Below are 115,343 nucleotides of genomic sequence, written 5' to 3' on the forward strand. Positions count from 1 at the left end.
TCCATAATTTCTACAATAGGAGTTACAATTGGCGTTGCGGCATTAATAATTGTGCTTTCCGTATTCAATGGATTTGGTTCACTCGTTACAAAAATGCTAGTAAACTTTGATCCGCATTTACGAATAACTTCACTTTCTGAAAATCAAAATAATTTAGTTGAAGTTCAAACTTTTCTGTCAAAATCAGAAATTGTTAAATCATTTTCACCTTTTGCGGAAGGCAAGATTTTGTTGATGAAAAATAATTCAATGGAAATTTTAAATTTAAAAGGAATTGATATTTCGGATTCTTCCAATTTAAGCAGATTAAATTCCCAAGTAAAAATTGGCGAATTAAATCTCTCGAAAGAAAATAACATTGATAAAATTATTTTAAGTTTGCCGATTGCGCTCCGTCTATCTGTAAGAATTGGTGATACAATTTTTGCAACTTCGGCAAATCAAATAAAAAAAACAATTACCAGAATGACAATTCCCCAAACGAAAAGATTAATTGTAAATGGAATTTATGAAATAAATAATAAACAATATGCTTTAGAATATGCGTTTACTGCGTTAGAATCAGCACAACAAATCCTTGGAATGAAAAAAAATATATCCGGAGTTGAAGTAATACTTGAGGATTTGGATAAATCCGAAAATCTAAAAGAAGAAATTCTTACAAATTTTAGAAACAATAATTTGGATATTTTCACTTGGTACGATATGCATAAAGATTTATACCGAGTAATGTTATTGGAAAGATGGGCGGCTTATTTATTACTTTCTCTTATTATTGCTGTTGCGGTTTTTAATATTTTAAGCTCGTTAACAATGTCTGTTTATGAAAAGAAAAAAGACATTGGAATTTTACGTTCGATGGGGGTTACAAGTAATTCTATAAAAAAAATATTTATGTTCGAAGGAATTTTAATTGGTGTTTTGGGCACAATGTTTGGATTGTTTTTTGGATTATTAGTTTGTTATCTTCAAATAAATTTTAATTTGTACACACTTGATGCGAGCAAATTTGTTATTGATACACTGCCGGTTGAAGTAAGACTCAGCGATATTTTTGCAGTTTCAATTATGTCATTATTGTTAACTTTTTTTGCTTCAAAATATCCGGCAAACAAAGCTTTAAAAACAAAGATTATTGATGCTTTAAAATGGGAATAAATTTTAATGGAAATTTTAATAGCTGAAAACTTAATTAAATATTATAGAAAGGGACAAGAAACAATTAAAGTTTTAGATAATGTTTCCTTATCCATAAATCAAAATGAAATAACAATGATTGTTGGAGCAAGTGGAGCCGGTAAAAGTACACTCCTCCATATTTTAAGCGGATTGGATAAACCGGATAGTGGCGAAGTAATTATTGATTCAAAAAATATTTTTAATTTTTCTGAAAATGAAGTTGCCAATTTTAGAAATAAATCGATAGGATTTATTTATCAATTTCATCATCTTCTGCCGGAATTTACTGCTCTTGAAAATGTTGCAATTGCATTAATGATTAACGGAACATCAAAAAAAGAAGCTTTATCAAAAAGTTTAGATTTTCTGAAATTAGTCGGTTTAGAAAACAGAAAAAATCATCAACCTGCTGAATTAAGTGGCGGCGAACAACAAAGAGTTGCGATTGCAAGAGCTTTGGTAAATAATCCAAAAATAATTTTTGCAGATGAACCAACCGGAAATCTTGATTCAAAAAATAGTGAAATGATTCACCAACTTTTTCTTGAATTAAAAAATAAACTAAATATTACTTTGCTAATTGTAACTCATAATCCGGAATTGGTTAAGCTTGCAGATAGAGTTTTGGAAATGAAAGACGGGAATGTTATTGGATAATTTACGTTTTGTCATCCCAAACCTGACTGCCGTCAGGCAAGTTTTATTTCGGGATCATATCGAAAATTATGCAAATACTTTTTTGGAATATATTCTGTAAAAAAATGCCGGAATTTATCCGGCATTCATTTAAATAAAAATTAAATTTTATTTAAGTAAAGTCATTTTCTTTATTTCAGAAAATTCACCAACTTGTATTTTGTAGAAATAAATTCCGCTTGGAAGATTTACTGCATTAAAATTAACTTCATAATTTCCGGCTGGTTTTTGTTCATTTACTAATGTTGAAATTTCTTTCCCTAAAATATCATAAACTTTAATCTGCACAATTTGGCTCGAGCTAAAGCTCGAGGCTACATTTGGAATTGAATAACTTATTTTTGTATTTGGATTAAACGGATTTGGATAATTCTGCTCCAAATTATAATTGCTTGAAATAATATTCTTAGGATTTTCAACACTAACTGCAACATCACTTTCAATCATCCACAGATATTTATCATTTGCCCAAACTGAAAAATCTGCACTGTAATTTGTAAATACATATTCTGATTTTCCATCTTTATCCATATCACCAGCTGGCATTCCATAAAACATTCTTGGGGTAAGCACAACTGAATCAGTTGGAGAAAGTCCACTTTCTTCCCAAATATCAAATAATATATTTAATGTCCAACTTGATGAATCAGCTGGATCACCAGTTCCGTTGTATTCCAAATCAAAAACTTGTCCATTTCTTTCTCCACCAATCATTAAATCAATATTACTATCATTATCCGGATCAGCAATATACATTGACTTTAACCCGCCATCCGCAGTTACCGGAATATGGAAAAATGGTTTAATATCTTCCGGAGTTATTTGACTAACATCATTTATCCCGGTTACAATAAACATAGTATTCTCTGATTCAGAGCCAGCCCAATATAATTCATTAATACCATCTTTATTTGCATCAGCAACACGTAAGGCATCAACAGCACCATAATCAGTTGTTGACATACTATCAAGTGAAGTAACCAATTCGTATTGACTATCACCATTACATTCAAAAATTCTTAAAGTCATATTTGCCCAAACAGCGGCATAAATTTCTCTTTTTCCATCATTATCTAGATCACCGGTTGTAACACTGTAAAGTGAACCATCAAAAAATTCTTGATGATTAAATTCAATTTTGAAACTTCCAAATCCGGTTAAAGCTCCCGTTGCAGAAACAACAAAAATTTCTCTTCCGCGATCTCCCATTCTTACACCGCAAATTAATTCATTCTTTCCATCTTTATCGATATCTTCAATCGTTAATCCAAACGGACGAAAATCCAATCCATTATCCAAATTGAAGTTCCAAGATTTGTGTGCTGTAACTGAGCCTAAATCTCCTTTACCATATTTATTTTCGCCGGTAACTCCGTTCCATTCAAAAAACCAAAGTCTTGGCGGACTATCATCTGCAGCAACTGTTGGAAGTGTGATAACAATATCAACTTTGCCAGAATTGTCTAAATCCCCAACAGCAATTCCAGGAAATGTATTTACTGAAACTGGAAATTCCCAGTACCAAACTAAATCATAAGTATTATCTGCGGTTGCTTCATACATAAGTACAAAATTTCTTTCAAGATCAGTCCAGCCGCACATAAATTCACCCCAACCGTCTTGATCAGTATCAAACCCAGCTTTAACAATTGAAATTTCCGAAGCTGCACCAGAACCTAAAAATGGTTTTTCAGCAAGTGACCAAACAACATCCCAATTGCTTTGGGAATAAATACTAATTGACAAAACAAATAAAATTAGAACAGTATACTTTTTCATAATTCCTCGCTTTTAGTTTTAGATTTTTATCTGCCAATCAATATAAAATTCAATAACTAATATTGAAGTTAAGAAAAGAATTTTTCTAAATCAAAAATTAAGATTTACGAGTTAAACGAAAACTAATAGATTTGAATAAAAATTACTTTTTGCAAATATCTTTTAGATATTCATTCATAAATCTAACACCAAATCCGGTGCAGTAATCTTTTGTATAATTGGTTAAATCATGATTCAATGCCGGTCCGGCAATATCAATATGTGCGTAGGGAATTTTTTCATCGACAAATTTCTCTAAAAACTTTCCAGCGGTAATTGCTCCGCCCCAACGTGGACCTAAATTACTTACGTCAGCAATTTTACTATCCATTAAGGAATTAAATTCATCCCAGAATGGTAATCTCCAAGTGTGTTCGTAAGTTTCTCTTGATGCAATTTCAATTCTTTTTGCAATTTCATCATTTTTGGTAAAAACCCCAGCAGTAAATAATCCTAATGCTACAGCAACTGCACCGGTTAATGTTGCAAAATCAATTATCACATCTGGGTTATGTTTTGATGCAAATTCCAAAGCATCTGCAAGAATTATTCTTCCTTCTGCATCTGTATCTTTCACTTCAATAGTTTTTCCGGATGAAGTTGAAATTACATCTCCCGGTTTGTATGAATTTCCGGAAATTGAATTTTCTACTGCAGGAACAATTCCAATTATTTCGATTGGCAAATTATTTCTTTCTGCAGCTTTAATAATTCCAAAAACTGTTGCTCCGCCAGCCATATCCGCCTTCATTTGAAGCATTCCGGCAGTTGGTTTTATCGATAATCCGCCGGTATCATATGTTACACCTTTTCCTACAAGACAAATTTTATTTTTTGTTTTAACTTTTGGTTTATAGTTTGCAATAATCATCACCGGTTTATTTGAACTGCCTTTCCCAACTGATAGAATTGCATTCATCTTTTTCTTTTTCAATTCAACTTCGGAAAAAATTTTTACATCAACTAATGTTTTGTTGAATTCCTTTTTTACTCTAGCTGCAAACTCAATTGGCGTAAGAATATTTGCCGGTTCATTTACCAAATCTCGAGTAAAATAAATTGCTTCAGCTATTTGTTTTGTTGAATTAAAAATTTGATTTGAAATTTTTGTGTTTGGATTTTCAAAAGTGATGTTAAGGCTAAGAGGTTTTTTTGTTTTACCGATATACTTTTTAAAATTATAATTTCCTAAATAAATTCCTTCCAAAATAGTTTGATAAAAATATTCTTCAGATTTATAATGATTTACAAAATTTTTGAAATCAATAAATGGTATATAAATATTCTGCAAATTTTGATTTTCTAAAAATTGAATCAATCCACTAAAATAATTTCTAAAAAAATCATTATTGAATTTTTTATCAATTTTAATTCGTTTAATTACTGATAATTCCGGTGAATCTGAATTCCATATTTTTAATTCAGAAATTTTTTCATCAAGTAATTGCAGTTTTTGTGATTCACTAATTTTAATTTTTAATTTTGTGAAAAAATCATCAACATCATGAGAGTCTTTAATAAAATAAATAATCGCAGATTTTTTTTTATAAGAACTTAGTTTGTTGGCTGAAGTAATTTCTAAATTAAATATCATAGATTATTTGCCAAATTTATTTCAAAATTTTGAATTAATTTTTCTGCTTCTTCAATTACTTGCGGAATAATATTATCCAACTTTTCATTATACAGTCGCGAACCGGCAGCGTTTAAGTGTCCGCCGCCTTTAAATTTTTCTGCTAAGATATTTACCGGAATTTTTTCCTTTGATCGATAACTAATCTTTATTCCATTTTCCAATTCAAAAAATAAAATTCCAATTTTTACACCTTTTGTGTTTAGTGCAAAATTTACAAAACCGTCAACATCAGCTTCAATTCCATTAGCATCTTTTAAAACTGCTTGCGTAATTATCATGTATGAAACTTTTCCAGATTCGGAAATTGAAATTGTTGCAAGCGTGTTGCCCAACATTTTATTTCTGCTAAATTCATATTGCGAGTAAATTTTATCATAAACTTCTTCTGTATTTATTCCAAATTCCAAAAGTTCTGCAACTTTTCTATGAAGTTCGGAATTGGTTTTTGAAAATCTAAATGAACCGGTATCCGTCATTATTGCAGAATAAAGCGAAAGGGCAATTTGAAAATTCATTTTTAGATTTTTATTGAAATTAATAAAATCATAAATAATTTCACCAGTTGAAGATTTTATTTCATCAATAAATTTCAAATCCGTAAAATTTTCCGGATTTGTATGATGATCAATACAAATAATTTTTCCTTTAAAATTTCTAAATGAATTTTCCATTATTGAAGTTCTGTTAAGATGATTTAAATCTAAAACAATTGCAGCTTCATAATCTTCAAATACTGATTTATGATTTACTTCATTAAAAACTTCAATAAAATTTTCTGAATCTAAAAATTTAATATTATAAGGAGTTTCCGATCGATTGATGATTTTAAATTTTTTATTTAATTGTTTCAGAATTTCTGCAATTGCAATTTCAGAACCAATTGCATCTGGATCTGGATTGACGTGAGTTGTTATAATGAAAGAAGAAAATTTGTTAAGAGATTCAAATAAGTGTGAATGATTTAACATATTTAATTTGCCAAAGAAAAGAATTTTTGCAATGAAAAATAGGCGGGAAAAATTCCCGCCGTAAAAATATTAGTTTTCAGAAACTTCCCAAGTATTTGTAGCGAAAAGTAATTTTTCCAAATCACCTTTTCCTTTTTTCTTTTTTACTTGTTCAATCTGTTCAACCATTGCTTCATCATAAGTTGGTTTAAACACTTGTCTGAAAACACCAATAGGTGTTGGTAAATTTGGGTCATCAGTTAAATGAGAAAGAATAAAAGCTCTAACCATTCCATGATCTTTTTCATCATGTACAATTATATCATTAATTGTATGTCTCCCATCGTTTAAATCTACAACAACCGGAGTAAATCCATCAAGCTTTATACCTTTATCTTTATTCTTACCGAACAGCATTGGTTTTCCATGTTCTAAAATTACAACATGATCATCTTTAGTTTCTTTTTCGGTAAGAAGTTCAAATGCTCCATCATTAAAAATATTGCAATTTTGATAAACTTCAACAAAAGCTAATCCCTTATGTGCTGCAGCTCTATCAATCATTTCCGCAAGATGTTTTGGTTCACGATCAAGAGATCTTGCCACAAAAGTTGCATTTGAACCTAGTGCAAGAGAAATAGCATTGAAAGGATAATCAACACTTCCGTAAGGAGAAGTTTTAGTTACTTTTCCTTTTTCTGATGTAGGAGAATATTGACCTTTTGTTAAACCGTAAATTCTATTATTGAATAAAATTATTTTAAGATCAATATTTTTTCTGCACGCATGAATAAAATGATTCCCACCGATGCTTAATAAATCACCATCTCCGGTTGCAACCCAAACAGTTAAATCGGGTCGTGCAATTTTTAATCCGGTTGCAATTGCCGGAGCTCTTCCGTGAATTCCATGAAAACCATATGTTCCCATATAATATGGAAATCTGCTTGAACATCCTATTCCGGATACCCAAACAACTTTTTCCTTTACAATGTTTTCTATATTTGGCAAAGTTCTCTGAACTTGCGCAAGTATTGAATAATCTCCGCAGCCCGGACACCATCTTACATCTTGCCCACTTGAGAAATCCTTTGATGTATATTTTTCTGTTTTTATTTCCGTGCTACTCATTTTTTCCTCCTAAAACTTCTACAATCTTTGCTTCAATATCTCCAACTCTAAAAGGCAATCCTCTAACAACGTTAAATTGAATTATAGGAATTAGAAATTCACTTTTTAATACTTTTGCTAATTGTCCCATATTAATTTCCGGGAGAAGAATATGTTTAAAACTTTTTAAAACTTCTTCCGTATTTTTTGGCATTGGATTAATATACTTAAAATGAGCTTGAGCTACTTTGTAACCTTTTTTGCGTGAATGCATTACAGCTTCTTTTATTGCTCCATAGGTTCCACCCCAGCCAATTACTAAAATATCAGCATCGTTATCACCCTCAATTTCCAAATCAGGTATTGAATTTGCCATTTTTTTAATTTTTTCTTCTCTTACTTTTATCATTTCAAAATGATTATCAGGATCGTAGCTTACATTTCCGGTAATATTTGCTTTTTCAAGTCCACCAATTCTATGTTCTAAACCAGGAGTTCCAGGAATTGCCCATGGTCTAACAAGATTTTCATCTCGGGAATAAGGTTGATATGAATCAACATCTGTATGGAATTTAACTGGAATTTCTGGAATTGAATCTATACTTGGAATTTTCCAAGGTTCAGAACCATTTGCTAAATATCCATCTGTTAATAAAATTACTGGACTCATATAAGTCAGCGCTAATCTTGAAGCTTCGATTGACATATCAAAACAATCACTTGGGGTTGCAGCTGCAACAACAGCAACTGGAGCTTCTCCATTTCTTCCATATAGTGCTTGAAGTAAATCAGCTTGTTCTGTTTTCGTTGGTAAACCAGTACTTGGTCCGCCACGTTGAACATTTACAATAACTAACGGTAATTCTGTCATTACTGCTAAACCGGTTGCTTCAGTTTTAAGTGCTAAACCAGGACCACTTGTAGTTGTAATAGCTAAACTTCCGCCAAAAGCAGCTCCAATTGCCGATGCAATTCCGGAGATTTCATCTTCAGCTTGAAAAGTTTTAACTCCAAATTCTTTGTATTTACTTAAATATTGTAAAATATCAGAAGCTGGCGTAATTGGATATGAACCTAAAAATAATTGTAGCCCAGCTTTTTCTGCGGCTACAACAAATCCTAAAGCAGTAGCTTCATTCCCGGAAATATTTCTATAAACACCAGATTTAAGTTTTGCAGGTTCGATTGTATATCTTGTTGTAAATCTTTCTGTAATATCTCCAAAATTATAACCGGCTTTCAATGCTTTTTCATTTGCATCAATAATATCGGGTTTATTTTTAAATTTTGACTCAATCCAGTTTACAGTTTGATCAATTGGTCTATTATATAACCAATACATTAATCCAAGTGCAAAAAAGTTTTTACATCTTGATTTTTCTTTTTGACTTAGCGGACTATCTTCCAAAGCAGAAAAAGTAAGTGAAGTAATTGGAATATCCATAATTTCATAACCATCCAAAGAACCATCTTCAAGTGGATTGCTATCATATTCAGCTAATTTCAAATTTTTCTTATCAAAAGCATCTGAGTTAACAATTATTAATCCGTTTCTCCTTAATTCCGGTAAATTTTTCTTTAATGCAGCTGGATTCATTGCAACTAAAACATCAGGAACATCACCGGGAGTATGAATATCTTCACTGCTAAAATGGAGTTGAAATCCGCTAACGCCGTATAAAGTTCCGGCAGGAGCTCTAATTTCTGCGGGATAATCTGGAAGAGTACTTAAATCATTACCAAGTACTGCAGTCGTATCACTAAATTGAGTTCCGGTAAGCTGCATTCCATCGCCGGAATCTCCCGCAAAACGAACCGTAACTTCATCAATGTGTTTTTCTACTTTTTCTTTTACATCTGCCATTTGTTTACCAATCAATTTATTATAAATTTTTTATAAAATAAAAAATATGAAAGCTAAAAAGATTAACCAAGGAAATTATTTTTATTTTACAGTCTCAATTATTTTATGAAATTCTTTCGCATTAATAAAGCCAGTAATTCTTTCCACTTCTTTGCCATTTGAATCAATAATTAAAACTGTGGGCATTCCTCTTATTTCGAATTTCTTTCTGATAATTTCGGTTTCTTCGGAAAGTGTTTTGGTCATATCAACTTTAAAACTTTTGAAGTTTTGTGAGGCTTTAATCACTTCATCATTAGAAAAAGTTAGTGCATCTAATTCCTTACATGGAATACACCAATCGGCATAAAAATCAATAATCATTTTTTCATTATTTGATAAGGCTGATTCATAATTTTGTTCAGAATAATATTCCCAATCTAAAGATTTTTTTTCGTTTGGATAAAGCAAATATGCAGCACCGATAATTAACAATGTGCTAAAAACTATTTTAAATATTTTGAATCCGAAAATTTTGTTTGCCTCGTTATCCATTATGAATAAAAGAATTCCGGAAATTATCATAAAAATTGGAAGAATATATTTTGAGATGGATTTTGGTAAAAGAGGTTCTGCAAAATAAATTGCCATTCCAAGTAAAATAAATCCGAAAATATGTTTTACAGCATCCATCCAAAAACCGGCACGAGGAAGATTTTTAATTTTTCCGGAAAATAAAGCTAACACCAAATACGGCAAACCTAATCCAATTGCCATAACAAAGAAAAGTAAAAATCCATAAAAGGGATCTCCCTTTGCTGCAACATAAGTTACCAATCCAATTACAAAAGGACCAATACAAGGAGCTGCAACAATTCCCATTGTTAATCCCATAAAAAATGCGCCGAACATTCCCGATTTTGAACCACCGGCTTTTGCAACAAGCGAATCCGGCAATTTAAATTCATAAACTCCGAACATGCTCAATGAGAGTGCAATAAAAATTAGAGCAATGAAAATAATTACAATTGGATTTTGTAGAAGTGTACCGAAAACTGATCCGCTTAGTGCTGTAACAACTCCAACAACAGAATAAGTTAGTGCCATTCCTAAAACATAAAAAAATCCCATTAAAAATAATTTTGAACTTTTCCCTTCACTTTGTCCGCCGAAATAACCAATCGTAATTGGAATTAATGGATAAACACAAGGTGTAAGATTTAAAGCTAAACCGCCTAAAAATACAATTAGTAGAGTTAGAAATAATCCACTTTTTTCAAGCTGATTAGTTAATGAATCATCTTCACTTTTTTTTGATGAAGAATATTGCAAATTTAGATTGCTAAAAATTTCTGAATTAATTTCTTGAATCTGTTCTGATTTATCAACAACTATTAAATTTATTGTATCAATTATTGAACTTGGCGCCATACAAGTTGCGTTGTTACATCCTTGATATGAAAGCTCAACAACAATTTGTTTTTCACCCAATTGAATGTTTTGAGGAACTTTTAAAATTGTTCCTATAAAAACTTCACCTTCAAAAACCGAAACTGGATTATCAGAAAAATCAAATTTAATTTCTTTGGATTTCGGATAAACAATTTTTCCAATTTCAAAATTATCGGAAGTTGTAATTTTCAATTCGGTAGGAATTAAAAAATCTTCTTTAGGTTTATCAGAATTTATATGCCATGCATGATCAATATTAATTTTTACGGCAAGTTTTACTTCACCGCCTTGCTGAATTTTATTGAACGATGTAAAAACTTCCGTTTTAAGAATTTTAACTTTCTCAAATCCAAATTGTGAAAAAACATTAATTGTAAAAGTCAGAAAAAGTAGAATTGTAAATATTTTTATTTGTTTCATAATTTTCCTTTTAAACTAAATTCGCCAACCTTGAACAATAGGGAATCTTCTTCCGTAACCAAAAGATTTTTTTGTAACGCGCAAAGCCGGAGCCGATTGATTTCGCTTAAATTCATTTCTATCAACTAAGTTTAAAATTTTCTTTACCAATTTTTCATCGCCGATAATTTCTGAAATTTCTTTGTACTCTTTGTATTCTTCTAAATATAATTCAAGAATTTTATCCAATAAATCATATGGCGGAAGCGAATCAACGTCTTTTTGGTTAGGACTCAATTCTGCCGATGGAGCTTTTTGAATTATTTCTTGCGGAATTATTTCATCATTTCTGTTTATAAAATTTGCAATTTCATAAACTTCAGTTTTGTAAATATCAGCAATTACACCAATTGCTCCGTTCATATCTCCGTAAAGAGTTGCATAACCAACTGCCATTTCGGATTTATTTCCAGTTGTGCATAATAAATATCCAAACTTATTTGATAAAGCCATTAATAAAATTCCGCGAATTCTGGATTGAAGATTTTCTTCAGTCACATCCAGCTTTTTATTTAGAAACGATGGTTGAAGAACTTTTTTAAACTCATTAAATAAAGAACTAATAGAAATTTTTTCTGATGAGATGCCGAGATTTTGAATAAGTTTCTCTGAATCTTTAACACTTCCTTCGCTGGAAAATTCTGATGGCATCATAACAACATGAACATTTTCTTTCCCAAATGCTTGAACAGCTAAATATGTAACAACGGCAGAATCAATTCCACCGCTTAATCCAACTAAAGCTTTTTTAAATCCGGATTTTGATGCATAATCTTTTAATCCCAAAACCAAAGAATTTATAACTTCTTCTCCGTAAGTTCCTTCAATATTTTTTATTTCGGAATAATTTTCATTTGTATCAAAAACAATAAAATCTTCTTCAAATGTTTTACCTATTTTTACCAATCTTCCATCTTTATCCAAACATAAACTTGCACCATCAAATATTAAATCAGTTTGGGCTCCAACACATGAAACGTAAGCCAACGGGAGCTTATTTGTTTTTGTTAATACGGAAAGCATTTCGCGGCGTTCTTCCCTTCTTCCGTAATGATAAGGACTTGCGGAAATATTAACCAAAATTGTTGAACCTTTATCAACTAGTCTTTGAACGGGATCTTTTTCATAAAGTCTGTGTTTCCAATAATCTGCATCATTCCAAATATCTTCGCAGATTGAGATTCCTAATTTTTCATCTTTAAATTTAAAAACGTGAACATCTTTTGCAGATTCAAAATATCTTACTTCGTCAAAAACATCATAATTTGGTAGAAGTGTTTTATTCTGCACAAATTGAATTTTTCCATCAAAACATAAAACCGCCGAGTTATACAAACCGGTTCCAACAAAATCAAATTCTTCCGTAATTGTACCAAATATTAATCCAACACCATTTGTTTGCTCAGCAATTTCATTTGCGGCTTTTATGACTTCACTTCTAAATTCTGCTTTTTCTATCAAATCTTGTGGAGGATATCCGCACAAAGCTAATTCTGGACAAATTACCAAATCAACCCGAGCTTCAATTCCTTTTTTATATCCTTCTAAAATTTTTAATTTATTATAATCAATTTTTCCAATAATAGAATTTATTTGGCACAAACCAATTTTCATAAAATCGCATTTCCTAATTTGTGAAGTTGAAAAATATGCAACTATGTTTTTTTATACAATTGGTTTTATAATAAGTTTTGTTTTCATAAGATATTTTTACATTGCAAAGTTTCGACGATTTTTGATTTTAGAATCATTTATTGATTTTTGCTTTGTTAAAAATGAAATTTTCGGTGAATCAGCATTTTTAATCGGTGAATGGCTTTGGATTTCAAGAATTTTATCAAACTTTTGATTAAATATTTCCGTCTAAAATTTTAGAAATTCAGAGAGACTAAAATGGAAAAGAAATTATATCGATCAAGATCTAAAAAAGTAATTGCCGGAGTTGGCGGTGGTTTAGGAGATTATATCGGCGTTGATCCGGTAATAATTAGAATTCTTCTTATTCTATTTACAATTTTTAGCGGGTTTGGAATATTAGTTTATATCATTTTGTGGGTTGTAATTCAAGAAGAACCATATGAAAAAATTGTTAATGAAAATAAAAATGTTCAGAATAATGCAGAAAATATTTCATCTGATATTCCGCCAGTTTCAAATTTCACACAAGAAAATAAAGTAACTCCTGAAAATTCATCAAACAAAGGCAGAGTTATTTTTGGTGCAATTTTAATTGGTGTTGGATTAATGTTTTTATCAGAAAGATTTATTCCATCTTTTGATTTTGAAGTATTGTTCATGTCGGCAATAATTTTATTAGGACTTTTTTTAATATTTAACTCTACAAATAAAACAGAGAAAAAAATATGAAATCATCAAATTTATTTTGGGGATTCGCATTTATAACATTCGGCTCACTTTATTTACTAAACAGATATACATACATCGATATTGATTGGTATTATATTTGGGATTTGTGGCCAGTCGCAATTATTCTAATGGGAATTTCAATAATATTTAAAGGAACATTTATTAAGCCAGTAATTAGCGTAGTAATGGGAATAATTCTTGGGGTTTTTATATTTGGTTTAATAAATGACGCATTCGATTTTGATAATTACAGAGATTTCCAAAGAAAACACGTAAGAGAATATTCGGAAAATTTTTATAGAATTGATAACAACGATTCTATCAAACAAGTTAATTTAACAATTGCAGCCGGTGCCGGAAAATTTAATATTGAGAAAATTTCTGATGAATTGGTAAAAGGATTTTCATCGGGAAATATAGGAAAATATGAATTCACAAAAAGTCAAAATGATTCAACAATGCAAATTGATGTTCGGATGGAAGAAGTCGGTGCAAAAATTTTCGGGAAATATTCAAATGATTTTCAGCTAAGTTTAAACGAAAATCCCATTTATAATTTTGATTTACAAATAGGTGCAGCAAAATCATATTTTAATTTAATTCCATTCAAAGTAAAAAATATTTCGTTAAAAACCGGAGCAACAGAAACAAAAATTAAATTAGGAAATAGATTTCCCGAAACTGATTTAAATGTAGAAATGGGAGCCGCATCCTTAAAAATTTATATTCCGCAAACTTCCGGATGTAAAATAACTGGAGAAATGGCTTTAGTTTCTAAAAATTTAGATGGATTTATTATTAATGGTTCAGATTATGTAACTGATAATTTTCAAACTGCTTCGGAAAAAATTTACATAAACGTGAACGGAGGTTTAGCATCTTTGGAAGTAAGTAAATATTAGATTTTTTCTTAACCATTTTTTGATTTTGGTATTTTGACTTTTAACTTTTCATTTTTGATTTTTTTTGGTTTCCATAAATGCTTTTCCATATTAACATTTCCGGATTTGGTAAATTCAATTCCCTCAAATTGTAACAACTCTTCCATTAAATTCGGATCACCAAAATGTAATTTTCCGGTTAATTCACCATTTCTATTTACAACTCTATGACAAGGCAAACCGGAATCTTTAGCTCCATTTATTGCCCAGCCAACAGTTCTTGCAGATGATTTAATTCCACAAAATTCTGCAATTGCTCCGTAAGTTGTAACTTTTCCATAGGGAATTTTTGCAACAACTTTATAAACTTTATCAAAAAAATCTATTTTTCTTTTGCTACTTTTTTGTTTATCAAAATTTGTTTTTTTAGACATTTTCTTTGATTCAATTTTTACATCATTCTTTATCTTATTCTTATTCTTAATCTATCTTTTAATCAGTTTCATAACAATATAGATAATTTATAAGCAGAGTAAGTTTAAGAGTATTATTAAGATTAAGAAATTTTTATTAAATATTCTGGGAAAATTCTAATAAAAATGCTTTCATAAACATATTTATATCGCCATCCATAACAGCTTGTGTGTTTGAAGTTTCAACATTTGTGCGATGATCTTTAACCATATTATATGGATGAAAAACATAAGACCTTATTTGACTTCCCCACTCAATTTTCATTTTGGTTTTTTCAGTTTCTTCATTTACAGCTTCTTGCTTTGCCAACTCCAACTGATAAAGTTTTGATTTTAAAAGTTTAAGAGCATTAATTTTATTGCTTGATTGCGATCTTTCCGACTGACATGCAGCAACGGTATTTGTGGGAATGTGTGTAATTCTAACTGCAGTTTCAACTTTGTTTACGTTCTGTCCGCCTTTTCCGCCGGAACGATATGTATCAATTCTTAAATCAGCTGGATTTATTTCAATTTCGATTGAATCATCAACTTCCGGAATTACGAAAACAGAGGCAAAAGATGTATGTCTTCTTTTATTCGAATCGAACGGAGAAATTCTTACTAAACGATGAACACCATTTTCAGCCTTTGCATAGCCGTAAGCAAATTCCCCGGTAATTTCTAAAGTTGCACTTTTAATTCCGGCGCCTTCGCCCTCTAACATATCAATTAGTTTTGTTTGAAAATTATTCTGTTCTGCCCATCGTAAATACATTCTGAAAAGCATTTCTGCCCAATCTTGAGATTCGGTTCCGCCAGCTCCTGAGTGAATTGTCATAATGCAATTTTTATCATCATCTTTTCCGCTTAACATACTTTTAAATTCTAAGCTGGAAATTTTTTCATCTAATTCCGAAATTTCTTTCTGTATTTCATCAAATAAAGATTCATCACTTTCTAGCTCAGCAAGTTCAATAAATTCGAAAAGATTTTTTTGTTTCTCCTTTAGCTTATCAAATTGTTCAACCCATATTTCTATTTTCTTAATTTCTTGCAATACATTTTGCGCACTTTTCTGATCGTTCCAAAATCCATCTTTTTCAGTTTCTTTTTTTAATTCACTTATTTTATTTACTTTATTTGAAATGTCAAAGATAACCTCGTAATTTCTCTAATTTTTCATTCTGATCTTTTGCAAATTTCAATTGTTCTTCAAACATAATTTCCTCTTACGTTATTTTTATATTTTTAAAAATTTATTTCACAAATTTTACTTTTCGATTAAATGAATTAACACAATTCTTGATATTTAGTAATTTCGATTAGTAATCTAAATATTAAACTAAGCGATTGAACATAAAATTTTATCACAAATTTTTTCAAGACTTTTTTCCGAAGATACATCAAACCATGTTATTCTATCATCTTTTCTAAACCAAGTAAGCTGACGTTTAGCATATCTTCGTGTATTTCTTTTTATTAATTCTATTGCTCTTTCGAGTGAAATTTTATCTTCTAAATAATCAATAATTTCTTTATATCCAACTGTATTTAAGGAATTTAGACTTTTTCCATATCCCAAATTCAAAATTGATTTTACTTCATTTATCAGTCCGTTTTCTATCATTAAATCAACTCTTGCTTCAATATTTTTATATAAAATTTCTCTTTGCCAATTCAAACCTATTTGAATGAAATCCAAATTTAAATTTCTACTTTGAGAAATATGAAACTCCCAAATTGGTTTTCCAGTTAGATGAAAAACCTCGAGAGCGCGAATTATTCTTTTCCAATTTTGCGGAAGTAAATTTGAAGCAGTTTTTTCATCAATTTTATTCAACATTTCATAAAGATATTCATTCCCGAATTGTTTCCGTTTTTCTAATAATTCTGTTCTGTAATTTTCATCTATATCAACTTCATCAAAAATTCCATCAACAATTGCTTTAATGTATAATCCGCTTCCTCCAACAACAATTGGAATTTTATTTTGTTTGTGCAAATTATTAATTATTTCTAAACTGTCTTTTTCAAATTTGCTAACATTATATATTTCATCCGGATTTAACTTATTGATAAAATGATGTTTAACCAAATTTAATTCAGTCTCGGTTGGTTTTGCTGTTCCTATATTTAATAGTTTAAAAATTTGCCGACTGTCGGCAGAAATAATTTCGCTATTTAGTTTTTGTGCAAGTTTAATTCCCAAAGTGGTTTTTCCACTGCAAGTTGGACCAACAATAATTAAAACTTTTAGTTCCAACCTTCTCTTCCAATTAAAGGAACAAAAGCAAAATTAGGAATTTCATCTGTAATAAAATTTTCGTCAGAAATTTTTTTCAGAATTTTTAATGATTGAGATGATTTATCTCCAACCGGAATTACCAATCTTCCGCCAATTGCCAATTGTTTTTTAAGATTTTCTGGAATTGACGGACTTCCGGCAGTTACAATAATTCCGTTAAATGGAGAATGTTCATTCCATCCAATTGTTCCGTCGCCGCATTTGCAATAAACACGAATTGATTTTTCGTCAAACAAACTTTGTACTTTTTTATAGATTTGTTCATTTCTTTCAATACTAAAAACTTGCATTCCCATTTGTTTTAAAATTGCAGCTTGATAACCTGAACCGGTCCCAATTTCCAAAACTTTATCATTCGGTTTTAATTTCAAAGCTTCGGTCATTACCGCAACAGTATAAGGCTGCGAAATAGTTTGTCCGTATCCAATTGGTAAAGCAACATCTTTGTATGCATGCGAAATCATTATTTGCTGAACAAAATCATGTCTAGGAACTGATAAAATTGCGGAAAGCACATTTATATCTCTAATACCTTTTTGTTTTAAGTTTTCAACTAATTCCGTTCGTTCAATTTCAAACATAATTACCCAAATTTTGAGCACAAAATTACAAAAAAATAAGTTGTCATCATGTTTTTTCAAATTAAATCTTTACATTTCGTTACACAAAAAACTTACTTATAAAATTGGATTAAATTATGTTGGAAAATATTCTTGGTGCTCTTTTTATTATGGTTTTGCGAATGATGGATGTTTCATTTGGAACTTTTAGAACAATTACAGTTGTTCAAGGTAAAAAATATTTAGCTGGAGTAATAGGATTTTGCGAAGTTCTGATTTGGATTTTTGGAATGAGATATATTTTTCAGCATTTGGATAACACTTATAATATGCTTGGTTATGCATTAGGTTTTGCTTTAGGAAATGTAATAGGTATAACACTTGAAGAAAAAGTTGCAATGGGCTATGTTCAAGTAAATATTATTTCAATGCATTTTGCAGAAAATATTGCAAATGAATTAAGAAAAGCTAAATTTGGAGTTACAATTCTTCCAGCTGAAGGTGGTTCCGGTGGAATGTCTCTATTAATAATTTTAATCAGAAGACGTGATTTAACAAAAGCTAGAAAAATTGTTGAAGAAATTGATAAAAATTGTTTCATTTCTGTTCAGCCATCAAGACCATATAGAGGTTTTATACATGGTTCAAGAAAATGATTTTTTCTATTGATAAAGAAAATAAACAATATTATATTTTGCACTCAGTTTTTTGATATTTTTGCGGGAGTAGCTCAGTTGGTAGAGCGCAACCTTGCCAAGGTTGATGTCGCGAGTTCGAGTCTCGTCTCCCGCTCTAATCCACTTAGGTGGATTTTCTTTTTTGTACTGTTCTTTTTTCAAAAATATTTGAATGGCGGCGTGGCCAAGTGGCTAAGGCGAAGGTCTGCAAAACCTTTATTCATCGGTTCGAATCCGATCGCCGCCTCCAAATTCATCTAACTTATTGTTTTATAAAGACTTACAGCTATTACAAATCCTACGCGTGACAAAATCGTGCCATTTTATTATTTTACTATAAGGAATTATAGGGTAATTTATGTCGACTCCAAGAGTTGGTTTAAGAAAAATCTCAAGAAAAAATAGCAAAGTTTATCAGATTGATTACACTATCAACGGAGTAAGAAAAAGAGAAATCGTTGGTACAAATAAGAACCAAGCTATTTTATATCAAGCAAAAATTCAAAATGATATAATGAATGGTATTCTTAATATTAGGCAAAAAGAGAGAATTGGTTTTAACAAATTAGGAAGCGCATCCCCGTCAATGTATAATGTCATAGCATAAAAGTTAACAAAAATATTTTATTTGAAACAGAGTATTTAATTAAGTTTTGAAAGTTTGAAAACTTCACAACAAGTTGGTTCTTTTTCAGTAATCAGAATTGAAACTCGCAAAAATCTTTTCTGCTAATTATCTAAAAATTTAGAATGTAAAGGCAAAGACAATAGATGAAACTATTAACTCCCGCATTTGAACTTCAGTAACTGCTCATCGCATCGGCATTGATGTAGAGGAAGTTAATGGAAACCATGAAAGTATTATTGCCGTTATACTATCCGGGTTGCGAGTAATTAAAAAGAAGTCAGAATAAATAATATTGGAAGTAACATTAAGGAACTTTTCCAGGAATTATTCGGATTAGTAATAATTGAAGCAATTGCAACTAGAATTGAATTCCATATTAAAATTCCTATTAGTGCAAATGGGAAAAATATTAAAACCGATGAAATATGTAAATATTGTTTAATACTCGATACTGGAACTCCAGTAAACTGAAAAAGTATTCCGTCAATATTACCTAACAATGAATATGTAACCATTGATGATATTACGATTAGAGTAATTCTAAATATTTTTCAGTCTTTCCAAACTTGCGGACTTATTATCGATTCAATTTTATTTTAATTAGAAGTTGCAAACCTATTTAGAAAAACTGCTATGGCAATTAATACTAAACATCCAATTACGTTATACCAGAGATATGGAATTGAGGTGAAAAGGTAAATTAAGATTACGATTGTTTCAGCAATGATTGCAGAATAAAAAGTTGCAGTTCCGTTTACTTTTTTGAAATAAAATGCAATCAAAAATATGCCCAAAATCGTTCCATAAAATAATGATCCAAGAATATTCACAGCTTCAATTAACGAACCTAATTTGTTTGCGAACATTGCAAAACCGATTGCATAAAATCCCCAAAAAACTGTTGCTATTTTTGATACAAAAACATAATGTCTATCTGATCCATCCGATTTAATTAATCTTTTGTAAATATCAATTACGGATGTTGAGGCCAAAGCATTTAACTCTGCAGAAGTTGATGACATTGAAGCTGAAAATATAGAAGCCAAAATTAATCCAATTAATCCCGCTGGTAAATAATTTATAACAAAACTAAGGAAAATATAGTTTATATCATTTGTATCCGCACTTGAATCAACTTTTTTGATTAAGCTTGTAACTTCTGATTTAAGTTTTTTTTCTTGAGCTGCAGAATTATTTATTTTTTCAGAAATTTCATTAACATTTTCATTTTCTGAATTTTCTGCATCTAACATTTCCCTTAATTGATTTCTTTTTTCTTTATGAATTTCATCAAACTGATTTTTAATATTTGAATATTCAGCTGAGTAATTACTGTTTTTTACTTTTTCCAATTCAATAGAATTAAAGAAAAGAGGTGGAGTAATAAATTGATAAAATACAAATACCATCGTTCCTAGAAAAAGTATACTGAACTGCATTGGAATTTTAATAATTCCGTTTGCTAAAAGTCCAATTCTACTTTGTGCAACAGATTTGCCGGAAAGATATCTTTGAACTTGAGATTGATCAGTTCCAAAATATGATAATGCTAAAAATGTTCCGCCGATTAATCCCGTCCAAATATTGTATCTGTCATTCAAATCAAAATCGAAAGTAATTGCATTTAGTTTGCCCATTTTCCCGGCAATTTGTGTAGCATCTAAAAATGAAATATCGTTTGGTAAATAATGCAAAATCATAAAGAATGCAGAGAACATTCCGAATGTAATTATTATCATTTGTAATAAGTGAGTTTTGTTAACAGCATCAGTACCGCCGGAAGTGGTGTATAAAATTACAATTCCGCCAATTGCAAAAATTGTAAGCTGAATATCCCAACCAAGTAAAATAGAAATAATTAATGCTGGAGCTAAAATTGTAAATCCGGCTGCCAAGCCTCTTTGAATTAAAAAAAGCACACTTCCTAAAATTCTATTTTTTAAATCAAATCTTTGCTCTAAATATTCATAAGCTGTATAAACATTTAATCTGTGAAAAATTGGAACAACAGTTATTGAAAGAATAATCATAGCAATTGGTAGACCAAGATAGAATTGTACAAAACGCATCCCGTCAACATATGCTTGTCCAGGAGTTGAAAGAAATGTAATTGCACTTGCTTGAGTTGCCATTATTGAAAGCGTTACGGTGTACCAAGGAGTTGATCTATTTGCAAGCAGATATTCTTGAATATTTTTTTTGCCTCTGGTTTTCCAAATTCCGTAAACCAAAACAAACAACAAAAAACCTATAAGAACAATCCAATCAAGAATACTCATTCATCGGCCAATTATTTAGAAAAAATTTCAGTTAAAATATTTTGTAAATAAAAAAAATAGAATGATAAGTGAAATTAAATTTATTAAAACAATTATATAAAGTTTTTTCCATGAAGAAAATATTGGAGGTTTTTCTTCATCTAAATTTTCAATAGAATTTATATTTTGTTCTTCATTCATTTGACTTTCCAGCAGAAATTAAGTTAACAAAAAGTCGGAATGCGCCGGGAACTCCAGCTGGTAATTGTCTGAAAAATGAAATTCCCGTATAAATAAAATTACCTTTTCCATATTTTGTGTAAAGAAGACTTCCCTTTAAATCACTTTCACCATTATCGTGTGAGGTAAAAATAGGGGTGTAATTTTTATCCCAATTATCTGCAAAATATAAACCTCTTTCCTGCACCCAATTATCAAAATCTTCATTTGTTATTTTGTTGGGGAAATTTAAAAGTTTATTTTCCGGATCTAAAAATTTCATTTCTGTATTTTCATCTGTAACTCTTTCACGAGTTATTGAAAAAGGATACGGACCAATATTTTCAGTCTGTAAGCCAGAAGAAACATTATACTGGACTAATAAAGTTCCGCCATTTTTTACATACTCCAATAATTTCGGCTGATCAAATTTTAATCTATCTCTAGTGTTATAAGCTCTTACTCCGGTAATAATTGCATCAAAATTATTTAGGTTTTCGTTGTCAAGATTTTCATCACTCAGCATTACAACTTTATAACCCAAATTTTCAAGTGCCTCGGGAACATCATCTCCAGCTCCCATAATATATCCAATTGTTCCGTCAAATTTTTTAATATCCAGTTTTACTAATTTAATTTTACTATCCGGAAAGTAAGTGTTGTAACCGATATGATCATAATAAATTTCAACCATATCTTTGTTGTAATTTTTTCCATCAATTAAAATATTGGCAGAAAGATTTGCTACATTTTTAAATTTTGGCGGAGTAATTGAAAAAGTATAAGTTTGTTCGGAATTTTTTTTATCAAACGAAAATGGAATTTCATTCGGTGAAATTTGCCAATCGGAATTTCCGTTAAGTTTTAACATTCCCGAAACTTTATTTGTATTACTTTTTAATCGCACCTTAATTTCCTTCGGCTCATCTTCAGAAAAAATTTCTAATTTATTTTGAATTGATGTTACAACGGGTGGACGAATTTCGAATGGTCTATATTCTTCACCTTTTACTCTATCGGTCCATTTGTACTCCAAAGGTGTTTGAAATTTTAAAATATCATTTCCAACTTTTAAAGTTGCCCACACTTTTATTGCCGCTGGATTTTCCGGTAATCCAATTAATTTCTGATTATCAACATTAAATATTTTTCCGTTGTTATTTTCTTTTAACCAATAAGGCTGAGAGATTGGAAAATCTTTTGGAAGAATAAAGTTAGTTTTTATTTCAAAGGGATTATTATTTTCTAATTTAAGATTTATTGTTGAATCTGCAAGTTTATCTGAAAGTGATATATTTTCTATAGTAAAATTTATGTTCGATCTGTTTATTAATGTTGTAGTAAAATTTATTTTATCTCCAGGAGAGGCTGAATAATCATCGGAGATTGCTTCAAGCCAAAATCCTGCACAAGATTGAATTATTGATAGTAATACTTTCTTTTTCTGCTCAACCCAATAATTATTTTTTATAGAGTTTAATTCATTATTTAATTCAATTAAATCTTTTACTGATTGTGACGGTTTTTCTGGATTAAAGGAAGAAATAATTTTATTAATTTGCTGCTGAATTTTCTGACTATTTTCAATTCTATTCCAGGTTAAATCAATATTATCAAACAAATCAGAATTTGGTTTTTCCCCAGCTTTAAATTCAAAATATTCAAAAATATTTCCTCGTCTTTCTGAAGCTCCAAAACCCTGACTCTTATGCATTGATCTGCTTTCACCTGCAATTTCAGTATATGATTTTCCTAAGATTGAATTATAATCTCCAACATTAATTTTTGTCAATCCTTTTTGTGCTTCTTCTGATGGTCGCCACTTATTCCAAAATAATCTTTTAGCTTGCCAAGTTTCAACATATTTTAACTGATTTTCAAATTTTGTAGGATCAGCAGCAGCTTTAAATGCTTCTTCGGTTAAAATTGCTGAAGCTGTGTGGTGACCATGTCCTCCACTACCATCAGTTGGGAAGCGAGTAATAATAATATCCGGCTTAAAATTTCGAATTACCCAAACAACATCAGATAAAATATTTTCTTTCCCCCAAAACTTAAAAGTTTCTTCCGGAGATTTAGAATAACCAAAATCTATAGCTCTGGTAAAAAATTGTTCAGCTCCATCAATGCTTCTTGCAGCAAGCAATTCCTTTGTTCGTATAATTCCAATTTCATCACCTTTTTCAGAACCAATTAAATTTTGACCGCCATCTCCGCGAGTTAAAGCTAAGTAACCAGTTCTTAATTTTTTCCCCTTTGAAAAGTATGCCAACACTGAAGTATTTTCATCATCTGGGTGAGCTGCAATATACAACACGCTTCCAGCCACATTTAGTTTTTCAATTGATTCAATAATTTCCGCACTGTTCATTGGTCGCTGAATTTGTGCATTTAGATTTAATTTAATAATTGATGAAAATATTGCAAATGAGATTAAGATTTTTCGAAGATTCATATCCATCCAAAAATTGTGTTTATCAGATCAATATCGGCAACTGAATATTTTCCAATTCAGCTGCCTAATACTAAGTTAAAGAAATAATATAAATTTTATTCTACTATTGAAACCTGAAATGGAATAATAAGTTTTTCCCAATGCAAAAATACAGTTGCAGTAGTTCCATTCAAATTATCAAAACCATAAGTTAACCATTCTTCAAAGGGAGCTTCTTTTGGAGCTACAGTTATTCTTAATGCATCTTCGGCTTCATTATATTTATAACTTCCCCAAAGTGAATTATTTTTGCTAAAAATTACAATCCATTCTTTTTCTCCCGGAATCATGTGAATCCCATATTTCCCGACAAGAAGTTTTTTCCCATTAACTAAAATATCTTTGCTGGTTTCAAAAGTTGTATTTTCATTAGCTCCTGCTCTCCATGGGAAAGGCTTATCATCTGAATATTTGTTTCCTGGTGTTAAACCATATGGAACTAAATCTCCCCAAATTTTTCTTCCTTTTACACCTGGTCTACTATAATTGATATCAATTTTTGTATCTAACCCAATTGCCTGCGAAACACTTGCATTTAAGCTTTGTCTAATTTTATCATTCTGAGCATTTGAATTTGAAGCAAAGAATATTAGAATTGAAGCAATTATTAAAAACTTACTGAATTTATCGTTCATAAAGTCCTCCTTATTTTATTTGATAATTTATTATTTTGATATTGTGTCTTATTTAATTTAATATTTACAGACTTAAAAACAAATGGAAATCGAAATTTATATTAGAGACTTCTGAAATATTAAAATTGTTATTTTCATGAAAACGAGAATCTATTGAAATTATTATAGATTCCTGTTTTCATTACAATGACATATGATTATAAATCAATTTTTCGGAAGTTTATATTAATGGTATTTTATAACTTAAAATTTAATGATTATAAACATATAATAAATGAAAAACTCTCTAAAATATTTTTTAGCAATTATATTACCAAACTTCAGTTCAATTTACTGCCAATATGATTCACTTTTTTTGATGGAATGTGGAGATATTATTTAGTTCACTTACTGCAAAATTTTAATGAACCAGAAAACATAAAATATCCTTTAATTTTAGTTTTGCATGTGGATTTGTAAATACATACAATATTGAGGAGCAATCAAAGTTTAATGATAATTGTGATAGAACAAAAGTTCCTTTTATTATTGTTTAGGGGTATGGAACCTAAATCCTTGATAATTATTTTGAACTATTATTTTATTTATTTGAATTATAATTTTTTTGATTCAATTATAAGAGCCGTTATATAATTAGTACTTTTGTCCGTTATCTTTTTATGACTTATAAAGTTTAGGAATATACAATGAAAATCAACTTGAAGACTCATCTGGTATTAATTTTCTTATTTTCAACTTATTCTCTTTATTGCATGGAATTATCTCCACTTGATAGCAGCAAACAAATGCTTAATTTCAACAATGATTGGAAATTTAGTTTAGGAGATTTTCCAGCAGCAGTATATCTTGAGTTTGATGATTCAGGATGGCGGAACCTTGATCTCCCACACGATTGGAGTATCGAAGGTAAAATAGATCGCAATAATTCTACGGGTTCTGGCGGAGGTTATTTCCCAGCTGGAATAGGATGGTATAGGAAAAAGATTAACATACCATCAACATGGCAAGGTAAACGCTTATCAATTTACTTTGAAGGTGTTTACATGAATTCCGAAGTGTTTATTAACGGTAAATCTCTCGGTATTCATCCATATGGTTATACTTCTTTCTATTATGATTTGACACCACACCTAATTTACAATAAAGAGAATATTGTTTCGGTCCGTGTTAATAATTCAAAACAAATGAACAGCAGATGGTATAGTGGTTCCGGTATTTACAGACATGTTTGGCTTAAAGTAACTGAGCAAGTTCATATTGAAAATTGGGGTGTTGTAATAACTACTCCCAAAATTGATTCCGAAAAAGCAATTGTTCACGTTAAAACATTAGTAAAAAACGAAACTTCTATGCCGCAACGCATTACACTTTCCACAAAAATTTTGGATGAAAAATCTAATACTACAGGAACTGAAGATGTTGAAATAGAAATTCCGGCAAATGTGGAAAAAGAAATTGCTCAAGATTTAATTGTGTATAATCCAATGTTATGGTCGCCGGAAAACCCTAATTTATATCAAGCACAGATTAAAATGATGCAAGACAATGAAACGATTGATATAAGTTTTAACACTTTTGGAATACGTTCCATAAAATTTAGTTCTGAAAATGGATTTCAATTGAACGGAAAAACAATAAAGATAAACGGTGGTTGTGTGCATCACGATAATGGTTGTTTGGGGGCAGCAGCATTCGATAGGGCGGAATACAGAAAAGTTGAACTTCTGAAATCAGTAGGTTTTAATGCTGTTCGTACTTCTCACAATCCTCCTTCTACTGCATTTCTAGACGCATGCGACAGATTAGGGTTAATGGTGATTGATGAAGCTTTTGATGGTTGGAGAGAAAAGAAAACAACTTATGATTATTCAATCTATTTCGATGAATGGTGTACGCGTGATATTGAATCAATGGTAATGCGAGACCGGAACCACCCTTCAATAATTATGTGGAGTATTGGAAATGAAGTTATAGAAAGGACGAAACCAGAAGCTGTTGAGACTGCAATAAAGCTTTCCAATGCAATTCGTAGAATTGATCCGACACATCCGATAACTTCAGGGATGACTACATGGGACCAAGGCTGGGAAATATTCGATCCGTTAATGTCAGTTCACGATGTGTGTGGATATAATTATCAATTGAAACGGGCTCCATCTGATCATGAACGAATCCCTTCAAGGATTATTATGCAAACAGAATCTTTTCCAAGAGATGCTTTTTATTGCTGGAATATGGTTCAAAACAATAACTATATAATTGGCGATTTTGTTTGGACTGCAATCGATTACTTGGGAGAGTCAGGAATAGGACGATATTACTATCCTGGAGAAACAACTGGTGAACATTGGGAAAATGATTTTTTCCCCTGGCATGGTTCTTATTGTGGTGATATTGACTTAACCGGATGGAGAAAACCAATTTCACATTATAGAAACTTATTGTGGAATAATACTGAAAAACTTTACATGGCTGTAAAAGAACCAAACCCAGATAATGGCGAAATCAAAGAAACACAATGGTCTATTTGGCCCACATGGGAAAGTTGGAATTGGCCTGGATATGAAGGGAAAGAAATTGATGTCGTAGTTTATTCAAAATACCCTAAGGTTAGGCTCTTCCTGAATAATAAATTGATTGGTGAAAAACTTACAACTAGAGAACAAGAGTTTAAAACAATTTTTACTGTACCATATTCTCCGGGATTGTTAAAGGCAGTTGGTATTTTAGATAACAAAGAAATAGAATCAACTGTTTTGAAAACTGCCGGTAAGTCAAGTAAAATAAAAATAAAAGCTGATCGCACAACCTTAACCGCAAATGGACAAGACTTATCATTTATTACTATTGAAATAACCGACGAAGAAGGAAATATTATACCAAACGCAGAAAATCTCTTGCAATTTACTCTTAGCGGTTCCGGAATGATTTTAGGGGTTGACAATGGTAATTTAAAAGATATTGATTCTTATGTTAGTTCTCAGCGTAAAGCTTGGCATGGACGTGCGTTAGTTGTAATTAAAAGTTCTCGTATCCCAGGGGATATTTTATTAAAAGTTAATACTCCAGGATTAGCTTATGCTGAAATAAAAATTTATGCAATGGCTGAGTAAAGTTAAATAAATAGTCACAGGTTAGCATTCGATAGAAAAGTGAATTAGCAAAGTAATTTGTAAACTTACTTTGCAATTTTAATTAAAATTAAAATTATTAAATGAACATCCAAAATACTATTAACTTTTAAGGAAAAATTTGTCAACTTTTAATGATACAAATTTTTCATAATTTTATCTTACTTTCAGCATAGACCTAATTTTTTTGAACATGAATACTTCCACCGGAGCTTCTTAGATATAAATCCGGACCACCATTATTTATTTTACCATTTAATTTAGAACGATCCATTGTTCCTTTAATTGTAATTGGGAAATCCGTACTAACTGATCCTCCACTTGTTTTTGCATCAAGGTTAACACCAATGTTTTCCGCTAATTTTACAGTAATTCCACCACCGGAAGTTGAAAGTGAACAATTCTTTTTTGGCTGTTCAAGAATTGAAGCAAAAACCGAACCTCCTGAAGTTGAAGCATTGATTGTACCGTAAACCTCATTTACTGTTATTCCCCCGCCGGATGTTTCAGCTTCAACCGATCCTTTACATTTTTCAATTTTAATGCCGCCTCCTGATGTATGAACATTTAAATTTCCATCACATTCACCAACAGTAATTCCTCCGCCTGAAGTATTTCCATCAATATCTCCAGTAATATTTCCAAAAGTTAAACCGCCTCCGGATGTTTCAGCTTTTACATATCCATTCAAATCTCCAACAGTAATTCCACCGCCACTTGTTGTTAAATCTGTATTATAATTTGTCGGTACGGTTATTTCAAATTTTACATCAAGTTTGTTCCACTTATTTCCGCTAAAAATATTATTCAGCCAATTTTTACTGCCTTTGTATTTAGCAATAATTTTAAGATCAGAACCGTTTTGATCATATTGAATTTCAAAATTGTTAAATAATTTTTTGGCAAATTCATCATCATCTGTTTTTGCTTTGAAAAATACAACTACATCAATAGTTTCACTTTCATGGGATTTTACAGTTATTGATCCTTTGTCGGTTTCAACATAAAGTTTCCCACCGGATTTTACATTAAAATTTTTTTTCTCAGTTTTAGCGATTGATGCAAATAATGTTAAGTTTGTTATCAAAAGTATAGCTAAAAAAAAGTAACTTTTTCTAGTATTCATTTCAACTCCCTCTTAAATTTATCATAGAATAAATATATTTGATTACTTATTTAGACTTAAAAAAATTGAAAAGGTTGCAGACCGAATTACTTAATTCTTGTTAATATTTTTATCTCAACCCGGAGCTAAGCTTTTTAATATTAACTTTATCTTTTGGTCAAAATCATATTTTTTATGAAATTTTCAATTGTTCTTATAATTATCGATCCAAAAATAAAATAATAATTGGACATGTTTTATTTTGGAAAAATTACTGATTGATTCGATGAGCCTATTATGAGGCCCAAGCTGGGCAAATATGGGACCCAAAGTTGTCGCCTATTTTGAATTAGATTTGCTAGGTTTGAGCCAATCCGCGGATTGATTAAAATTGTTCCATATGTAAGAGGGGTGTTAATAAAATCTGGAAACGGCTGAAATATTATTCGAATTTGTTAATTCGGGGAGAGCCAGATTTATAAGTTTTCAAGATGAAACTTTATAATGACAAAAAGCTAACAAATTACTTAAATAATTATTTGTACTTTTCTATTCAAGATAAAATAAATTATCTTTTAAAAACAGCAATTCTTGAAAGTTACTATTACATTAAGTTGCCTGTTTAATTATTATTTTATAATTTTAATTATTAAAATTTAAGGCGTGGCAGAATCGTGCCAGTTTTGTCGAAAAAGGTAGGGATTTATAGGGATAATTAGACTTTTAAAAATAACTGTAACTTACTATAATACATATAGTTATGGCATTTTTGATAAAAATTTAAAAGAGAGCGAGTCGAATCCGATCGCCGCCTCAAGAAAGTGTGATTATTGTTTATAATTACGCTTTTTTTGTTTTAAAGGATTATAGTAAAAAATGACGATAGTACTATTTACTTATCTTAGTGAAGAATTTTATTCTACTTAAAAATATATGGTTAGCTTTTATACTAACCACATATTTTTCAATTTATTGTTGATTTATTCAATATTAATTGTAACTACAGATTTTGCAGGTAAATTTACAATTAATTTATTATCGGCTAACTTAAAATTAGAAAATGATTTTATATTAACTTTTTCTGCTTGGCCAAAATCATTATAGTCATTCATATTTTCTGAATTTATAATTTCACCTTTTGCTTTTTTAGAATTTAAAATTCCTCGCAAATCTATTTCAACATCTAAATCTTTATGCGGATTAACATTTGCTAAAGAAATATTTATAACACCTTTTGCTGATTTTGACGCAGAAGCTGTAACAGCTGGAACTTTATCTCCATTAAATTCATAATCTTCACATGAAATATTTATTGGCAATAAAGTCGCATCTTGATGAACTTTATACATTTTGAATAAATAAAAAGTTGGTGTTTTAACTAATTGATTTTCTTTAGTTAATAACATCGCTTGCAAAACATTTACAGTTTGTGCAATGTTTGCCATTTTAACTCGTTCTGCATTATTATTAAAAATATTAAGATAAACTGCACCCATAACTGCATCACGCAAAGTATTTTGTTGATATAAGAAACCGGGATTTGTTCCGGGTTCAACTTCATACCAACTTCCCCATTCATCTGCAATCAATCCAATTTTATTTTGCGGATCATATTCATTCATTAAACTGATATGTTTTTTTAGTCTTTCATCAACCACAAAAGTATTTTTCATCATTCCGAACCAACCATCTTCCTTAAATTGTGTAGCAGAACTTTTAGGATTCCATCCCGGATATACTGTGTAATAGTGAAATGAATATCCTTGTATTAAATGTCCAAACTTTTGTGTTTTTTTCATTACGGTTTCTGTCCAATCATAATCGGCATCAGTACCACCGCTAGCAACTTTATATAAATTTCTTCCGTGCATAAATGTTGAAAATCTTTTAAATTCATCCGAGTAATACGACGGTTCCATATTTCCGCCGCATCCCCAACTTTCATTTCCAACTGCCCAATATTTTACATTCCAGGGTTTTTCTCTTCCGTTTTGTTTTCTTAATCTTGTCATAGGACTTTCATTACTTGAGTTTACATACTCAACCCATTCCGATGCTTCTTCAACTGTTCCGCTTCCAACATTGACACACAAATATGGTTCTGCACCCAGCACTTCACAGAGATCTAGAAATTCATGAGTCCCAAAGCTATTATCTTCAGTAACTCCGCCCCAATTTGTATTCACAATTGAGGGACGATTTTCACGCGGACCAATTCCATCCATCCAATGATAAGTATCTGCAAAACATCCTCCGGGCCAGCGAATTACCGGCGGATTAATTTCTTTTAATGCATCAATAACATCTTTGCGAAGCCCGCGAATATTGGGGATTGATGATTTTTCTCCAACCCAAAATCCTTCATAAATACAATTACCTAAATGTTCAGCAAAATGTCCGTAAATATTTTTATCAATTTTTACTTTTCCTAAATCACCGTTTACAATTATTTTATTACCATCTCCGGCAAATATTGAAAAGATTGTACCAAAGTAAATCACAAATAAGTATTTAAGTCTTAGCATAATTTTACTCCTCAAATTAACTTTTGAATTTTATAAATTTTTATATTGATTTTGGAAACCAGACTTTCATTTTGTTTACACCTCGATTTGACCAAAGATAATAGGGAATTAACGTAAACTTTCCTTCTGTATTTTCCCCATTTATTGAAACAATATTTTGATCTAAAACTTTTTTTACATTTGAATTCAAAATTGTTTTTTCATCAATTATTATTTTAGAAATAATTTTGTTATCCACTTCTTCCGCACAATAAACAATTGGTCCATATTCAATTGCAACTTTATTGCTGTCATCTTTTACATTTTCATTTGCAATAACTTTTTTAATTTCCATTGGCAGAAGAACTTCAACAATTTCATTTTTCCCAAATATTTTTGTAACTGTTAAATATCCATTTTTAATTTTTACATTTTCTTCATTTCCGTTAACAAATAATTTTATTTCATTACCTGATGAATTACCATAAGAATACAAATCGCCCGGAACCGGTTTATTTATTGCCCATCCCGGAATTCTAACTTTTAATGATAATTCTTTTTGATTTTCAGATTCGATGTTTAAACTAATTTTTCCATCCCAAGGATAATTTGTTGTTTGCTGAATTTTTACTTTCTCATCATTTATCAAAATTTCTGCAGAATTTTCTATGAATAAATTTATATACAAACTGTCTTTGTTTAATGCATAAATTAAACCTGGAATTGAAGGAATAAATCTGATAATATTTGTAGGGCAACATGAGCAATCAAACCAAGCTGATCTTGTACAAGAGCCCATATTAAATTTGTATTCGCCGTCAGATTCAGTAGGATTTGGATAAAAGAAATTTTTACCGTCTAACGAAATTCCAGCAATCATTCCGTTATATAAAGTTCGTTCAAGAATATCATAATATATAGAATTTCCGGTGAGCAAAAATAATCTGTGATTCCAATAAATATTTCCAATCGCCGCGCAAGTTTCATTGTAAGCTGTTAAGTTAGGAAGTTCATAATTTTCTCCAAATGCTTCTGCACCATGTTTTGAGCCCATTCCACCCGTGATATACATTTTTTTATTTGTTGCATTTTTCCAAATTTTATTAACAGCATTCAAATAATTTTGATCTTTATAAATTGCAGCAATATCAGTCATTCCGGCATACATGTAAAGTGCTCTTACAGAATGCCCAACTGCTTCTTCTTGCTGTAAAACCGGAATATGATCTTGACTATATTCTCCATATAATTTGTGAGTTGTAGAATCTCCTCTTGATTCAAGATAAAGTTTAGCCAACTCAAGATATTTTTTGTTTTGCGTGATGTGATATAATTTTATAAGTCCGGTCTCAACAATTTGGTGTCCGGGCGGAGTTCTTAATTTATTTGGTCCAAAATTTTCTACTAATAAATTCGCATTTTTAATTGCAATATCTAAAAAGTTCGATTTCCCAGTTGCCCAATAATGTGCTGCAGCAGCTTCAAACATATGTCCGCTATTGTATAGCTCATGACTGGCATCTTCAGAACCCCAACGTTCTTTAGATGGTTTTACCCAAGTAGCGGGTGGATTATCTCTATCAATTGTAAACCATGTTGTTAAATATCCGTCTGGTTCTTGTCCAATACCAATAATTTTTATCAAAGAATCAATATATTTTTCAAGAATCTCATTTGGTTGAGTAACTAAAGAATAGGATGCGCCTTCAATAATTTTATAAATATCCGTATCATCAAATGGCATTTTACCTTTTGTTTTACCTTCTTTCTTTCCGCCAGCAATAAGGAAATTATCAACTCTGCCTTCCTCTTCACATTTTTGAAATGCATAATCAATTGTTGTATTTTGCACAATTTTTATTTTTGGAAGCCAGAAATTATCATTTAGTTTAACATTTCTAATATCCACATTGCTGATCGGATAATCCGAAAAATCCATTTTTTTCTCTTGCGCAAAATTAATTGTAAAAACGGTAAAAACTATTAGAAAAATTTTTTTCATAGATTCATCATTATAATTATTTAATAATTATGAAATAATATTGGAAATAATTTTACTTAAGTACAATTAATTTTTTTATTGAAGAAAAATTTCCAGCAGTTAATTGATAAAAATAAACTCCGCTAGAAATATTTTGCGCATTAAATGAAATATTATATCTTCCTGGTGATTTTACTTCATTTACAAGTGTTTGTATTTCACGACCGAGAATATCAAATATTTTCAGTGATACTTTAGTTGTATAAGCTATATTATAATTTATTGATGTAATTGGGTTAAACGGATTTGGATAATTTTGTTCTAATTCAAATCTATCCGGAATTATTGATAAATCTTCTTCAACACCAACTGGATTGTCTTTTATATATTGCACTAACCAATCTAATGCCGGTCTCGCTTCACCATCTGTATGAACAAGATAGCATGTTGTTTGCCACATTTGTCCTTCGAGATAACCCCAAAGTGTAATTCCTTTTACCCCCGGATGCTGCCAAAGAACCGGAAAATATTTTTTATATAATTCTAATTGTTTTGCATCATTCGGAGTTCCGGTATCGCCGATATTTCCTAAATCTAATTCGGAAATATAAATCGGTAATCCAGTTGCCGTAAGTCTATCAAGATTATATTTTAATGTTGAAGTACTTGTGTTTTCTAATTCAAAACGATGTCCTTGTACACCAATTCCATCAATTAATCCACGATCATTTAATATTTTAATAATTTGTAAATATGAAGTTGTTGCACTATTGTCATTTATAATTCCATAATCATTTAAAATAAGTTCTGAATTTGGTAAATATTTTCTTGCTAATTCAAAAGACTTAATTACCCAATCCCAACCAGTAACTCCGTTTCCGCCTAAAGCTTTTTTATAATTTGCTCTTCCATTAATTCCATCAGGAGGGTTATGATTTACTAAAGGTTCATTAACAACATCAATCATATCAATATCCGGATATCTTTCACCTACTTTTCTAATCCATGTTTCAATATATTTTATTTGTTGCGCAGAATCTAAAGTAGATATCCATGAAGGTTGTTGCTGCCCCCAAATTAATGTGTGATTTTTAAAAATTAAATTATTGTCTTTCGCACAATTATATGCTCTATCTAAGCCATTCCAATTCCATCTTAAAGTGTCAATAGAATTTGCAACAGAGCCCCATTTACCCGCATTTCCGGGTGTTAATTGATTCCAATAATTTTGAAAAATATTATCTTGAATATCGCCGTAAGCATTACCTAAAAACTTTGGCATTCCTTCTGCGTATGGTGGACCTTGATAAAATTTACTTGAATCCGGTCCTTCCATTGTTTCAGAGCCGGGCAGTGTATTTTCCAAATCATTGACAGTATAAAATAAATTTGCTTTTCCGAAAGCAAATTTGTCAAAATCTAAACCGTCTTCACGACTTCCAATTTGAAAAGTATTTGTTAAAGAATCTAAACTGACGTAAAAATATTCTTGTGTTGAATCAACTGGGAAAAAGTTTTTTGTAACATTAATCCATTTCCAAACTTCTGATCCGGCAATACCAAAATCATTAACATAATCTTCTACCGCAGAAAATCCGGCGCTTCCTAATCCATTCACAAAAACCCAATCATTTGCAGAGGTATCATTTTTATCACCAAAACCTTTGCCAGCAAAAAAACTATCGTCATTAAAAGTTCCGGAGCCAACTCTAACTTTTGCAAATAAATTATATTTTCCGGAATCTTCTACTGTAACTTGATATGAAATTACACTATTGGAATCTTCAGGGAAACTTAATCCAATATAATTTTTTGAAGTTTTTACAAACGTAATATCACCATCTTGCTCTGTTAAAAAATTACTTCCAACAATACCGGATTCGGCTTCAACGATTATTGGAGTTTTTCCAAAATCTTCCGCAATAATTTTAAGATTATCTATATAAATTACGTTACCAACATTGCCGGCATAATTAAGATGAATTGGCGCTCTGATTATTGTTTGATTATCACTAACGGAAAAAGTCAATTTAAATTCTTTCCATTCTGTTGTAAGATTTGCCGGTCTTAATGCTGCATATTCAGAATATGAATAATTTCCAACAGTAAAATTCACTTGAGCGCCAGGTTTTTCTGCTTTGGCCCATATTGAATAATAATAAGTTTTTTCATTTTCTGAGGGAATACTATCAGCAACAATTTGTATATCCCATTGATTTGTGGCAATTGCTCCGATTGAAATTTTTAGTGCTTTGTTACCGTTTTGATAAGTATCGTCAATAATTTCAAAAACCGGTGCTGGTGAAATACTTTCTGCAACTTGAATTAGCCAGCCTTTAACTTCATTTCCGGTAACAACTCCAGTATCAGAAACTTCAAAATTTCCATTAGTTACTAATTGAGAATAAATGTTTTCGTTAAATACTACAATTGTTAAAAATAAAACAATCTTAAATATTTTGATTTTTAGATTATTCAATTTATACTCCAATTTATTACACATGTTTATTTACTTTTCTGAAATTTTATTTTATTATTTCAATAACCGAAAAATAATTAAACAAAATCACTTAAACTAAAACATTATTAAACCGTTTCAAATTTTCAATAAATTTTAAGTTAGATTATAATCCGAATAATTTTATCTGCAAAATCAAATTTGAAGAATATTACCTTTACTTCAAATTAAAGAAATGTAATTTTCTTTAATAATGAAATTAGAATCTCAAATTCTTTCTACTTTATAATTATTATAAAAACTACTTTACAGAAAATTTATATATAGTTATTTGATTATATACTTCTCCGGGATTTAACGTTACTGACGGGAAATTTGCTTTATTTGGTGAATCCGGAAATTTTTGAGTTTCAAGACATAAGCCTGTCCTAAAATTATATTTTTCTCCATTCTTTCCGATTGAAGTTCCGTTTAAAAAATTGCCGGAATAAAATTGCAATCCTGGTTGATCTGTCAATATTTCCATTAACCGTCCAGACGTTGAATCATACAAACTTGCAACATTTTTAAGACTTCCATCATAATTATTTAACACCCAATTATGATCATAACCTTTTCCGAAAATTAATTGCTCGTATTCAGCATTAATATTTTTACCAATTTTTGTAGGTACTTTAAAATCCATTGGTGTATTTTCTACTTTAACTAATTCACCAGTTGTAATTAATCCTTTATCAACTGGTGTAAAAAAATCCGCATCCATCATTAACTCATGATCCAAAATCGTATTTTGAAAATTTCCACTTAAATTAAAATAAGAATGATGTGTTGGATTCATAATTGTCGTTTTATCAGTCGTTGCAGAATATTCAATCTTTAATTCGTTAGATTCTGTAAGTGTATACATAATTGAAATGTTTGCAGTACCGGGATAACCTTCTTCACCATCCGGACTAACATAAGTTAATTTTACTGATTCTCCTTCACTGCTCTGTAAAGTCTCACCTATCCAAAGAACTTTATTAAAACCAATCTTTCCGCCATGCAGATGATTTTCACCATCATTTATACTTAGCTGAAAATCATCTTCATTTAAATTAAATTTTCCTTTACCAATCCTATTTCCATAACGACCAACAATTGCACCGAAATAAGAAGTACCATTTATATAATCTTCAAGTTTATCGTAACCTAAAACTACGTCTTCAATTTTACCATTTTTATCCGGAACTTTTAATGAAGTTACGGTTGCTCCAAATTCAATTATTTTTACTTCTGCACCATTTTTATTTTTTAATGTAAACATATTAACTTCTCTTCCGTCAGATAATTTTCCAAAAAGTGAATTACTTTTTTCAGTAACTTGTTTTTCTTTTTCGTTACATGAAACTAAGATTGTAAGTAAAAGTAAAACCGATAAAAATTTTATCATATAAACCTCACTAATATTAAATTATTATTTTTAAAAGATAAGTTCTCTCAACTCTTTGTAAAAGCCTAATTTAGTAATTCTATAACCAATTTACGCAAAATACAAATTTTTGATTTACATTTATTTTAATTGTGACAAAATAATTCTCTATTTGCAATTCATAATTTGAATTACTCAAAACTTGTTTAAGATTTAGATTACAATTTTTGAAAAGTTCTAAAGTTTTTTCAGTTATATTTTTAGAAAAGTAATTGATAAAACTAATTGGGCTTTAAAAAATTATTTTTAATCAATAATACTTGCAAGAATTTTGTTTGTCCTTGCCGCTGAAATTCCGGTACTTACGCAAACACCTTTTCCTAAAATATCTTCAACTACTTTATTAATTAGATTTTGCTGGACATGATGAGGGTACTTAATTTCGAAGAATTCAATTTTTCCATTTTTATATTGTTCAATCGGTTTAGGATTAAAAAAAGAAAAAACTATTTTCCCCTCGGTACCAATAATTTCTGTTTGATCAATTCGTTCAGTTTGGGGCATTGTAAAACACCAAGTTCCACTCCCGATAATATTTGATTCAAATAAATAAGATGCCGAAACAATATCTTCAACATCATATAAATTTTGTTGATTTGTAAATACACCTTTTGCAGTTTTTATCGGACCGAAAAAATAATCTAATAAATCAAATTGATGTGAAGCTAGATCATAAAAATATCCTCCTCCGGCGATTTCCTTTTTTACACGCCAGCTCAATTTATTTCTATCAAAGTCCGAATCATTTGTCGGCAACAATAATTTTATATCAACAAATTTTATTTTTCCAATTTTATTTTCATCAATTAGATTTTTTATTTTATTAAAATATTCCAATTCTCTTCTGTAATAGGCAACAAATAGTTTTACATTGTTTTGTTTAGCAGCTTCAATCATTTTAATACATTCTTCGTATGTTGTTGCCATTGGTTTTTCTACATAAATATTTTTTTTGGCATTTGCTGCTCTTATTGCATATTCTGCATGTGAGGAAGGCGGTGTAGCAATATAAACTGCGTTAATTTCCTGATTATTAAAAATATCCTCAGAGTCATTTGTATAATTTGGTATTAAATGTCGCTCGGCATAGTCTTTTGCTTTTTCTAAATTTCTTCGCATAACAATTACTATTTCCGAGTTATCAACTTTATTAAATGCAGGACCACTTTTAATTTCAGTTACATCTCCAACACCAATAATTCCCCATTTAATTTTTTTCATATTGTTCCTTTATTTCAATAATTTTTGCCCAAATAGTATCATCAACTTCAACGCCAAATTTTAAATTTATTTCTTTTGATGCAATTATTCTTTCGCCCGGATATGAAATTTTATCTTCGTCGGATTTTTCCGCAGTTAAATAATAATCTAAGATTTCATTAACTTTCATTTCTATTATTTCTTTTGACGCCAATTTATTTGGATCGATCGCAATAAAAATTTGTGACATTCCAGAATCGACATCTGTTTTGCTCAAATTAAATGTTGAATTTCCTCCCGATAAAATTGTTGCAATCATATCTAAAAGAAGTGATAAACCAGATCCTTTCCACAAACCAATGGGCAAGGTTCTTTGAGTTTTGTAAATCTGTGCGGCATCTTTACTTAAATTTCCATTTTCATCATAACCGCCAAAATATGGAAGTTCTTTATTTTCCCTTTTGTAATTTGCTAATTTCCCGTAAGAAAATTGCGAAAGAGCAATATCTAAAACAATATTTCCTTCTTTTCTTGGAACACCGAAAACTATTGGATTATTACCGGTTCTTGCTTCTTTTGCACCCCAAGGCGGCATAATGGGAATTGTGTTTGTCCAGCAAATAAAAATAAATCCCTTTTCAGCAGCTTCCCAAGCATAATAACCCGGGCGCATCCAATGATTTGAGTTTTTCAAAGCAACACAACCAATTCCGAATTCATTAGCTAATTCAATTGCTCTATTCGACATTTTTAAAGCATTTAAAGGACCAGCTCCAAATTTTGCATCCCATTGCTCTAATGAGTTAAATGAATTTTTTTTTTGAGGAATTGCTTTTGGATTTATATGTTTGGATTTTACTAATTCAATGAATTCCGCAAATCTATTTACTCCATGAGATAAAACACCGACTAATGTATTTTCGGTAAATATTTGTGAAAGGATTTCAGCATCAGATTTTTCAAATCCGATTTTTTGCAATATTGAATTGAAGGTTGAAAATAAGTAGTCTTTTACAATTTTCGGCATAAAAAAAATTATTAAATCTTATTCTTATAAATTTCCAAAACAATCTCTGTTGCATTTCTTGCTGCTTCACCTGTAATTAAAGGGTCTCTATCATCATCAATTGCCTCAATAAAATCTTTTATTAATAATTCATGATGTGTTGTATCTTTAACTTGAGCAACAGATACATTCTTTGATAAACTTAAATTCTGTTTAGAGGGATTTTCTAAACCTTCTATTTGCCATTGTGTTATTATATCATTTTCAGTTATTAAATAACCTTTATCTGTATAGATTTCGATTTTCACTGGAAACCCGGGTTTCGTTGCCGTAGAAGCTGTAATTGTAGAAATTAGTCCATTTTCATGTGTAAAAATTACTGCTCCATGATCTTCAACTTCAATATCATGAATAAAAGTATTTAAAGAACTAACTATTTTATTTGGCTTGCCAAAAAACCAATAATATAAATCGATATAATGAACTGCTTGTTGAATAAAAGGTCCGCCGCCATCAATTGAATAAGTCCCACGATAATCTCCGGAATTATAATATGCATCATCTCTATAATTTTTTACTGATAAGTCGACCGAGAAAATTCTTCCCAATTTATTTTGGTCAATTAATTTTTTTAAAATAAGATTGTCCGGACTAAATCTTCTTTGATATGAAACTCCAAGTTTAACATAATTTTCTCTACATGCTAATATCATTTGATCAATTGCATCCAAAGTAATATCAATAGGTTTTTCACATAACACATGTTTACCTAATTTTGCAGCTTCAATTACATTTATGTGATGATAATGATTTGGAGTACAAACTATTACTGCATCAAAATGTTCGTTAATATCTTTAATAGATTTATAAGATGGTAAATGATGAAAATCAGAAGGTGAATTTTGGTTTCTTGAAATTACTCCAATTATTTCTGCATTCTGAATTTTATTTATTGCGGCGGCGTATGTGTTAGAAATATTTCCGCTTCCGTAAATTATAAATTTAATTTTATTTTCCATCAATTTTTATCTTCCCATCCAGCCGCCATCAACTGTTACCACACTTCCATTTAAATAATTTGATGCATCTGAACTTAGGAAAACTACTGTTCCCATTAAATCTTCCGGTGTTCCCCATCTACCTTGCGGAATTCTATCCAAAATTGCTTTATTTCTTACTGCATCTTCTCTTAATGCTTTAGTATTTTCAGTAGCAATATAACCCGGAGCAATTGCATTTCCATATTTTACAATAGCTCGAAGAACATTTTCATAAGTGGGATAAATAATCAATCCTTCCTTCAAATCGAATTCAATGTTAGAATAACGATTTATTAAATTTGAAAAAGTATCTTCTAATTTTTCCCAATTTAAATCATTTGATTTTTTCTCAAGCTCATCAATTGAAATAGAATCTGCTGCATTTATAACAAATTCACCGGGATCAAATGTAAACATTGTAAATCCGGCATTGATCATCAAATCAATATCTTCATTAGTTTTTAAATGATCTGCATCAGCACCAAATCCACTTTTATATCCTTCTTGAAAAACTGCCCAGATTGCGGCATCCATAACTTCATCTGGAATTCTTTGAGTTCTTGTTAATTCACGAATTGATTGCTGAGCAATAATTGGTTTAAAATCACTTCCTTCTAAAGCTCGAATGTGAGCCGGATTTGCTAAGCCAATTCTATCGCCAAATCCAAATGAATTTGATAATCCCAGCAAAATTGGTTTTGTAAAAGAAAATATTTTTTGAAGCTGAATTGCATTATTATGATTTAACGGACATTGTTTTAGTAAAATATTTATATCAGACAATTCATAATTATGACCTTCAAAATTCTCCATCAATTCTGAATTATTTTTGAAACCTAAAAAAAGATATTTCTCGTTACTTTTCTTCGCAATAAAAAACGTTACTTCTCCTAAATGATTTACAGATTTGGGATAGATAAATATTTCTTCGCCAATTAAATTTTCTAACTTCAATAAATCATTATTACCATTTTTTGCAGCTTCTTTTAACTCAATAATTTTATCCAATATCATTTTCATACCTTTATAATTTATATGCTTTTTTAACCAAATTATAAGTTAATTCTTTAATTAATATTTGTGCATCACCAATGCTGATAATATGTTTGGCAACCAATCCGGCTAAGAAATTTGAATCAACTCTACGAGCAACATCATGTCGTGCTGGAATAGAAACAAACGCACGAGTATCATCATTAAATCCTACCGTATTATAAAAACCGGCTGTTTCCGTAATATTTTGGCGGTAACGAGTCATGCCTTCAATACTATCATGAAACCACCATGCTGGGCCTAATTTCATTGCGGGATAATGTCCGGCAAGCGGCGCTAATTCTCTTGCATAATTTGTTTCATCAAGCGTAAAAACAATTACCGTAAAATTTTGATTATTACCGTAAGTGTTCAACAATTCTTGTAAATTATTTGTGTACTCTGTCTGCTTCGGAATATCGCAGCCTTTATCAGCGCCATATTTATCAAAAATTAATTTATTATGATTTCGATTTGAACCCGCATGAATCTGCATTGTTAAACCATCTTCACAACTCATACGTGCCATTTCCATCAACATATTTGCAGTAAATAAATTAGCGTCTTTTTCGTTCACATTATTTTGTAATGCACGCGAAAATATTTCATCGGCTTCATTTTGGCTTAACTTATGTGTATTTGGTGAAACAACTCCATGATCAGTAGATGTAGCATCATTTTTCTTGAAATATTCTCTTCTCATTTCAAGAGCAGAAATGAAATTTTTATAATTATTTATTTCGAGTGATGTTAATTTTTCAAGTTCAGCAATTTCATTTTTCCAATTTGGATTTAAAAGATTTGTAAGTCCATCCGGTCTAAAACACGGAACAATTTTTCCTTCCCAACCGGATTCTTTAATTTTCTTATGATTTTCCAATTGATCAGTTGCAGCATCAGTAGTAGATAAAACTTCTATTTTAAACTGCTTAAATAAATTTCTTGGTAAAAATTCCGGAGTTTGTAATTTTTCATTAATATCATCATAAATTTTCTGAGCATTTCTTCCGTTTAATTTTTCTTTGATTCCAAACACTTTGTTAAATTCATAATCTAACCAAACGCCGGAGGGCGTTCCCGCAAATAAAAAATAATTTTCAGCAAAAATCTGCCATACTTTTCTTGGATCCTTTCCTAATCTGCTTCCATCTTTTTGAGGAATATCCAATTCTTCTAAAGAAATTCCTTGCGAATATAACATTCTAAAACATAATGATCTGGAGTTATAAATAATTCGGTTGGATTTGGAAAAGGTTTATTTTCAACAAATATTTTTGGTTCAACATGTCCGTGCGGACTTACAATTGGTAAATCTTTTACTTCAAAATATAATTCACGAGCAATATTTCTAATTGCCGGATTCGCATCAAAAATCTGTCTTCATTCAAAATAAATTCACTCATTTAAATTCTCTATTTTATTTCAACTTTTAATGGATTATTCAATTTTGTTAATTCATCATTTATATATTTTTCGAATTCTATTTTATTTTTAATTCCGTTCTTCTCAAGCTCCCATGCGGCTGCAATGGCATATTCAACTTCATTTCTAGGTTGATAAATTATAAATAATTCTTTTATAAAATTACTTTTTTCCGTTTTCATCTTATCTCAATTTATTGAAACCAATTTATCATTTCGTTTAATATTGTGAGATTTGTAACTATGATTTTTATTTCTTCATTGAGATAATGGTCAGTATTTTGTGCTTAAACTTTTATTCATAAAAAATAATACAAAATCATTATATTATTCTATTAATCAATTGTGAACCGTTTTTAATCGTATGTTTAGCTTTTTATACGAAAACTTTATAAAATAAATTTCTTGATGTATTTTTTATAATTTAATCATTACTTAAAGGGAAATAATTTCCAAAATTTGAACCAATAATGCTTAAAACTTTTTATTATAATTTCTTCTATTCTTCAAATGGGACCATTTTAAATGAATATTCATATCCTTTTTTACTTGGGAAAATTAGATATTCATTATGCGGCATAGCTCCCCAACTATCATCACTTCCCAAACCCATCATTTTATGATCAATATGTAATTGAATCAAATCATTTTTAACAATATCTTTTGTATGTCTTAAGTCTTTGTCTTTATCAAGGCCTGCATCAAAATCACTTATATAATTATGTAGTGCATTAAATTCAAATAATTTTTCTGATTCAAACTTTAAACCAATTCCAACTGAATTAACTAATTTAAGACATGAAACATCTGTCCGATGTCCATTTTCTTGAGGTCGGATATATGGAACATACATATCACTTATTTTCGATTTAAATAAGCCAAAATGTGCTGAATATTTTCTATCTGTATAATTTTCAATTGGACCTCTTCCAAAATATTCTATGTTTTCAAATTCTGAAGGAAGTGTTGCTTTCATTCCAATTCTCGGAATTACATCTTTCGATGTATCGCTGCTAAAAAATTTATTATAAATATTAACTTCACCATCTGCATAAAAAGTATAATCAACATTCCATTTAGAATTTACAATTTCAAAATTATAAACCATTGATACTATAATTGTACCATCACCATTTTCTGTAAGTTTATGAGATTTTATTTTCAAATCATTCTCAGAAGCAACTTTCCAAGGTTGGCATTTTACTGCCATTTTCCAACCGTAGTCATTATCTGTTGGTGCACGCCAAAATGTTGGTCTAAAACCCTCACCATTTTTAATAAATTCTTTTCCCTTAAAATTATATGAAGTAATTACACCTTTCTTAAGATCAATTGTTGATTTATAATTTTCACCGGAAATTAATATTTTATCATCATTTACAGTTACAGAAATTTCACTATTATTTTTTGATGTATTAAGAATAGATTTGGTTTTTATTGGAATTTGAAATTGTTCTCTTGCAACTTCATAATCATTTGAAAGAATTGAACTTTCACCTTTAATAATTTTTACAGAAAGATTTAAGAAATAATTTTTACCAATTCTTTTTTCTAAATCTTCAACATTAATTTTAAATCTTTTTTTGGTTTGAGGTGCTATGCTAATATTTTCTTCAGTTCCTTCTTTAATAATTTTTCCGTCAACTTCAATTGACCAATCAAGATAATAATTTTTAAGTGTTTTAAAGAAATAATCATTTGAAATTTCAAATTCTCCGTTTAACAAATCAATTAGCTGAAATGAAATATCTTGGTAAACTTTTTTCACTTCATAACTGTGAGGCTTTAGAGATCTATCCGGATAAACAACCCCGTTAATTAAAAAATTTCCATCCGAAGGAACATCTTTTGGACCGTAATCTCCGCCAAATGTCCAATATCTTTTATCGCCAACTTTTTTCAAAATTCCTTGATCAACCCAATCCCAAATAAATCCTCCTTGTAGATTTGGATATTTTTTAATCAGATCCCAATAATCTTTTAAATTTCCCAAACTGTTTCCCATTGCATGAGCATACTCACATTGAATCAGCGGACGATCGTGATAATTTTTTGCATAATTTTCCATATCCCAAATTCTATCATACATTGGAACATAAATATCGGTGTTCCACTCCATATTTGCTCTTTCATATTGAACAAGTCTAGTTTCATCGCGCTGCTTAATCCAATTATATGTGTTATAAAAATTATATCCGTTTCCGGCTTCATTTCCTAAAGACCAAATAATCACGCTTGGATGATTTTTATCGCGCTCAACAGCATTTTTGGTTCTGTACAAATGTGCTTCTAACCAATCTGGATTATTGCCAAGTGTTTGACCTTTTTGAAGATTATATCCCATTCCGTGAGATTCGATATTAGCTTCAGCAACTAAGTACAGCCCATATTTATCGCATAGATCATACCATAAATCCGGCTGTGGATAATGACTTGTTCTTACTGCGTTGACGTTTAACTCTTTCATTCTCTTAATATCCAACATCATAGTTCCTTCATCAACAACTTGACCGGATAACTGATTAAACTCATGAAGATTTACACCTTTTATTAGAATGGGTTTTCCATTTACAAGTAATTGTCCGCTCTTGATTTCAACATTTCTGAATCCAATTTTGGAAGGAATAATTTCTTCAACTTTTCCGCTTGATGATTTTAAATAAATAAGCAGTGTATAAAGAATTGGAATTTCGGCAGACCATGATTTTACATTTGTGATTTCATTTTGAAAATTAATAATCTGAATACTATTTTTATCAATATTTAATGATTTATTTTCCGAAAATATTTTTATTCCGGATTCATCAATCAATTCATAACTGATTTGCTTTTGCACATTTTTATTTAGATGATTTTTTATTTCAATATCAATATTAATTTTTACATCTTGGAAATTATTTATCAACGATGATTTCACAAAAAAATCTCTAACTCTAACTTTTGGCTGCGAATAAATAAAAACATCTCTTGTAATTCCACTTAATCTCCAAAAATCTTGGCATTCCAAATAACTTCCATCAGTCCACTTAATTACTTCAACAGCTAAATTATTATTTCCAGTTTTAACAAAGTTTGTGATGTTAAATTCAGCTGGAGTTTTACCATCTTTTGTAAAACCAACTTTCTTTCCGTTTATCCAAATGTAACCGGCAGATTTAATTGATCCAAAGTGAATGAAAATTTCGCGGTCATTCCATTCATTCGGCACTTCAAATTCTCTTTTATAATATCCGAAATAATTATTTTCCATATCAACAAACGGCGGAACTTGAGAATTATCAAAAGCCCATTCGTATCTTAAATTTGTATAAATCGGAATTCCATACCCTTGAATTTCCATGTTGGATGGTACTGGAATTTTTTCCCATTTTAAATTGTCAAAAGTTTTTTCACCAAAATTTTCAATTCTATTATTTATTCCTTGGCGAAAGATAAAATCCCATATTCCATTTAGTGAAATCTGCCATTCTGAATTTTCTCTTCGATTTGTTTTCGATCGATCAGTATTGGTGAAAGTCATAAATGTGGAATGTGGTTCTTCTTTATTTATACTTTGAATATTTGGATTTTCTAGTTCCAGATGTGGTAATCGATTATATTTTTTTTGTGTTTGCGAAAAGTTAATATTTAAAAATATTATAGCAGCTAATAGAACACAAAGTAACTTCATTTAACTCTCCAGAGATTATTTTATCCAAAGAATGTTGCATAAAAAAATAAAAAATTCCATCTAATGGATTAAATTTTTAACATAAAAATTAGGCAGAACATTTTCTTAAAAATGTTTAATATTTAAGTAGCAGCTTGTATTCTAAACAAATATCTATTTTATAAACTCAATTATTTTATTTCACTTATTTCAAATATTAGTATAAAAATGATTGTTATTTCAACTCTTCATCAAATACTACAGCAACTTTGCCGCATTTTCCCGAAGCCATTACTGCATATGCTTCTTCAACTTTATCAAGAGGAAATCTATGAGTGATCAAATCTTCCGGGTGAATTCCCCATCTTACAATTCTTTCAACAAGTTCTTCCATTCTCCAAATATTTGTAACCCAAGAACCATAAATTGTTTTTTGATCATGTATAATATCCGGTGATGGATTGAATGTGCATGACCCGCCTTCTCCAACAAATACAATTTTTCCCCATTTTCGTGCAGCTTGAATACTTAATAATCTTGCTTTATCATTTGCAGAACATTCTATTGATTTTTCAACTCCATATCCGCCGGTTATTTTTTTTATTTCTTCAACATTATTATTTCCAGCTTTTAAAACATGATTAAACAAACCGGTATTTTTTGCAATTTCTAGTCTTTCATCAATAACTTCAACACCAATAATATTTTTTGAACCAAGTGCCTTGCATAACATTGCTGCAGCTAATCCAACCGGACCTAAACCAGTAACTAAAACTGCATCATTTCCGGAAATTCCAATTTTTTCAATTGCTTCATATACTGTTCCAAATCCGCATGCAACTTGAGCTCCATCTGAATATGATAATTCATCCGGCAGTAATACCAAATCTTTTTCTTCTGCTAGTAAATATTCTGCCATTCCGCCATCGCGCTGCCAGCCGTATGCCCTTCGATATTCGCTTGTGCAAGAAATCATATAACCCCTTCTGCAATCATTGCACACGCCACACCCCGAAATATGATAAACAATAACTCTATCATTTTCTTTAAATCTTCTGCAGCCGGGACCTACTTCAATAATTTGACCGCAAGGTTCGTGTCCGGCAATCATTCCGTTTTGATATCCTTCCGGACCTTTTCCCAAATGTTCATGATAAATACATCGAATATCAGAACCACAAATTGTTGATGATTTAACTTTTATTAAAACTTCTCCATGACTGGGTTTAGGAATATCAAATTCAATTAACATTGTTGAGCTATTGCCCGGTAAAACTGCTCCTTTCATTTTCATTTACAGATTTCCTTAAATATTTTTAGTTAAGTGGGAATGTTTCCATTTATGTCCCAAAGATCTTCCCAAGATTGATTATCTTTCCAAAGAAATACTTGACCTTTTATTAATCTGCAATTCTTATCAATCTTAGAAATTTCTTCGATATCTTCATTAGTCAGCTGTGTATTTATAATTGCATTTAGATTTGCCATATAATGATTGACAGAAAATGGTATTGGAATTTGTCCGCGTTTTACTGCCCACATTAAACTTACGTCGGAAGGACTTACATTTAATCTTTTAGAAATTTTTTGAATCACTGGATCCTCTAAATCAACTGTATCATCATTTGTTCTATCACGTTCGGGTCTTCCAGGGGAACCAAGCGGGCTATATCCAATAGGTTGTATATCATTTTCAATGCAAAAATTAAAAAGTTCCGGTTGTTGAAAATGAGGATGCAATTCCATTTCATTACATGATGGTTTAATTTTGCAATCTTTTAGTACTAACTTCAATTTGGGGATAGTCATGTTCGAAGTACCAATATTTTTTACTAATCCCATCTCAACTAAACTTTCCATTTGCTTCCATGTATTCATATAATTCTCATGAATATATGGTTTTGCATTAGCGCTTCTTGCTGTTACATCACATTTAGGTGGATGGTAATTTGGAAATGGCCAATGAACTAAATATAAATCAAGATATTGTAATTGAAGATCACTCAATGATTGTTTGCATGATTCAATCACACAATCATGTTTATCATTCCAAACTTTTGATGTTACCCATATTTCTTCACGCTTTACAATTCCTTCGTTAAAACATTCAGTTAATTTTTCACCAATTTCTTTTTCGTTTCCATAAACTGATGCACAATCAATATGCCTATATCCGCCAATGATAGCATTTTTAACTGTGTCAGAAATAGTTTTAGCACTTACGGAATCTGAGCCGAATGTCCCTAATCCTATTGAAGGAATTAAACTTCCGGTATATAATTTTTTTTGGGGAATTAAATTTGGATTAATCATTTTGTTTAAATACAATTTAGTTGATAGTTAATTTAAATAACTTAGAACCGTGTAAATTTATTTCACAATTTATTGAATCTGATATTATACCTATTTCTTTATTAATCATAAATCACTTAATGAATATTTCATACATGGTAAATTTAATTCACTAAAATTAACTGAAATATTTTTATTTTCATCTGTAATATTGAAAATTCACAAATAAATATCTTCAACTTTTTTTGAATTGGCATGCCAGTAGTTATTCCAACGCGGTTGTAAACTTCATCTTCATTTTTACTTCCAAAGTTTTTAAAACTTATAGTTTATAAAATTCTTCCCAACCTTTTCTTGGAGGTTCGCCAGTTAAAAGTTCATTCGCATATTTGTTATTTGTGATTTGTTTTGTCTCTCTGTTAAATTCTAATTTAGAACTTAATCTTTGAGCAATTACGCCTAAGCAGAATACTTGTGAGAGTGGTCCAGCTATTTCGAACGATGAACGAGTTTTTTCTTCACCTTTAACTGCAAGAATAAAATTTTCAAAATGATTTGAAGGGCTTTCTGGAATAACTGGTAATTTCGCTTCTATATCTTTAGAATTTTCATTTGGTACTAAAGATAAAGTTGTACTATGTGATCTTCCTTGAAAAATTAAATCTTTACTATAAATTATTTTTCCCGGTGGAATTTTTGTTTTAACAACTTCATTATTACTTGGCGGAGGAATATTTAGATCTTGTTCCGGCATTATATATCCTTTAGGTAATGGTGGGATATTATCTAGTCCATCATACCAAGTAATATCAACTTCTGGCATATTTTTTCGTTCGGGAAATTTAAATTCCAGTGTTGATGAGAATGGAAAGAAAAATGAATTATGTCCTTCCAGTAAAGTTGGATTAATTTCTTTTGGCAATCCGAGATCTAAAAATTCATGAACAGTATCTAAAATATGAGCACCCCAATCACCTAACGCACCCATCCCAAAATCAAACCAGCAGCGCCATTGCCCGTGATGATAATCTTTATTGTATTCATGAAATTGTGCAGTATTAAGCCAAACATCCCAATCCATATTTTCCGGTAATTGTTCTTTTGGCGGCATACTTGTAATTCTTGGATCAAAACTATGCCATCGCCTAGAATTATTCATATGTGCAGAAATAGCTGTAACATCTTTAATTATCCCGGCATCTTTCCAAGCTTTGAATTGAAAATAATTTGTTCCCGAATGACCTTGATTTCCCATTTGAGTTACGACATTATATTTTTTTGCAGCAGCCATCATCAGTTCAACTTCATTAAAAGTTCGTGCCATTGGTTTTTCAACATAAACTGGAATACCTAATGATAACGCAAGCATTGTAATTGGGAAATGTGAAAAATCCGGAGTGCCGATACTAACTGCATCAATTTTATCTGTCATTTGATCAAACATTTTTCTAAAATCTTTGAAGCGAGCAGCATTTGGAAATTTATTCATATTTTCTAATGTATGCTCAGCACCCAAATCTACATCGCACAAAGCAACAATATCAACCAATCCGGTATTATAAAAATCATTAAGGATTTCACCACCTCTGTGTCCAATCCCGATACAAGCTAATCTGACTTTTTCATTTGATGAAATTGAAATACTTTTGTATCCACGAGAATTCTCATCCCAAATTATTTTATTTCCAAATATTTTATCATACGGAAGTAATGTTGCCCCGCCGATTGCAAATAAACTTTTCTTAATAAAATCTCTTCTTGGATAATTATTCAAATTTTTATTTTTTGAAATGTTTTCCATTTTGTTCCTCAAATTTGCTATTCAAGAATCTTTAAAAAATAAAATTTTACTAATTTTTATTTCGTAAAATCTTTTATCCAACTAATGCATAAATCTTTCCACTGTTCTAATCTGCCTTTCCCTATTGCTAATCCGAAGCCATGTCCGCCTTTTTCAAAAATGTGCATTTCACTTTTAATATTATTTTTCTTCAAATTATTAAAAAACATTATGCTGTTTTCTACTGGAACTCCGCTATCATCAGCTGCGTGGATTAAAAATGTTGGAGGTGTTTTTTCAGAAATATGCAATTCATTTGAATAATAAATTATCAAATTACTATCCGCATTTTCACCAATAAGATTGGTTCTTGAACCGGAGTGTAAATTTGGCGCTTTAAAGGTAATTACCGGATACATTAAAATCATAAAATCCGGTCTGCAATTTATTGAGTCAATTTTATCCGATGTAAAAAAATTATCTTCAAAATGAGTTCCCAACGTTGAAGCCAAATGCCCGCCAGCAGAAAATCCCATTATGCCAATTTTGTTTTGATCAATTCCCCATTTTTCCGAATTAAATCTTGTTAGCCGAACTGCTCTTTGCGCATCCAAAAAAGGAGAAAGTCTTTTTTCAATATTATTAGGAGATTGTGGCAATCTATATTTTACAACAATTCCGGCAATACCAAATGAATTAAGCCATTTTGCAACATCTGTTCCTTCATAATCATAGGCTAAAATTCTATATCCTCCACCGGGAAAAATTACAACAGCTTCACCAGTTGCATATTTTTTCTCTGGTAAATAAACTTCAATTATTGGTTTATCGACATTTGTAATTCTTAAAATGTCAGTAATTTCTTTTTCTTCTTCAACTTTAATTTCATTTTGATTGGGAACATTTTTTCCCCAAAGAGGTAATTTGTAATTTTGCGCAAGGTTTATAACTGAACTTAAAATAAAAATTAGAAAAAATAAATTTTTAACTTTCATTTATTACCTCAAGATTATTTTTACTTTTCTATGTGAAATACTTCTTCTAAATTTTTAGATACTGGACTTTCATCATTGTTTACTTCCATAAATGGAGCCATAAAATGCCACCAATTTTTACAAACTTCAGTATCAGCAACGGCTTGCCATTTTTTTAAATCTTTAATTTCAGCATAACCAAAAAGGAAGTTCGTTTCATTATCAAAAAATATTGAATAGGTTTGAACTCCTTGTGTGAATAAAAGTTCTTCTAATTCTTTCCAAATAGGATTATGCCTTTTTTTATATTCTTCAAGATTTCCCTAATGTAATTTCATTTTGAAAGCAATTCGCATTTTTACTTTCCTAAAAAATTCTTTAATAATTTAGTTAAGAGAAAATTTTTCATTTAAATCATGAATTTGTTTATCATTAATTTTTATACATGTACCTAAATCATGTGATGTAATAAGTGAGTTAGCACTAAACTCGGCAACTTCCAATCTATCAAATGCTTCAAGAATATTTTTGCCTGTTGTTAAAAGTCCATCATTTTGTAATAGAAGCGTATGCGATCGCATTGATAAAGTTTTTGCAATTTTTTCGGGATCAATAAACTGCGTACCAAATTCAATTTTGGGAATATCTCTCAGCACAACATAACTTTCTGGAATTGTTCTTGTTTCAAAATATTCTTTTGAAATTGCATAAGCTGTTACACTTGGCGATTGTGCTGTAATTATTGAATTAATATTCGGATTGTGTTTGTAAATTTCATGATGGAGCAAAACAGATCTACTTGGATTTTTTCCCTTTTCCCGCATTCCATTTTTTATCATAACAATATCTTCAATATCAATACTTCTTCTGCCCAATCCTGTTGGCGTTATAAGAAAATCATTATTTTCATATCTTATTGATGCAACTCCTTCTGTACTAATCATTAAGTTTCTATCACAAGCTCTATGAACAATTTCGATAATTTGACTTCTTATTTCTCTTTCAAAACTTGTATGTTCAACAATTTCAAATTCCGGAAGTTCATATTTTCTGTGATCAAAAAAAGCTATTTGATTTTCGGTTAATGTTGTAAACTCCCCAATTCTTTTGGCCTGAATTATTGTTCTTGCGCAAAATTCTAAAGTCTCTAATTTATGAAAAGCATTTAAAATATCTTTTCCACCGGTTGCAACTCCGTGATTTTCCAGCAAAACAACATCAAATCCTTTTTTAAAAGTTGCCGCAATATTTTCGCCTAATTCTTCACTTCCCGGTAAAGCATATGGTGCATATCCAACATTTCCGCAAACACGTTTTGCTTGAGGGATTATATTTGTATCCGGTAAAAATCTAACAATGCTGAATGAAACTAACGCCGGTGGATGTGCATGAACAATTGCTTTAATATCTGGTCGTGCTTTGTAAATAGCAATATGAAAAGGTAATTCCGAAGAAGGTTTGTGAGGTCCAATAAATTCTCCATTTTCTTTAACGCACATTATGTCATTAGTTGATAATTTACCTTTATCTATTCCGGCAGGTGTAATCCAAATATCACCATTCAAATCCTTAACGGATAAATTCCCACCTGAAAGTGTAGTCATTTTGTTGTTGTAAATTCGATTTATAATTCTGACTAATTGTTCTTTGGGATGTAAAAGATAAAATTTCAAATTTAATTTTCCTTTCATTATTATTTTTTTATTGATTTAAAACTTTGTATGAATTTTTATTCATAAATAATAATTGTAACTTAACAAAAATTTTTTTTCTTTTAGAAAATAATAAGCTGTGTTAGCTTCTAAAAAAATTACTTTTCTTAAAAGTATTTAGGATATTTTTTTCTTAGAAAATGAAAAATATTTTGCAAAATTAATTTAAGCGAATATTTAAATAAATATTCAAACCATTATTTTTTTTGTAAAAGTTTTCTGAATTGTATTAAACTTAAACCGTTTTCTTTTCTAAAATACCTTGCAATATGTTCTATGCCGGTAAAATCAAACATTGATGTAATTTCAGAAATTGATAAATTTGTTTCAAGAAGCATACGTTTCATCATTTCTGTTCTTACTCTTCTAATTTCTTGACTAATTGTTCTGTGTAATGTTTTCTTAAAGCGGTTTTCTAAACTTCTTCTGCCAAGACATGTTTGATGCACTACATCTTTAATTTGAATTTTATTTTTTGCATTATTTCTAATAAAGCGAACAGCTTCAACAACATCTTTATCTTCAACGGCAAGCAATTCCGTTGATTGCCTTTGCACAACATGAGTTCCCAGAACAATAATATCATCATAATTTTTTTGTTTCCCATTCATCATTTGATCTAATTGCTCAGCTGCAGCATAACCAGCTTGTTCAGTGTTTAAACATACACTTGACAATGGCGGATCTGACAAATCACAAATTAAAGCATCATTATCAACACCAACAACTGCTATATCTTCTGGTACTTTAATATTAAGTGATTTACAAATTTCTAAGACTTGCTGCCCCCTATCATCATTGCATGCCATTATCCCAATTGGTTTGGGAAGACTGAGAATCCATTTTCTCATTTGACTTTGTTCGCTCTGCCAAGAACTTTGTTTAGTACTTATTGATTTGTTATATAAATAAATATTAAAACCTGATTCTTCAATAATTTTCTTAAAGTAATTTTTTCTATCGTTTGACCATTCTATATCATCAAATCCGCAATAAGCAAAATTCTTCAATCCGGTATTCATTAAATGTTCTGCTGCTAAACTTGAAATAGACGCGGAATTTGTGCAAATAGCTGGCATATTAACCGGTCTTTTTGAATCATGCAAGGCAAGAATTGTAGGAAGATTCATATCCATTAATTCTTTTTTTATAAGTGAATTTCTCATTATTAAACCATCAGCTTTCCACTTTGATAAATGCGGTACGGATGATTTTAATCCTCGCGGTTCCCAATAAAATGACCAAGGACCGTTTATTCTTGAATATCTTCCAATTCCAAAAAGTAAATCTCTACCAAATGCTCTTGATGATTCTAATAACAAAATAACTTTTTTAAGTTCTGGCAATTTTACCTCAATATGAAATTAAATTTAAAATACTAAATTTCTACTAACTTATTAATTTATTGAAATACAATAATCTTAATCAAATAATATTTTCACAACGATTTTTTATTAATAAGAATACTGAATAAAAAGTTATAATTTTTTTAAAAAATTAATAATCTTATAATAAAAAAATAATAACAATTCATGACACACTTTTTAATACATCTAATTTTATTTTTCCTACGAATAATTAATTTATCAATCTTGAATAAGAATTTATTGATTACATTATATTAGTTTTGTAAGAATATTGTGAGAGATTTCAATAACTCATTGATTTATATAGAATTTGGTGGAGGTGGCGGGAACTGATCTGTTTATAAATTTTTCTATACATAAATAAAATATCTTCGTTTTTTAACTATTTTTCAGCTTTTTTAAAATTTCTTTCTATCAATTTCTATAATAATTTATATATATTTGTGCAGTATTTGTAATTATTAATTATCCAAATATTTTCATATTACTTAATCAAATAGGTAAATTTTATGCAAATTAAATTTTATTTAGATACAAATAAGTCAAAAGTAAAGGAAAGAAATATTAGATGTTTTATTCGTGACAAGGGTAAACCCTTACTTGATGAAACTGGAAAACATCAAACAAGTAAACTTGGAAATCGATTATACAAGGTTGAAGGAATTTATCTAAATACTGAAGAAAAATGTCTTCCGGAATATTGGGACAAAAAAAAACAAAGAGTAAATTTAAAAAAAATTAAAAATTTAGACTTGAAACGAGAGTTAGAGGATCTTAACGATTATTTAAATTCGTTCGAATCAAAAATTAAATTACTTGTAAGAGAAATTAAACGAGAAAATCCATTAGCAAGTTTTGATGTAATTATAAATGAAATAAATAAACACTTTCATAAAGTAGATCAATCATTTTTCTCAGCATATAATGAATTCTTGAAATTGAAAAGTCAGAAAGTATCAAAAGATTCAATTATTAAATTCAAACGTGTATCAACTTTACTTAGAGAATATGAGAAAATGTATAATGTAAATTTATCATTTGACAAAATCACACCTCTGTTTTTCGAAAAATTTTTTGTTTTCCTAACTCAGGATAAAGAAGAACCAAAAATGCTAAATAATTCTGCTTATAAAATTATTCAATTTTTTAAAACCTTTATGATCTGGGCAAATGAAAAAGCAAATATAATTGATAACAATTCGTACAAAACTTTCAAAAGTAAAAATGAAGAAAATGAAGTAGTCTATTTGACTTATGATGAATTGATGAGTTTGTATAATTTGAAAATTGATGATGAGAAATTAAGTCGCGTCCGGGATTTATTTTTATTTCAATGTTTTACCGGAGTGAGATATTCTGATATTGAGAATCTTCAAAGAGTTGATATACAAGGTCCAACATGGAAATTGAGGACTCAAAAAACTAGAGATATAATTGAAATACCACTTAATAATTATGCACTTGGAATTTTGGCAAAATATAAAGAATGGGAAAAACCTCTACCAATAATTTCAAATCAGAAAGTTAACTTATATCTTAAAGAAGTTTGCGAACTTGCAAAGATCAATGCTCCGGTAAAAATAGTTAAATTCCGCGGTATTGAGAGGATAGAGGAAACTTTTCCAAAATTTGAAGTCATTAGTAGCCATACGGCCAGAAGAACGTTTATTAGCCTTTCTCTTGAACGTGGAATGAAACCGGATGTAATAATGAGTATTACCGGGCATAAAACTTATAGAATGATGCAGCGATATTTAAAAATTGCAGATAAGCACAAACGCGATGAAATGGAAAAAGCTTGGGGTTCTAGTTTAAGAATTATTCATCAGTAATTATTTTTGAAACACTAAGTTACATTTAATTGTATAATTTCTGCCTATAGAGAATTATAGAATTCTATTGATTAAGTAAAATAATTTTGTTTATTTACGATTAATAAAAATAAACTATTCTGGATTGGGGTGTCCCCGGTCGGTTTAAAGCCAAGATGTTGTTCTTGGCTTTTTGCTTTTAAGGATAGATTTTAAGACCAAATCTTCTGGTTCCTTTTGAGTAAAACTTCGAATTAATGACATCAAATGAAGGATTTGCTCTTGATTGATCTAATACATAACGGGCAATTGGATATGCAATTAAATCAGAAATTTGTAATCCAATTATATCATCTTTCTTACTATAAAATTTAATTTCATTACAATAGTTTTTTATACGACTTGGAGAAACAAATCCTGAGCCTCTATTTTTTAATTTTTGAAAATGTTCCTTTAATTGATTATCCTCTTTTTTTCCTCTCTTTTCAATGTAAATGGATAATGAATTTGAAGCAGCGAATTGAGAATCTAAATAAAATACTGCTCTCTCAATTATAAATGAAAGCGAAATCTGATAAACATCATCATGCAGTTTACCATATAAATTGACATAATTTTTCTTCTTTATAGCAGATGAAATTATCTTATAATCAGATTGACTAAGAATGGTGTTTAGTATTTCATAAAATTCTTTTTTAATATCTTGATCAAATAAAATCGAAAATTCGTTTTCATGTTTTCTTATATCAGATGAGTGAAGAATAACTTTTTTATCCCCCCAGAATTTTTTCTTCAATTCCTTAATTTGATTGCCAATGTTTAAATAACTATTTTCAGTTAAAATAATTCCGGTAAGAACAAATACTGGGAAATTAGGATCGATTTTTATTAAACCATGATCACCACTTTCATCAAGAAATAAAAAATATTTTGACAATTACAATCTGAATATTTGTTATTGATTATTATTTTAAATTAAAACAAATTATTTATAAGATCAATCTTAAATTTGTGTTGTTCATATTTAGAACTGAAATGTAATTGTATAAAATAATCTTATCAAAATATCTTACAAATATTGTACAAAAGAACATGTTAATTAATTTCCTCTCCATTTCCATGCACGTCTAAAACCTAATTTTTCAGCTTCTAAAACTGTATGAACGTAACATTCACCTCTATTTTTTTCAATTACTGTTTTATCATATTGTTGATCAAATGGAAGATGATAAATTTTAGATTCGTCCTTTCTTGAAATATTACATTTTATCGATGGATATTCTTGATACATAAAATTTTCATAAAGTTTTATACCAAGTAAGTTCGCAAATTTTTTTGAAGTATCAGAAAATGAACAAGTTGCATAGAAACTTCCACTAATATTTTTACTTTTCATTAAGTCGGGAAATAAACCAATTTGAATATCCAAATTTCTATTTTCCGCAGATTTTATAAAATATTCAACTGTTGTCCCAAAAAGTTGATTTATATGCTTTTCATGAATTACTCTTTCATTTCTCCAATATTTACATTGAACAACTTCAGTTTTCTCATCTCTTGTGCAAATTAAATCCCGTCCTAAATCTTCTACACCTTTTTCAATTCCTTGATAAATCACATTCCATCCTTCAGATTCGTATAAATATCCAATATATCTTTCATAATCACGCCCGATTTGCCAAGGATTTTTTTTCTTTTTCCAATATCTATCTAGTGCAAGTTGATTTCTTTCTGTTTCATTAAGTTTCTCATACTCACCTTTTGTGACAAAATATTTTACTGGATCCGCTTCATCATTAATGTCCTCAATTGTAAAAACATCAAGTAAAGAATCATCTATTTGTTGATCAACAAAATCATTTAACCATGGAAATAAATTTTCATAATATTTTAATAAATTTCTTGTAACTAAAAAATTTTTCCTAATTTCACTTTTTTGTTTCGAAATTTGGCTAATTGCTTCAGAAGCTTTTTTTGCTGACCATTTTTTTTGTAAGTAAAAATTTGAAATTTCTAAATCTTGTAATTCAAAATATTGACTAATAGCATCAGAAAGCCACGGAAAACCTTTTGTTTTTTCCAAAATAATTTTTTCAATTTCACTTAAAACTTCATTTTTAAAGTCCAAGATTTTTTTTTCTGTTTTTATTAATTCAAACTTTTTTTCTTCAAAATCCTTCTCGAGTTTACTTTCAAATTTAACTAAGTTTTCAATTCTAATATTTACATTATGAAGTAGTGTTTCCAATTCTATTTTTAGATTATTGGACACTCTAAGTTTTTCTATTAACTCCTTATCATTTGAAGAGAACTTCATTTATTTTCTCTTTTTTGAATTTGAACTTATTATAAAGGGGCGAAAGAAAAATTGTTTTACTTATAGAAGAATTAAATTGTTGATTCGGAAGAGTCATTTTTTCAGAATTTATTTCTGATGTAATAGTATATTTATAAAATTGAATTTCTTTAATAATTTTATTCGTATTAATTTCATCAAGTTTTTTAGAATTTTTCCTAAGTATTCTACTATATTTATGATTTTCAATGAATTCTAACAATATTCCCAAAATTGTAATTAACAAATAAAAACTTGAAATAATTGATATAAAAACTATTACATTCATTTTATTAAATCCAACAAAAAAATTATATTAATTTGAAAAGATCACATTTAAAAATTAATTGTAAATTATATTATTATTTATATCAAAAATAAGAATTCCAATTATCTTTATAGAATAGGATGCATTAACAAGATGAATAAATAATTAATACTTTGTAAGTTGCTATTAAAAATAATATGATACTGATTAAATCAAACGCAATTTCTATAAAAAGTTGATCAGATAACCAATCTGAGAATTTATATCGTCTTTTATTCTTAAACTGAGGTTGTAAAGCCCCTTTCATTATATACCACATACTAATTTTATATAATAAGGTTGCAAATATTTGAACAGAAACACCAACTAAGTATAGAATTAGTATTGGATTAAAATCAGTTTTATTTAGTACCAAATTTGAAAACGCAGCTTGACTGCTAAATAGTACTGGGGCGCCAATACCAAAACCAATAAGCCAAGTTCTCAAAGAAGAAGAAAATTTTTGATATGATTCTTGGTAAACCTTTACATCATCTAAACCTGGATCATTTATAGACATGTGTATTTATTAATTTCTGGAAATAAAATAATTAAATTATTTCAAACCTAATTAAAACTAATTTAAAACTCTAATTAATTTTATAATTCTAAGTATTCTTTATCTTATTATCAAACCATTTGACTGCCAGTCACATGCTATTAAAGGTTTTCAAGTCGCAACTACTCCAGAAAGTCACTTAATTTTCAATCAGTTAAATTAACTCCGCACTAATGCTGCACAAAACGAAAAGATTTTATTATTTTTCAAAAAATAGTTTAGGTACTTTACTTTAAGTTAATATTATACTATTTTAAGTATTATGAAATATTAAGGGGGGCTATGAACCGATCTTTGGGGGAAAGGTCGGTTTTTTATTGCCGGATAATATCTTTTTATTCAGTTCAATAAATGAAATGTTGATGTGCTAAAGAAAGTAGTTTTGGATCTTCAATTTTATTTTTGTTCTTAAAAATTATTGCCCAAATAATGTAACACTCTTTTTCTGAAATCATAAAATTTCCAGAATTGTATCTATGAATTAGCTTTTCAGTGACACTTTCCTGTAATTCAGTTAAATTCATTTTATTGTTTTTTATACACTCTATTGCTGTTTTAACTATATCTTCCATTGGTTTAAGTTCATTCGACATTTTATCCATGTCAATTTCAAACGGAACAATTTTATAATTCTCATCGTTAGAATAAATATTTTCTAATAATCTAACTGCACTTTCCATAGAAATCGGCGCGGTAACAAAATTGCCAGTTTTGATATTTTTCACCCTAAATTTCATCGTTCCCCCCTTTGAAATGATGATATTTTAAGAAATGGTCAAATGATATGTCTCAACAAAAAGCAATCCTTCTTTGCTTTTTGAATTCAGTTTTTCTATTCCTCAAATTAGCAATTTCAAAATCCTTTTGTCAAGATAATCTGATGCAATTGAAATGTTTTTTCATCGTTCTGTATAAATCCCTATTATTTTCTTGATTTTAAATTGGCATATTTTTAATTTTAATTACCAAATCACCAAAGCGGTTTAGACTTTTTCCGATAAGAAAAGCATTTTTATTTTAAATGATTTGTTTTTCTAACAACAAATATATTTGCTCTGAGATTCCGGTATCCGTGAGGACCGGGGGTACACTTTGGTGTCCTGGTAAATCTCAGGGCTTTTTTTTCAAATACCAAAAACCAAAGGAGCACTATCATGAACACACCAATTTGTTTGAGTCCATTACTCATTCTAAAACCTAACCTCACAAAAGAAGCAATAGACTACTTAAGAGCAAATAAGGAAAATGTAATTTGTGAAGCTTACAGCTTTCCGGAAAGAGGAAAAAGATCCGGCAATCCTGCAGTATTAAAACATTATTTTCTTTATAGCAAAAAAGAGTATGATGAATTTCATAGAAGATTGAAAATTAAATTTTTTGATAATAATAAAACTATTAAAATCTAAAAAGTTACAATTAATAGAAATTAGATAAGTGAATGAATTAATTGTAAATTAATTATATGTACTAACGAAAAGTTAAATTTTTTAACAATTATTGGAAAAGACATGAATTTTAAATCACTTAATACATTGAAAACCAAGTCCCAAATTGGTAATGAAATTCTTTTAAATATTATAAAAAATCAGCCATTGAAATTTGGTGCAAATATAGAAATTTATCTCAGAAGATTTGATAAATTAGAAAAGCCTATAGATGATAGTGAAATAAATTTTCACAATTTTTGGAGTATGAATTCAGAAGTAAATCAAATACTGAATATTATTCAATTTGATGGATTTGAGAAATTTAGAAAAGTTTTACGAACGAGGTCAGATGAAGTTAATACAAGAATATTATCAGCTGAACTCGAATTGTGCCTTTGGGAAATTAAAAATGATCATCCTTTTTTTAATAATGAAAATGAAATAATTAATAATTTGTGGACAAGAATAGGAGGAAACTTAGCTATTATTATGGAGTACACATACTACAGAATTGCAAAATTAAAGAAAATCAATTTTGTCTTAGATTCGGATCAGGTAAGTTTTCACTTAACTAGAATATTAGATTATTTTAAAACATTTGAATTATATTCGGAAATAAGACTTCAAACTCAAAAATCTGAAAAATATACTCTTGAAATGTTTGAAAAAACAGCTGAATTTATTCGCGAAGGTTTTAGCTATACAAAATCATACGAAAAGACTCTAAGATATTTCAATTTACAAGATGAGAAATTTGATTCCTATAAAAAATCATTCCATAGAAGATATTGGAATAATAAAATTTTAGGAAGTATTCTTAATAAAAATTCTAAAAAACAATAAATTTGTTTTATTATAACTACAAAAAAGGGAAGTATATACTTCCCTTTTTTGTGAATAGCAAATTCCCTTTTTCGGGAAGTACACTTCCTTTAATATCCTCAACAAAAAAAATATTTTTCTCATGAAAATATGAATGTTATTGCACGGCTGCTTTAACAATCATTCAAATAAAATTTTAGAGCTCTCATTAAAACCTTTGTTTGATTCTTCGCAGCCGTGAGGATCATTCGAAGGTTTTTTTATTTATTAATCTGAATTCAAAATAAACAAGGAAAAGAAAATGAAATTTCCAGAATTATTAAAAGAAGAAGTTGAAAAACAAAACTCTCCACTTGAAAATCGTTTTCGTGAACTTTTAGAAATTGAAAATCCAACCGGTCCAGAACTAAAAGAATTGATAATGAGCGATTTGGCTTTAAGAATAAAAACGAATCGAAAACAAATTAAAAATCTAACTTCAGAGCCTTACGCAACTTCAGCTCTAATCGAAACAAAAAAATTCAATGACGTAAGGATAAATGATCTTCAAATTGAAATTAAATTGGAACTGGAGAATTTAATTCCGGAAGAAAGAAAGCTTTTTTATCCATCGTTAGCAAACAAAGATTTTTCAGCTTATGAATTGCAGCTTCAATCTGTAAATGAAATTTATAAAAGTGTTGAACAAAATAAATTTAACGGAATAAATAAGGTTTATGATGATTTAGAAAGAGCTATTGAGATAGGTCGAATTGATTTTGCAACATTATTGATCGAAAAATTAGAAAAGTTTTTAAAAGAAAACAGCCGTTTGGATTCACAACCATATCAAAGATTTCTACAAATACAAAATGATTTTCTAAATCTCAACAAACGAGGTGAGATTAGAAAGAAGATTGAAGATTTGAAAGCTGGTAAAAAAATTATTGAAGAACATCTATTAAAATTTTCTTAAGCAATGAGGATAAAATGACTGGTGATTCAAACCAAGTATTATTATTTCCAATGTCGAGAAGTGAACTTCAGACTTTAATAAAACAGTCGATGAGTGAAGTCTTGGAAATATCAAAATCAGTTAATCAAAAAGATCTACTTTCCACAAAGGAACTATGTGAATTCTTAGGTATTTCAAGCGCAACGTTATCAAAATGGAAAAGAGAAAATCGAATCCCATTTAAAAAAATGGCAAGGCGCATATTTTATTCCCGGTCTGATGTTTTAAAATCGCTAAGAGAAAGTAATTATACAAAATTGAGATCATTAAATATATGAGAAATGTAATTGGGCTTTCCAAGATCTTAAGATTATCGAATTACAGAGGGATTTTATTTTATGGCTGACATTCAGATTGATGATGGAAATTTTACAAGAATTCATAATCAACTTTTAGAGAAGTTAATCTCAATAAAATTAAGTGGCCAAGAACTGCAGTTAATTTTATACGTATTTCGAAAAACTTTTGGATATGCAGGAAAGCATAAAGGTGATTTCATCTCTCTTACTCAAATTGCAAATTCACTGAACATTTCATCAATAAGAGCTCATCAAATTTTATCAGCTGTAGTTAAATTAAAAATAATTAAAAGTTCTAATGATGGTTTAGGAAGTAAAAACTTTTTATCCTTTAACAAAGATTTTGATACTTGGACTACTAAGGAAAATCTTAGTAGTAATGATGAAAAACTACTAAGTAAAAACTTAGTAGATATTAAGGAAAACCTTAGTAGTACTACTAAGAAAAACCTTAGTGGAAGTACTAAGGAAAACCTTAGACACAAAAGAAATAAAGAAAATATTAAAGAAACTTTTAAAGAAAAGGATTACATCGATAAAATTATCGATGTTTTTGCAGAAAAATATTTTGAAAGTCGTGGAATAAATTATTTTAAAATTGCCAAAGATCGTAAAGCAGTTGGAGGATTACTAAAAAAAGTTGATACCAATAAAAATTTAAATTCTGAGGAAACACTTAAACAATTAAAAAATTTCTTCTTTCAGTGTTGTTTAATTCCGGACCAATGGTATAGAGAAAATATGAGTTTGACTTTAATAAATTCTAAATTCAATGAAATTAGATCAATAATTAGGAGAGGTAATGGAACATATTCAAAACACCTTACGCAAGATAAACTTCGAGGAATTGCAGAAGACATCGCGAACGATAGAGACTTACTCCAAAAATGAATATGAAGAAAATTTAATTTCAGTTTATAACCATTCAAATGGTTTATCTCAATCTGTTGTTATAGAACAAACTGAAAAAATCCTTATTGCTTTTCCAAAATTAGAACGTCCATTTATTAATCTGTTAAGGGAAAGATTTAAAGCAAACAATTTCTCAGATGAAAGAATGATTGACTCAGTAAACTATGTTATTGATAATTATACTGGTTTTGACAAATTACCACAGGTTGCGGATTTTATTAAATATGATAGAAAAGTTCGGGTTTATTCTCATGCTGAAGTTACACAATATAATCTTTGGCGAAATGTTGAAGCAATTGATATTGGTTTATCAAATCCAAGATGGATTAAGAAAGAAGATTTTGAAAAGTACAAATTCAAAAAGTGGATTAAAAAATGACAGAAAAAATTCAAAGAAAAAGATCAAAACCATTGCAAAAAAATTTCCAATTGATTAAAAGTAAAAATGTTACAAAAACTCCGGGGTTAACTGATCTTTTTACTCGTGAAATAAAATATTTAAAAGCACGAGATATTCGAAGAGCAATGAGCAAATTAATTTCTGAATTCTGTAAAGGAAATATTCAAAATGAAGATGCTAAAACAGCAGTTTATTTATTCAGTACATACATTCAGATTTTAACAACAACCGATTTTGAAGAGAGATTAAAAAGAATAGAATTGGAGAGTAAATCCGGGTATGATTAAAGCAAGAAATTTGAATTCTCGTTTGTCAAAATTAGAATCAAAAATATTTGGTGATAATGGATTGACTGAGGAACAAACAAATAAAATTATTTGTGTTGCAAGTGAAGAAGATCTCGGAAAATTAATCAGATTTAAAAATGATGTTAAAGGATTGAATGATCAACTTAGGTATTTTTTTTTAAGTACAAATTAGAAATTCAGAAATATGAATTTACAGATCGAGATAAAATCATATTTAAGGAATTGAAGAATTATTCAAAATTAAAATTGAAAGAAATGTTAGAACAAAATGAAATGGCGGAAATACATTGGAATGAATTTTTTGAAGTTGTAAAACAAAAGCTTGAAATGAAGAAAGTAGTAAAAAATGAAATTCAGTTCTGAGTATCTCCAAAAATGAATATATGAGAAAACACTTTATAAAAATTCTGCTCAAATAATATACAAATGGAGTTCAAAATGGATAACGCAAAAAAATATTGTGAGTTATGTAGTGATGAAATTACAGAAGTTTTGAAAAACGATAACAGCACTGTTCAAGTTGACATGGATTATTTAACAAAAACGGAAATGAGAAATATTAACAAAGGTCAGCAGATAATTTTTGATGAAAAGCTGCATGTATCACATGAAAATGTTTGTAGAGTCGCTTCTTACCGTAAAAATGTTTTTACGATGTTAGGAATTGGTCCGAATGATTGGCGGGGTAATTGAAATGGCAAAACGTAAAAGTAAAAATTCATCGCTAATATCCGGAATAATTAAAGGCAAGTTTACAGCTGGAGCAACGAGACAGCAAATTAATGCACGTCCAAAATTAAATCTAATTGCAAGAAAAAGTTCAAGAGAAAAATAAAATGACAATTGATGAGCTCAATAAAAAATTAGTTGAAAGTAATTTTATGCTTACAACGTTAATTGATAAAATGAATTCTGAAAGTATGCAATCAAAATATAAAATAAAATGTCCGGCTGAAATTATGCAGGTTTTTAAAAGTCTAAAAGCAAGTAATGATTTTAGATTATCTGTAGAAAATCAAATTCGTGAAAGATTAACAGAAAATAATATTAAAGCAATTTTAAATTAAAGGTATAGAAAATGGCTAATGAATTAGTTGCAGGCGCTCTTGCAGTTGAGGTTTATGCTAAACGTGATAGATTGAATGATGACCTGAAAAAAGCTGAAGAAGATGTTAAAAAAGGGAAAGAACGGATTGAAAGGAATTATGCAAATATTAAAGCAACAATGGATGATAGGCTTCTAAAATTAAAACTGACTGATGTTGAAAAACTTCATACCAAATTAAAACAAAGATTAGAAGAAAAAATTCAATTAAAATTTGATGATGCAAGTATTGAAAGAACAAAAACTCAATTAAAATCAGTTGAAGATGCTCTAAAAAAAATTAATACACCAGACCAAACCACTGCAAATAAACTTTCTCAACTTGACGATTTCCTAAAAGGTTCAATAGGAATATCTTTAAAAGGAATAGGAATTGGGGCAATTGTTACCGGGCTTGGAGCTGTGACGATCGATGCTGTAAAAGCATATACAGAAGTTGAAGGTGTTTACAATGCATTTGAAAAATTAAATAATCCGGATTTGCTGAATAAATTAAGATCTGCAACACGAAACACAATTGCCGATGCTGAATTAATGAAACTAACAATGCAAGCAGTCGATTCAAATATTTCCTTTGATAACTTAGAGCAAATATTGGAGCTTGCAAAAAACAAAGCAAGTGATACTGGAATGTCTTTTGAGTATCTCGCGAAAAACATTATTGATGATATTGGTAATGAGTCAACATCTGCTCTTGAAAAATTCGGTGTTTCAGTAAATGAAATGGAAGATGAAATAAGTAGAGTAGGCACTTATGGAGAAGCGGCTTTTAATCTTGTAAGTAAAAGTATTACTAATATGGGATTTGTTGCAGAAACTAATAAAGATAAAATTGCTCAAATTTCTGCTGCTATCCAAAATGTAAAAGAACAATTTGGTGGTTTCGTTTTTGACTCAATCAATTTCCTTATCAAATATTCTTCAACTTCAAATGTAGCAAATGCTGAACTTCAAGAAGCATATCAAAAGGTGATGAATGAATTTGCAGAAAAACAAAAACAACTTGATAAAGCTGTAAAATCAGCACAGAAACAATCTATTGAAAATACTAAGGGGAAAGATGAAAGCGAGTTAGTGAATTATATAAAAACTGTTCAAGAAAAAATTAACGAAATTGGAGAGGCTAAAAGTGATGAAGAAAAATTAAAATTAGAACAATTAAATGCAAAGCTTAATGTTTATAAACGTGCACATGAAGATTTGGCTCCCTTGTTTGATCCATATTCAAAGAAATTAAGTGAAGTCCAAGATAAAATTAAAACTCTTAATGAATTAAAAAAAGAATTTTCAGTTTCAGATAATCAGTACAAAAAATTGATAGTGAAATTGAGAGATTAGAAAATATAATTAAACCGAAAAAAGTCTCAGCTAATAATCAAAATGTTAATGAAAATATAAAATTAGATTTCGATGAATTTAAATTAACTCAAGAAGATTTTGACTGGATTGATGATGTTATTGAAAAAGAAAATGAATTAGCTCAAAACCGTCTGGACAATTTACAGTTATATATTGATGCTCGAAATGACCTATCCGAAGATGAGAAAAAGATCTTGAAGAAAAACTAAAAAGAGAAGAAGAAATTCACAATTTACGAATGAGTTCAATTAGTGAATTTGGAAATGCACTTGAAAGCTTAGGCTCTCATGGAAAAACATTTGTATCTTATTTCAATGCTGCGCTTCAATCTGCAATAAAAATAAATGAAGCAATAAATACAATGAAGACCGATCAGCTTTCTGGAACTCTCGGAATATTTTCCGGCTTTGCAAGTTTCTTCTCACATATATTCGGATTTTCAAAAGGCGGAACGGTAACAAATCAAAACGGAAATATTTCAATTGAGCCACATAAAAAATTTGCCTCCGGAGTTTCAAATTTTACTGTCCCAGCTGGTTTTAATAAAGATAATTACTTAATCGGTGTTCAATCCGGTGAGAAAGTTTCGGTTACTCCGGCAGGGCAATCAAATAATTTATCAACTCATTAACTTGAAGAAATATTATCAGGTATTTATGGAAGAATTGGCGCTATGAATGCGAATTTAATTTCTGGTCTTGATGACATAGTACGATATTCTTCAATCAAAGTAACTCAAAATGTTGATAATGAAGGACTTCGTTTAGCAGTTGAAAGAGCAAAAAGAATTCGCAATATGTATTAAAAGCGATTTGAGCCTTTATCTATTATTTTTCTTTTTATCTATTCAAAATTATTTACAGAAGATTTCAAAAGTGAGAAAAAATTGAGTCAGAATTTTCTCATTTTTTTTATTTCGAGTCAAAATTTTACATGTAAATGACATTTTTCGTTAAAATTTTCTACTTTTTTAAAATCAGTGTATTAAAATTTAAATTTGATCTATTTTGTGGGAAAACAAGCTAAAAACGAAGAATATCTCCCCTTTTTGTATAACACTTTTTTGACAAAAAATGACATAAAATTACTAAAACAAGAATAAACTAGAAATTATTTGATACTTTGTCTCTTATAAATAATTTTCTCAATACTCTTTTGCGATAAGAAATAATCTGCAGCAACTTTCGATTTGACATCTTTTGGTGACTTTCCTTTAAGTACCATTTCGTGATAATCTAACTCTATTTTGAGATTTCTGAAAGCAATATCCGGATAACCATCATCAATAAGTGCATTTATTAATGATCTTACAAGGTCGATAAGTCTTAGAGTGAATTTCTTAGTTAACAATTAAAATTAAGATGTTTTGTGAAGAATTTGTACAATTGTTCTGTAAGTAATTGTAAAATCAATTCAATTCAGGAGAAATAACGTCTTAAATGTATTTTATTTTTGAATTGGCAACATCCTAAAAATGTTAGGATGGTAAAAATGTAGCTGAATTGTTTTAATACGTATTTGTACTTATTGTAAGTACTTATACGTATTTACAAAAAGATATTTTTCTCTTATATTGTATTTAAGATTTAAGTTAAAAATATAAAATAATTATTAATGTAGGTTAATTGGCGAAGCTTTTTTAAGTTCTCAAAAATTAACACTAAGGTTGATAAATAAAATTAAGTACTTAAGATTTGTGTCGTATTATTAAATCAAAAATTCTTAATAATCATAAGTTAATATTACGCCGAAAGTTATTTAAGTAAAATAATGATATTGAATGAATGAAAAGAAGAAGAAAATTCCGTATAATAAACCAAAATTTAAATTTGAAAAATTTTTGTAAAAGTATATTTTATAACGAGTTATAAAAATTTTAAGTAGATATTAGAAAATACAAAAGCAGAAGAAATTGCTTGTTTAACTCTCTTCAATATGAGTTGGGCTATTCTGCTTAATATATAGTTAGGTGGATTTAATAAGGTGTAAATATGTCTTTTATAACTGAGATTAATAATCTTATAACGAGAGTGAATGACCCAAGTAAATTTACTGATGCTCAAAGAAGAGAAAGGGTTATTCTCTATGCGAATGGAATAGAGTCAAAAAACAAACAAGCTTCCTTTGCGTTAGCATTAATAAACTCTCTTAGTAATCAAACGCCAAGTAATACAAGAGATGCTTACGGTTATGACGATTATGATAAAATTCATTTTTATTCTGATACATTTTGGGCATTAGAGCGATCCATACTTGATGTTCTATCCCAAATTGTTAATCAAACTGAAAATCTTGGATTGGACGAAAGAAGCTGTGATTTTACAAGGGTGATTAATTACATACAGGCGAACCACAATCATTCGCCGCTTTTACCATTATTGTCTACGCTTAGGAATTTACAAGAATATACTCAACTTGATGAATATCGTAATTGTTCGATGCATCGTAGGCAAGTATATCTCGAATATCAACAGACTTCACGTGCATATACAACCCCTGGATATGGAAATGCTTCCGGTTCAGTTATTTCTCATGAATGGATAGTTTGTGAAAATCCGCTTGATGTTATTCCAGCTATTACCTTAAGAAGATTAATTACACCATATTGTCAAAATATTTTTGATATAATAGAAAACAATGTAAAAACAATTTTAAATAATCTTATTCCATAAAAATAAAAAGGTGAGTCATGGCAAATGAATTAAAAAATCCACAGCAAATACAAATCAACACTACTGATGAGATGTCACGTGGAAGATTCAGCAATACTATGTTTATAGCACATAGCCCAGAAGAATTTATTCTAGATTGGATGCTTATGTCTCCAAATGGCAATCATCTTGTATCTAGACTAATTGTATCACCTGGTCATATGAAAAGAATTATTAAAGCTCTTAATGATAACATGAAAAACTTCGAAGAAAAATTTGGTGAAGTTAAATTCTTAGAACCAAGTGAACAAAAATTTAATTAATAATATCCACCTAACCCGCAACTCAAAGCGACCGCTATCTTCGAAGCGGTCGTTTAATGTGGCAATTGGGTTTAGCTTTTCAAAGTAAGTTTGTTGTTCAAAGTTGATTTGTAAAACGAAGTTGATTTTAAAACAAAAAAAGTAGTTGCCAAAAGCGTCATTGTAGTTATGGGCGGCGCTTTAGTTGCAATGCCGTTATACCACTAAAATATTATAGGAAAAACATGAAATCATTTTACTCTCTTTTTATTTTATTCTTTGTATTTAACTTATCAATTGCTCAAACAGATTGTGAAAATGATGTCCTTGACCTGAAACATGGATTGCAGTTTCAAGTTAGAACATTATCACTTTCTGATTTCAATGGTTATACTTTTGCTTATAGATATTTACTTAATAATAATTCTGGATTGAGAATCGGAATATTCGCAAATATTTCTGATGAAAATTTCACTGAAAATCATTTAGTGGATTCCTCAAAATTCAATTCCCCTCAAGAAAATATCAATTATGATCTTAAGTTTTCTGTACAGTATATTAAAACAATAATGAGAAAAGAAGATTTTTCATTTATAATGGGATTCGGTCCATTTATTGCTTATCAGAAAAGAGAATCAAATGCAAATGATTATGGTCATAATTACACAAGAGAATACCTAAGCAAATATAATAGTACAAGTTTTGGTTTAGACATACTGATGGGCGTAGAATATAATTTATCAAATAACGTGATTTTATCTGGTGAATATGGTTTGGCAATGTCAATTGGTAGTTTGGATTCTAAACGTACAGAAAATTTTTACTATAACGACGCGTATGAGATAGATCAAAAACATGAAGAAAAAAGTGAAGGGACTCTATATTTAGTAAAGGGAATCGGCGCTAGTTTAGGCTTATCAATATTTTTCTAAAGTGGTATAACCAGCAAATCTACCCGACCGCTTAGGAAAATTAAGAATCAATTCATTTTAATAGTTTCCAATTATGTCATAATTCATAAGTAAAAATATTCTATTTTGTGCATAATTTGTGCGCTGTGTCTGTAAGTTATTGTTTTTATTGATATTTTGTGGAGGTGGCGGGAGTTGTACCTACTATATTTTATTATTTTTCTAGCTATTCATCATTTCTTTATTTATTTGTTAACTTATTATTTTATAATACGTTATACCTAATATTATATTTTTTGATTTCTTTTATAATCTTATAAATATCTTTTATTATCGCATATTTTTGTAAGAATATTGTAAGAATAATTGATATTGAATTGTCTAAACAATATCTTTATTTATTGAAAAAAGAAGACTAAGATGAATATTAAATTTTACCTTGAACAGAAAAAAAATAGAACTGGGAAACATACTATTTGGTGTTTTATTAGGGAAAAGAATAGGACATTACCATTAAATACTGGAGAAAAGATTCAACCAGAATTTTGGGATGTTAATCAGCATAGAGCAAATGAATTAAAAACAAAAGATAAAATGATGAAAGGAATGTTGTACGGACTCAATAATTACTTAAATATGTATGAAAATAGAATTAGAGAAATTATTCGAGACTCAAAAATTAGAAATTTTAATGCAGATTTTGATGATATTGCTCAAGAAATAAAGACAGCATTTTCAAATAAAACACGAAACTTTTTTGATGATTTTGACGATTTCATTTCAGCTAAATCAACTCAGGTTTCTAAAAGTACTATGAAAAAATATATGCAAACAAAAAAACATCTTAAAGATTTTGAGAATGATATGGGCATAAAAATATCTTACTCAAAAATAAATCTATTATTTTTTGATAAATTTTATCCGTATTTAATTAGTAATAAAAACTTTATTGATAATACTGCGAATAAAACTATTAGCTTTCTTAAAGTATTTATGAATTGGGCAGTTGAAAGAGAGTTAACAAAAAATACTGATTTTAGAAATTTTAAGATTAAATATAATAAAAATGATATAGTTTATTTAACAGAACAAGAGCTAATGAATTTATATGATATAAAACTAGAGAATGAAAGGTTAACTAGAGTAAGAGATGTTTTTTGTTTCCAATGTTTTACAGGGCAGAGATATTCAGATATTGAAAAAATATCTATCTTAGATATTAAAAACGGGATTTGGAGATTTAGAGCCATTAAGACTGGAGAAATTTTGGAAGTACCACTAAACCATTATGCCCTTTCAATTTTAGAAAAATATCGTGGTTGGGAATCTCCATTACCAATTATAAGTAATCAAAAAATGAATGAGTATATTAAAGAACTTTGTAAAGTTGCCAAGATTACAACTCATGTTAAAGTATCAAAAATAAAAGCAAATAAAATTGTAGAGGAAATTTTACCAAAATATAATCTTATAGGAACACATACAGCAAGAAGAACATTTATTTCATTATCTTTAAAAAATGGCATGAAACCAGATTATATTATGAAAGTTGTCGGTCACTCAGATTATAGGATGATGAAAAGATATTTAGCAATAGACAATTCTGAAGTAAGAAATGAAATGGATAAAGCTTGGGGAAGTTCTCTAAGATTAGTTAAAAAGAATTAGAATTAATAACTGTATCAGTTTTAAAAACTTAAAGTTGTGAAAATAATTTATGTAAATTTTTTATTAATAGTGTTGACTAAATACTTTGAATTTTTATGAAACAGAATTTAATTGTTAAAAATTACTACTAATTTTTTAAAATGGTGAAACTCAAAAATCGCTTAATAACGACATTGGTGATATTTTTGTTTCAATGATAATTTGATCCAATAAGTCAAAAAAATATAAAATAATTGAATTAGCTCTAGTCCCGCTACTAAAGCCCTTATTTTATAAGGGCTTATTTTTTATCTACACAACTACTACACACAATTTCTCAAAATATTTATATTTTTTCTCTTCATATTTCATTCAACAATTTTATCAAAATATCATAAGCTTAATTTTATTACCAAAAAAACCAAGGTTTTTTTAATTCCAACAACTTAAAAAAAAATACAAAAACGACAATACCAAAATGTTATACTTAGCTTATAGAGATTTATCTAAAAAATGGACTTTACCAATTCAAAACTGGGCTCGTATTCTTTCCAATTTTTCGATTTACTTTAAGGAAAGATTTCATGATTTTTAATAACTCAATTTTCCATTTACACAATAAACTTTACACTCTCGAGGCATTAAATATTTATAAATTTATTTTTTATAAATATAAAAGATTTCATAATTATTTATCTTTTATTTATTAAATTTGATCTAAAGTGCTGGGAAAAATATTTCTACTTGTTTTCTTATCTTAAAAGCATTAATCCCCAATCTCATCTAAAATTAAACAGGACTATTTCACAACTTACTAGAAATTAAAATATTAATATCACAACATTTTTGTTCTGACTCTCATTCGAACAACCCAATTGAAATATTACTATTCTCATCGCATTCAAATCTGTTTAAGACTGCTGACATTTGTCCAGTCCATACAACACTGTAGTTCCAAGTTAAAATTTTCTGACAGTTGTTAATACCTCGATTAGTACCAAATTTAATAGAATTTGAGGTTTCAAATAAATAAGGTATATCTTTTACTTCTATTTTGTAATCGTCAATACGCCAACTTGAATAAAAATCTCGGTGCTCCTCTTCTTTGTAACTGATGATTTTATCAAAATCATTACTGAATTCAATATTTATACTTCCAGTAATTTTAACTTCACCAATACCATCATTGTATGATGTATCCCATACTGAACTAAATACATTTCCAATTATGTTTCCATTTTGATTGTTATATGTGGTCTTATAGTTTATATAATAAGGATCTTCGTAAGTACTATTCGAGTCTGTTCTTTGAAGAAAACCTTTTACATATATTTCTATTGCTGCTACCTTAAAATTCAAATTGGAAGTAATACACGGATTAGAATTTTCAGGTAACTTTGCCACATAAAAACGTACAGCAGTCCATGGTTTTAACCTAAGTGATTCATTTGGCCAATTAATAAATAATTCCGAATAATTACTCAATTCCAGCTCCAATGCCTTTCCAGATTTCATATTTCTGAATATATCAAATGATTCCGAAGTTAATTCCTCATTACCTTTTGGATACCATAAAACATTTTCACCATTTAATTCTCTTAGTTTAATTAAAATTTTTTCATCAGTACTAACACTATTTCTAAGCTTTATTTTTCCATTTCTTACTTCTATTACTGCACTATGTGGAACGTTACCGTAAATTCCTTTAGCATCATTGTTTCCCCACATATCTCTTGTAAATAACGCAACCACTTGTTTATTTTCTGCTTTAATGTATGCTACTAACTCATCCCACTTCTTACTAGTTAATTCATTTGCATTCAATCCGCCAATATCATTGAAATGTGTAAGTAAAAATGCTTGCAGAGTTTGATGGCCTGTCAATGGATTAGAATTTATATCTGTATTTGTATTGGGAAATTTCTCTTTCACACTTTTCCATGCTGAATCTGCAACACATCCTCTTTTTATAAAATTATCAAGCAGAAAAGTTAAAGTTCCTTTATGACAATTTGCAATCACTCCGTATTTGCTGAAATGATTTATTTCAGTTTGAGCTGATAATTTCTCTTCATCAGTAACAATTTCTGCACAAATACCCATATCAAAATACTCAGATGCATTTTCAGTAAATGAAACATATATCAGTGGATTGTGATCTGAAGGCCAATTATCTGGTAATGAAAAGCTAAGTTTTGCAGGTTTCTCTAATGTTAGACCATCAGGTTCCAAATGTACTGATTTAATACACCATTCGTGCATTTGTGAGCTGGGTAATGAAGTTAGTGTTATTCTTGTATCTTCTTTTAATGCACCTGCAGGGATTTGTAACTTAATTTCATCCTTAATGGTTATTTCTCCGCCTTGTAGTGCACTAATTATTTGATATGATTCTTCAATTCTGGTTTCAGTGGGTGAATCTATTTTACAAGAAATGATTAAAAATGCTATTAAAATATAAAAAAGGATAAATTTATTCACGGTACCTCCATTGTATTTTAAAACAGATTGTCAATGATTAACCGTAAAAATTTTTCAATTATTGCAGCGTTGATAACTATAAATAAATCATAAAATAATTGATAAATTTTGAATGATTATTGAAATATTAAATTAATTTTTATTAATTCATTTAATATTTCCTTTTTGTTGAAGATAGAAATTTGCGTCGCTAAATATTATATTTTCCTCACGATAAATGTGCAATTTCATCGTTTCAATAATTGCTCTACCTTGATCAAAGACAACTTGGAAAGTAATATTCCTTGATTTTTCATCCGGAAGTTGAGAGCCTAACCCAAGAAAATTAAAAACAACTGCAGCTGCTTGAGCAACCTTTAAGTGTTCATCTTCAAGTATATCTATTCCGGTATAAGAGGAATTTACAAAATTATACTCCTTTTTTTCTATCATCAGCCTCTTAACAAAGGGAAAAACCTCTCGTTCTTCTTTCTGATTATGCAAAGGAATTGTATGATCCATAAATTCAAAAAAATTTCTGAAACTAATATTTATATTTTCATTAAAAATCCAATTTTCACTTTTCCAATTATGTAAAGCCACTTCAAATTTATCAAGAATCTTATCAAATAATTTATGCTCATCTACCAATTCTTGTAATAAGGGATGAAGTTTATCATATAAAATTGGTTGTGAATTAGGAGGGTTATAAGCATCGGGTGGATTCATTGGAGAAAATTCTTCTTCAGAATTTTTATCGACAATTTTCTGTATTTTTTCTGAACCTAGGTTATTCATTTACTGCACTCTTATTTATCTTTTAATGATTATTTAAAAAATATTTATTAATAAATCCTTGATAAATTACCAACTAAATTTTCCTCGAGAAAAATTGCCTTGGGAAATAAAATGTTATTTTCCAAATGAATGTGTAAATGTAAATCATTTTCAAATTCATCAAGTTTTTTGAATGTTATATTGTAAGTATTACATGCATCTTCAGGCAATTCATAATTATTTGTTATTGCGCGTATTTTTTTAAGTAGATTTCCAGCATTTTCATGTTCCATAATCATCATTGAAATAGGATTACGAACAGTACCAAAAGGTGATGGATCAATTTTTGTATTATTCTTTTGTGCATTTGAAAGAGAAAATATATAGGGGAATAAAATCCGTTCTTCTTTCATTAGGTGATGCTGTAGTTCTTCAGATGCATCATTAAAATATTCTTCAATCTTAAATAATTCAGGATGAGAATCACCATGAACTTTGGCAATTTTATTAGTAAATTCAGTTAGAATAGGTATATTTTCTTTTACGTATTTATGATGAATATTAATTATATAGTCTGTTAAAAAGCCAATTTCCCATTCCTTATAGTTTTGTACACTCTCAACCGATTGAAAAATTTTCTTCTCCAATTCTTTTGATAATTCTACAACTTTAAGGTTTTTATCATTGCAGACTTCAGAAATTGTCTTATTTCCACCGCAGCAAAAATCAATATTATATTTCTTGAATACTTCAGCAGTTTTATAATTATCTTTTACTATTTCGCCAATAGTAGATTTTAAATCTATTATATTGTTCATTTTTTCCTTTATAAATAAATTATTAATATTTAATAAAATTTAATCTAATATGGTTTTACTTTTCTTTTTTCTAAGTAAGAATCAACTGATAGAATTCCAGAACCAAACAGAAAGAAAATCACTAAAAGCACCAAAACTAATGTTGAAAGTTCAAGAGATTGTTCAACGCGTGCTAATCCTTCTTTTAAATGGAATAATAAAATTGCACCTAATAAAACTGGAATTTGAAGTAAAGCAGATAAACGAGTTAATAAACCTATTCCTAATAACACTCCACCAATTATATGTATTACAATTACATAGGAATACCACCAATACCATTGATCTGATCCAGTCAATTTTGTAAAAACCGAAGGTTCAACAAAAAGTATTATTCCCCGTACAAATAGAGCAAAACCCACAAATATTCGTATTAGAGAAAAAGCTGTATCTATATTTTTTTCAAACCATTTTTTTAACGAAAGATATGTATTCATAAATGCTCCAAATCATTTTGTTTTGAAATTGATAATTAAGTAATAGCCAAAATAAAGTGAATCTAAAGTAATAAATTAATCGAAAATTGGAACAGCTATAATTTGTTGAGTATAATTCGTATTTCAAAAACCAATGTCAATTTTATTTTTTAACTACAAAGACAACCTAAATCATTTTAAATGTATATTTTTTCTTTAGATTAAAATATTTATAAAATCGTTTTGGTTGGATTTTATTCAACCAAGAACAATTTTTGTATATTTAATTGATCATAATTTGGAATTTGTCCAATAACTTTGATTAACGATTCTTGTTTTTTGATAGTAAATTCATGATAATTGACAAAAAATAATTCTGCATTTTTACTACTTGGAATCAAATTTTTTGTATTCTTGAGAACTAAAATATTCAATCTTTTATAGAATGATGATTAATGAAAGCAAACCAAGTTTAATTCAAAATCCTTTTATCTTTTGTCTATTTGCAGAGTGGCAAAACAATCATTGCATTATTAAATACACTAATAACAAATCATTAAATGCACCCACAAAAATTACTAATTAATTTTTAGCACTTGGTATGTGGTTCTTGGTTAATTACGAGTACTGAACAGGCTCCTTTTAAGAATTGATCTTACCCTTATTAAAGAGATTTACAACATATTACTTAGTAAAAGAAACATGTGGATACCCTTATCATTTTTTGTTAATGGGCGGCATATTATGAAAGATACCCATTAAAATATAATCCACTTTATTGGTTAGTAGTTTCGTCTCTTGGCTTGTATAAATCTTGTACATTTAATATGGATAAATCAATTAAGTTGTATTTTTGACAAAGTTCCAGAATATTATATTTACATTGAATTATATTTATATAAACATCGAGTTTAACTTTTTCTGGATTAATGAGCTCAATGTAAATAGAAATTAAAATTTTTTACATTTAAACAATAAGTATAAAGTGACTTTTCTTCAAAAAAAAATTATTTTTTATTTTTATTAACCAAAATTTCAAAGAACATAAGTTACTTAACCTGCTGATTCAAACTTACTTGTAAGTTCCGGTAAATTACTATTAAGCATTTTTGTAACAACTGAAGTAAACCAACTAAAACAAATAATTGATAGAACTAAAACAAGAAACCAACTTGAAGTCCATATTCCTGTGAGAGTAAAAGTATATCCAAAAACGATCGGGAAGAAGAATCCACCCAAACCGCCTAGAACTCCAATAGCACCACCAACTACACCAACTTCATTTGGAAAATACTCCGGAATGAACTTGTAAACACCTCCCATTCCAATTCCCCACGCAATCCCTATTAAAAAAACTAATCCAGTAAAAATCCAAACATTTGCCTGGAAGAAAATTCTTGTAACTCCCCTAGCAATAAGTTCCTTTCTCTTGACTACTTTTCCAATTGAAACAACTGGTTCCTGCCACGATTCAATTTTTGGTAAAACTATCATATTATTATTTTCATGATGGGGCTTAACACCTTTTTTCATAAACTCAACTTTGGTTCCATCTATTTCAATAAAGTTTTCTTCTACCCTTGTTATCTTACCATCTCTATTTGCAATTACCCCATATCCTGGCGAATAGATTTCCATTCTTGGAAAAATTAAAAGAAAAGATAAAATAATTGATGCTCCGAATACACCATACATTACTTTTCGCGCACCAAACATATCAGAGAGCCAACCCCCAAGTGCTCGGAATAGCCCTGCTGGAACACTAAAGAGAGATGTTAAAAAACCAGCTGTAACTAGCGGAAGATAATAAGCATTGACGTAATATGGAATAAGCCATTGAGAAAAAGCTACAAAACACCCAAATACTAAAAAATAATACAAACCAAATCTCCATGGCCGTATATTTTTTAATGGATCGAATAATTCTTTAAATGATTTCCTTTTATTCGGAAATTTGTTTTGTGTAAAAACAACGAAAAGAATACCAGTAAAAGCTAAGATCACCGAATAAATTTTTGGTAACGTTCTCCAACCTTCAATGAAAGTATTATTTTCAGTCAATATCTCTAAAAGACTTGGGGCAAATAGTACTGTTAAAGCGGTTCCAATATTACCCACTCCAAAAATTCCTAATGCAGTTCCCTGTTTGTCTTTGGTAAACCATAAAGAAGTAAAAGCAATTCCACTTGCAAAGCTAGCGCCAGTAAGTCCAAAAAGAAAGCTTAGAAACGCAAACACTTCAAAACTGTTTGCAACACTTAATAGAAACATTGGGATGCTGCAAAAGAACAGCAATGCGCTGAATACAATTCTTCCTCCATACTTGTCTGTCAACATTCCAACGGGAAATCTAAATATAGAACCAGATAAAATTGGAAGCCCAAGTAACCAACCCACCTGAACACTATTCCAATTATATGTTCCAGTTTCCACAAGGAATGTTACTAATACGCCGTTTATTGTCCATGCAGCAAAACAAATCATAAATGCAAACGTATTTACAAACAAAATTTGATATGATTTCTTAATTGAATTTTCGATCATATTTTGTATGTCCTAGAAGTTAGCATTACTCAACAATTCTCAAATTTATTAGAATTCAAAAATGAATTTATCAAATAACCCAAATGTGTTTTCGTTCATCTATCTTTCTTGATAAATACTTTTTCAGATCAAAAATTTCAGACTTCATATAAATATCATTAATTATTTTTAGGTTTATTTATATTCCAACTTGATTTGGGATTTCTAACATTCTTTCTGTCCCAGTTCCAAATAACTTTTTGATAAGGTCGCCATAAATAACTTAATGGAAAAACAAGTAAATGTACCAAACGAGTAAATGGAATTATCAAAAAAATAAAAAATGCAATTATTATGTGTAGCTGAACTATAAAAGGAAGCATTGCAACTGCATCTATATTAGGATAAAAAGTAAATATTGATCTTAGATACGGTGAAAGTATAGTGGCGAACCAAGACGAACCCCATCTATTAGAATAAGCAACCCAAAGTCCAAAAAATATTTGAGATAATAATAGTAATTCTAAAATGATGTCCATAATATTAGTAACTTTTCTCAATCGGGCATCTGATATTCTTCTATAAAATAAATTACTTAAGCCGACTAGTGTAAGTATTCCCCCAGTGAAAGCTGATATTTCAAGGATTATCAATCTTGCGGGCATTTGATTCCAAGCTAAAATTGAAGATGGAAATAAAAATGCTGTTAAGTGTCCAAAGAATAAAAACAAAATCCCCCAATGAAAAGGTACAGATCCCCAGTATAATTTTCTTGTTTCCAAAAATTGAGACGATAACGATGAGAATTTAAACTTTGTCGCTTTATATTTATAGATTGTTCCAACAAAAAACAGCAACAGAGCTGCGTATGGTAAAACAATAAAAAAAATAATATTAAATATATTCATTTAAGTTACCTTAATTTTTCTATAGACAATTCCTTTGTAATTTGATGAGTGTAATTATTATCAAATATCCGATCTACAGTAAGTTCAGGAAAATCATTATGCAGCATAAGTAGTAATGTTTTAATAGTGTAAATGTATATTAAGCTATAAGATTTATCATGATCTATCAATGTTTTATGATGTTTTTGATAAATATTTCTTTTTTTTTCAATGTGTATTAAATCAAATTCCGATTCAATTTTTTTTAAAGCTGGATAAAGAATATATGAAATAATATCTTCAAGTAATTCTTCATTTTCCAATTTTGGCATTAACTTTATTACGTTTGGTAAATGATCAGCTAATTCATTCCCACATTCATTTCCGGCTTTTTTATGCTCTTTACTCAAATTAACAAGCAACTCCCCTCTTTTATAATCATCACCAAAAAGCACGTATCCAAGATCAAGAGTAGTTAATGCCTGAACATCAAAGGAACGTGTGTAGATTTCTTCCCAAGATTTTTTATTAATAATTTTTGAAAAATCACAAAAGTTATTAAAAATTTTTGAAGCTTCTGGATATTTAATAGTTAAATATTCTTGAACCTTTTCAATTTTTTCAATCAAGGAACTTTCAGGATATGAAAACACATCAGCATAAATCTCATAACTTTTTAAAGCTTCTCTATTTAACATTAAAGTCCTCTCTGTGGAATCTCTCTAAAACCAAATCCAGTTGATCCTTTTACATCACCTGTAAATTCCATCATTTCGATTGCTTGTTCACGATGCGCTGGTGGAATATTGAATCTATCTTCAAATTTGGCAAGGGATGTTAATCGATATATGTCATCTGCAGTTTCTTCGTTTAAGTTTACTTCTGTTAAGGAAACTCTTGCTAATTCCGCATTAATATCACCAACAGTTATGTGTCTGCGATGAATCCTAACAGCTAATTGTTTTTTAAGTACTTGAATTAATTTTTCTTCATTTCCCGTACCAAATAAATTTGCCATATATTTAATAGGAAATCTAGCTTGATCAATAGTTTGAATTATAGAGTTTGAACTAGTGTTATATTTGTAATGTTTATTCCAAAATTTTGCAATAGGATCAAGTTTCTCTGCCTGCGTTGAATTATCGGTTTCTGTTAACGATGCCATAATAGGCATCATTGGAGGAACATAAAATAGCATTGGCAAAGTTCGGTATTCTGCATGTAGCGGAAGTGCCATACCCCATTTTTTAACAAATTTATAGATTGGTGAAGTTTGTGCAGCTTTTAAAGTTGAATCCGCAATTCCGTTTTTCTGTGCAAATTGAATTACTTGTTCGTCATACGGATCAAGAATAAGATCAAGCTGACTATTTATCAATTCGTTTTCAGGTACTGAAGCTGCGGCTTCAATTTTTTCTGCATCATATAACAAAACTCCTAAATAGCGAATTCTTCCCACACACGAATGCATGCATGCAGGGGCATATCCAGCTTCTAATCGGGGATAACATAAAATACACTTTTCAGATTTCCCAGTATTCCAGTTATAGAAAGATTTTTTGTACGGACAAGCTGAAACACACATTCTCCATGCACGGCAGACTTTTTGATTTATTAGAACTATGCCGTCTTCACCTCTTTTGTAAATTGCGCCGGATGGACAAGATGCAACACAAGCAGGATTTAAACAATGATTGCAAATTCTTGGTAAATAAAACATAGCCATTTTTTCCAATTGAAACATTGCTTCACATTCAGCTTCTGTTAAATTCTCTAAATTGGGATCCTGACGGGCATATTCTAGTGTACCGCTTAAATCATCATCCCAATTTGGTCCTCCTTTTATATCAATCTGTTTTCCAGTAACCAGCGAGATAGGTACAGCAGTAGGCTGATCATTGCTTGCAGGAGATTCTATTAGGTCCAAATACTTATATGTCCAAGGTTCATAATAATCATCAAGTACCGGCAAATAAGGATTGTGAAAAATATTAAGTAACCCTTTTAACTTCCCTGATCCGCGAAGATTTATTTTATCATTACCATTTCTCTTCCATCCACCCTTATAAATGTCTTGATCTTCCCATTTGGTTGGGTAACCAGTTCCGGGTTTAGTTTCAACGTTGTTCCACCACATATATTCAGCACCCTTCCTGTCTGTCCAAATATTTTTACATGCAATCGAACAAGTGTGGCATCCTATACATTTATCTAGATGAAATACCATTGCTATTTGTGATCTCACATCCATATTATTATTCTTATATTGGTGATTTTTTTGTTTTTATATTTAAGTATGTTCATTAATTAGTATCATTAAATTCCATCGAATTAATTTCAACTTTGGTTATTACTTAAGAAAAATTTATTTTCATTTTTTTCAATTTCATAAATCAGAAATTTACACTAGTCATTTTTTTTACATATACATGAGTATCTCTATTAGGTGCTGTTGGACCCCAATAATTGAAATGAAAAGAAAATTGACCATACCCTCCAGCAAGCAAATTTGGTTTTAAATGTGTTCTTGTTATACTATTGTTTCCGCCTGCTCGTTTATTACCACGTATTTCAGATTTAGGGATCGTAATAGTCCTTTCAACTGTATGATAAACAATGCAGACACCTTTAGGAATTCTAGAACTTACAACTGCACGAGTGCAGTAAACGCCGTTATCGTTAAAAACTTCCACCCAGTCATTATCTTTTATTTCTAATTCATTTGCATCAGCTTCACTTAACCAACAAGGTTCACAACCTCTCGATAGGGTGAGCATTCTAAGATTATCCATGTATGTTGAATGTATATGCCATTTTCCATGTGGAGTCAGACAGTTTAAGGCTTTGCCTTTTATTTCTTTTGATGTTTCATTTAAATCTCCGAAAGCTTCAGGTTTTGGCGAAGGTTTATACGTTGGAAGATGTTCACCATATTTAATATACATTTCATGATCAAGATAAAAATGTTGCCTACCTGTTAAGGTTCTCCAAGGTACCAATCTTTCAATATTATAAGTGAATGCTGAATAAGCTCTTCCATTATTCATTAAACCCGACCATACCGGTGAAGTATTATATCTTCTCGGCTGCGCTTGTAAATCCTTAAAGTTTAATCTTAAATCTTTAGTTCCTTCAGCCAAATCCGCTAGAACAAGTCCAGACTTAACTTCCATATATTTGTATGCACGTTTAGTTAGTTCTCCATTAGTTAATGAAGAAAGATGAAGTACTGCGTTAGCAGCAGAAATTGCTTCTTTGAGAGATGGATAAATTTTTCCATCAATTTTTTCCTTAGGGAAATGGTTCGAAATTAGCATTTCTTCATAAAAATCTTCACAATTATAATAATTTCCATGAGCACTAAGTCCTGTCTTCTTAATATTTTCTCCTAATGAAATAAATTTATCGTATATCTTTGTATAATCTCTTTCAATAATAGAAATTTTGTGCATTGTTTTACCAGGAATAGCTTCGCATTCATTTGTAAACCAATCATTTATTCCCGACTGAGATATTTCATCAGGAGAATCATGCGAAAGAGGGACGGTAACTACATCAATTTGCGGTTGATTAAAATTAACTTTTGCAAGTTCACTTGTTTTTAATGCAACTGCCTTAAAAATTTCCCAATCAGATTTTGATTCCCAAACTGGAGCAATTGCCGCTGATAGAGGATGAATGAATGAATGCATATCTGTACTATTTAGATCATCTTTTTCATACCAAGATGCAGCTGGTAAAACAATATCAGAATATAGAGCAGATGAATCCATTCGAAAATTTAAATCAACAACCAAATCCATTTTGCCTTCGGGCGCAACATCATGCCATTTTACTTCTTCTGTTCGATCTTCACTATCTTTTGCAATCAAATTGGAATTAGTGCCAAGATAATGTTTTAGAGCATATTCGTGCCCTTTCATACTTCCTGAAATTGCATTACCTCGCCATATATACCACACGCGCGGAAAATTTATTTCATTATCAGGATCTGCAATTGAATATTCAATTTCTCGTTTCTTTAGTTTTTCTAAAACATAATTTTTAATATCTTCTGCATCATTACTGTGTGCTTCCTTTGCTATATTCAAAGAATTTTTATTGAACTGAGGATAAAACGGCATCCAACCCATTCTCACAGATTTGAAAATCAAATCCCCCATATGTTTATTAGTTAATTCATTTTTGGGACCTGTGCTATAATCCGATGTAAGACCATCATATCGATATTGACAGGTATTTATATAATGCCAGATAGGTGTTTGCTGAAGCCGTGAACTGTTTACCCAGTCTTTTGCAAATGCAATTGCACCCCAAGAGTCCGATGGTGCAAGTTTTTCTTGTCCTACATAATGATTTAAACCGCCACCGTTTTTACCGATGCATCCACAAAGCATTAAAGCCATAATACCAGACCGGTACATAAGGTTATTATGATACCAATGATTTACTCCAGCACCGATGATTATCATGCATTTACCTTCGGTAATTTGCGCCGTATTTGCCCATTCTCTAGCGTAACTAATTACTGTTTGTGAATCAATACCTGTAAATATTTCTTGCCAAGCTGGTGTATAAGCAGAATCTTGATCCGAATAATCTAAAGGATAATCTCCATTAAGTCCTCTGCTAACTCCATATTGCGCCATGGTTAAATCATAAACAGTGGTAACGACAATTTTTTCACCGATTTTATTTTTGATAAATTTTACTGGAACACCACGATTGCGATTTTTATTCAAGCCATATTCAACAAATTCTACTTGATATATATCATCATTATCATCAATGAAAGTAAGCATAGGATCATACTTGGAATTATCAGCAGAATTTTCATACTTCATATTCCAATTTCCTTTATCCTTATCCCATCTATGACCTACGCTTCCTTTCGGCACAATAAGTCTTCTTGTTTGCGAATCAATATTTAGGAATTTCCAATCACCGTTTGAAATATTTTGATATTCTTCAATTTGATTTGCACGTAATAAACGACCTGGTTTATAAATTCCTTTTTCGTTGTTCAATTCTACTAGATAGCTAGAGTCTGTATATTTTTTTACATAATTTATAAAATATGGTGTTTTCTTTTCATGATGAAATTCATTTAAAATAATGTGAGTTACTGCCATCCAAAAAGCACCATCACTTCCCGCATGTAAAGGTATCCACTGGTCCGCATATTTAGCAACTTGATTAAAATCAGGTGCAAACACAACTGCTTTTGTTCCATTATGACGTGCCTCTGCGAAAAAATGACAGTCAGGCGTTCTTGTCATATTAAGGTTTGCTCCCATTACCGCAATCATTTTTGAATTGTACCAATCTGCGCTTTCACATACGTCGGTCTGCTCTCCCCAGATTTCAGGTGAAGCATTTGGTAAATCACAATACCAATCATAAAAACTCAAATTCACTCCACCAAACAATTGTAGAAATCTGCTTCCCGCTGCATAGCTCAGCATAGACATAGCCGGAATTGGTGAAAACCCAACAACTCGGTCAGGTCCGTATTTTTTTGCTGTATAAATATTTGCAGCAGCGATAATTTCAAGAACTTCATCCCAGGTAGTTCTTCTAAATCCACCTTTTCCTCTAGCTTTCTGATACACATTTCTTTTTTCATGATCATTCTGCAAATTTTCCCATGCTTTTATGGGATCTCCTGTTTTAATTTTCTCGTTACGATAAAAATCAATTAACGTCCCTCTAACAAGTGGATATTTTATTCTAAGTGGACTGTACAAATACCATGAAAATGAAATTCCTCTTTGACATCCGCGTGGCTCATAAGGAGGAAGATTGCTTTCAAGTAATGGATAATCTAATTGCTGTGTTTCCCATACAACAATTCCATCTTTAATATGAATCTGCCACGAACAGCCCCCTGTACAATTTACACCATGCGTACTTCTTACTATTTTATCATGTTGAAAACGATTTCTATAAAATTCTTCCCATTTTCTAGTATTAGGAGAAAATATGTCTTTTATCCAAGTCATAATTCACTTATTAATTTTTAATTATTGATGTAATGCATTAACACTTAGCTTTTTAACACGTTGCCAGTATAACAGCATTGCTAATAAAATTATGTCCAACATTAGAACAGTAAATAAAACAAAATTTGCATCACTACTTCCAGTATGGTTTTGAGTTAAATTCCAATTATCTGAATAATACAGATATGCCATTAAATATTTAATCTCTTCATCAGTTAAGGGGCTTTCAGCAAAATTATTTATCATTGCAGGGAAAGGTGGGTTTCTAATAATACCATCAACACCAGCTGCACTAAGGCGTGTAAATGCAGCACTTAAATCCACCGCGATATTTCCACCTGTGAAGACACCCGGCAATTGTACATTATGACAACTAATACAAGGTGCTGCACCGTTGGTAAATTTTTTTGTTCCTTCGAAAAGTGCTTTACCGCGTTGGATAAACAAATCGGTAACGCTTGTTGCATCGAATATTTGCTTTGGTGTTCTTACATCCGGATTATTCGGATCCGGACTATTCAAGGTGATATAATTAATCACCGCTTTAATTTCAATATTACTAAGTTGCTGATCAGGCATCACAGCATTATTATTCTCTTTAAAAAGAGATACAGCTGTTGAATCGCCTTGTGTGATAAGAGATTGCGATGAACTAATAAATTTTAATAACCAATTTTCTTCTCGTCTAATATGAATGTTTGCCAAATCAGGTCCGATTCTTTTCCCTTCACCAATTGTATGGCACGACAAACACTTTTCAGAAAATATTTTTTCACCGGAGGGCTGTGAATAATTAAAATTTAGTAGAGAACTCAAAAAAATGAAGATAAATAAATAATTTATTTTTTTCATAAATCCATTTTCTAAAAGAATTACTCACTAGCAATTTTGTTTTGCAGAACTTTTATTCTGATTATAAAATAGTTATTATTACAAGTATTGTCAATTGAATAATTTTATATTAATTAAAATTTGTGATAATTGTTTACTTCGAAATTATACTTTAACTCTATTGTGAATTTAAAAAAATTTTAAAATGATGTCCTATATATTTAAGTCTTGTTTACAAACGATTTTCTGCTTCCAAAAAAGAAGTGTTGATTATTAATCAAAATATGTGAGGATACCTAAACAACTTTTTATTAAACCAACCCATTATCAAAGTCAAAAAATGTAAAATAATAAATGGAAGATGATGATCTTAATTATTTAAGCTGTAAAGTCATCTTGAATGAGATTTAGAAATTTTGCGAAAAAATTGACAATTGATAATAAAGCTCGGAAAATAAGACTAACAATAGAACAGTTGAATAATCCAAAAATCAAATTTAAATTAACCCTCATATATCGTATTAATGTATGAAGGTTGATTATTTTTACTTTAAAAGTGACATTTTTATTGTTTCAATATAATTCCCAGAATACAAATGGACAAAATAGGTTCCACTTGCTAATTTTGATCCATCAAACAAATAGCTATATTTCCCAGCACTTTGATATTTATTAACTAATTGTGAAACTTCATTTCCTAAAATATCATAAATTATCAGCTTTACGTATGAGTTTTCTGAGATATTGTATTCAATTTTTGTTGTAGGGTTAAATGGATTGGGATAATTTTGATTTAACGAAAATTTATTTGATATTGTTTTAAATTTTTGAACGTCGGTTATCTTTTCATCATTACTCCAACCAATACTTCCAATAATTACTCCAGAAGTGGACGGATCTTCACTATCAGCTAAAACTGATAATGACTCACCTGTTTTTGCCATAAAAAAGTAAGTTACAGATATCTCTGTACCCAGAGGAATACCAAAAAAATATGTGGTCGAAATTTCTTGCTGTCTAGCTCTTAAAGCTTCAACAACTTTCCCACTTGGTAATTTCATTGCTCCCCAAGCATCAATGTGAATATTATAGATAGTTACATCTATATTTGTCATATATAATTCCCCAGATGAATAAGATTTGGATTCAACTGAATCTTTAACAGTCCAAATTTTATCAAATGTAAGAGGAAAGTCATATTGCCTAAAAGGTGGAATATTTCTCGATATAATCTCATTTATAGTAGTGATACCATTGTCAGTAAAAGAATTGTATGAAACACTTCCTATTTCTGTAGCATTTGAAGAATTATAAAATGACCATGTTTCACTTATTCCTGATAAACTTGAATCAGAATCCAATTCAAAGTTTAAGTAAGTAGCTACATCAGAATTTGCAAAAGAATCGGCATATGGTGTAGTAGAAGTTAACACAGAGGTAAGTTCTAAAAATGTGTGTGGTGTTAAATGAGTAAAATCCCATTGATTATTACCGCCTGGTTGACCAATATTTATAGTTTCGGTAAGAGTATCGACGAATGTAATATTTGTTTTACCTACAGCGAATAAAGTACTATAATCGTTTTGAGTAATAGTAATTTGTGAAAATTCAACTGACGCGTTAAAGAGAAAAAAGCAAAAAAATATTATGTATAATTTTTTCATAACACTTCTCGTTTTGTTTATTGCTAATATAAGATAATAGGTTTTATTTAAACTTCCTATAACATTTATTAGAATAGAAAGAAATTAAATTTTTAAATCACTTTAAGTTAGAATTTGATTATAAACTACATTCCAAATTATTGTTTTGCCATTTTATATTAACTATTTTTAACTTTAATTAAATACCAATAATGAAAAATTGAAATTATTTCATTAGGCATTCATTTTAATTATTTTATTTTCATTTATAAATGAAATTTGTTCCTTTTTAATTTGTTTTAAACCTTCTTGAATAAATCCAAAAATGATTATCCAAGCTGTAATACCAAGTATTAAATATTTCAAGTGAAACGGCAGATACAAAGGTGAATTCCATATCATATGCATAATTGCTGCAATAAAAAAAATTCTTGTAAATCGCGGGTCAGAAAACATGGAAAATTGGAATTTATTATTTCCTTTAACTTTCCATAGTGCTGCACCACACATGCCAGTCCATACAATATGACCACAAGGTGATAACATTCCCCTTAACATAATATTATCCATCATTGCTGTAGGGGATGGATCTACTAATCCGTTGTAAAGGGCATATCCAGCGCTCTCAAAAGCTGCAAAACCTACGCCTACAGCAGCACCAAAAAGTAAACCATTTAACGTGTAACTATATTTTCTAATATTTGCAACAATTAATAATGTTAAAATTTTTCCAGGCTCTTCAACAATACCAGCAACAGAAGCTCCAAGCCAATTAAGTTTAAGCGCATCACTTACCTGAAATAAAATTAAGGAAATTATAATTGATAAGATCCCACCCATAAATACTAAACGAATAACTTGATAAAGTGAAATATTTCTCCGAGCATTAACCTCAACAAAAAAAATTAAGGCAGAAATTGGAACGGCAAATGAACCTACAATAATTAATCCTGGTACAAGATTAATATTTTGAAATTCTTTCCAACCCTGAACAAATAGAAAATAAACAACCACTGCTCCTATAAAAGTTTTAAAGAATACCCATGGTCTTGGCCAATTTGTATCAACGTCTTCAATATTTGGTGTTGTAGATTTTGTTCCAACTGTAAAATATTCTTCAATTTCATCAGTCGAATGTTTTTTCAAAACATCCTCAAAAAATTCTTTAATATTGAATTCTTCAAGTTTTTCTATTCCGGCAAGATTTGTCACTCTATCACTTACTTTTATAGTAAATGGTTGATGCTCATTTTCATTCGATTGAGAATTTATTTTTTGGGAGGTATTAAATTCATCTTCATCCATAAATTACCCTGGTTTTTAAATTCATATGCGAAAAATATATATTCTATCTTGATTTAGATTTTTAAAAATCATTTTCTCATCAAGAAAATTTAAAAGGATAAGATGTCAATATTTACAGATATTTCAACTACAATTTTGGATTTTTCTTGTTAAATAGCAAGAAAAATAAGGATCTATGATCTTAATTTATAATAATAAAATTCATAATATTTATAAAAGTTTGCTGGAATTTCTCTAATTAATTATAATAATAAGTTTAGTTGATTTTTACTTTTTTTTAATCTTGCTCTTAAGCCTAATCTTACTCTATCTTTTAAAGCGATTAAGAGTAAGAATAAGATTATGAGTAAGAAAAAGATTTAATATTCGTCAACAATAAAAATCTTATTTATAAAAAATTGAGATGTCTCATCAAAAAGCTATTCGACATGTCGCAAATTTGCAATTGTCATTTCGATTCCGAAGTTTTTATGAGGAGAGAAATCTCAAAGCTTAAGTTTTACTTAATAATTCATTTTTGAGATATTTCAGAAAAAAGATACGATCTTTTCAAAATTCCGAACCATCCAAAAAATTTATAAAAACTAATAATTCATGCTAATGCAATAATTAAAATATTACAGAAAAATGCAATATTTGATAGCCAGACCATAAGGATATTCGACTTTCATTTTTGATAATTTATTTTATCTCATTAGAATAAACAATTTTGGGGATAGATTTTAAATATTCCCAAATCGCATTTATTTCATAATCAGTTAAAAGATTATATTTTTGCATTGGATATTCAAGTTTAGTTCCATTAAGATTTTTACCGGTTTTTAAAACTTTTGTGAATAATTCTAAGTTCCAATTACCTAAACCGGTTTTATCCATTGTTAAATTCTTTGAGTAAGTTATTAAATCGTTATCTGGATTTGTAAAAACATTACCTCCACCAAAGTATCCCTCGGATTTTTCAGGTTCAAAAACATTTACAGATGAAAAATCTCTACCATGACAACTGTAGCATTCATATTTTGCAGTAGCAAGATATTTTCCATAAGCAATTATATTATCCATTGGTGGAGAACTAATTTTTTCTTTTGGATAAGGCAAAGGTTCAAATGCGAGATTCATTAATATTTTAAATAACAGAGACGGATCGTTTTCTCCCGCTAAACTTTGTACAGGTTTAACCATTTCATTTTCTGATTTTAAAAATGCAACTATTGAAAAAATATCTTCATCTGATAGATTTGGAAAACGACTCATCCAAGGAGGAGTGAGCTTTCCTTCTTTTGTAATTCCAGTTCGTAATAAATAAATAAGTTCACCATCGGTATAACGACCAATGCCATATTTTACATCTTTTGTGATATTTGCAGAGTAGCTTGTTCCCATAGGACCATAGCTTGAAAAAACACGACCCCCTAATGTTCCGTCATTAGAAATATGACAAATAGCACAATTCATTGAAACAATTTTTTTACCTTCTGCTAATCTAATACTATTTATTTCAACCGTAATATCTTGGGCTTCATTTTTATAGTGAGGTGGATAACTTGCATTGAAGTATATTATTGCGACTACTACTAATGATAAAATTATAGCAATAAGGATTACCAATATTTTTAATATTTTCATGTTTATCCTCTTTAGAAATTTTGAAAATAAATATTAAAATATAAATAGCCCATAGGAAAAAATTGTACGTATAGGACAAATGTTAAAAATAAATATGTCCGTTTGCTCCTTTTCTTTCTTTTAGATAAGAAAGTGGTGTTAAGTTTGAGAAATGCTTAAAATCTCTAATAAAATGAGATTGATCGAAATATTTACATAAATATGCAATTTCAGTTAATGAATTTTTATTTTGATTAATTAACTTAACGGAATTTACAAATCTATGATATTTAATAAAATATTCGGGATTGGTGCCTAGAAATTCTAAAGCTTTTCTATGTAATTGTCTTGAAGAAATGTTGAGCAACTTTGCCATTTCAGAAATTGTTGATTTATTTGAAAGCAAAAAATGTAGTGCATTAATAAAACAAAACATTTCACATTTTTTTTTGTTTTTCTCTAATAAATTTTTAAGTTCAAAAAAGACAATTTGTTTTCTTTTAGAAAAATTATCTACTTCAATAAGTTTATACCATAATTCCTGAGCATTAGGGAAAATTTCGTTCAACTCAATTGCTTCATTTGTTATTTTGTATGCGGGTATGTTAAATAAACTTTTTAGTGCAAAAGGATAAAGTTGAATTCCAAAAAAAGCATGATGCCCTTGTGGAGTTAGACTAATTGGAATTGTATTAATACCATTTATAAAAAACTTTGGCACTAAATTAAACTTTTCATATTTTCCATATTGATATTTTACTTCAGCAGACAAATTGAAAATTACTTCAACAAAACCACTGGGAAGAATAATTTCTTTTTGATAAAATGGTATTCCATCAACTTGCCAAACTACATTGCAAATTTTGTCAAGTTCATTATCGTAAAAACGAGATGTCTCTACTTTCATAAAGAATAATGATATGTTATACCAATAGGTCTTTCTTTAAATATAAGACACCGTGTCGATAATTTCAAATAATATTTTTGACTAATGTTTTAATTTGAAATCAAAAAAAAGTCCGTATTCAGTTCTAAAATTTGATCTAATACTAACTGAAAAGCTTATTTCACATTTCTTCTGAAACTTAAAATTTATATTTGACAAGATAAATTATCTTGCAACTAACTCAACTCGTCTATTTAATTTTCTCCCTTCATCAGTTTGGTTCGTTGAAACTGGTGAAAGAGGTCCAACACCATAAGCTGAAAGTCTATTTGCATTAATACCATATTTTTTAATCAGTTCATTTACAACAGAAGTTGCACGTTGCTGAGAAAGATTCATGTTGTACTCTAATTTACCATTCATATCAGAATGCCCAACAACATATAAATTCAAATTGATATCATTTTTTAGAAGACTTGCAATTTCCTTTATTGTTGATGTAGATTCTGATTTTAAATTTGCATTATCAAAATCAAAGAAAATACTATATAGTGCAATTTTACCGGTAGTTTTTAGAGCATTTAGCATATTGTCAGCATTTATTAAAATAAGGTCATCTTTCATTTTGGTTTCTTCAATTATATCAATCATGTAAATTTTCTTATGCTGACTGTATTCTTTACCACCAATAATCACATAAGTAGTTTTGGATCCATTTAATAATTTACCAGCGATATAACAAGTACCGCCTACTGATGCTGATCCAGCTCCTAATAATATGTTTGAATTAGTAGGGTAATTATTTTTGTTATAGAATATCCCAAGCCAAGATCCTCCTCCAACTTCCTTTGAAATATTTCTATCTTTATTTATGCCTTTTGCGAGAAATTTGAATCCAGATTTTTCCATGGTTTTTAAATAATTTGAAAAAATTTGAGTAATTGTAATATTACCACTAAGCTCGTAATAGATTCTTGTAAATTTTCCCTCAATGTCTATCCAATCGCTTATTGTTTTATAACCTGACACTGGTCCAGTAGCTATGGAATATTGATTATATTCCTGTTCGTCATAAAAAACAATGTACGAACCTGGATACCTGCTAATTAAGGGATGGTCTTTGCTGTTTATTAAATCTTGCTGAGCAAAAAAAATGTTACTAAATGATATAACAATAATAAATTGAATAAGTATCTTTTTTCTCACTGTGTTACCTATATAAATTTTAAAAACATTAAACAGATTAAAATCATTTTAAAATAATTTTATTTCATTAAAATCATTTTGCCCATTTGATAATTTACTTCCGTTTTCAAAATATAAATGTAAGCTCCACTAGCCATATTTGCAGCATCCCAAGTAACATTATATTTTCCAGCAGGGAGTTTATTATTAACAAGTTCTGCAACTTGTTCACCAAGAATATTGTAAATCTTTAAATTAGCGTAAGAAAAATCAGGTATGGTAAATTTTATATTCGTTGTGGGATTGAATGGATTTGGATAATTCTGCTCAAGAGTAAATTTGTTTTGTATACCGCCATCAATTTCTTTTACATCTACTGGATAATTATCAAAGGTAAAATTATCAATAATAAACCACGTACCAATATGCGGTGTTTGGTTTTCTGGCGGTAAGATTGTTATACTAATGCTGCCATGATCTGGTTGCCAATTTGGTGGATTATTTGCATCGTATTCCATTACTATATCCAATTCCTGAAAGGATGTTGTACCTGCAGCAATTGTCGCACGTCCTTCTGCTCCTCCACCAACACTTAGGTTTATAAAAGCAATTTCAATATAAAGCATATCTCCATCTTGAGGGCTGAACTTGTATTGCCCAGAGAATTTACTAAAACGTTCTGAGAGCGGAAATGTTTGTTGTGTTTGAGAACCAGTATATAATATAGGTGGATTTGGAAATCCCCCAATACCAATCACTTCTCCTCTAACAGCAAAATTACCACTGTAGGCATCAGTTGATTTGGTAATATTTTCAAAGCCGGGAATACTACTAGATGTCCAATTAATAGGAGTACTTCCTGACCAGTTTTCAAAACCAGCATTTGGAATAGGATTTTGTGCTTGTATAAAATTTAATTGCCAAACTAACAATAGAACAATAATTAATTGTTTCAGAAACCAATGTCTCATTTTTAACTCCGATGCATTTAATTTATCTCAAAATAAGTTTATTGTTAAATGTATTTTACAAGTACTGGTTTTTCAATTACTCATTTGCGGTATTTTTAATTTTGGGGAATAGTTAAAAAGCTGCGAGAATTATTGGATTGATAAGAAATTAAACTGGTCGAATTGTTAAATCATTTTTACATATTAAATAATTATTTAAAAAGAATTGAGTTTTATATTAATCTATCTTTGATTGCTTTATTAACAGCTTCAGCACGTGAGTTAACATGTAACTTTTTATAAATATTTTTAATATGCACTCTAACCGTGTGACCACTAATGTAAAGGGAATCTGCGATGAACTTATAATTATCTCCGATACAAAGTTTTTCTAATATTTCCGATTCTCTCTTCGACAATGGGGATTGAGAATTTAAGTGAAAGGAAGAAATTATTCTTCTTGCAATACCAGGACTTATCGGTGAGCCACCTTCTGTTACTTCCTTAATTGAATTAAGTAGTAAAAGAGGCGGTGTTTCCTTCAAAAGATATCCGGTAGCTCCAGCACAGAGTGATTTAAAAATTGATTCATTATCTTCTTGAATTGTTAGCATAATAAAATCCGTTGATGGTAACTTTTCTTTTAATATTTTAACCCCTTCTATTCCACTCATTTCAGGTAGATTTATATCCATCAAAATAACATTAACCGGTTTTTTAATAATTGCTTCCATAGCTGTTTCTAAATCATTATAAGTTTGTTTGCAAGAAAAACCAGGAGACCTATCAATAATTAAAGCAAGCATTTTTCTGATCTCATAATCGTCATCTACAATAGATACTGTAATATCTTTAATATTTTGGTTCATTTTAGTAAATATTATCTTATTTAAAAATGATAAATTATATAAATTTTTCAATTACTCATTTGAGGTATATTACCAATTAGCATTATCGAACTTCCCTCGGTAGGTTTAGAAGTAATTTGCAATTCACATCCTATTTTTTTGGCTCTATTTATCATATTATTTATTCCATATCCTTTTGATTTCATATTTAAATCAAATCCCTTACCATCATCATTTATATGTATGGTGAAAAGATCATTTACAGCAACTTCAATTGTTACTTTTTTTGCTGAAGAATGTTTAATGCAATTATTTATTGCTTCTTTAAAAATCAGCATTATTGCTCTGCGATATTCCATCGGTAAATTAATTTTTTTCATTGGTTCATTTAATCCTATGACATTAAATCGAACATCAGTATAATCAAAAATGGAATTCCCAAAATCTTTAAGCCTGTTTATTGTATCAAACAATGAATCTTTTGTGGGATCTATAACCCAAATGAAATCCCTCATACCAGATGAAAGTTCCTTTGTATTTTCTTCTATTTTTAATAGATATTGATTTAATAAATTATTGTTTTCTACTTCAGTTTTGGCGAGTTCAATAAACAAAGAAATTTTCGTTAGTTTATTTCCGGCTTCGTCATGAAAATCAGCTGCGCTTTGTTTTCTTACTTCTTCTCTTTCTTTAAGTTTTGCTGCCTCAATCTTTGCATGAGTTTCAATTTCTTTTTTTGCAGAATTGATTCTGAATTTTATAAAAAGAAATACTACAAAAAAGAATGAACTAAAATAAATAAGATAAGCATACCAACTCAACCATGGGGGTGGAAAAATGACCAACTTTATTGACATTCCCTTAGTATTCCACTGTTCATCATTATTGGAACCTTTTATGTGAAGTATATATTGTCCCGGATTAAGATTTGTATAAGTCACACTTCTGCGGAATCCTGCATCAATCCAATTATTATCAAATCCTTCAAGCATGTGTGCATATTGATTCTTTTCTGGTAAAATATAATTTAATGCTGCGTATTCGAACGTTATTACATTTTTATCATGTGATAGCTCAATATAATCAGTCATATAAATTGGCTTGGATATCGTAAAAATTTCATCTTTAGAATTATTTTTTAATGGTACAGTTTTATTAAATAATTGAAAGTCAGTAAAACAAATTGGCGGTATGAAATTATTCTGTTTAATACTATCAGGCTGAAAATAATTAAATCCATTTATTCCACCAAAAAACATGATTCCTTGCTTATTTTTAAAATACGAATTTTGATTAAATTCATTGCTTTGCAATCCGTCTTTTTCATTAAAAATTTTTGTAACAATTTCCTTCTTTGGATCAAATCTAATTAATCCCTTGTTTGTACTAAGCCAAAATTTCTGATCATCATCTTCAAGTAATCCATAAATTACTTCATTAGGAAAATTATCAGCTTTACCAAATTGTTTGAAATTAAATTTAATAGAAACATTTTCAGCCTTTTCAAACATTTTTTCCTCGAGTGGAGTAGTCAATTTATTCAAACCGCCAGATGTTCCAATCCATAACTGATGGCTGCTGTCTTCAAATATTGACAGAACAATGTTATTACTTAAGCTATTTGGATCATTAATTTCATTTTTTATATAAATAAATTTTTCACTTTTTCGGTTAAATAAATTTAAACCTCCCGTAGGTGTTCCCAGCCAAAAATTATTTTTGCTATCAATATACATACAATAAACAAAGGAATGTGAGGGTCCGTTTCCATCTATGGAAAATGAATATTGTTTTGTGATTTTGGTATTGGGGTTGAACGCTATCAAACCATCACCTCCAGTTCCAATCCAAAACAATCCCGTTTTGTCTTCTAATATAGATTGAATCCGGAGAGGTATTTTTGATAATTTTATTTCCTTGAATGAAATATCTTTAATTTTATTTGTTTCTGAATAATTAAACATATTAAGTCCGCCGTTACGTGTACCCACCCATATATTCCCAGATTTGTCCTCGTATAATGAAAGTATATAATTTGAATTGATGGAATTTATTTTATTTGCAATATTTTTGAATATAATATTTTTGTTTGTTTTTCGGTTATATGCATTCAAACCATCTGGAGTGCCAAGCCATAAAATTTTATTTCTGTCTTCCAAGATTGGCCCAATACTTTTATGACTGAGTGTATTTTTATTTGCATGTTTAAATTGAACAAGAGTAAAATTTTCAACTAATCTATCGATCTTATTAATTCCGCCATAAGTACCCACCCAAATTATTCCTTCTTGCGATTCATAAAGCGAGACTACATTATTATGTGCCAAACTATATGGATCATTGGGATTGTTGGTAAAATGATTTATTAATCTTCCATCTTTACTATATTGAAATAATCCGTTATTACTTCCTATCCAATAAAATTCTCCGGCAATCAAAATATTATTGAATATTGTTTTTTTCTCGTTTATAAAAGTTGGGCTTTTTATGAGTAATGAAGCATTGTTTGCATTATCAATTTTTACTAGGCCAGCACTACAACATATAAATAACTCATTTCCAAAATTTTTTATATTTAAAATATTCCCAAATTTAATACCTTTCGAATCTGGATAAGCTGAAAAATATTTGAGCTCGTTTGTAATAATGTTTAATTTTATAAGAAATGAATCAATAGCTGCCCAAATAAAATTAGGCGGTTGGATTGCAATAGCACTTATATAAAGATTTTTATTCGATATTATACTGGAACTCTTACTGAAATAATGTTTAAACTTTTTAGTTTTTTTATCAAACTTATTTATTCCAATACCACTGCGAATCCACGATGTTCCTTCAGGATATTCTAAAATTTCGAATATATCATCGCTGGAAATTGAATTTTGATTTTTAAAATCATTTTTAAAGTGAGTAAAAGTTTCTGTTGATGGATCAAATCTTGTTAGACCTCCGCCAAATGTTCCAATCCATAAAATACCATCATTATCTTCATAAATCGACCAGATATAATTATTGCTTAAGGAGTTAGTATTTCCCGATTCTTGAGAAAATATCTTAAAATTATAACCATCGTATCTGTTGAGTCCATCTTGAGTACCGATCCACATAAATCCATGTTTGTCTTGAATGATTGCATTGGCTGTTGTTTGTGAAAGCCCATCTTTAACTGTTAAGTGATCAAATCTAATTTTATTCTGTTGAGAGTTAATTTGGTTATTTAAAAAAGTGAGAGTAATTAACAAAATAGATTTTAACACTTTGGGCAATAGCAAATGATTATTTTTTTTTGCTTTAATAATGGTTTCTCTAGATCTGGAATAATTATAATATATTTTGATTATTGTAATTTCTTCAGTACATATAATTTTTAATGGTTCATTAAATAAATTATGAAAATTCTACTTTAACTAAAAATTAATAGTTGAATTCAAATTTGTAACAGTTCGCTTTCTTGAAAATCCTCTAAGAAGTTTATTAAGAGTAAAAACTCTCGCTTAAATTTAGACGGGTGTTCAATCTTTGTCAAATTAAAAATTCAAAAACATTGTAAATGATTTTTCCTTTTAGCAGAATTACTGTAATAAAACCATTTTCTTTACGTCAATATATTTCCCTGCTCTAAGCTTATAAAAGTACACTCCGCTTACAAGTTGTGAAGCATTAAATTCCAATTTATATGTACCCGCTTGTTTATATTCATCAATCAAAGTTTCTACTTCTCGTCCAAGAACATCATAAACTTTTAGTAAGACATGTGAGTTAACCGGTATCTGATATCTAATTGTTGTGATTGGATTAAAAGGATTAGGATAATTTTGTGAAAGTGAATATATATTTGGTTTTTCATTCGCACTTTGCACTGAGATGACTGATTTAGCCTCCCATGATGTTGAAACAATATCAATAAAATCATAAGTAACATCTCCAATTTCGTCTGAAATAGTATTTCCACCATATCCACTTGATGTAAAATCTTGGAATGTTTCATTACTGGCTAAGTGATAAGTGTTAGATGAAAATTTGGTATTTTTGCTAATTCCTGTTAACTCTGACCATGATTTAGGAACAGGAATCATTAACAAATTTTTATTTGATTTATCTATATAAAAATTAAAATTATGATGTCGAACTTCACCATTAAGTCCACTCCATTCAATCAATTCAGTATGACAAGCATCTAATAGATTTGATACAAAGGGTAATTCGCCAGGCTGCTTGTAATGCAGAATCGTTATCTCAATTTCGTAACCATTCATTCCAGTTGAGTTGAGGCCATCAACATCAAGATTTATCCCCCAACTGTAGTCGACCCAGTAATCATTCACGTAAGACTGGCTGAATATCAGAGTATCAGGTATGTTTACCAACTCCAATTTAATTAAGATAGTATCATTTTGATTTTTGTATAAATTGAAATTGATATTCTCTGTAATACTGCCTTCAATTACAGTTATTTGGTCTGCTTCGCTTCTGGAATTTTTTTGATCAAACCATTGTTCGGCATAAGTTTCATTAAAATCATAGGCCTTTGCAAAATATTTTCCTGATGCTAAATTAGTTATAATGTAAAAGCCTTCTAGGTCTGTACTTCCAAAACCACTCCAATTCCCTAAACTATCTTCAAGGTTAACATCAATATAACTTAATGGATATCCGGAGTTATCAAATACTCTTCCGGATATACTTCCTGCATTCTGTAAAACAAAATCAATGTTCTCTCTTTTTTCTTCATTTAGGAGTATTATTGGAGTTGCAGAATCGGATGATGAGACCAGATTATACCATTGACGTGCATAACCATAGCTCTCCGCCATAATGTAATAGGTTTTATTAGCTTGCAATTTGGGAGCAATGTAAATACCTTCATTATCTGAATAAGAATAGTTTGTAGGTAAGAAAGTACTATCAGTAATGGTAATCCAGGCCCCAGGTATTACATTATTTTGTTTATCTTTTATAGTTCCCGAAATACTAGCCCCTGATGACAATATAAAATTTGTATTGGGAGTGGTTTGCTTGACAACAACTGAAACTTTTGTTGCGTTTTCGAAGGATGTTGCACCATCATACCATTGTTCGATATATTCATAACTGCTGCTTCTTACAAGATATTTTCCTGTGGCAAGACCTCCTGCTAAATAATAACCTGAATCATTTGTCATGGCGTATGATTTTTGATTGAATAATGAATCAAAAACATCAATTGATACACCAGCAATACCATTCCCAAAATTATCAACAGCTCTGCCTGAAATTGAACCTCCTTTTTCAAGTATAAAATTTATATTTGGAGTATCATAACCCTCAATTACTTGGAAAAAAGTCGCACTATCTTTATTATTAACTTTATCATACCACTGTGGCATGTAAACATTACTTACTCCAAAACTAGCAATTGCAAAAGCACCATATTTTGAAGTCGTTAATTGACTTACAAAATAATTTCCATTTTGATCTGGATACCCATCATATCCGATTGGATACCCAAAAGTATCTATTGCCATAATTACTGCTTGATTTATGGGATTTCCATCTTCGTCTTTTATCTTTCCTGAAAAACTTCCAGATTTCATTAATGCAACATTTTTGGTCTTCATTACACCAGTAATACTAAGTGAGTATTCCGCGTATGGGTAATATCCATCAGCCGATACTTCGAAATGGTATTCTCCATCTATTAAACTCATCCGATAATAGCCGCTATCATTAGAATATTTATTACCATCATACTCGTTATTGTATGCTCTAATCCTAGCTCCTAAAATAGGATCGCCTGTTAAATTATCAGTTATGCGCCCTTTAAGCCCGCCGGAAACCCTTTTAATTTCAAAATTTACATCTGTAGCACCGGGCAATACATTAGTTTTTTCTGGTGTTGATACTAAATAACCTTGTATAACGAAGGCAGTAACCGTATAAGTTAATTCCTCATTGGAGGAGGTGTAAACTGGTATTTCATAATTCCCGTCAGATGAAGAAAGGACAATAGAATAAAGTGAATTATAATAAGCATCTGCATAAATCGAGATTCCTCCTATGCCACTTGAGTTTAATGTTACCTTACCCGAGATTGTACTATTCGCTTTGAAGATTGTGAAATCTTGCCGAACAATACCTGTTTCCGGTAAATAAACTGTCTCATTTTTATTATCCTCAAGATATTCCCACGCCCAAGCACTTGCAGAAATAACATATTCTCCTTGATTAGTCCCTAATTTGTAATGGCCAACCGAATCTGTATTGGTGAAAATAGTTCTTTCATAATTATTTTCATAAGCACGTATTTGAGCATTTTTTACTTCCAAACCGTATTGATCTCTCACATACCCTTCAATAAATGACGTGGCTGGAGAATAAAAGAAAGTTGCCTCAGTAGTATCGGAGTTTATGTCAACCACCATATTATCATTGTGAGAAACATATCCATTCGTTATCCCAAATGGATCAAGAGTTTGTAAATAAACCTGTTGTGTCTTCTCTCTATCAATAATTATTCTGAATTTGCCCAGTGAGTCTGTGAAAACTTTAATTTCTGGAAAGTACGGTGATCCAGCCATTACCAATAAATTTTTCAACGGGGGGTTTATTGTACCTAATATTAAGGTATCTTTCGGTTTTGGAGTATTGTAATAGCAGCTGATGAAGCTGACTGAAAATCATTGACTTCAAATATTAATGTACCAAGAATACTTGAAAAACCGCTTTGACTTGTGAACAAATGCTTATATGAACCATTTGCGAGATCTGCATCATTATCACTATTGTCCATAAATAATGCATTATCAGTTAACTTAAAATCATTTACGCTAATTGTACCGTCATTATCTAAATCCAAATAAACATTAACAACTGATGATATATAATTTGAGGCAAATGAAAAAGTAAGAGTAAATGGTTCATGAACTGAAATAGTATCGTGATTTTTACCATTAATTAAAACATTTGAGATCGAAGGTTTCGCCAAATAATTGTTGTTTGGTTTTGGAATAAACGGTGCTTTATAAAATTCTGTTGGATTTCCAAATAATTTAATTCTTTCCGGCTCGATTCTTTCAACTGATTTCTTGAGCAATAATTTATTTTCTGCTTGTTTTTTTGTCTCATAAATGTTCTTAAAGAGATTGTGTTGATCATTTATTTTTTTTAATTTTTTAATTTTATTATCAAATTGATTCGCACTGAAAGATTTTTTTTCTGTTTTGTAAGTTTTCTTATCAGAAACCTTACTGGTCTGTACATGATACAAATTAGTATTGTGGTCTAACTTAATTAATTCAATTTGATTTGAATTTTTTTTTGATTTTTCTTGTGCTTTAATAAAGTCTGTTAAAATAAAATTGAAAATCAAACTGATTGCCATAAAGTAAAACATCTTTTTAAAAAGGCGGGCTATTTCTTTTAAGTGTTGAGTTTCTATATACTTTAACCCAATAAAATTATAATTGCTCGATAAACCTACTTTATTTTTTATTTTCATTTTTACATCCTTTAGGTTTTAATAAAAATTGCTTATAGAAAAAATTCTCTCTTTTCAGCATTGGGCTTATCCTAATTAACTAATTATAGTCATAATTCACCATTCATTGCTGCAGCATCATATACTAAGCAAGCTAATTTTTTCTTCCTGCAGCACTCCAATTTGAAAATTCATATTTGAATATTAAAACACACTCACTCATAAACCATCTTAATTCTCTTACATCAAAATCTTGATAATTTCTTGAATCGGCATTGGAGAAAAAGTAACATACAGTCCGGCAATTTGATTGACACTCTGAAAGCGGCACCCCTATTTATGCATAATTTTCGCTGAGCTTTATTGTTCCCGTTTTTGTTGTATATAGTTGTGACTCAACATTATAGGGCGCAGTTAATTTTGTGCCGTCATTGTTTTTTACGGTACCAGAGATTACAAGCCTGTTTGATCCTAAATCAAGATAAGTTATATAGTCACTAAAAGATAAATTTGGTATAAAGGCATCTTGCAGATCATCTGCGTCTGGCTCGAATTCATCACAAGCGACAAATAAATAGGGAAATATGATTGATAGAACTACAATTGGAAACCCCATAACCGCCTCCTATATAATTTTAATGATTATTAATTATTACCGCTTCCTAGCAGATGAACACCACTAAGACTAGACATAGATATAAGTAAATATCCAATTACCAGAATCCCCGTAGCTGCTAGCAAAGTGATGCCAATAATATTTATCTTATCCACTTCAATCGATTTTATATCACTAATATCATATTTAATTTCATTTCCGTTTTGCCATACTATGAATCCATTTTCAGTTGTGGAGTTTACTTCAAAATAGTCAGTACTCATAACTCTAATTATATCTCCATTATTCAATAAAATATTATACACCTTACCGTTTTTATCTTGAGTAATAGATTTATATTGTGCAGGGTAAATTTTTCCTTTAAAAGTTTCTGATCGACCATTTGATTTATTATTAAGACTTCCAGATACTAGGATAAAGGGGAAGGTATTTGTAACTAAGGTATGGTGCCAACTTTTGGAATATATTATTCTTCCATCGTTCAGAGTTATTTTGATGTCTTTGTCTTCAATGTTATGGAGTTGAGAAGGATTGACATTGTCAATTGATTGAAAAGAATAACAACCATTTAATTGCAGAATCAAACTAAAGATCAAAGAATATGTGATCACTTTTTTCATTTTTCAACCTTTTTTTTGTTGATTGTAATATCTTTTTTTTCATAAATCGATTTGTCATAAAATTGTAAAAGAATTGTAAAATAGTTGTAAATAATTTTAAGTGTGTAATTTTTCTTACCTATTAAAAGCTTTCATTACTGCCATCTTAAATATTATTAATCACATAGATTTTATTTTTTAAATTATGTTTCGGTGAACAGGTTTTTTACCGTTTAGAGTTTATAAATTGCTGAAAAATATAAACCGCAATAACTACCTTAAAACAGCTGATATTATAAATACTCTTCCGAGAACTGCAATTGATAGGTTTTTATTTATTTTAATATTTTATTTGAGTAAAACCATTTTCTTTACGTCAATATATTTACCTGCTATCAATTTATAAAAGTATACGCCACTTGAAAAATTTGAAGTACAAAATTCCACTCTATGTATACCAGCCGGTTTAAATTCATCAATCAAAGTTGCTACTTCTTTTCCTAGAACATCATATACTTTTATTGTTACATGTTTGTTAATCGGTATTTGATAGCTAATTGTTGTGATTGGGTTGAAAGGATTAGGATAGTTCTGTTCTAATTTAAATTCAGTTGGAAGTATTGATCCTTGCTCATTTTCAATTCCGGTTATTTTGTTAGTTAATGAAAGCGTATCGTCAACCGTTCCATCGTTACCTTCATCTACCAATATCTTTAGGTCGGTGTTTGTTACATTATTCCAGTTAGGAGTAATTGTATGTGAACTGTTAGATGTTAACGGAATATTAAACTCTCCAAACCTTCCAATTCCGTTTTCATTTACAAAGTTTAGTTCAATATCATAATCTTTCGCTGAGCCAAACGAAGTAAGTTTTATTTTATTGCTGTCGGGATTTTCTACCTTTACTGAATCATTCTGCGCAAGTTCTATTGAACTGAATGAGAATAGTTTCTCTTGAGTAGTTTCATTCATAATATTGAGAAGACTAATAGTTTTACTCTGCGGATCTGGATTTGTAAAAGATAATCCTCCATCAAAAAATAATCTGTCTGTTTGATTCTGCTCTGCATCAAATCTTTTGTAAGTAAATGATTTGTTGCCTGTGAAGAAGAATGTCTTTACTGTGTCTGAGGTAAAATTGTCAACAATGACTGAGTAATTTTCTGTTGGAAGTGAATACCCATAAGGTGGTGTTTCACTGCCATCCAGATATGTCAATGGAACTGAATTAGGAATTTCGACTAAGATTGAACCATTACTAAAACCAGTAACATTCCCAAGAGCATCGATTATTCTTGTGTTCGCATTTATGTTTGTATAAATCTCCAGTTCATTTGAAGAAAGTACGAATGGAGAAGTGTATCCTTCTGCATGTTTAGGTAATGATGCATTTTTAAGATAAACGTTTGATTCATTTTCCAGCATTAAATATTTCGGTCCGCCCCAATTTGCCCAACCATATAAAGTTGTCCAAGTTCCATTTAATGAGTTTCCTAATGTATCAATCTTTATTATAGCAGGTATTGAGAAAGGATAGCTGTTATCATATACATAAAGATTATATTTATGCTTCATTACTACTTCTTGCTCAAGTTTATAAGGCAATATATTGTGTCCTCCTGCTCCGTTATTATTCCAAATAGATAATGTTCTCGGAGAAACATTATCTTCCTTTAACATCGTTTTAATTTCATTCAAAGTCTGATTTGGAGTTAAAACATTCCATCTGCCAATTTGAGATTGCTGGGAAGGATTTCCAAATTGATGTGTAAATAGCTCGTTTACTACTTTCTTTACACCATCATTGGATAGAACCGTTTTGGGATTTACGAATGGCGGAAAGATACTGTTGTACCTGGTTTGAAATTGTCCTTTATAGGCGAAAGCGAGTGCATTTGATGCAGCAATTCCAAAACATGAACCCTTCCAAGGCTTTTTTACTGCTTCCCATTTTTGCAGTGCTGCAAATTTGTATATATCTGTGACTATACCTGCTATTGTAAAATAACATGCATTAACACCAAATGCATTCACCCATGAAACCCAGTCAGGAAAATTTGAAGAGTTTGCAGAGTCAAAGACATATCCTCCTTGCCACTGTGAATACTGGCTTCCTGTAAATGGATCTACCCCTTGATAGTTGAACTGCTGATACCACGTCAGTGGGAACATATGGGCTTCTAAATTCCAAAATCCCCATTGATCTTCGCTAGGTCTGAAAGGTTCATACTGTCCGCTGCTGTCTCGTGTGAGTATGTAGGGTTTGATCTTAAATACTTCACTAGTATCTGTTATAGTTGTATCAGCCATATCAACTATTCTTATCATACATTTTTTTGATAGTATATTTTTGGGAACATCCCACACATAAATCCCAGTGTCACCATTGGCTATAAAATCTATAATATTAAATGTCTTTCCCGAATCTGCACTATAATCAATCTGCAAGAATTGATTCATCTTCCCACCACCCCATTTGATTGTATCATTTTCACCAGCGATCCATTTTATATTTTTTGTTGGCTTGGTTATTTTTAATTGAGGTAGCTTCGCATACCATGCCTCTGTCATTCCATTGTGTGTTCCTTGTCCAACAATAACTGTTCCAGAACTATCTATTGAGTGTGCAATATCGAGCGTCCAACCCGTGAGATCTAAATCGTAAACATTTTCCAGAACAAATTTGAGATCGCGTGCACCATTGTTTCTATCCCAAATGAATGCGATCCCTGACATTTGACCAACAATAATATCGCCGCTCGCAGATACGTCAAAAGCATTGCTGTTTACTGTTGTTCCCTGTAATAGATCCCACCCTCCTTTGGAAGTCCACCTTGCGGCAATGCTCGGACCATCCGAAATTGTCGAAATAGAGCCAACAATTACTTCCCCATCGTACGATGTTCCATGTGCAATGCTTGAAAAATATCCGCCTGTGCCTAATGACTGAAGTGATCCACCCCCTACACTTCTGAAAGCTTCTGAAAAAATTGGATACTTACAGTAACCAACAATAACATTGCCATCAGCAGATATTGCATAAGCAAAACTATGATTTGCCCCAGGCAGTTTACCAAGGAGTTTTACGCCACTGCTATTCCACATTACTGCTTCAAAAGGATCATTAGGCTCATTAAAATCATGTTTATAAACGCCGACGATTTTTGTCCCATCCGAACATATATCCTGAGCACTAATTTCTGATGCTGGGACACTATTCGATATTGGAGTAAGCGGCGAAACCGTACCTCCAGCCCAACTTACAGCTTTATTAATATTGTTAGGAGTACCAGGCAAACTTGCTTGCCCGACAATGACCGATCCATCACCTGAAACAGCTTGTGCAACGCTATTTATTGAATTTAGATACATAGGCAAAGCTACGAGTCCACCCGTCTCTGTCCATTGAAATGAATAACCCTTATCATAACCAACAACCACTAATCCATTTGCGGAAATATCGTTTGCACGACTAAAGTCTCCGTTTGGCAAATGTCCTAACCCGATGAATCGCGCAGTATCTTGTGCATTCATAATTATCGAAATAAATATAAGATTTGCAATGATTAGCCAATAAAATCTAATTGATTGATTATATCTAGGATTCATCAGCAATTTCTCCTTCCAGTGAAAAAATCTTCAAAGTAACTATTATAACCACTTCTTATCTAAGCAAAATCATTTTCCTAATTTCAGTAAAAGAACCAGTATTGAGTTTATAAAAATAAATTCCGCTTACAAGTTTGGATGCATCAAATTCAGTTTCGTAGCTTCCTGCTAGTTTGTACTCATTCACAAGTGTTGCTATTCCCCTTCCTAGTATATCATAAACTTTTAGTGTTACTAGTTGGTAACTACCTATTGTATACTTAATGCTTGTGCTTGGGTTAAATGGATTTGGATAATTTTGGAAAAGGTTAAATAATTGAGTAGCATTAGAATTATTTTTTACAGAAGTCACACTTGGAACCCAAATAGCCCCACTGATAGTGCCATCGTTATGATTGCTGGTTGCATCGTATGTTATTGTACCCGTTCCTTCGTCAAATTTCCAGTATGCGATTAAACCGGTTTCGTTTCCATTCAAAATTTGGTTCATTGTAGATTGAATTTCGGATTCTGTCCTTGCAACATTCCATATGCGGACTTCATCAATTATTCCTTTAAATGGAGGACTCCAATCAGGTCTTATCGGATTAAAACCAAAATAAAGATTGCGGGTAGAGTTACCGACTCCGCTTCCAACAGCTTTGCTCGTGTCAAATACACCGTTGATGTACAACTTTGCAGTTGAACCATCGTAAGTTGCTGCAACGTGAGTGTATTCATGAATTGGAATGGAAGGAGATGATACGAGCTGTGTTCCTCCGAAAACGTCGTATAAATAAAAATATACCCGATTACCAAAAAATTCAAATTGCTTGCTTTCTGCGAAGTCAGCCCATTTATTAAAAATAAACCCGTTTAAAGTGGTATCTGGATTTATCCACGCTTCATAAGTTACAGCAATTCTTACATCAAATGTTGAATCATATCCCATATCTACATAGTCATTCACACCATCATATTGAAGAGCATTGCCAAACCTTTGAGCTTTTACGTTTAAGCACAATAGAATGTTTAGAACTACAAAGTAGAAAAAAGTTTTCATATATTACCTCCTTAAGAAGCTTTCCTAATTATTTATTTACCTCATTATGATCATCTTCTTAGTTTGAACAAAAGAACCTGCTCTAAGTTTATAAAAGTATACTCCGCTTACAAGTTGTGAAGCATTAAATTCCAATTTATAGATACCCGCTTGTTTATATTCATCAATCAAAGTTGCTATCTCTCTTCCTAGAACATCATATACTTTTATTGTTACATGTTTGTTAATCGGTATTTGATAGCTAATTGTTGTGGTTGGGTTGAAAGGATTAGGATAGTTCTGTTCTAACTTATATTCTGTTGGTAGTAATGATCCTTGCTTATTTTCAATCCCAGTTAGTTTATTTGTTAATGATAATGTGTCGTCAACCGTTCCATCGTTACCTTCATCTACCAATATCTTTAGGTCGGTGTTTGTTACATTATTCCAGTTAGGAGTAATTGTATGTGAACTGTTAGATGTTAACGGAATATTAAACTCTCCAAACCTTCCAATTCCGTTTTCATTTACAAAGTTTAGTTCAATATCATAATCTTTCGCTGAGCCAAACGAAGTAAGTTTTATTTTATTGCTGTCGGGATTTTCTACCTTTACTGAATCATTCTGCGCAAGTTCTATTGAACTGAATGAGAATAGTTTCTCTTGAGTAGTTTCATTCATAATATTGAGAAGACTAATAGTTTTACTCTGCGGATCTGGATTTGTAAAAGATAATCCTCCATCAAAAAATAATCTGTCTGTTTGATTCTGCTCTGCATCGTAACGGTTATAAGTAAATGTTTTATTGCCGGTAAAGAAGAATGTTTCGATTGTATCGCTGGTAAACTCTTCTAAAACTATCGCATAATTATCTGTTGGCAATGAATAACCGTATGGTGGAGTTTCACTGCCGTTAAAAACAATTAGCGGTATGGAGTTGGGAATATCGGCTTTAACACTATCATTATTAAATCCAGTAATGTTACCAACATCATCTATAATTTTAATAGATGCTGTCTTTGGGTTAAGCACTTCAAGTTCTGTTTCTTCCAAAATAAAAGGGGATTCTGAATTCTCTAGCTTTGATAAAGCGGGATTAGTTAAGTAATTAATCACTGCATCAAACAAATAAATATATTTGTTCCCTCCCCATCCTGGCCAATCGGATGTTTGCCAGCTTCCATCTCCACCGTTTGCTGCTGTATTTATTTTGATTTTATTATTAGATGCAGGATTAGAATTGTCATATATTTCGATATTATAAGAATTAGTATCTGCTGGATCTTTCTCAATACTATATGGTAAAATACCATGTCCGCCGTTACCATTATTATTTTCTATACATAAAATCCGCGGTTCACCAATATCATTCTTAAATAAAAACTTTAGGTCGTTTACTGTTTGTGTTGGCGTCTTAATCGTTCTTATGCTATTTCGGTATCCTTTATGTGGATCTCCAAATTGATGTGTAAATAATTCATTTACTTCCGCTTTTACACCATCATTAGATAAAACTGTAATTGGTTCGGCAAACGCCGGGTAATTACTGTAAACTGAATGAAATTGACTTTTGTTGCTAAATGCTAACCCATTGGATGTTGCTATTCCAAAACATGAACCACCCCAAGAATGTCTAACTGCTTGCCATCTTGATAATGCAGTTGGACTGTATATCCCTAATGATGTACTTAAATAACACGCATTTACTGTAAATGTATTTACCCATGAAACCCAGTCGGGATAATTGGATGAGTTTGCAGAACCAAAGACATATCCCCCTTGCCATTGTGAATACTGGCTTCCAGTAAATGGATCTACTCCTTGATAATCGAACTGCTGATACCATGTCTGTGGAAACATATCCAACTGAATGTTCTTATATCCCCACTGATCATCTATCTTTCTGTAAGGTTCATACTGCCCGCTGCTGTCGCGTGTAAGTATAAATGGCTTAATTTTGAATACATTACTGGTATCTGCAATTGTTGTATCAGCCATATCAACAATTCTTATCATACATTTTTTAGATAAGATGCTCTTGGGAATATCCCATACATACAGTCCAGTATCAGCATTCGGTATAGAATTAATAATATTAAATGTCTTTCCTGAATCTGCACTATATTCTATTTGTAAATATTGATTTTCTTTTCCGCCTTTCCACTTGATTGTATCTTTTTCGCCTGCTATCCAGAGCGTATTCAGCTTTGGTTTTGTTATATTCAAACTTGGAAGTTTTGCATACCATGCTTCAGTCATTCCATTGTGGTTTCCATAGCCAACAATAGCTGTACCAGAACTGTCAATTGCTGTAGCATTGGTAAGAATCCAACCAGTGAGGTCAAGATGATACTCATTTTCCAGCACGCTTTTAAGATCGCGTGCACTTGAGTCTGGATCCCAAATGAATGCCTTACCCGCCATTGAGCCGATAATAATTCTACCATCTGCCGATACATCAAATGCAGTACTGCTTCCCACTGTTCCGCGTAGCGTTTCCCACCCGCCTGTTGAAGTCCATTTGGCTGCAGTTAAAGGACCTGAGTAAATTTCTGTAAGAGCACCGACAACCACTTTACCACCATTTGAGACACCCCAAGCTTGACTCTCAAGGTAAGTTCCAGCACCAAGTGATTGAATATTACCGCCATTAAGACTTAGAAATGCATGGCTTATTTGATCCGGTGATGGTTGGTCAAGTCTGAATGTTCCTACTATTGAAGTTCCATCTGGTGAAATATTATACGCAAAACTTGCATCTCCGCCTGGTCCAAGCCCTAGTCCAGTGGGTTGCCCGCCTGTCCATCGTGTGGCTTGTGTAACTCCATGTTCAGTTGAAGAACTGTAACCGACAATGATTGTTCCATCCGCTGACACAGCCATAGCATAACTGCTGGCATTAACACCAGTCCAAATTGGTGGAAGCTGGCTGGTAGAGCCATTCACCCACATCCCCGCTAGAGCATTACCACTTAAACTTCCAACTATAACTGAACCGTCTCCTGATATACCTCTAGGAATAAAGAAATTGTTAATAGGTCGAAAGTCATTTGTTTCTGTCCATATAAACCCAGACTGAACTGCACTCGTACTGTAACCACCTATAACCACTAACCCATCGGCTGATACATCCAAAGCTCGGCTGGATATACCGCCAGGTAAATGCCCAAGACCGATAAATTTTGCTGTATTTTGCGCAAAAATAAAAGATGAAGCCACAACAAAACAACAAAATATTAGTTGATAATTAAAGCCAGTTTTAAAAAATATATTTAAATACATATTAATAAATTTCTCCAATTGATGATCTAATTTTCAATACTAGAATAATTCTCAAATTCTAATGTTTATTATTAAGCAAGTTATCTACAATTATATGATTACATATAAACGTTTATCTAAGCAGAATCATCTTTTTTGTTTCAATAAATGGATCTGCTTGCAGCCTATAGAAATAAATTCCGCTTGCAAGATGTGAAGCATCAAACTCTATTTCATAATTTCCCGCATGTTTTGATTCATTAACTAATGTTGATACTTCTCTTCCTAAAATGTCATAGACAGATAAACGTATATATGATTTAACACTTACACTGTATTTTATTGTTGTTATTGGGTTAAATGGGTTTGGATAATTCTGATATAGAGCAAAATCATTTGGTTGGATGAAGTTCTGGTCATCAACTCCGGTAGGATTCTGAGTTAACTTAACAACAACGTAATCACCACTGTTACTTGTATGATCAATTCCTGCTGCAATAATGCCCCCATTAGATAATTGGAGACAACTTCTTAGATAATTTGAACCATTTCCAATTGAAAGATCATAAGTAAATTTTCCTTCAGGTCCAAAAGTTGTGTCTGGTGAGCCATCAGAATTTAATCTTATCAATCCGGACCCACTGCCACCCTTTCCAACCAGCAAAATTTTTCCGTTATAATCAAGTGTCATATCATAGCAAACATCACTCGATGAAAAAGCGATATCTGTTCTGCCGTTTGTTCCGAATGTGGAATCTAGAGAACCATCAAGAAAAAATCTGAATACTGAAAACTTTGTTGGACTTGAATTTGGTGTAGTTGCCGATAATAATATTTTATCGTCTTCTGTTAGTAGAAGTGTTTCACCACCCGAAAAATTATATTTACCCACGATATCAGTCTGCAAAACTCCATTATCACCAAAATTTGAGTATGGATTCCCCGAACTATCCATCATAGCCAATAAGATATTGGTGGGTGATATATCAACCGTCGCCATAATAATTGCGGTATCAGCAAGGAAAAGACTTGCTACAGAATGACCCCCTATTGGGTAACTTATTCTTGCAATCCCTCCAACTCCAAAATTAGGATCAAGTTGACCATTTGGTAGAAATCGCATTGCGCCAAATCCATGAATTGTAGAACTGACACCCGTAACTAAAATTCTACCATCATCTAACACTTTAATTCCATATAATGTACCAGCCGAATTTCCGGTAAATCTATGTATTGCTCTACCACTATTCCCAAAAGCTGTATCAACTGTACCATCAGCATTAAATCGGTACAATGATGGCGTTATGGCACTGGCTGCATTGCTTGTTGCCTCTGAACCGGCAGCTAAAATCTTACCATCTTCCTGTATTGCAATAACATTAGCCTGGTCTCTTCCAACAAAGTGAACTAAGACTCTACCATCAACTCCAAAATTTGAACTATCAAGTTGCCCATTTTCAAAAAGTTGAGTCATTGATACAAAATATCCCTCTGTGCTTGATGTTGTTATACCGCCAATAAGAATTTTATTATCAGGAAGAAGAAGTATATCGTTTGGATAATCACTATGTGCGGATCCAAAATTAATTCTTGTAGTACCGTTGTTTCCAAATGAAGTTTCTGGAATCCAGTCAGATTGTGAATTAATGAGATTTGCAAAGAATATTATAAGTAAAAAAGTTTTCAGATAGTTGTTCACATTTATTTCCTTTTTTACTTGCAAAATAAATCCAAAGATTTACCTTGGCATCACGCAAATACGTGATTTTAACAATTAATACTTAAACTTATTTTAAGAGAATATTGGACTAAATTATTTTTTCTTTAAGTGCTTTAGTTATAGCATTACTTCGGGAATGAACTTCAAGCTTTATATAGATGTTGCGTAGATAAGAATCGACTGTATGATGACTTAGAAATATTTTTTTCCCTATTTGTTTTTTACTTAGTCCCTCAACTAATAAGCTTAATATTTCTTTTTCTCTTTCAGATAAATTATATGCACTCGATTTAACATTTTGATCTCTGAACATAGTTAGTACTTTATTAGCAATATGTGAGTTCATTGGAGCACCTCCATTCATAACATCAAGTAGAGATGCTATAATTTCCTCACATGATAAATCTTTTAATAAATATCCCGAAGCTCCGGCACAAATTGCATTAAAAACATTTTCATTATCATCGTGAACTGTTAGGATAACAATTTTAGAAGATGGCGTCAATATTTTTAACTCAGGAATTAAGTCAACCCCATTAATCCCCGGCAATCCAATATCTAGTAAAATTATATCGGGAACTAATTCCTTTTTTTTTATGACTTCACAAGCAACTTCTCCGGAACTAAACGTATTTTCACATGTTATCGAATTACTTTTGTTTATGACCTCCTTGAGTGAGTCTCGAAGCAGTTCATTATCCTCAATGATCAATACTTCAGCTGAGTACATTTTTTTCATTTCTCTAAAATTAAATTTGCTTCAATATAAATATCTACATTCAATATTCAATCACGCATTTACGTGAAATTAACAACCAGTTTCATTAATGTTCCACTTCCCAGGTTACTTTCATAGTTTAAAATTGCATCAATTTCATTTGCACGATTTTTAATATTTTTTATACCTATGCCATTAAAATTACCATGTTTATTAAATCCCATGCCATCATCACTTATTGATAGTAAAATAATATTTTCTTTAATTTCAAATTTTA

Annotated in this window: 90 protein-coding genes, 2 tRNA genes and 2 pseudogenes (2 of these 94 only partly in view); 27 read left to right on the top strand and 67 right to left on the bottom strand. The window is 30.2% G+C overall.

Annotation, left to right across the window (positions count from 1 at the left end; genetic code table 11):
- Positions 1-1,158, top strand: the 3' portion of a protein-coding gene (locus IPM32_17960; protein MBK8947132.1) for an ABC transporter permease. Its footprint begins 69 nt before the window's first position; the window shows 1,158 of its 1,227 coding nt (coding positions 70-1,227); the start codon falls outside the window, past its left edge; the stop codon is at positions 1,156-1,158.
- A gap of 6 nt (positions 1,159-1,164) precedes the next feature.
- The gene (locus IPM32_17965) at positions 1,165-1,836 is read left to right on the top strand and encodes an ABC transporter ATP-binding protein (GenBank protein MBK8947133.1); all 672 of its coding nucleotides are present in this window, start codon (positions 1,165-1,167) and stop codon (positions 1,834-1,836) included.
- 147 nt (positions 1,837-1,983) lie between these two features.
- On the opposite strand, the gene IPM32_17970 is transcribed toward IPM32_17965, so the two are convergent.
- The 7 genes from IPM32_17970 to IPM32_18000 form a co-directional block, all read right to left on the bottom strand.
- Positions 1,984-3,654 carry a T9SS type A sorting domain-containing protein gene (locus IPM32_17970; protein ID MBK8947134.1) on the bottom strand — a complete coding sequence of 557 codons (1,671 nt, stop codon included), beginning with the start codon at positions 3,652-3,654 and terminating at the stop codon, positions 1,984-1,986.
- A 142-nt stretch (positions 3,655-3,796) separates the two neighbouring features.
- Positions 3,797-5,167 (bottom strand): leucyl aminopeptidase, encoded by a 1,371-nt coding sequence (locus IPM32_17975; GenBank protein ID MBK8947135.1) that lies wholly within the window; start codon positions 5,165-5,167, stop codon positions 3,797-3,799.
- Positions 5,168-5,283: 116 nt separating this feature from the next.
- Positions 5,284-6,297, bottom strand: a complete 1,014-nt coding sequence (locus tag IPM32_17980) for a bifunctional oligoribonuclease/PAP phosphatase NrnA (protein MBK8947136.1) — start codon at positions 6,295-6,297, stop codon at positions 5,284-5,286.
- A gap of 69 nt (positions 6,298-6,366) precedes the next feature.
- Positions 6,367-7,407: a 2-oxoacid:ferredoxin oxidoreductase subunit beta gene (locus IPM32_17985; protein MBK8947137.1), complete on the bottom strand. Its 1,041-nt coding sequence runs from the start codon at positions 7,405-7,407 to the stop codon at positions 6,367-6,369.
- Positions 7,400-9,250 carry a 2-oxoacid:acceptor oxidoreductase subunit alpha gene (locus IPM32_17990; protein MBK8947138.1) on the bottom strand — a complete coding sequence of 617 codons (1,851 nt, stop codon included), beginning with the start codon at positions 9,248-9,250 and terminating at the stop codon, positions 7,400-7,402. The genes IPM32_17985 and IPM32_17990 overlap by 8 nt, the downstream gene beginning before the upstream one ends.
- Before the next feature lie 81 nt (positions 9,251-9,331).
- Positions 9,332-11,101, bottom strand: coding sequence for a protein-disulfide reductase DsbD (dsbD, locus tag IPM32_17995; protein MBK8947139.1), 1,770 nt, complete (start codon positions 11,099-11,101; stop codon positions 9,332-9,334).
- Positions 11,102-11,116: 15 nt separating this feature from the next.
- A complete protein-coding gene (locus IPM32_18000; protein MBK8947140.1) occupies positions 11,117-12,754 on the bottom strand; it encodes an NAD+ synthase in 1,638 nt (545 codons plus the stop codon).
- 279 nt (positions 12,755-13,033) lie between these two features.
- On the opposite strand from IPM32_18000, the gene IPM32_18005 reads away from it, so the two are divergent.
- Together IPM32_18005 and IPM32_18010 are read left to right on the top strand one after the other, a co-directional pair.
- Positions 13,034-13,507, top strand: a complete 474-nt coding sequence (locus tag IPM32_18005) for a PspC domain-containing protein (GenBank protein ID MBK8947141.1) — start codon at positions 13,034-13,036, stop codon at positions 13,505-13,507.
- The gene (locus IPM32_18010) at positions 13,504-14,409 is read left to right on the top strand and encodes a hypothetical protein (protein ID MBK8947142.1); all 906 of its coding nucleotides are present in this window, start codon (positions 13,504-13,506) and stop codon (positions 14,407-14,409) included. Before IPM32_18005 ends, IPM32_18010 begins: the two co-directional genes overlap by 4 nt.
- An 8-nt stretch (positions 14,410-14,417) precedes the next feature.
- On the opposite strand, the gene IPM32_18015 is transcribed toward IPM32_18010, so the two are convergent.
- From IPM32_18015 to IPM32_18030, 4 genes are all read right to left on the bottom strand, one after another.
- Positions 14,418-14,822 carry an MGMT family protein gene (locus IPM32_18015; GenBank protein MBK8947143.1) on the bottom strand — a complete coding sequence of 135 codons (405 nt, stop codon included), beginning with the start codon at positions 14,820-14,822 and terminating at the stop codon, positions 14,418-14,420.
- A 136-nt stretch (positions 14,823-14,958) separates the two neighbouring features.
- A protein-coding gene (gene prfB / locus IPM32_18020; GenBank protein MBK8947144.1) for a peptide chain release factor 2 occupies positions 14,959-16,063 on the bottom strand; the annotation gives its coding sequence in 2 pieces (ribosomal slippage) (positions 14,959-15,993 and positions 15,995-16,063; 1,104 coding nt in all).
- 122 nt (positions 16,064-16,185) lie between these two features.
- Positions 16,186-17,106 carry a tRNA (adenosine(37)-N6)-dimethylallyltransferase MiaA gene (gene miaA, locus IPM32_18025; GenBank protein MBK8947145.1) on the bottom strand — a complete coding sequence of 307 codons (921 nt, stop codon included), beginning with the start codon at positions 17,104-17,106 and terminating at the stop codon, positions 16,186-16,188.
- On the bottom strand, positions 17,097-17,729 hold the full coding sequence (locus IPM32_18030) for a protein-L-isoaspartate(D-aspartate) O-methyltransferase (GenBank protein ID MBK8947146.1): 633 nt from the start codon (positions 17,727-17,729) through the stop codon (positions 17,097-17,099). The genes miaA and IPM32_18030 overlap by 10 nt, the downstream gene beginning before the upstream one ends.
- Before the next feature lie 116 nt (positions 17,730-17,845).
- Here IPM32_18030 and IPM32_18035 point away from each other — a divergent pair, with 116 nt between their 5' ends.
- The 4 genes from IPM32_18035 (at position 17,846) to IPM32_18050 (ending at position 18,992) form a co-directional block, all read left to right on the top strand.
- A complete protein-coding gene (locus IPM32_18035; protein MBK8947147.1) occupies positions 17,846-18,364 on the top strand; it encodes a DUF2179 domain-containing protein in 519 nt (172 codons plus the stop codon).
- A gap of 63 nt (positions 18,365-18,427) precedes the next feature.
- Positions 18,428-18,500 (top strand) — tRNA-Gly (locus tag IPM32_18040).
- Between the two features lie 59 nt (positions 18,501-18,559).
- Positions 18,560-18,635: transfer RNA gene (locus IPM32_18045), tRNA-Cys, on the top strand.
- A gap of 108 nt (positions 18,636-18,743) precedes the next feature.
- On the top strand, positions 18,744-18,992 hold the full coding sequence (locus tag IPM32_18050; GenBank protein ID MBK8947148.1) for a hypothetical protein: 249 nt from the start codon (positions 18,744-18,746) through the stop codon (positions 18,990-18,992).
- Positions 18,993-19,279: 287 nt separating this feature from the next.
- Here the strand turns inward: IPM32_18050 and IPM32_18055 are convergent, their stop codons facing one another.
- The 5 genes from IPM32_18055 to IPM32_18075 form a co-directional block, all read right to left on the bottom strand.
- Entirely contained in the window at positions 19,280-19,528 is a 249-nt protein-coding gene (locus IPM32_18055; protein MBK8947149.1) for a hypothetical protein, read from the bottom strand.
- 81 nt (positions 19,529-19,609) lie between these two features.
- Positions 19,610-21,292: a sodium:solute symporter gene (locus tag IPM32_18060; protein ID MBK8947150.1), complete on the bottom strand. Its 1,683-nt coding sequence runs from the start codon at positions 21,290-21,292 to the stop codon at positions 19,610-19,612.
- A gap of 27 nt (positions 21,293-21,319) precedes the next feature.
- Positions 21,320-21,472, bottom strand: a complete 153-nt coding sequence (locus IPM32_18065) for a hypothetical protein (GenBank protein MBK8947151.1) — start codon at positions 21,470-21,472, stop codon at positions 21,320-21,322.
- Positions 21,465-23,951, bottom strand: a complete 2,487-nt coding sequence (locus IPM32_18070; GenBank protein ID MBK8947152.1) for a PIG-L family deacetylase — start codon at positions 23,949-23,951, stop codon at positions 21,465-21,467. Before IPM32_18070 ends, IPM32_18065 begins: the two co-directional genes overlap by 8 nt.
- An 89-nt stretch (positions 23,952-24,040) precedes the next feature.
- Positions 24,041-24,619: a DUF2911 domain-containing protein gene (locus IPM32_18075; protein MBK8947153.1), complete on the bottom strand. Its 579-nt coding sequence runs from the start codon at positions 24,617-24,619 to the stop codon at positions 24,041-24,043.
- A 686-nt stretch (positions 24,620-25,305) separates the two neighbouring features.
- Here IPM32_18075 and IPM32_18080 point away from each other — a divergent pair.
- Entirely contained in the window at positions 25,306-27,732 is a 2,427-nt protein-coding gene (locus IPM32_18080) for a DUF4982 domain-containing protein (protein ID MBK8947154.1), read from the top strand.
- Positions 27,733-27,928: 196 nt separating this feature from the next.
- On the opposite strand, the gene IPM32_18085 is transcribed toward IPM32_18080, so the two are convergent.
- The 19 genes and pseudogenes from IPM32_18085 to IPM32_18175 form a co-directional block, all read right to left on the bottom strand.
- Positions 27,929-28,876 (bottom strand): hypothetical protein, encoded by a 948-nt coding sequence (locus tag IPM32_18085; protein MBK8947155.1) that lies wholly within the window; start codon positions 28,874-28,876, stop codon positions 27,929-27,931.
- 959 nt (positions 28,877-29,835) lie between these two features.
- Positions 29,836-31,380 (bottom strand): alpha-N-arabinofuranosidase, encoded by a 1,545-nt coding sequence (locus tag IPM32_18090; protein MBK8947156.1) that lies wholly within the window; start codon positions 31,378-31,380, stop codon positions 29,836-29,838.
- 40 nt (positions 31,381-31,420) lie between these two features.
- Positions 31,421-33,361 (bottom strand): glycoside hydrolase family 127 protein, encoded by a 1,941-nt coding sequence (locus tag IPM32_18095; protein ID MBK8947157.1) that lies wholly within the window; start codon positions 33,359-33,361, stop codon positions 31,421-31,423.
- Between the two features lie 52 nt (positions 33,362-33,413).
- On the bottom strand, positions 33,414-35,843 hold the full coding sequence (locus tag IPM32_18100) for an endo-1,4-beta-xylanase (GenBank protein ID MBK8947158.1): 2,430 nt from the start codon (positions 35,841-35,843) through the stop codon (positions 33,414-33,416).
- A gap of 256 nt (positions 35,844-36,099) precedes the next feature.
- Positions 36,100-37,230, bottom strand: a complete 1,131-nt coding sequence (locus IPM32_18105; protein ID MBK8947159.1) for a galactose mutarotase — start codon at positions 37,228-37,230, stop codon at positions 36,100-36,102.
- Positions 37,231-37,515: 285 nt separating this feature from the next.
- Positions 37,516-38,490, bottom strand: coding sequence for a Gfo/Idh/MocA family oxidoreductase (locus IPM32_18110; GenBank protein ID MBK8947160.1), 975 nt, complete (start codon positions 38,488-38,490; stop codon positions 37,516-37,518).
- On the bottom strand, positions 38,477-39,496 hold the full coding sequence (yiaK, locus tag IPM32_18115) for a 3-dehydro-L-gulonate 2-dehydrogenase (protein MBK8947161.1): 1,020 nt from the start codon (positions 39,494-39,496) through the stop codon (positions 38,477-38,479). The genes IPM32_18110 and yiaK overlap by 14 nt, the downstream gene beginning before the upstream one ends.
- Before the next feature lie 11 nt (positions 39,497-39,507).
- Positions 39,508-40,494, bottom strand: coding sequence for a Gfo/Idh/MocA family oxidoreductase (locus IPM32_18120; GenBank protein ID MBK8947162.1), 987 nt, complete (start codon positions 40,492-40,494; stop codon positions 39,508-39,510).
- Positions 40,495-40,500: 6 nt separating this feature from the next.
- The gene (locus IPM32_18125) at positions 40,501-41,049 is read right to left on the bottom strand and encodes an SDR family oxidoreductase (GenBank protein MBK8947163.1); all 549 of its coding nucleotides are present in this window, start codon (positions 41,047-41,049) and stop codon (positions 40,501-40,503) included.
- Positions 41,050-41,539: 490 nt separating this feature from the next.
- Positions 41,540-42,921, bottom strand: a pseudogene (gene uxaC / locus IPM32_18130) (glucuronate isomerase).
- Between the two features lie 38 nt (positions 42,922-42,959).
- Positions 42,960-43,151 carry a DUF4861 family protein gene (locus IPM32_18135; GenBank protein MBK8947164.1) on the bottom strand — a complete coding sequence of 64 codons (192 nt, stop codon included), beginning with the start codon at positions 43,149-43,151 and terminating at the stop codon, positions 42,960-42,962.
- Between the two features lie 316 nt (positions 43,152-43,467).
- Entirely contained in the window at positions 43,468-46,638 is a 3,171-nt protein-coding gene (locus IPM32_18140; GenBank protein ID MBK8947165.1) for a DUF4981 domain-containing protein, read from the bottom strand.
- Between the two features lie 214 nt (positions 46,639-46,852).
- Complete coding sequence (locus tag IPM32_18145) at positions 46,853-47,905, bottom strand: zinc-binding dehydrogenase (GenBank protein MBK8947166.1); 1,053 nt, start codon at positions 47,903-47,905, stop codon at positions 46,853-46,855.
- A 32-nt stretch (positions 47,906-47,937) separates the two neighbouring features.
- Positions 47,938-48,930 (bottom strand): aldo/keto reductase, encoded by a 993-nt coding sequence (locus IPM32_18150; GenBank protein MBK8947167.1) that lies wholly within the window; start codon positions 48,928-48,930, stop codon positions 47,938-47,940.
- Between the two features lie 301 nt (positions 48,931-49,231).
- Positions 49,232-50,710 (bottom strand): Gfo/Idh/MocA family oxidoreductase, encoded by a 1,479-nt coding sequence (locus IPM32_18155; GenBank protein ID MBK8947168.1) that lies wholly within the window; start codon positions 50,708-50,710, stop codon positions 49,232-49,234.
- A gap of 56 nt (positions 50,711-50,766) precedes the next feature.
- The gene (locus IPM32_18160; protein MBK8947169.1) at positions 50,767-51,684 is read right to left on the bottom strand and encodes an alpha/beta hydrolase; all 918 of its coding nucleotides are present in this window, start codon (positions 51,682-51,684) and stop codon (positions 50,767-50,769) included.
- A gap of 20 nt (positions 51,685-51,704) precedes the next feature.
- Positions 51,705-52,019, bottom strand: a pseudogene (rhaM, locus tag IPM32_18165) (L-rhamnose mutarotase).
- Between the two features lie 30 nt (positions 52,020-52,049).
- Entirely contained in the window at positions 52,050-53,354 is a 1,305-nt protein-coding gene (locus IPM32_18170) for a class II aldolase/adducin family protein (protein ID MBK8947170.1), read from the bottom strand.
- Positions 53,355-53,572: 218 nt separating this feature from the next.
- Positions 53,573-54,721, bottom strand: coding sequence for a DNA-binding transcriptional regulator (locus tag IPM32_18175; protein ID MBK8947171.1), 1,149 nt, complete (start codon positions 54,719-54,721; stop codon positions 53,573-53,575).
- Between the two features lie 530 nt (positions 54,722-55,251).
- Here IPM32_18175 and IPM32_18180 point away from each other — a divergent pair.
- Positions 55,252-56,574, top strand: coding sequence for a tyrosine-type recombinase/integrase (locus IPM32_18180; protein ID MBK8947172.1), 1,323 nt, complete (start codon positions 55,252-55,254; stop codon positions 56,572-56,574).
- A gap of 178 nt (positions 56,575-56,752) precedes the next feature.
- Here the strand turns inward: IPM32_18180 and IPM32_18185 are convergent, their stop codons facing one another.
- From IPM32_18185 to IPM32_18200, 4 genes are all read right to left on the bottom strand, one after another.
- A complete protein-coding gene (locus tag IPM32_18185; protein MBK8947173.1) occupies positions 56,753-57,490 on the bottom strand; it encodes a DUF3800 domain-containing protein in 738 nt (245 codons plus the stop codon).
- Between the two features lie 162 nt (positions 57,491-57,652).
- On the bottom strand, positions 57,653-58,870 hold the full coding sequence (locus tag IPM32_18190) for a hypothetical protein (protein ID MBK8947174.1): 1,218 nt from the start codon (positions 58,868-58,870) through the stop codon (positions 57,653-57,655).
- Between the two features lie 431 nt (positions 58,871-59,301).
- On the bottom strand, positions 59,302-59,715 hold the full coding sequence (locus tag IPM32_18195; protein ID MBK8947175.1) for a hypothetical protein: 414 nt from the start codon (positions 59,713-59,715) through the stop codon (positions 59,302-59,304).
- Positions 59,716-60,098: 383 nt separating this feature from the next.
- Entirely contained in the window at positions 60,099-60,491 is a 393-nt protein-coding gene (locus IPM32_18200) for a hypothetical protein (protein ID MBK8947176.1), read from the bottom strand.
- A gap of 417 nt (positions 60,492-60,908) precedes the next feature.
- Between IPM32_18200 and IPM32_18205 the strand changes: the two genes are divergently transcribed.
- From IPM32_18205 to IPM32_18285, 17 genes are all read left to right on the top strand, one after another.
- Positions 60,909-61,160 (top strand): hypothetical protein, encoded by a 252-nt coding sequence (locus tag IPM32_18205; protein MBK8947177.1) that lies wholly within the window; start codon positions 60,909-60,911, stop codon positions 61,158-61,160.
- Between the two features lie 102 nt (positions 61,161-61,262).
- Positions 61,263-62,024, top strand: coding sequence for a hypothetical protein (locus IPM32_18210; protein ID MBK8947178.1), 762 nt, complete (start codon positions 61,263-61,265; stop codon positions 62,022-62,024).
- 280 nt (positions 62,025-62,304) lie between these two features.
- On the top strand, positions 62,305-62,958 hold the full coding sequence (locus tag IPM32_18215) for a hypothetical protein (protein ID MBK8947179.1): 654 nt from the start codon (positions 62,305-62,307) through the stop codon (positions 62,956-62,958).
- Between the two features lie 14 nt (positions 62,959-62,972).
- Positions 62,973-63,275, top strand: coding sequence for a helix-turn-helix domain-containing protein (locus tag IPM32_18220; GenBank protein ID MBK8947180.1), 303 nt, complete (start codon positions 62,973-62,975; stop codon positions 63,273-63,275).
- A 60-nt stretch (positions 63,276-63,335) separates the two neighbouring features.
- A complete protein-coding gene (locus tag IPM32_18225) occupies positions 63,336-64,187 on the top strand; it encodes a replication protein (GenBank protein MBK8947181.1) in 852 nt (283 codons plus the stop codon).
- Positions 64,144-64,587 (top strand): hypothetical protein, encoded by a 444-nt coding sequence (locus IPM32_18230; protein MBK8947182.1) that lies wholly within the window; start codon positions 64,144-64,146, stop codon positions 64,585-64,587. Before IPM32_18225 ends, IPM32_18230 begins: the two co-directional genes overlap by 44 nt.
- Positions 64,584-64,895 (top strand): hypothetical protein, encoded by a 312-nt coding sequence (locus tag IPM32_18235; protein ID MBK8947183.1) that lies wholly within the window; start codon positions 64,584-64,586, stop codon positions 64,893-64,895. The genes IPM32_18230 and IPM32_18235 overlap by 4 nt, the downstream gene beginning before the upstream one ends.
- Complete coding sequence (locus tag IPM32_18240) at positions 64,888-65,088, top strand: hypothetical protein (GenBank protein MBK8947184.1); 201 nt, start codon at positions 64,888-64,890, stop codon at positions 65,086-65,088. Before IPM32_18235 ends, IPM32_18240 begins: the two co-directional genes overlap by 8 nt.
- Before the next feature lie 266 nt (positions 65,089-65,354).
- Positions 65,355-65,609 (top strand): hypothetical protein, encoded by a 255-nt coding sequence (locus tag IPM32_18245; protein MBK8947185.1) that lies wholly within the window; start codon positions 65,355-65,357, stop codon positions 65,607-65,609.
- Position 65,610: 1 nt separating this feature from the next.
- The gene (locus IPM32_18250; protein MBK8947186.1) at positions 65,611-65,751 is read left to right on the top strand and encodes a hypothetical protein; all 141 of its coding nucleotides are present in this window, start codon (positions 65,611-65,613) and stop codon (positions 65,749-65,751) included.
- Position 65,752: 1 nt separating this feature from the next.
- The gene (locus IPM32_18255; GenBank protein MBK8947187.1) at positions 65,753-65,983 is read left to right on the top strand and encodes a hypothetical protein; all 231 of its coding nucleotides are present in this window, start codon (positions 65,753-65,755) and stop codon (positions 65,981-65,983) included.
- Positions 65,984-65,994: 11 nt separating this feature from the next.
- Positions 65,995-67,359 (top strand): hypothetical protein, encoded by a 1,365-nt coding sequence (locus tag IPM32_18260; GenBank protein MBK8947188.1) that lies wholly within the window; start codon positions 65,995-65,997, stop codon positions 67,357-67,359.
- 259 nt (positions 67,360-67,618) lie between these two features.
- The gene (locus IPM32_18265) at positions 67,619-68,011 is read left to right on the top strand and encodes a hypothetical protein (GenBank protein ID MBK8947189.1); all 393 of its coding nucleotides are present in this window, start codon (positions 67,619-67,621) and stop codon (positions 68,009-68,011) included.
- 1,360 nt (positions 68,012-69,371) lie between these two features.
- Positions 69,372-70,052 carry a hypothetical protein gene (locus IPM32_18270; protein MBK8947190.1) on the top strand — a complete coding sequence of 227 codons (681 nt, stop codon included), beginning with the start codon at positions 69,372-69,374 and terminating at the stop codon, positions 70,050-70,052.
- 17 nt (positions 70,053-70,069) lie between these two features.
- Positions 70,070-70,354, top strand: coding sequence for a DUF3467 domain-containing protein (locus tag IPM32_18275; GenBank protein MBK8947191.1), 285 nt, complete (start codon positions 70,070-70,072; stop codon positions 70,352-70,354).
- Between the two features lie 224 nt (positions 70,355-70,578).
- Positions 70,579-71,265 (top strand): hypothetical protein, encoded by a 687-nt coding sequence (locus IPM32_18280; protein MBK8947192.1) that lies wholly within the window; start codon positions 70,579-70,581, stop codon positions 71,263-71,265.
- A 399-nt stretch (positions 71,266-71,664) separates the two neighbouring features.
- On the top strand, positions 71,665-72,912 hold the full coding sequence (locus IPM32_18285; protein MBK8947193.1) for a tyrosine-type recombinase/integrase: 1,248 nt from the start codon (positions 71,665-71,667) through the stop codon (positions 72,910-72,912).
- An 837-nt stretch (positions 72,913-73,749) separates the two neighbouring features.
- Here the strand turns inward: IPM32_18285 and IPM32_18290 are convergent.
- The 28 genes from IPM32_18290 to IPM32_18425 all read right to left on the bottom strand — a co-directional run.
- Positions 73,750-75,372, bottom strand: a complete 1,623-nt coding sequence (locus IPM32_18290) for a hypothetical protein (GenBank protein MBK8947194.1) — start codon at positions 75,370-75,372, stop codon at positions 73,750-73,752.
- A 147-nt stretch (positions 75,373-75,519) separates the two neighbouring features.
- Entirely contained in the window at positions 75,520-76,149 is a 630-nt protein-coding gene (locus tag IPM32_18295) for a hypothetical protein (GenBank protein MBK8947195.1), read from the bottom strand.
- A gap of 47 nt (positions 76,150-76,196) precedes the next feature.
- The gene (ric, locus tag IPM32_18300) at positions 76,197-76,946 is read right to left on the bottom strand and encodes an iron-sulfur cluster repair di-iron protein (protein MBK8947196.1); all 750 of its coding nucleotides are present in this window, start codon (positions 76,944-76,946) and stop codon (positions 76,197-76,199) included.
- Between the two features lie 44 nt (positions 76,947-76,990).
- Positions 76,991-77,422: a DoxX family membrane protein gene (locus tag IPM32_18305; GenBank protein ID MBK8947197.1), complete on the bottom strand. Its 432-nt coding sequence runs from the start codon at positions 77,420-77,422 to the stop codon at positions 76,991-76,993.
- Positions 77,423-78,454: 1,032 nt separating this feature from the next.
- The gene (locus tag IPM32_18310; GenBank protein ID MBK8947198.1) at positions 78,455-79,945 is read right to left on the bottom strand and encodes a NarK/NasA family nitrate transporter; all 1,491 of its coding nucleotides are present in this window, start codon (positions 79,943-79,945) and stop codon (positions 78,455-78,457) included.
- Positions 79,946-80,103: 158 nt separating this feature from the next.
- Positions 80,104-80,832 (bottom strand): respiratory nitrate reductase subunit gamma, encoded by a 729-nt coding sequence (gene narI, locus IPM32_18315; GenBank protein MBK8947199.1) that lies wholly within the window; start codon positions 80,830-80,832, stop codon positions 80,104-80,106.
- Positions 80,833-80,837: 5 nt separating this feature from the next.
- Positions 80,838-81,509, bottom strand: coding sequence for a hypothetical protein (locus IPM32_18320; protein ID MBK8947200.1), 672 nt, complete (start codon positions 81,507-81,509; stop codon positions 80,838-80,840).
- Positions 81,509-83,062, bottom strand: coding sequence for a nitrate reductase subunit beta (narH, locus tag IPM32_18325; GenBank protein MBK8947201.1), 1,554 nt, complete (start codon positions 83,060-83,062; stop codon positions 81,509-81,511). Before narH ends, IPM32_18320 begins: the two co-directional genes overlap by 1 nt.
- A 142-nt stretch (positions 83,063-83,204) precedes the next feature.
- Positions 83,205-86,813: a nitrate reductase subunit alpha gene (locus IPM32_18330; protein MBK8947202.1), complete on the bottom strand. Its 3,609-nt coding sequence runs from the start codon at positions 86,811-86,813 to the stop codon at positions 83,205-83,207.
- 21 nt (positions 86,814-86,834) lie between these two features.
- Positions 86,835-87,563: a c-type cytochrome gene (locus IPM32_18335; protein ID MBK8947203.1), complete on the bottom strand. Its 729-nt coding sequence runs from the start codon at positions 87,561-87,563 to the stop codon at positions 86,835-86,837.
- A 626-nt stretch (positions 87,564-88,189) separates the two neighbouring features.
- Positions 88,190-89,308 carry a T9SS type A sorting domain-containing protein gene (locus tag IPM32_18340; GenBank protein MBK8947204.1) on the bottom strand — a complete coding sequence of 373 codons (1,119 nt, stop codon included), beginning with the start codon at positions 89,306-89,308 and terminating at the stop codon, positions 88,190-88,192.
- A gap of 213 nt (positions 89,309-89,521) precedes the next feature.
- Positions 89,522-90,592 (bottom strand): PrsW family intramembrane metalloprotease, encoded by a 1,071-nt coding sequence (locus IPM32_18345; protein ID MBK8947205.1) that lies wholly within the window; start codon positions 90,590-90,592, stop codon positions 89,522-89,524.
- A 681-nt stretch (positions 90,593-91,273) separates the two neighbouring features.
- On the bottom strand, positions 91,274-92,218 hold the full coding sequence (locus IPM32_18350) for a cytochrome c (protein ID MBK8947206.1): 945 nt from the start codon (positions 92,216-92,218) through the stop codon (positions 91,274-91,276).
- Between the two features lie 82 nt (positions 92,219-92,300).
- Entirely contained in the window at positions 92,301-93,104 is an 804-nt protein-coding gene (locus tag IPM32_18355; protein ID MBK8947207.1) for a helix-turn-helix transcriptional regulator, read from the bottom strand.
- A 204-nt stretch (positions 93,105-93,308) separates the two neighbouring features.
- On the bottom strand, positions 93,309-94,289 hold the full coding sequence (locus IPM32_18360) for an OmpA family protein (GenBank protein ID MBK8947208.1): 981 nt from the start codon (positions 94,287-94,289) through the stop codon (positions 93,309-93,311).
- Positions 94,290-94,348: 59 nt separating this feature from the next.
- The gene (locus IPM32_18365; protein ID MBK8947209.1) at positions 94,349-95,239 is read right to left on the bottom strand and encodes a T9SS type A sorting domain-containing protein; all 891 of its coding nucleotides are present in this window, start codon (positions 95,237-95,239) and stop codon (positions 94,349-94,351) included.
- 212 nt (positions 95,240-95,451) lie between these two features.
- Positions 95,452-96,087, bottom strand: a complete 636-nt coding sequence (locus tag IPM32_18370) for a response regulator transcription factor (protein MBK8947210.1) — start codon at positions 96,085-96,087, stop codon at positions 95,452-95,454.
- A 47-nt stretch (positions 96,088-96,134) separates the two neighbouring features.
- Positions 96,135-99,308: a hypothetical protein gene (locus IPM32_18375; protein MBK8947211.1), complete on the bottom strand. Its 3,174-nt coding sequence runs from the start codon at positions 99,306-99,308 to the stop codon at positions 96,135-96,137.
- Positions 99,309-99,638: 330 nt separating this feature from the next.
- Complete coding sequence (locus IPM32_18380) at positions 99,639-102,629, bottom strand: carboxypeptidase regulatory-like domain-containing protein (protein ID MBK8947212.1); 2,991 nt, start codon at positions 102,627-102,629, stop codon at positions 99,639-99,641.
- A 35-nt stretch (positions 102,630-102,664) separates the two neighbouring features.
- Positions 102,665-103,543, bottom strand: coding sequence for a hypothetical protein (locus tag IPM32_18385; GenBank protein MBK8947213.1), 879 nt, complete (start codon positions 103,541-103,543; stop codon positions 102,665-102,667).
- Between the two features lie 316 nt (positions 103,544-103,859).
- Entirely contained in the window at positions 103,860-104,138 is a 279-nt protein-coding gene (locus tag IPM32_18390; GenBank protein MBK8947214.1) for a hypothetical protein, read from the bottom strand.
- Between the two features lie 29 nt (positions 104,139-104,167).
- Positions 104,168-104,758, bottom strand: coding sequence for a hypothetical protein (locus tag IPM32_18395; protein MBK8947215.1), 591 nt, complete (start codon positions 104,756-104,758; stop codon positions 104,168-104,170).
- A 327-nt stretch (positions 104,759-105,085) separates the two neighbouring features.
- Positions 105,086-106,909 (bottom strand): T9SS type A sorting domain-containing protein, encoded by a 1,824-nt coding sequence (locus tag IPM32_18400; GenBank protein MBK8947216.1) that lies wholly within the window; start codon positions 106,907-106,909, stop codon positions 105,086-105,088.
- A 1,492-nt stretch (positions 106,910-108,401) separates the two neighbouring features.
- Complete coding sequence (locus IPM32_18405; GenBank protein ID MBK8947217.1) at positions 108,402-109,388, bottom strand: T9SS type A sorting domain-containing protein; 987 nt, start codon at positions 109,386-109,388, stop codon at positions 108,402-108,404.
- 36 nt (positions 109,389-109,424) lie between these two features.
- Positions 109,425-110,048 (bottom strand): T9SS type A sorting domain-containing protein, encoded by a 624-nt coding sequence (locus tag IPM32_18410; GenBank protein ID MBK8947218.1) that lies wholly within the window; start codon positions 110,046-110,048, stop codon positions 109,425-109,427.
- 2,713 nt (positions 110,049-112,761) lie between these two features.
- A complete protein-coding gene (locus tag IPM32_18415; GenBank protein ID MBK8947219.1) occupies positions 112,762-114,327 on the bottom strand; it encodes a T9SS type A sorting domain-containing protein in 1,566 nt (521 codons plus the stop codon).
- Between the two features lie 109 nt (positions 114,328-114,436).
- A complete protein-coding gene (locus IPM32_18420; GenBank protein ID MBK8947220.1) occupies positions 114,437-115,060 on the bottom strand; it encodes a response regulator transcription factor in 624 nt (207 codons plus the stop codon).
- 86 nt (positions 115,061-115,146) lie between these two features.
- A protein-coding gene (locus tag IPM32_18425) for a hypothetical protein (protein ID MBK8947221.1) crosses the window boundary here: on the bottom strand, positions 115,147-115,343 show its final stretch. The gene runs 3,040 nt beyond the window's last position; only the last 197 of its 3,237 coding nucleotides appear in the window; its start codon lies beyond the right edge, outside the window — the gene reads right to left on this strand; the stop codon is at positions 115,147-115,149.

The sequence above is a fragment of the Ignavibacteriota bacterium genome, assembly GCA_016716225.1.
Classification (GTDB): Bacteria; Bacteroidota; Ignavibacteria; order Ignavibacteriales; family Melioribacteraceae.

Excerpts from the sequence above, each read along its gene's own strand:
- IPM32_17965 (MBK8947133.1), top strand. The coding sequence starts at position 1,165 with ATGGAAATTTTAATAGCTGAAAACTTAATTAAATATTATAGAAAGGGA.
- IPM32_17970 (MBK8947134.1), bottom strand. The coding sequence starts at position 3,654 with ATGAAAAAGTATACTGTTCTAATTTTATTTGTTTTGTCAATTAGTATT.
- IPM32_17980 (MBK8947136.1), bottom strand. The coding sequence starts at position 6,297 with ATGTTAAATCATTCACACTTATTTGAATCTCTTAACAAATTTTCTTCT.
- IPM32_17985 (MBK8947137.1), bottom strand. The coding sequence starts at position 7,407 with ATGAGTAGCACGGAAATAAAAACAGAAAAATATACATCAAAGGATTTC.
- IPM32_17990 (MBK8947138.1), bottom strand. The coding sequence starts at position 9,250 with ATGGCAGATGTAAAAGAAAAAGTAGAAAAACACATTGATGAAGTTACG.
- dsbD (MBK8947139.1), bottom strand. The coding sequence starts at position 11,101 with ATGAAACAAATAAAAATATTTACAATTCTACTTTTTCTGACTTTTACA.
- IPM32_18000 (MBK8947140.1), bottom strand. The coding sequence starts at position 12,754 with ATGAAAATTGGTTTGTGCCAAATAAATTCTATTATTGGAAAAATTGAT.
- IPM32_18005 (MBK8947141.1), top strand. The coding sequence starts at position 13,034 with ATGGAAAAGAAATTATATCGATCAAGATCTAAAAAAGTAATTGCCGGA.
- IPM32_18010 (MBK8947142.1), top strand. The coding sequence starts at position 13,504 with ATGAAATCATCAAATTTATTTTGGGGATTCGCATTTATAACATTCGGC.
- IPM32_18015 (MBK8947143.1), bottom strand. The coding sequence starts at position 14,822 with ATGTCTAAAAAAACAAATTTTGATAAACAAAAAAGTAGCAAAAGAAAA.
- IPM32_18030 (MBK8947146.1), bottom strand. The coding sequence starts at position 17,729 with ATGTTTGAAATTGAACGAACGGAATTAGTTGAAAACTTAAAACAAAAA.
- IPM32_18035 (MBK8947147.1), top strand. The coding sequence starts at position 17,846 with ATGTTGGAAAATATTCTTGGTGCTCTTTTTATTATGGTTTTGCGAATG.
- IPM32_18050 (MBK8947148.1), top strand. The coding sequence starts at position 18,744 with ATGTCGACTCCAAGAGTTGGTTTAAGAAAAATCTCAAGAAAAAATAGC.
- IPM32_18055 (MBK8947149.1), bottom strand. The coding sequence starts at position 19,528 with ATGGTTACATATTCATTGTTAGGTAATATTGACGGAATACTTTTTCAG.
- IPM32_18060 (MBK8947150.1), bottom strand. The coding sequence starts at position 21,292 with ATGAGTATTCTTGATTGGATTGTTCTTATAGGTTTTTTGTTGTTTGTT.
- IPM32_18065 (MBK8947151.1), bottom strand. The coding sequence starts at position 21,472 with ATGAATGAAGAACAAAATATAAATTCTATTGAAAATTTAGATGAAGAA.
- IPM32_18070 (MBK8947152.1), bottom strand. The coding sequence starts at position 23,951 with ATGGATATGAATCTTCGAAAAATCTTAATCTCATTTGCAATATTTTCA.
- IPM32_18075 (MBK8947153.1), bottom strand. The coding sequence starts at position 24,619 with ATGAACGATAAATTCAGTAAGTTTTTAATAATTGCTTCAATTCTAATA.
- IPM32_18080 (MBK8947154.1), top strand. The coding sequence starts at position 25,306 with ATGAAAATCAACTTGAAGACTCATCTGGTATTAATTTTCTTATTTTCA.
- IPM32_18085 (MBK8947155.1), bottom strand. The coding sequence starts at position 28,876 with ATGAATACTAGAAAAAGTTACTTTTTTTTAGCTATACTTTTGATAACA.
- IPM32_18090 (MBK8947156.1), bottom strand. The coding sequence starts at position 31,380 with ATGCTAAGACTTAAATACTTATTTGTGATTTACTTTGGTACAATCTTT.
- IPM32_18095 (MBK8947157.1), bottom strand. The coding sequence starts at position 33,361 with ATGAAAAAAATTTTTCTAATAGTTTTTACCGTTTTTACAATTAATTTT.
- IPM32_18100 (MBK8947158.1), bottom strand. The coding sequence starts at position 35,843 with ATGTGTAATAAATTGGAGTATAAATTGAATAATCTAAAAATCAAAATA.
- IPM32_18105 (MBK8947159.1), bottom strand. The coding sequence starts at position 37,230 with ATGATAAAATTTTTATCGGTTTTACTTTTACTTACAATCTTAGTTTCA.
- IPM32_18110 (MBK8947160.1), bottom strand. The coding sequence starts at position 38,490 with ATGAAAAAAATTAAATGGGGAATTATTGGTGTTGGAGATGTAACTGAA.
- yiaK (MBK8947161.1), bottom strand. The coding sequence starts at position 39,496 with ATGCCGAAAATTGTAAAAGACTACTTATTTTCAACCTTCAATTCAATA.
- IPM32_18120 (MBK8947162.1), bottom strand. The coding sequence starts at position 40,494 with ATGGAAAATAAAATTAAATTTATAATTTACGGAAGCGGAAATATTTCT.
- IPM32_18125 (MBK8947163.1), bottom strand. The coding sequence starts at position 41,049 with ATGGATGCCGCAATCTGGGCAGTTTTTCAAGAAGGATATAAAAGTGGA.
- IPM32_18135 (MBK8947164.1), bottom strand. The coding sequence starts at position 43,151 with ATGAAAACGGAAAAAAGTAATTTTATAAAAGAATTATTTATAATTTAT.
- IPM32_18140 (MBK8947165.1), bottom strand. The coding sequence starts at position 46,638 with ATGAAGTTACTTTGTGTTCTATTAGCTGCTATAATATTTTTAAATATT.
- IPM32_18145 (MBK8947166.1), bottom strand. The coding sequence starts at position 47,905 with ATGAAAGGAGCAGTTTTACCGGGCAATAGCTCAACAATGTTAATTGAA.
- IPM32_18150 (MBK8947167.1), bottom strand. The coding sequence starts at position 48,930 with ATGATTAATCCAAATTTAATTCCCCAAAAAAAATTATATACCGGAAGT.
- IPM32_18155 (MBK8947168.1), bottom strand. The coding sequence starts at position 50,710 with ATGGAAAACATTTCAAAAAATAAAAATTTGAATAATTATCCAAGAAGA.
- IPM32_18160 (MBK8947169.1), bottom strand. The coding sequence starts at position 51,684 with ATGAAAGTTAAAAATTTATTTTTTCTAATTTTTATTTTAAGTTCAGTT.
- IPM32_18170 (MBK8947170.1), bottom strand. The coding sequence starts at position 53,354 with ATGAAAGGAAAATTAAATTTGAAATTTTATCTTTTACATCCCAAAGAA.
- IPM32_18180 (MBK8947172.1), top strand. The coding sequence starts at position 55,252 with ATGCAAATTAAATTTTATTTAGATACAAATAAGTCAAAAGTAAAGGAA.
- IPM32_18190 (MBK8947174.1), bottom strand. The coding sequence starts at position 58,870 with ATGAAGTTCTCTTCAAATGATAAGGAGTTAATAGAAAAACTTAGAGTG.
- IPM32_18195 (MBK8947175.1), bottom strand. The coding sequence starts at position 59,715 with ATGTCTATAAATGATCCAGGTTTAGATGATGTAAAGGTTTACCAAGAA.
- IPM32_18200 (MBK8947176.1), bottom strand. The coding sequence starts at position 60,491 with ATGAAATTTAGGGTGAAAAATATCAAAACTGGCAATTTTGTTACCGCG.
- IPM32_18205 (MBK8947177.1), top strand. The coding sequence starts at position 60,909 with ATGAACACACCAATTTGTTTGAGTCCATTACTCATTCTAAAACCTAAC.
- IPM32_18210 (MBK8947178.1), top strand. The coding sequence starts at position 61,263 with ATGAATTTTAAATCACTTAATACATTGAAAACCAAGTCCCAAATTGGT.
- IPM32_18215 (MBK8947179.1), top strand. The coding sequence starts at position 62,305 with ATGAAATTTCCAGAATTATTAAAAGAAGAAGTTGAAAAACAAAACTCT.
- IPM32_18220 (MBK8947180.1), top strand. The coding sequence starts at position 62,973 with ATGACTGGTGATTCAAACCAAGTATTATTATTTCCAATGTCGAGAAGT.
- IPM32_18225 (MBK8947181.1), top strand. The coding sequence starts at position 63,336 with ATGGCTGACATTCAGATTGATGATGGAAATTTTACAAGAATTCATAAT.
- IPM32_18235 (MBK8947183.1), top strand. The coding sequence starts at position 64,584 with ATGACAGAAAAAATTCAAAGAAAAAGATCAAAACCATTGCAAAAAAAT.
- IPM32_18240 (MBK8947184.1), top strand. The coding sequence starts at position 64,888 with ATGATTAAAGCAAGAAATTTGAATTCTCGTTTGTCAAAATTAGAATCA.
- IPM32_18245 (MBK8947185.1), top strand. The coding sequence starts at position 65,355 with ATGGATAACGCAAAAAAATATTGTGAGTTATGTAGTGATGAAATTACA.
- IPM32_18250 (MBK8947186.1), top strand. The coding sequence starts at position 65,611 with ATGGCAAAACGTAAAAGTAAAAATTCATCGCTAATATCCGGAATAATT.
- IPM32_18255 (MBK8947187.1), top strand. The coding sequence starts at position 65,753 with ATGACAATTGATGAGCTCAATAAAAAATTAGTTGAAAGTAATTTTATG.
- IPM32_18260 (MBK8947188.1), top strand. The coding sequence starts at position 65,995 with ATGGCTAATGAATTAGTTGCAGGCGCTCTTGCAGTTGAGGTTTATGCT.
- IPM32_18265 (MBK8947189.1), top strand. The coding sequence starts at position 67,619 with ATGAGTTCAATTAGTGAATTTGGAAATGCACTTGAAAGCTTAGGCTCT.
- IPM32_18270 (MBK8947190.1), top strand. The coding sequence starts at position 69,372 with ATGTCTTTTATAACTGAGATTAATAATCTTATAACGAGAGTGAATGAC.
- IPM32_18275 (MBK8947191.1), top strand. The coding sequence starts at position 70,070 with ATGGCAAATGAATTAAAAAATCCACAGCAAATACAAATCAACACTACT.
- IPM32_18280 (MBK8947192.1), top strand. The coding sequence starts at position 70,579 with ATGAAATCATTTTACTCTCTTTTTATTTTATTCTTTGTATTTAACTTA.
- IPM32_18285 (MBK8947193.1), top strand. The coding sequence starts at position 71,665 with ATGAATATTAAATTTTACCTTGAACAGAAAAAAAATAGAACTGGGAAA.
- IPM32_18295 (MBK8947195.1), bottom strand. The coding sequence starts at position 76,149 with ATGAATAACCTAGGTTCAGAAAAAATACAGAAAATTGTCGATAAAAAT.
- ric (MBK8947196.1), bottom strand. The coding sequence starts at position 76,946 with ATGAACAATATAATAGATTTAAAATCTACTATTGGCGAAATAGTAAAA.
- IPM32_18305 (MBK8947197.1), bottom strand. The coding sequence starts at position 77,422 with ATGAATACATATCTTTCGTTAAAAAAATGGTTTGAAAAAAATATAGAT.
- IPM32_18310 (MBK8947198.1), bottom strand. The coding sequence starts at position 79,945 with ATGATCGAAAATTCAATTAAGAAATCATATCAAATTTTGTTTGTAAAT.
- narI (MBK8947199.1), bottom strand. The coding sequence starts at position 80,832 with ATGAATATATTTAATATTATTTTTTTTATTGTTTTACCATACGCAGCT.
- IPM32_18320 (MBK8947200.1), bottom strand. The coding sequence starts at position 81,509 with ATGTTAAATAGAGAAGCTTTAAAAAGTTATGAGATTTATGCTGATGTG.
- narH (MBK8947201.1), bottom strand. The coding sequence starts at position 83,062 with ATGGATGTGAGATCACAAATAGCAATGGTATTTCATCTAGATAAATGT.
- IPM32_18330 (MBK8947202.1), bottom strand. The coding sequence starts at position 86,813 with ATGACTTGGATAAAAGACATATTTTCTCCTAATACTAGAAAATGGGAA.
- IPM32_18340 (MBK8947204.1), bottom strand. The coding sequence starts at position 89,308 with ATGAAAAAATTATACATAATATTTTTTTGCTTTTTTCTCTTTAACGCG.
- IPM32_18345 (MBK8947205.1), bottom strand. The coding sequence starts at position 90,592 with ATGGATGAAGATGAATTTAATACCTCCCAAAAAATAAATTCTCAATCG.
- IPM32_18350 (MBK8947206.1), bottom strand. The coding sequence starts at position 92,218 with ATGAAAATATTAAAAATATTGGTAATCCTTATTGCTATAATTTTATCA.
- IPM32_18355 (MBK8947207.1), bottom strand. The coding sequence starts at position 93,104 with ATGAAAGTAGAGACATCTCGTTTTTACGATAATGAACTTGACAAAATT.
- IPM32_18365 (MBK8947209.1), bottom strand. The coding sequence starts at position 95,239 with ATGAGACATTGGTTTCTGAAACAATTAATTATTGTTCTATTGTTAGTT.
- IPM32_18370 (MBK8947210.1), bottom strand. The coding sequence starts at position 96,087 with ATGAACCAAAATATTAAAGATATTACAGTATCTATTGTAGATGACGAT.
- IPM32_18385 (MBK8947213.1), bottom strand. The coding sequence starts at position 103,543 with ATGAAAATAAAAAATAAAGTAGGTTTATCGAGCAATTATAATTTTATT.
- IPM32_18390 (MBK8947214.1), bottom strand. The coding sequence starts at position 104,138 with ATGGGGTTTCCAATTGTAGTTCTATCAATCATATTTCCCTATTTATTT.
- IPM32_18395 (MBK8947215.1), bottom strand. The coding sequence starts at position 104,758 with ATGAAAAAAGTGATCACATATTCTTTGATCTTTAGTTTGATTCTGCAA.
- IPM32_18400 (MBK8947216.1), bottom strand. The coding sequence starts at position 106,909 with ATGTTCCCACTGACGTGGTATCAGCAGTTCAACTATCAAGGGGTAGAT.
- IPM32_18405 (MBK8947217.1), bottom strand. The coding sequence starts at position 109,388 with ATGAAAACTTTTTTCTACTTTGTAGTTCTAAACATTCTATTGTGCTTA.
- IPM32_18410 (MBK8947218.1), bottom strand. The coding sequence starts at position 110,048 with ATGAATGAAACTACTCAAGAGAAACTATTCTCATTCAGTTCAATAGAA.